The sequence below is a fragment of the Pseudomonas sp. MT3 genome (assembly GCF_054720805.1).
This window is the reverse complement of the sequence record NZ_JBTVPY010000002.1, coordinates 174,464-285,394: the sequence shown is the minus strand read 5'-3', so window position 1 is coordinate 285,394 and position 110,931 is coordinate 174,464. Positions and strand designations below refer to the sequence as shown.

Sequence of the window (110,931 nt, the reverse complement as noted above, 5' to 3'; positions counted from 1 at the left end):
GTGGTGTTCGGCGTGACCGTGCCGCTGGCCAGCTGGAATCCGCTGTGGGCCAACCTGCAGGTCTATGCGCACCTGTGGAATGACGCCCGTCGCACCGAAAGCCTGTGGGACAGGCTGCGCATCTGGTTCATGCGCACCGGCTGGCGCCCCGAGGATGTCGCCCAGCGTTATCCGATGGAGAAACCCGACCTGAGCGCGTTCCGCAAGTTCGACGTGCCGCTGGGGCGTGGCCGCCAGTGGTATGCAGTCGTACAGTTCGCCGGCTACGTCCTGGGCGGGACCTGGCTGCTGGGCGTGGGGGGCGGCTGGGAAGTGTTGCCGCTGGCGATCGGGCTGGCCTGGATGGCGTTCGGGCTGTTCGCCATTGGCGTCTGGCTGGAGAACCGTCCCTGGGCGCTGAGGCTGGAGGTGTTGCGCCTGGCGCTCAACGTGCCGGCGCTGGCGGGACTGACGCTGGCCGGCGGGTTGCAGCTGCCGCAATGGGCGCCCTGGGCGCTGGCGGTGTACACCCTGGCAAGCCTGATCGGGCTGCTGGGCCTGCGGCGCGCCGAACGGCTGCCCCAGGCTATCTGAGGGCTCAGCCCTTGTTGTTGGCGCTCTTGAAGCGGCGACGCAGCCAGAGCAAAAGGCCGATGACGATCAGCCCGCCGAGCACCATCAGCTCGTACCTCTTGATGTTGCCCAGCACGCCTTCGAGCACACTGCCAAAATAGTAGGCCGCCGAGCCCAGCGCGGTGGCCCAGACGATGGCGCCGATGCCGTTGAGCAGCAGGTAGCGTGCCGGCGGGTAGCCGGACAGGCCGATGGCCACCGGCATCACGGTGCGCAGGCCGTAGACGAAGCGGAAGCTCAGCACCCACAGGTCCGGGTGACGGCGCACGTGTTCCAGCGCCTTGTCGCCCATCTGCTGCCAGCGCGGCTTGCGCGAGAGCAGCTTGCGCCCGTGGCGGCGGCCGAGGAAGTACCACAGCTGGTCGCCCGCATAGCTGCCCATGAAGGCCACGGCGACCACGTATTCCAGCTGCATATAGCCGCGAAATGCCAGGAACCCGGCCAGAACCAGAATGGTCTCGCCCTCGAAGAAGGTGCCGAGGAACAGGGCGAGATAGCCGAAATCCTGCAGGAATTGTTGGAGCATTATCGAGGCAACGCAGCGAAATGAACGCGAAGCCTAACTCGGTTGTCGCTCCGGGGGAAGGTATGCCAGTCGTCCCCCATGACCTGGCGCAACTCGCGACCGCTCGTTCGTTGCGCTCGACCGGTGCGGCAGGATGCCGCGACCAAGGGTCACTGTTACGCGTTGTTACCAATCGGTCATAATCCGGGCCTATAACTGTCACACTGTGCCTGCTGTCCAGGCCCTGGAGTACACCGTGAGCTTCATTCCCGCCGATCGAGCCTTCCCCTTCACCCGACTGCGCCGCAATCGTCGTGACGACTTTTCCCGTCGTCTGGTGCGCGAGAACGTACTGACCACCAACGACCTGATCCTTCCGGTGTTCGTCCTCGATGGCAAGAACCAGCGCGAGGCGGTGCCCTCGATGCCGGGCGTGGAGCGCATGTCCATCGACCTGCTGCTCAAGGAAGCCGAGGAACTGGTGGAGCTGGGCATTCCGGCCCTGGCGCTGTTCCCGGTGACCCCGCTGGAGAAGAAGTCCCTCGATGGCGCCGAAGCTTTCAACCCCGACGGCATCGCCCAGCGCGCCACCCGCGCCCTGCGCGAGCGCTTCCCGGAGCTGGGGATCATCACCGACGTCGCCCTGGACCCCTTCACCAGCCACGGCCAGGACGGCATCCTCGATGAAGACGGCTACGTGCTGAACGACGTGTCCGTCGACGTGCTGGTCAAGCAGGCGCTATCCCACGCCGAAGCCGGCGCCCAGGTCGTGGCGCCGTCGGACATGATGGACGGCCGCATCGGCGCGATCCGCGAGGCCCTGGAGTCGACCGGTCACATCAACACGCGCATCATGGCCTACTCGGCCAAGTACGCCAGCGCCTATTACGGCCCGTTCCGCGACGCGGTCGGCTCGGCCGCGAACCTCGGCAAGGGCAACAAGGCCACCTACCAGATGGACCCGGCCAACAGCGATGAAGCGCTGCATGAGATCTACGCGGACCTCGCCGAAGGCGCCGACATGATCATGGTCAAACCGGGCATGCCGTATCTCGACATCGTTCGACGGGCGAAGGACGAATTCCGCGCGCCGACCTTTGTCTACCAGGTCAGCGGCGAATACGCGATGCACATGGCGGCGATCAACAACGGCTGGCTCAGCGAAGCGGTGATCCTCGAGTCGCTGCTGGCCTTCAAACGCGCCGGCGCAGATGGCATCCTGACCTACTTCGCCAAACGTGCTGCGGAACAATTGAAAAAGGGGGGCTGACCCCCGTCGACGAGACTTGCGATGAATACCGAAGGCCTTAGCGAAACCGAACTCCTCGAAGCCGACTCCACCGACGTCATCGTGGCCGAGACCACCGAAGCGACCCCTCCGCCGCCGGAGGTGACCGTCCCAGCGGTCAACGTGGACGACAGCGCCCTCTACATTCATCGCGAGCTCTCGCAGCTGCAGTTCAACATCCGCGTGCTGCAACAGGCGCTGGATGAGTCCTACCCGTTGCTGGAACGCCTGAAGTTCCTGCTGATCTTCTCCAGCAACCTCGACGAGTTCTTCGAGATCCGCGTCGCCGGCCTGAAGAAGCAGATCACCTTCGCCCGCGAACAGGCCGGCGCCGACGGCCTGCTGCCGCACCAGGCGCTGGCGCGCATCAGCGAGCAGGTGCACGAGCAGGTCGCCCGCCAGTACAGCATCCTCAACGACATCCTGTTGCCGGAGCTGGCCAAGCACGACATTCGCTTCATCCGCCGCCGCTACTGGACGCCGAAGATCAAGGCCTGGGTCCGCCGCTTCTTCCGCGACGAGATCGCGCCCATCGTCACCCCGATTGGCCTCGATCCGACCCACCCGTTCCCGCTGCTGGTGAACAAGAGCCTGAACTTCATGGTCGAGCTCGAGGGCCTGGACGCCTTCGGCCGCGACTCGGGCCTGGCCATCATCCCGGCGCCGCGTTCGTTGCCGCGGATCATCCGTCTGCCGGAAGAGGTCGCCGGCCCCGGCGACAACTACGTGTTCCTCTCGTCGATGATCCACGCCCATGCCGACGACCTGTTCCACGGCATGAAGGTGAAAGGCTGCTACCAGTTCCGCCTGACCCGTAACGCCGACCTCTCGGTGGACGCCGAGGACGTCGAGGACCTGGCCCGCGCGCTGCGTGGCGAGCTGTTCTCGCGCCGCTACGGCGACGCCGTGCGCCTGGAGGTAGTGGACACCTGCCCGACGCACCTGTCCAACTACCTGCTCAAGCAGTTCGGCCTGTCCGAAACCGAGCTGTACCGGGTCAGCGGCCCGGTCAACCTGACGCGCCTGTTCAGTGTCACCGGCCTCGCCAGCCATCCGGAACTGCAGCACCCGCCGTTCACTCCGGCGATTCCCAAGCTGCTGCAGAAGAAGGAAAACCTGTTCAACGTCCTGGGCAAGCTCGACGTGCTGCTGATGCACCCGTTCGAGTCCTTCACCCCGGTGATCGACCTGCTACGCCAGGCCGCCAAGGACCCCAGCGTGCTGGCGATCAAGCAGACGCTGTACCGTTCCGGCGCCAACTCCGAGATCGTCGACGCGCTGGTGGAAGCCGCGCGCAACGGCAAGGAAGTCACCGTGGTGATCGAACTGCGGGCGCGCTTCGACGAGGAATCCAACCTGCAGCTGGCCAGCCGCTTGCAGCAGGCCGGCGCGGTAGTGATCTACGGTGTGGTCGGCTTCAAGACCCACGCCAAGATGATGCTGATCCTGCGTCGCGAGGACGGCGAGCTGCGCCGCTACGCGCACCTGGGCACCGGCAACTACCACGCCGGCAACGCCCGCCTGTACACCGACTACAGCCTGCTGACCGCCGACGTGGCGCTCTGCGAGGACCTGCACAAGCTGTTCAACCAGCTGATCGGCATGGGCAAGACCCTGCGCATGAAGAAGCTCCTGCACGCGCCCTTCACCCTGAAGAAGAACCTGCTGGAGATGATCAACCGCGAGGCTGCCCAGGGCGCCGAGGGCAAGCCGGCGCAGATCATGGCCAAGGTCAACTCGCTGACCGACGCCAAGGTCATCCGCGCGCTGTACAAGGCCAGCCAGGCCGGCGTGAAGATCGACCTGGTGGTGCGCGGCATGTGCTGCCTGCGTCCGGGCGTGCCGGGCGTGTCGCACAACATCCAGGTGCGCTCGATCATCGGCCGCTTCCTGGAGCACAGCCGGATCTACTACTTCCTCAACGGCGGCGAGGAGAAGCTCTATCTCTCCAGCGCCGACTGGATGGAGCGCAACCTCGACATGCGTGTGGAGACCTGCTTCCCGGTGGAAGGCAAGAAGCTGGTGCTGCGGGTGAAGAAGGAGCTGGAGTCCTACCTGACCGACAACACCCTGGCCTGGGTGCTGCAGTCCGACGGCAGCTACGTGCGCCAGAGCCCCAGCGGCAACCAGAACGCCCGCAACTCCCAGGCGATGCTGCTGGAGCGGCTGTGTACGCCGGTGATCAGTTCGCGCTGATCCGCCGGAGTCACCGAAAGCCCTGCCTCGCGGCGGGGCTTTTGGTTTTTCGTAGGCGTCCCCCCTTGCGCTATCAGGTCAAACGAAAAGGCCCCGACGTTTAAACGCCGGGGCCTATTTCTGTCGCGGGGACGGTCAGCTCACGCTGAGCGAATAACCCACGCGGGCAAGCCAGCCGGCTTCCTGTTCGAAGTCCGCCTGGGTCAGCGGGTTGGCGGCCAGCCAGCCGTCCGGGAAACGCACGCTCAGGCTCTTGGAGGAAGCCTTCAGGGCCACCGCCGGCATCTGCTGGGTGCCACGGATGTGGTGGAAGAGGATAGCGAAGCGCAGCACGATGCACAGGCGGATCAGCTTGTCGCCTTCGTCGCCCAGTTCGTTGAACTTGTCTGCCGGGATGTTGCGACGGTGGCCGCGCACCAGCAGCGCCAGGGTCTGCTGGTCGAGTCGGGAGAAGCCGGCCAGGTCCGAGTGTTCGAGCAGGTAGGCACCGTGCTTGTGGTAGTGGTAGTGGGCGATGTCCAGGCCCAGTTCGTGGACGCGGGCGGCCCACATCAGCAGTTCGCGATGGCCTTCATCGTTCAGGTCCCAGGCCTTGGCGACCTGGTCCAGCGACTCCAGCGCCTTGGCTTCGACACGCGCCGCCTGCTCCGGGTCGACGTGGTAACGCTCCATCAGGGCGCCGATGGTGCGCTCGCGGACGTCCTCGTGGTGGTGGCGGCCGAGCAGGTCGTAGAGCACGCCTTCGCGCAGGGCGCCTTCGGAGCGGGTCATGCGGGACAGTTCGAGGGCGTCGAACAGCGCCTCGAGGATCGCCAGGCCCGCCGGGAAGATCGGCCGGCGGTCGGGCTTGATGCCGTCGATGTCGAGCTTCTCGACCTCGCCCAGTTTGAACATCTTGCGCTTGAGCCAGGCCAGGCCATCGGGGTTGATCTCGCCGTTGCCGTGGCCGCCGGCCTGGATCGCCAGGCAGATGGCGCGAATGGTGCCCGAGGCGCCGACGGCCTCATCCCAGCCCAGGCGGCGCAGGCTGTTCTCGATGCTCATCAGTTCCAGGCGCGCCGAGGTATAGGCCTGGGCATAGCGCGCGGGGGTGATCTTGCCGTCCTTGAAGTAGCGCTGGGTGAAGCTCACGCAGCCCATCTGCAGGCTCTCGCGCAGCTGCGATTCGAAGCGCTGGCCGATGATGAACTCGGTGCTGCCGCCGCCGATATCCACCACCAGGCGGCGGCCGGCGGTGTCCGGCAGGGTGTGGGACACGCCCAGGTAGATCAGGCGCGCCTCTTCACGGCCGGAGATGACTTCCACCGGGTGGCCGAGGATCTGGTCGGCAACACGGATGAACTCGGTGCGGTTGCGCGCCTCGCGCAGGGCGTTGGTGCCCACCACGCGCACCGAGCCCAGCGGCATGCCGCTGATGAACTGGGCGAACTGCTTCAGACAGTCGAAGCCACGCTGCATGGCTTCGGGGGTGAGCATGCGGTCTTCGCCGATGCCGGCGGCCAACTGAACCTTCTCGCCCAACCGCTCAAGGATGCGGATCTCGCCGTGATCGGCCTTTGCCAGGACCATATGAAAACTGTTCGAGCCGAGGTCGATGGCCGCGATCAAGGGAAAGGTCTTGGCTGGGGTATAGGGCATGTTGGGAGGTCCGGATAAATACGGGAGATATCCTGCCATTTTAGGCAAGTAGTGCCAATGAAGGGGGTGTCACCGATCAGCAGATGCCTCATCGGTGATAGATAGACTCAATCAGCGGTGCCTTTCGGTGCGGGCCGAGGCGGGATATGATGACGGACACTTTTTCGCATCCGATTGACGGAGAGAATACATGAGCGAACATATCGTCAATGTTACCGATGCCAGCTTCGAGCAGGACGTACTGAAGTCCGACGGTCCCGTGCTGGTCGACTACTGGGCCGAATGGTGCGGCCCGTGCAAGATGATTGCGCCGGTACTCGACGAGATCGCCAAGGACTATCAGGGCAAGCTGAAAGTCTGCAAGCTGAACATCGACGAGAACCAGGACACCCCGCCGAAGTACGGCGTGCGCGGCATCCCGACCCTGATGCTGTTCAAGGGCGGCAATGTCGAAGCGACCAAGGTCGGCGCACTGTCCAAGTCGCAGCTGGCTGCCTTCCTCGACAGCAACATCTAAGTCGAGAAGTCCTGAAAAACCCCGCCAATGCGCGGGGTTTTTTCGTTATTGCCCCTAGACGCTCCGAAACTCGGGTGTTAAATTCGGGCGCACAACGATTGTTTCGTTGTCCCCTGCAAGCCGTCGCCGACGCACTTCCCATTCGAATTCCAAGCGATCCTGTCCGTCATCTACGGCGCGGCTCTTCAAGCATCACGCTTGTTCCCTTTTCCCCTTTCAGCGTATTTACGTCCCTTCTATGAATCTGACCGAACTCAAGCAAAAGCCGATTGCCGAATTGCTGGAAATGTCCGATGCCATGGGCCTGGAAAACATGGCTCGTTCGCGCAAACAGGACATCATCTTCGCGTTGCTGAAGAAGCACGCGAAAAGCGGCGAGGAAATCTCCGGTGACGGCGTGCTGGAGATTCTCCAGGATGGCTTCGGCTTCCTGCGCTCCGCCGATTCCTCGTACCTGGCCGGCCCCGATGACATCTACGTCTCGCCCAGCCAGATCCGGCGCTTCAACCTGCGCACGGGCGACACCATCATCGGCAAGATTCGTCCGCCGAAGGAAGGCGAGCGTTACTTCGCCCTGCTGAAAGTCGACTCGATCAACTTCGATCGTCCGGAGAACGCGAAGAACAAGATTCTCTTCGAGAACCTGACCCCGCTGTTCCCGACCAAGCGCCTGACCATGGAAGCCGGCAACGGCTCCACCGAGGACCTCACCGGCCGTGTGATCGACCTCTGCTCGCCGATCGGCAAGGGCCAGCGCGGCCTGATCGTCGCCCCGCCGAAAGCGGGCAAGACCATCATGCTGCAGAACATCGCCTCGAACATCACCCGCAACAACCCCGAGTGCCATCTGATCGTCCTGCTGATCGACGAGCGCCCGGAAGAAGTGACCGAGATGCAGCGCACCGTGCGCGGCGAAGTGGTCGCCTCCACCTTCGACGAACCGCCGACCCGCCACGTGCAGGTCGCCGAGATGGTGATCGAGAAGGCCAAGCGCCTGGTCGAGCACAAGAAGGACGTGATCATCCTGCTGGACTCCATCACCCGTCTGGCGCGTGCCTACAACACCGTGATCCCCAGCTCCGGCAAGGTGCTCACCGGTGGTGTGGACGCCCATGCCCTGGAAAAGCCCAAGCGCTTCTTCGGCGCCGCGCGCAACATCGAGGAAGGCGGTTCGCTGACCATCCTCGCCACCGCGCTGATCGAAACCGGTTCGAAGATGGACGAAGTGATCTACGAGGAATTCAAGGGTACCGGTAACTCGGAACTCATCCTCGACCGTCGCATCTCGGAAAAACGCGTGTTCCCGGCGATCAACATCAATCGCTCCGGCACCCGTCGCGAAGAGCTGCTCACCGGTGAGGAAGAGCTGCAGCGCATGTGGATCCTGCGCAAGATCCTGCACCCGATGGACGAGATCGCCGCCGTGGAATTCCTCCTGGACAAGCTGCGCCAGACGAAGACCAACGACGAGTTCTTCGACTCCATGAAGCGCAGCAAGTAAGCGCTCTGCGAGACCAACGAGGCCGGGGAAACCCGGCCTTCGTGTTTCTGCAAGGCGCGGATAGGCGGTAGACTGTCGCATCATCCTGCCGCCATCGAGATCCTCATGCAGTATCGCGACCTGCGCGAGTTCATTGCTGCCCTGGAGCAGCGCGGACAGCTCAAGCGCATCCAGGCGCCGGTATCCCCGGTGCTGGAAATGACCGAGGTGTGCGACCGCACCTTGCGCGCCAAGGGCCCGGCCCTGCTGTTCGAAAAGCCCACCGGCTATGACATCCCCGTACTCGGCAACCTGTTCGGCACGCCCGAGCGCGTGGCCCTGGGCATGGGCGCCGAGGACGTCTCCGAACTGCGCGAGATCGGCAAGCTGCTGGCCTTCCTCAAGGAGCCCGAGCCGCCCAAGGGGCTGAAGGACGCCTGGTCCAAGCTGCCGATCTTCAAGAAGGTCATCAACATGGCGCCCAAGGTCCTGCGGGACGCGCCATGCCAGGAAGTGATCGAGGAGGGCGACGCCGTCGACCTGTCCAGGCTGCCGGTGCAGACCTGCTGGCCTGGTGACGTCGCGCCGCTGATCACCTGGGGCCTGACGGTCACCCGCGGGCCGAACAAGGAACGGCAGAACCTGGGCATCTACCGCCAGCAGGTGATCGGCCGCAACAAGGTCATCATGCGCTGGCTCAGCCACCGCGGCGGTGCGCTGGACTTCCGCGAATGGTGCCAGAAGCACCCCGGCCAACCTTATCCGGTGGCCGTGGCCCTCGGTGCGGACCCGGCGACCATCCTTGGCGCCGTGACCCCGGTGCCGGACAACCTCTCCGAATATGCCTTCGCCGGCCTGCTGCGCGGGCACAAGACCGAGCTGGTCAAGTGCATCGGCAATGACCTGCAGGTGCCGGCCAGCGCCGAGATCGTCCTCGAAGGGGTGATCCATCCCGGCGAAATGGCCGATGAGGGCCCGTACGGCGACCACACCGGCTACTACAACGAGGTGGACCGCTTCCCGGTGTTCACCGTCGAGCGCATCACTCGCCGGCAGAAGCCGATCTATCACAGCACCTACACCGGCCGCCCGCCGGATGAGCCGGCGATCCTCGGCGTGGCGCTGAACGAAGTCTTCGTGCCGATCCTGCAGAAGCAGTTCCCCGAGATCACCGACTTCTACCTGCCGCCCGAAGGCTGCTCCTACCGCATGGCGGTGGTGACCATGAAGAAGCAGTATCCCGGCCACGCCAAGCGCGTGATGCTGGGTGTCTGGTCGTTCCTGCGACAGTTCATGTACACCAAGTTCGTTATCGTCACCGACGACGACATCAACGCCCGCGACTGGAACGATGTGATCTGGGCCATCACCACGCGCATGGACCCCAAGCGCGACACGGTGATGATCGACAACACGCCGATCGACTATCTGGACTTCGCTTCGCCGATCTCCGGCCTCGGTTCGAAGATGGGCCTGGATGCCACCCACAAGTGGCCGGGCGAGACCAGCCGCGAGTGGGGACGGGTGATCGAGAAGGACCCGGCGGTGACCCGCCGCGTCGATGAAATCTGGGCGAGCCTGGGCATCGACTGATGCCTGGGTAACCCTGTAGGAGCGAGCTTGCTCGCGAACATTACCCTGCAGCGGGGCTGGGTTCGCGAGCAAGGACTAAGGCGTCCCCCTCGGTCCTACAAAATCAAAAGAACGAGAACAACGCTTGAAAGTGACCTTGCAACCCTCCGGCGCCCAGCTCGAGCTGCGCCCCGGCGAACGTATCCTCGATGGCGCGCGGCGCCTGGGCTACGAGTGCCCGCAGAGCTGCCGCAACGGCAACTGCCATATCTGCGCGGCGCTGCTGGTGGAAGGCCGCGTGCGCCAGTCGGGCGAGGTGCGCGACCACGGCGAACTCTTCACCTGCCTGGCCGAGCCGCTGGAAGACTGCGTACTGCACTGGGACGGTGTACTGGCGCCCGGAGAACTGCCGGTGCGCAAGCTGTCCTGCCAACTGACCTTCTGCGAGCCGGTGGGCGGCGATGTCTGGCGCGTGCGCCTGCGCGCACCGGCCGGCAAGCCGCCGCGCTACCACGCCGGGCAGTACCTGCTGATCGAGCGCGACGGCAATGAGCCGGCGGCCTTCTCCCTGGCCTCCGCGCCGCACGAAGGCCGCGATCTGGAGCTGCACATCCTGGCCCGCGAGAACAGCGCCATCGACCTGCTGGCGCAACTGCAGCGCGACCACATCGCTCGCGTGCAGATGCCCTTCGGCGACGCGCACCTGGCCGACCTGCCGGATGGCCCGCTGGTGTTGATCGCCGCCGGTACCGGCATGGCGCAGATGCACAGCCTGATCGAATACTGCCGTGCCACCGGTTTCGCCCACCCGGTGCACCTCTACTGGGGTGTGCGCCGCCCGGAAGACTTCTACGAACTGCCGCACTGGGAGCGGTGGCAGGGCGTGCCCAACCTGTACCTGCACAAGATCGTCAGTGACCTGTGCGGCTGGCAGGGGCGTTGCGGGTTGCTGCATGAAGCAGTGTGCGAGGACTTCGCCGATCTTTCCGGCCTGCGGGTCTACGCCAGCGGCTCGCCAGCGATGGTCTACGGCACCCTGGATGCGCTGGTGGCGGCGGGCATGGACCCGCACCAGATGCGCGCGGACGTGTTCGCCTACGCGCCGCGCGGCTGATTCAGGGTAAGTCGCGGCGGCTTTTCGTAGGAGCGAGCTTGCTCGCGAACCCGCTGAGGGCGGCCCGCTGCGCCAACACCAGCACAAGAAAAGCCCCGCTCACGCGGGGCTTTTGGTTTTTCGCAGGAGCGGATGAAGTCCGCTCCTGCAAGGCGCACGGAATCAACGCACCGTCACCACCACCTTGCCCACCGCCTTGCGCTGTCCCAGGTGATTGATCGCCTCGGCCGCCTTCTCCAGCGGATAGGTCTGCGACACCAGCGGCTTGATCCTGCCTTCGGCGAACCATTTGAACAGTTGCTGGAAGTTCGCCGCGTTGTCCTGCGGCTGGCGCTGGGCGAAGGAGCCCCAGAACACGCCGACCAGCGAGGCGCCCTTGAGCAGGGTGAGGTTGGCCGGCAGCGACGGGATGGTGCCGCTGGCGAAACCTACCACCAGCATGCGGCCGTTCCAGGCGATGGAGCGGAAGGCTTCCTCGAACAGGTCGCCGCCCACCGGGTCGTAGATCACGTCCACGCCCTGGCCACCGGTGATTTCCTTGAGCTTGTCCTTCAGGCTGCCTTCGCTGTAGTTGACCAGCACGTCGGCGCCGGCGGCCTTGGCCACTTCCAGCTTGGCGTCGCTGCTGGCGGCGGCGATCACTTTCGCGCCCATTGCCTTACCGATCTCCACCGCCGCCAGGCCCACGCCACCGGAAGCGCCGAGCACCAGCAGGGTCTCGCCCGGTTGCAGGTTGGCGCGCTGCTTGAGCGCGTGCATGGAGGTGCCGTAGGTCATGCCGAAGGCGGCGGCGCTGGCGAAGTCCATTCCGTCGGGAATCGGCATCACGTTATAACCGGGCACCGCCACTTCCTCGGCGAAGCTGCCCCAGCCGGTCAGCGCCATCACGCGGTCGCCGGGCTTCACGTGGGTGACCTTCTCGCCCACCGCGCCGATCACACCGGCAGCCTCGCCGCCCGGGGAGAACGGGAAGGGTGGCTTGAACTGGTACTTGCCCTCGATGATCAGCGTGTCGGGGAAGTTCACCCCGGCGGCATGCACCTGCAGCAGGACCTCGTTCTTCTTCGGCGCGGGGCTGGCGATGTCTTCCAGCACCAGGGTTTCGGCGGGGCCGAAGGCTTTGCACAGCACGGCTTTCATGGGGAGTACTCCGCTTTAGGTATCGGGGCAGTGTAGGAGCGCAGGTCGGGAGGGCAAATCACAATGGCCCCGGCTTATGCCTCGATATAGCTTGGGCGGCGGCGTGAGTCTGGCTATCCTTGCCCGCATCGAATCCGGAGACATCGCCTTGAGAGCTTTCCTCGCACTGCTGCTGGTCCTGTCCTTCAGCCCTTTCATGGCCGTCGCTGAAGAGGCCAAGCCGGCAGACGCCAAGAAGCCGGTTTTCGTCGATCTCACACCGGCGCTGGTGGGTAACTACGGCAGCGGCCCGCGCCTGAAGTACTTCAAGGCAGACATCGCACTGAAAGTCACCGGCAAGGAGGCCTCGGAGAAAGTCGAGCACCACGAGCCGCTGATCCGCAACCAGTTGGTGATGCTCTTCGCCCAGCAGACCGATGACTCCCTCGGCAGCGTCGAGGGCAAGGAAAAGCTGCGTCAGGACGCCCTCAAGCAGGTACAGGACGTGCTGCAACAGGAAGAAGGCCAGCCGCTGGTGGATGACCTGCTGTTCAACAATCTGATCGTCCAGCCCTGATCTCGGGGCCTAGGCCGCGTCGCACTGGGCGTGTCGGAGGTTTCCCGGTCACGCCTGATTTGTATCAAGCCCCATTCGCCGTCAATTGCCGATTATCCCCTCATGATTCGCTCGAATTTGAGCGTGCGGACAAGGAGATTTCGTATGGCGGGAAATGCAAAGAGCTGGCGCACCCGAGCACTGATCCTGGTGGTCGCGGCTGTGCTCGCCGCGCTGGCCTGGCAGACGTTCAAGCCGAACGGCCTTCCCGAAGGCTTCGCCAGCGGTAACGGTCGTATCGAAGCGACCGAAGTCGACGTGGCCACCAAGCTGCCCGGACGCGTGGCGGAAATCCTGGTGGACGAGGGCGACTTCGTGAAGGCCGGCGACGTGGTGGCGAAGATGGACACCCAGGTGCTCCAGGCCCAGCTCGCCCAGGCCCAGGCGGAAGTGCGGCGGGCGCAGAACGCCCAGCTCACCGCGCAATCCCTGGTGGCCCAGCGCACCAGTGAGAAGTCCACCGCCGAAGCCGTGGTCGCGCAGCGCCAGGCGGAACTCACCGCCGCGCAGAAGCGCTTCACCCGCACCGAACAGCTGGTCAAGCGCAACGCGCTGCCGCAACAGCAACTGGACGACGACCGCGCCGTGATGCAGAGCGCCCAGGCGGCACTGGCCGCTGCGCGTTCCCAGGTGGTCTCGGCGCAGGCCGGCATCGCCGCCGCGCGCTCCCAGGTGATCGAGGCGCAGTCGGCCATCGAGGCCGCCACCGCGAGCACCGAGCGCCTGCAGGCGGACATCGACGACAGCCTGCTCAAGGCGCCGCGCAACGGCCGCGTGCAGTACCGCGTGGCGCAGCCGGGCGAAGTGCTGGCGGCCGGCGGCAAGCTGCTCAACATGGTCGACCTGGCCGACGTCTACATGACCTTCTTCCTGCCCTCGGGCCAGGCCGGCAAGGTCGAGCTGGGCCAGGAAGTGCGCCTGGTGATCGATGCCGTGCCCGAGTACGTGATCCCGGCCAAGGTGTCCTACGTCGCCAGTGTCGCGCAGTTCACCCCGAAGACCGTGGAGACCGCCAACGAGCGCGAGAAGCTGATGTTTCGCGTCAAGGCGCGCCTGGATCCGGGGTTGCTGGAGAAGTACATCACCTACGTGAAGACCGGCGTGCCGGGCATGGCCTACCTGCGCCTCGACCCGCAGGTGCAGTGGCCGACTGAACTGCAGATCAAGGTCCCGCAATGAATGCCGCCGACTGCGTGGCCCGTCTGGCCGGCGTCTCGCTGCGCTATGGCGAGACCCGCGCAGTGGACGACGTCAGCCTGGAAATCCCGGCCAACCGCATGGTCGGCCTGATCGGCCCGGACGGCGTCGGCAAGTCCAGCCTGCTGGCGCTGCTGGCCGGCGCGCGGAAGATGCAGGATGGCGAGATCCAGGTGCTCGGCGGCGACATGCGCGACGTGCGCCACCGCCGCGCCGTGTGCCCGCGCATCGCCTACATGCCGCAGGGTCTGGGCAAGAACCTCTACCCGACGCTCTCGGTGTTCGAGAACGTCGACTTCTTCGGCCGCCTGTTCGGCCACGACAAGGCCGAGCGCGAGCGGCGTATCGCCGACCTGCTGCACAGCACGGGCCTCGCGCCCTTCGCCGAGCGCCCGGCGGGCAAGCTCTCCGGCGGCATGAAGCAGAAGCTCGGGCTGTGCTGCGCGCTGATCCATGATCCCGACCTGCTGATCCTCGACGAGCCCACCACCGGTGTCGACCCGCTGTCTCGCAACCAGTTCTGGGAACTGATTGCGCGCATCCGCGCCGGCCGCGAAGGCATGAGCGTGCTGGTGGCCACTGCCTACATGGAGGAAGCCGAGCGCTTCGACCATCTGGTGGCGATGGACGAGGGCAAGGTGCTCGCCACCGGCACGCCCGCCGAACTGCGTGCGCACACTGGCACGCAGAACCTCGAAGAGGCTTTCATCGCACTGCTGCCCGAGAGCAAGCGCGCCGGCCATCACCGGCTGGTGATTCCGCCGCGCCCGCAACCTGGCGGCGCGCCGCAGATCGCCATCGAGGCCGAGGGGCTGACCTGCCGCTTCGGCGATTTCGTCGCGGTGGACCGCGTCAGCTTCCGCATCGAGCGTGGGGAAATCTTCGGCTTCCTCGGCTCCAACGGCTGCGGCAAGTCCACCACCATGAAGATGCTCACCGGCCTGCTGCCGGCCAGCGAAGGCACCTGCGCGCTGTTCGGCCAGCCGGTGAACGCCAACGACATGGAGACGCGCCGGCGCGTCGGCTACATGTCCCAGGCCTTCTCGCTGTACGCCGAGCTGACGGTGCTGCAGAACCTCGAACTGCACGCCAAGCTGTTCCACATCCCGCACGAGCAGATCGGCCCGCGTGTCGAGGAAATGCTCCAGCGCTTCGACCTGGGCAAGGTCAAGGACGAGCTGCCCGACAGCCTGCCGCTGGGCATTCGCCAGCGCTTATCGCTGGCGGTGGCGGTAATCCACAAGCCGGAAATCCTGATTCTCGACGAGCCCACTTCGGGCGTCGACCCAGTGGCTCGCGACGGCTTCTGGGAACTGATGGTGGAGCTGTCGCGCAACGACGGCGTGACCATCTTCATCTCCACCCACTTCATGAACGAGGCCGAGCGCTGCGACCGCATCTCGCTGATGCACGCCGGCAAGGTGCTTGACAGCGATACCCCGCAAGGACTGATGGACAAGCGCGACCTGCCGACCCTGGAGGCCACCTTCATCGCCTACCTGGAAGAGGCCGCCGGCAGCGCGCCGGTGCCCGACGCCACGCCTGCCTCCGAGCAGCCAGCCAATCCAACCCGCTACAGGGGCAGCGATCGCTTCAGCTGGCTGCGCCTGTTCAGCTACGCGCGCCGCGAGGCCATGGAGCTGCGCCGCGACCCGATTCGCCTGACCCTGGCGCTGGTGGGTACCGCGCTGCTGATGTTCATCATGGGCTATGGCATCAACATGGATGTCGAGGACCTGACCTTCGCCGTGCTCGACCGCGACCAGACCACCACCAGCCAGGCCTACGCGTTGAATATTTCCGGCTCGCGCTACTTCATCGAGAAGGCGCCGATCCAGAACCCCGAGGAGTTGGAGCGACGCCTGCGCAGCGGCGATATCAGCCTGGCGGTGGAGATCCCGCCGAATTTCGGCCGCGACCTCAAGCGCGGCGCCGACCCGGCCATCGGCGTGTGGATCGACGGTGCCATGCCGACCCGCGCCAACACCGTGCTCGGCTACGTGCAGGGACTGCACGCCAGTTACCTCGCCGACCTGGCACGCCAGAACGGCAACGCTGCCGCCAGCGCGGCGGCGAGCACCGAAGTGCGCTTCCGCTACAACCCGGACGTGGAAAGCCTCAAGGCGATGGTGCCGGCGGTGATCCCGCTGCTGCTGATCATGATCCCGGCGATGCTCACCGCGCTGGGTGTGGTGCGCGAGAAAGAGCTGGGCTCGATCACCAACCTCTACGTCACGCCGGTCACGCGCCTCGAATTCCTGCTCGGCAAGCAGCTACCGTATATCGGCATGGGCGTGATCAACTTCGTGTTGATGCTGGCGATGGCCGTGCTGCTGTTCCAGGTGCCGCTCAAGGGCAGCTTCCTGGCGCTGCTGGTCGGCGCGTTCCTCTACGTGGTGACCAGCACCGGGCTCGGCCTGCTGCTCTCGACCTTCATGAAGAGCCAGATCGCCGCCGTGTTCGGCACTGCCATCGCCACCATGATCCCGGCGATCCAGTTTTCCGGGCTGATCCACCCGGTGTCGTCGCTGGAGGGCGCGGCGGCGGTGATCGGCCAGCTCTACCCGACCTCGCACTTCCTGATCGTCAGCCGCGGCGCCTTCTCCAAGGCCCTGGGATTCGCCGACCTGTGGGTCTACTACCTGCCGCTGCTGGCGATGGTGGTGGTGCTGACGCTGCTCAGCGTGGCCTGCCTGAAAAAGCAGGAGGACTGAGCGATGAAGAAGCTGGCGAACATCTTCAACCTCGGCATCAAGGAATTCCGCAGCCTGGGCCGCGACTACGCAATGCTGATCCTGATCGCCTGGGCCTTCACCCTGGGCGTCTACAGCTCGGCCACCGGCGTGCCGGAAACCCTGCACCACGCGCCGATCGCCATCGTCGACGAGGACCAGTCGCAGCTCTCCTCGCGCATCGTCAACGCCTTCCAGCCGCCGTACTTCCGGGTGCCGGAAATGATCGGCCACGCGCAGATGGACCGCGGCATGGACGTCGGCCTGTACACCTTCACCCTGGACATCCCGCCGGACTTCCAGCGCGATGTGCTGGCCGGGCGGCAGCCGGCGATCCAGGTCAACGTCGATGCGACGCAGACCGGCCAGGCCTTCTCCGGCGCCGGCTACATCCAGAGCATCGTCGGCACCGAGGTGCGCGAGTTCGTCAGCCGCTACCGCGCCGAGGCGGCGATGCCGGCGGAGCTGGCGGTACGCATGGAATTCAACCCGAACCTGACCCAGGCCTGGTTCGGCGCGGTGATGGAGGTGATCAACCAGATCACCATGCTGTCGATCATCCTCACCGGCGCGGCGCTGATCCGCGAGCGCGAGCACGGCACGGTGGAACACCTGCTGGTGATGCCGCTGACCGCCTTCGAGATCATGATGGCCAAGGTCTGGTCGATGGGCACCGTGGTGCTGGTGGCGGCGGCGATCTCGCTGCAACTGGTGGTGCGCGGCTGGCTGGACGTGCCGATCAGCGGCTCGGTGGGGCTGTTCCTGTTGGGCGCGGCGCTGCACCTGTTCGCCACCACCTCCATGGGCATCTTCCTCGGCACCGTGGCGCGCTCGATGCCGCAGCTGGGGTTGCTGGTGATCCTCACCCTGATGCCGCTGCAGATCCTCTCCGGCGGCACCACGCCGCGCGAGAGCATGCCGGAACTGGTACAGACCATCATGCTGGCGGCGCCGACCACCCACTTCGTCAGCCTGGCCCAGGCGATCCTCTATCGGGGGGCGGACCTGTCCATCGTCTGGCCGCAGCTACTGTCCATCGTCGGGATCGGCGCGGCGTTCTTCTTCGGCGCCCTGTGGCGCTTCCGCCGGACCATCGGGCAGATGGCGTAACGTCCGCTCTTTGCTCTTTGCTCTTTGCTCTTTGCTCTTTGCTCTTTGCTCTTCGCTCTTCGTAGGAGCGAGCTTGCTCGCGAACAAATTATCCGACGACTAAGGAGTCAAGCGGGTTCGCGAGCAAGCTCGCTCCTACAGAAATGCCGTCCTCACTCCACCGGCCACACGCACGTCTGGTTCCGTCCCCGATGCTTGGCCGCATACAGCGCCTGGTCCGCCTGGGAGATCAACTGGTCGGGCTCGGCGTCCTGCCCCGGTTTGGCGATGGCCACGCCGATGCTGATCGTCAGCCGTCCCAGCTCCGTCGCCGGGTGGACGATGGCCAGTTCGGCGATCCGCTGGTGCACCCGCGCGGCCACATGGGCGGCGCCTTCCAGGCCGGTGTCGGTGAGGATGATCACGAACTCCTCGCCGCCGTAGCGGCAGGCCACGTCCCCTTCGCGTTGCAGGCAGCTCCGCAGGGCGCCGCCGACCCGGCGCAGGGCGTCGTCGCCGGCCAGGTGACCGAGACAGTCGTTGAAGCGCTTGAAGTGGTCGACGTCGAGCATCAGCACCGCCAGCGGCGCGTCGGCCCGGCGCAGGCGCCGCCATTCGCTCTGCAACTGGCGGTCGAAGTAGCGGCGGTTGAACAGGCCGGTGAGGCCGTCCTGTTGCGACAGCTTCTGCAACTGGGCTTCCAGTTGCAGGCGCTCGCCATTGTCGCGGGCCACGGCGATCAGGTAGTCGCGCTCGCCCTGGCGGGTCAGCTGGGTATTGATCTCCGCCGCCTGCAGGCTGCCGTCGCGGCGCTGCATCTCGCGCTGGAAGATCATCGACAGGTTCAGCCGGTTGGCCTGCTGCACCAGTTGCAGCCAGGCGAAGAAGCCGGGGATCAGGCGTTCCGGATCGTCGCGCAGCAGTTGGCGGAAGTCCTCGGCGCTGTAGCCGAGGCTGCTGTAGGTGGCGCGGTTCATGTGCAGCAGCTCGCGGTTCTGCACATCGAAGATGAACAGCGCGTCGCGGCTGGAGTCCGTCAGGTCGAGAACCAGTTGCAGGCGTTCGCGGCTGTCGAGCAGGTGCCCCTCGATCTCCTGGCGCTGCTCGGCCTCCAGGTTGAGCAGGCGGTTGCCGGCGCTCAGCGCGCTGGCGCGGCGGGCGTTGTCCAGCGCCAGGGCGAGGGCGGCGACCAGCAGCAGGCTGATGGTCACCGCCGTGCCGAACACCACGGCCGGCAGCGGTGTGGAGAGCGATTGCACCAGCGCCGCGCTGGGGCTGAGCTCCAGTTCGAAGCTGCGGTTGTTCAGCAGCCGTAGCGGCAGGCGCAGGGTTGCCTCGGCCTGGCTGTCGGGTTGGGAGCGGACGTAGAGCGGCTGGCCGTGCTCCAGCAGGCGCACGCTGAACAGGTGGTCGTCGGCCTGCTCCAGCAGATGGTCCATCAGGTTGCCGACGCGGAAGATACCTTCCATGAAGCCGTCGAAGCGCAGCGTGCCGTCGGATGCGCGCAGGTACACCGGCGCGTAGAGGGCGAAACCACGGCCGCCCTGGAGCAGCTCGATGCTGTCGCTCAGCCGGGGCTTGCCGGTATCGCGCGCGGCCATCGCGGCGTCATAGCCGGGGCTCAGCGGCGTCAGCCGATAGTTCAGTGCCGTCTCGTTGCCCTGCAGGGGCTCCACCCAGCGGATGCGCAGCTCCGGATCGGCCCACTGGATCGACTGGTAGCCGGCGAAGTTGTCGATATAGAAGCGCGCGTTGAGCTCCCACTCCGAGCGCGGGATGCGGTCGTGGTGGGTCCAGAGCTGCGCCAGCAGGTTCAGCCCCTGGACCTGCTCGTGCAGGGTGGCTTCCAGTTGATGGGCCAGGGCGCGCGCCTGGTAGTTCAGGCGTTCGCGAACCCGTTGCCGTTCGCTGCTGGCCAGTTCATGACCGAGCCAGAGACTGGCCAACAGGAGAACGCAGAGCAGGCCGCCAAGCCCGAGATAGGTGGAAACGGAGGACTTCAGGCGGTCCATGCGGAAAATTCCGAAGGCGTTCCTTACCTAATAGCACAGTGATATCGGTCTTTCACGGCCTTGCCCGCCACTGTCGGCCCTTTCCTTTTTCTAGCGCTTCTATCGCCGAACCAGAGTCAGCACGATCTGCCATTGCGCCTCGGTTACCGGCATGACCGACAGGCGACTGCCGCGCTGTACCAGCGGCATTTCTTCCAGCCCCGCCTGGACCCTGAGGGTGGCCAGTGGCAGCACTGCGGTGAAGGCTTCGACGAAGCCGACGTCGCGGGCGGTCCAGGGATTCTTCTCCGCGCTGGCCTTGGGGTCGTGGTAGGGGCTCTGCGGATCGAGCGCGGTGGGGTCGGGGTAGGGCTCGCCCTCGATCGTCGCGATCCCGGCGATGCCCGGTTCGGGGCAGCTGGAGTGGTAGAAGAAGAACAGGTCGCCCGGCTGCATGCCGCGCATGAAGTTGCGCGCCTGGTAGTTGCGCACGCCGTCCCAGCGCGCCGTTTTCAGGCGTTGCAGGTCGTGGATCGAGAGTTCGTCGGGCTCGGATTTCATCAGCCAGTAAGCGCGTGCCATCCGCGGGAGTCTCCTTGTGTGTGGCGAATTTCCGGGAGCGGGCGCGAAGTCCGTCCAGGGACTAATGGTAGGTGTTTCCCCTGCGACAAGTTGCCGGCTCGCGAAAGTTTCGCTGTAGGAAGAATATGGGGAGATCCGGCATGAACCTTGCCTGGAAGTGCGCGCAGTTTTGGAAGGCGCGCCTCCTCCGACGATCGGTTGGCGTCAGAATTGCGAGAAGCTTTTCATTGTCGGAGAATGCCGCCATTTTTAGCTTGGACCGCCGGACGGACAAAAAACCACCGCCGGCATCGTGGACAGTTTGCCTGGAAGGGGGAGGCAATCGATGAAACGCAAGCCTGATCTTTTGTGGGTTCTGGTAATCCTGTTCGGCCTGGGAGTCGTCACCACCGGTTACACCCAGAGCCTCTGGGAGCGTCAGGGTGAGGTTCCCGCCCAGGTGACCCAGCAGCCCTGATTCATTTCGCCGGGTGTCGCAAGGAGCGCGACGCCTGCGCGAGTCGGCCATACCAGCCGCCGTCCGTCACCGTACCCATCAGCGGTACGTCCCAACTGGCCAGTTCCAGTCGATCGACTTTCTGACATTCGTGCGCCAGACCCAATAGCGTCGGTGTGTGCCAATTTTTGCGCATGCCCAGGTAGGCCAGGGTGCGGTCGTAGAAGCCTTTGCCCATCCCCAGGCGTCCACCTTGCGGATCGAATCCCACCAGTGGCAGCAGCAGCAGGTCCAGGGCCCAGGCCGGGCGTTGCCGGCTGCGGTCGCGTGCGGGCTCGGCGATGCCGAAACGGTTGCGTGTCCAGCGTTCGCCAAGGCCGACGCGCTGGAAGGTCATGTGGGTCCTGGGCCAGTCCGACAGCACCGGCAGGTAGGTGGCCTTGCCGCGTTTCTGCGCCGCCTTCATCAGCGGTCGTGGGTCGATTTCGCCGTCGGCCGGCAGGTACAGGGCGATGTGCCGCGCGCGGCGAAACAGCGGGTGCTGCGCCATCCGGCGATACAGAGCCTGGGCCGCGAGGCGTTGCTGGAGTGGGGTGAGGGCGCGTCGGGCCTCGCGCAACTGACGGCGCAGGGCCGGACGGGAAAGACCGTCGCTATGGATCATCGAAGGGTAAAGCTCCCCGGACATGCCGCTGTCGGGTTAGCCCTTGAACCCGAGAGTTCAAGGTGGTGGTTGCAGTAGGCTTTAAGGCTTTCCGTCGTGCGGACATGCACACCAGCCCAACTGGCAACCCCCGTTGTTGCAATTATCGGCTCAGGGACATCACCGACTGGCCAACACACCAGGGAACGAAGCGGATTATACCCCAAGGAAATTTCCAGGGTCAGACTTCACCCTATTCTTGATCGGTGGTAAGGGTATCGGTGGTGAGGGCCCGGTCCACGCGCTCGAGCAGTTCGCGCACGCGCTCGCGGGTGGAGCTGGCGTCGTGGTCGAGGCGTTCCTGCTTGTGCAGCAGATCGTGGGTGATGTTCAGCGCGGCCATCACCGCCACGCGGTCGGCGCCGATCACTTTGCCGCTGGAGCGTATCTCGCGCATCTTGCTGTCGAGATAGCGCGCGGCGCTTTCCAGGTTGACGCGTTCCTCGGGAGGGCAGGTGATGCAGTACTCCTTGTCGAGGATTTGAACATTGAGGGTATTCGACTGGCTCATGAGTCCTGCTCCAAGGCTTTGAGTCGCAAAATCATCGCTTCGACCTTCTGCCGCGCCAATTCGTTCTTCTCGATCAGATGGGCGCGCTCTTCCCGCCAACTCTTTTCGTTCGCCCGCAGCAGCCGGTTTTCGGCCTTGAGCTGTTCCAGGCGCTGGAGCAACTGGTCGAACTTGGCGATCAGCGTGTGCAGGTCGGCGTCTTCCATAGACTCTCGCTTGGCTCTCTACTCGTAAGAATGGGAGTGACCGGAAACTATATAGGACCGCCGTAGGGGTGGGTCAACGCGGCGACCCGTTACATGGTCTTGCACAGGGCGGCGGTGCTAGGATACGAGACCACATTCTATGCGCGGCGCCCGATGGCGCCTAGCGGCCATACCCCGGGTTCGATCATGTCCACGTCAAGTTCCGCCTATAACGCCTTCGCCGCCCTGCTCGCCGAGGCCGCCCTGCCGATTTCCCCCGCCGAACTGCACGGCCACCTGCTGGGCCGCGTCTGCGCGGGCAGCGGCTTCGACCAGGCGGAGTGGCTGCAGGCCGCCAGCGAGTTGCTCGGCGGTGAGCCGGGCGAGCGCCTGGGCGCGGCCCTGGGCGGGCTGCTGGGCATGGTCCAGCAGGACTTCGGCGCCGGCGAGATGGCCGTGGTGCTGATGCTGCCCAACGACGACGCCCCGCTGGCCGAGCGCGCCGCCGCCCTGGGCCAGTGGTGCCAGGGCTTCCTCGCCGGCTTCGGCCTGGCGCTGCGTTCCCCCAGCCTGTCGGATGAAGCCGACGAAGTACTGCAGGACATCGCCGCCATCGCCCAGGTCCAGGGTGCGCTGGAAGATTCCGAAGACGGCGAGGCCGACTATATGGAAGTGCAGGAATACCTGCGCGTCGCCCCGCTGCTGCTGTTCTCCGAATTCGGCAAGGTGCCGGCACCGGCCGAGAAACCCTCCCTGCATTGAGGTCGCTGCATGATCCGTATCGCCAAGTCGGAATACGCCCGTCGCCGCAAGGCGCTGATGGAGCAGATGGAACCCAACAGCATCGCCATTCTCCCGGCGGCGCCGATGTACATCCGCAACCGCGACGTCGAGCACGTCTACCGCCAGGACAGCGATTTCCAGTACCTCACCGGCTTCCCCGAGCCGGAAGCGGTGATGGCGCTGATCCCCGGCCGCGAGCACGGCGAGTACGTGCTGTTCTGCCGCGAGCGCGATCCGGAGCGTGAGCTCTGGGACGGCCTGCGCGCCGGCCAGGACGGCGCGATCAAGAACTTCGGCGCCGACGACGCCTTCCCCATCGGCGATATCGACGACATCCTGCCCGGCCTGATCGAAGGTCGCGACCGCGTCTATTACGCGCTGGGCGCCAACCAGGAGTTCGACCGCCGGCTGATGGACTGGATCAACGTGATCCGCTCCAAGGCCCGTCAGGGCGCGCAGCCGCCGAACGAGTTCGTCGCTCTCGACCACCTGCTGCACGACCTGCGCCTGTACAAGAGCGCGGGCGAGGTGAAGGTGATGCGCTACGCCGCCGAGGTCTCCTCCGGCGCCCACGTGCGCGCCATGCAGGTGTGCCGTCCGGGGCTGAACGAATACCACCTGGAAGCCGAGCTCGAGTACGCCTTCCGCAAGGGCGGGGCGAAGATGCCGGCCTACGGCTCCATCGTCGCCACCGGCCGCAACGCCTGCATCCTGCACTACCGGGAGAACGACGCGACGATCAAGGACGGCGACCTGATCCTGATCGACGCCGGCTGCGAGATCGACTGCTACGCCAGCGACATCACTCGCACCTTCCCGGCCAATGGCACCTTCAGCCCCGAGCAGAAGGCCATCTACGAGCTGGTGCTGGAGGCCAACGTCGCCGCCTTCGACTACATCGCCCCCGGCCGTCACTGGAACGAGGCCCACGAGGCCACCGTGCGGGTCATCACCGCCGGTCTGGTGAAGCTCGGCCTGCTCAGCGGCGACGTCGACGAACTGATCGAAAGCGAAGCCTACAAGGCGTTCTACATGCACCGTGCCGGCCACTGGCTGGGCATGGACGTGCACGACGTCGGCGAATACAAGGTCGGCGGCGAATGGCGCGTGCTCGAAGTCGGTATGTCGATGACCGTCGAGCCGGGCATCTACATCGCCCCGGACAACACCGACGTGCCGAAGAAGTGGCGCGGCATCGGCGTGCGCATCGAGGACGACGTGGTGGTGACCAGGACCGGCTGCGAAATCCTCACCAACGGCGTGCCCAAGACCGTTGCCGAGATCGAAGCGCTGATGGCCGAGGCCAAGGCTCAGGCCGCCTGACATGCAACGTCCGCAACTGGCCATCATCGGTGGCGGCCTCGTCGGCGCGAGCCTGGCGTTGATCCTCCAGGCCGGTGCTCGCGAGCGCGGCTGGCGGATCGTGCTGGTCGAGCCGTTCGCCCCCGGCGATGCCTACCAGCCCAGCTACGACGCGCGCTCCACGGCGCTGTCCTTCGGCAGCCGGCAGATCTACGAGCGCCTGGGGCTCTGGCAGCAGATATCCCTGCGCGCCGAAGCGATCACCCAGATCCACGTGTCCGACCGTGGCCGCTTCGGCTCCGCGCGCCTGACGGCGGTGGAAGAGGGCGTTCCGGCTCTCGGCTACGTGGTGGAGAACGCCTGGCTCGGCCGGTGCCTGTGGCACGCACTGGACCCGGAAGTGGTGAGCTGGCGCTGCCCGGCCGAGGTGCGCCGGATGGACGCACTGGGCGACGGCTACCGCCTGACCCTGGACGACGATTCGCTTTTGGACTGCGACCTCGCCGTGCTGGCCGACGGCGGCCGCTCCGGCCTGCGCGAGCAACTGGGCATCGGCGTGCGCGCCTCATCCTACGGGCAGACCGCGCTGATCGCCAACGTCAGCCCGTCCGAAGCCCATCGCGGCCAGGCCTTCGAACGCTTCACCGAGAACGGCCCGCTGGCCCTGCTGCCGCTGCCGGAAAACCGCTGCGCGCTGGTCTGGACCCGCAACGGCCGTGACGCAGAGCGTCTGCGCGAGCTGTCCGACGCGGCGTTCCTTGCCGAGTTGCAGGAGGTCTTCGGCTATCGCCTCGGCGCCTTCCGTCAGGTCGGCGCGCGCTACGGCTACCCGTTGAGCCTGATCGAGGCCGAGGAACAGATTCGCCCGCACCTGGTGGTGCTGGGCAACGCCGCCCACAGCCTGCACCCGATTGCCGGGCAGGGCTTCAACCTGTCGCTGCGCGACGCCCAGGCTCTGGGCGACCAACTGTTGCAGGACGAGGCCATGCCGGGCGATTTCGCCGTACTGCAGCGCTACCTGGACGGCCAGCGCCTGGATCAGCAGATGACCGTCGGTTTCTCCGACCGCGTCACCCGCCTGTTCTCCAACGCTCAACCGCTGCTCGCCAGCGGCCGCAACCTGGGCCTGCTCGGCCTCGACCTGCTGCCGCCGGCCAAACGCTGGTTTGCCCGCCAGGCTATGGGCCTGGGCGCCCGCCCGGTGTGACAGCCCCAGCCAATAAGGAAATTCGATGCACGCGGATCTGGTAATAGTCGGGGCAGGCATGGTCGGCAGCGCGCTGGCCCTGGCCCTGGAAGGCAGCGGCCTGGACATCCTGCTGCTGGACGGCAGCCCGCTGAGCGTCAAGCCGTTCGACCGCGAGGCGCCGTTCGAGCCGCGCGTCAGTGCCTTGTCCGAGGCCAGCCGACGCATCCTCCAGCGCCTGCACGCCTGGGACGGCATCGCCGCGCGGCGTGCCGAACCCTACCGCGAGATGCAGGTGTGGGACGGCTCCGGCACCGGGCAGATCCACTTCAGCGCCGCCAGCGTGCACGCCGAAGTGCTCGGCCATATCGTCGAGAACCGCGTGGTGCAGGATGCCCTGCTGGAGCGCCTGCACGACTCCGCCCTCGGCCTGCTGCCCGGCGCGCGCCTGGAGCAACTGCGCCACTCCGGCGACGACTGGCTGCTGAGCCTTTCCGATGGTCGCGAGATCCGCACGCCGCTGGTGGTTGCCGCCGACGGCGCCAACTCCGCCGTGCGCCGCCTGGCCGGCTGCGCCACCCGCGAGTGGGATTACCTGCACCACGCCATCGTCACCAGCGTGCGCTGCGAAAAGCCGCACCTGGCCACCGCCTGGCAACGCTTCACCGACGACGGCCCGCTGGCCTTCCTGCCACTGGCGAAGGAGGGGGACGCGCACTGGTGCTCGATCGTCTGGTCGACCACCCCGGAGCGGGCCGAGCGGATCATGGCGTTGGACGACGATGGCTTCCGTGCCGCGCTGGGGCGGACCTTCGAGCAGCGCCTGGGCGCCATCGAGCACGCCGACCGCCGCCTGTGCATTCCGCTGCGCCAGCGCCATGCCAAGCGCTACGTGGAGCCGGGGCTGGCGCTGGTCGGCGATGCCGCGCACACCATCCACCCGCTGGCCGGGCAGGGCGTGAACCTCGGCTTCCTCGATGCCGCGGTGCTTGCCGAGGTGATCCTGCATGCCTACGAGCGCGGCGAGAACATCGCCGAAGAGCGTGTGCTGAGCCGCTTCGAGCGCCGCCGGATGCCGCACAACCTGGCGATGATGGCGGCGATGGAAGGCTTCCAACGCCTGTTCCAGGCCGATCCGCTGGCGGTGCGCTGGCTGCGCAATGCCGGGTTGCGGCTGGTGGACAAGCATCATGAGGCCAAGGGGATGTTCGTGCGGCAGGCGCTGGGGCTTTCGGGCGATCTGCCGACGTTGGCGCGGGTCTGATCACCGCGGCCTCTTCCAAGGGGGAGAGGCTGAGCGTCCAGAACTCGCCGGGCGACTCCGTGAATAACCGCGTACTCCGAACGGCCCCCTCTCCTTCTGGAGTGGGATGCGCAGCCGGAGCTGGGGTGAGGGGGCTCCCCGCGACCCCAAACCGCACCCTCCCGAAACACCTCGACACAACTACGCGCCTCAATGGCAAATGCGGTTCCTTATCATTTGCAGGATTCTTCCCCGCACAGGACACGCCCATGCTCATGCGCAAAGGTCTTCTCGCCACCCTCATGCTGGCCGCCATCGGTAGCACCGCCCAGGCCGCCGACGAAGTGGTGGTCTACTCCTCGCGCATCGACGAGCTGATCAAGCCGGTGTTCGACGCCTACACCGAGAAGACCGGGGTGAAGATCAAGTTCATCACCGACAAGGAAGCGCCGCTGATGGCGCGGATCAAGGCCGAAGGCACCAACACTCCGGCCGATCTGCTGCTCACCGTGGACGCCGGCAACCTCTGGCAGGCCGAGAAGATGGGCATCCTGCAGCCCTTCGACTCGCCGGTGCTGGATGCCAACATCCCGCCGCAATACCGCTCCGGCACCGACAGCTGGACCGGCCTGTCGCTGCGCGCGCGCACCATCGCCTACTCCACCCAGCGGGTGAAGCCCGAGGAGTTGAGCACCTACGAGGCCCTGGCCGACAAGCAATGGGAAGGCCGCCTGTGCCTGCGCACGGCGAAGAAGGTCTACAACCAGTCACTGACCGCCACCCTGATCGAAACCCACGGCGAGCAGAAGACCGAGGAAATCCTCAAGGGCTGGGTGAACAACCTGGCCACCGACGTGTTCTCCGACGATACCGCGCTGCTCCAGGCCATCGCCGCCGGCCAGTGCGACGTCGGCATCGTCAACACCTACTACTTCGGCCGCCTGCACCAGGAGAAGCCGGACCTGCCGGTGAAGCTGTTCTGGCCGAACCAGGGCGACCGTGGCGTGCACGTCAACCTGTCGGGCATCGGTCTGACCAAGCATGCGCCGCACCCGGAAGCCGCCAAGAAACTGGTGGAGTGGATGACCGGCCCGGACGCTCAGTCGCTGTTCGCCGGCATCAACCAGGAGTTCCCGGCCAACCCGAAGGTGGCGCCGTCGCAGGAAGTGGCGGCCTGGGGCGTGTTCAAGGCCGACAGCATTCCGGTGGAAGTCGCCGGCAAGCGCCAGGCCGAGGCGATCAAGCTGATGGACCGCGCCGGCTGGAATTGAAGAGACGGCCGAGGCCGCCAGCGGAAAGCGGCAAACTGTAAGCTGCAAGCGGTTGGCTCAGATATGGTTCCCACGCTTCTGCGTGGGAAGCATAGTGCTCTTGAAAGCGCCCCGGCCCGTGCCGGGGCTTCGTGTTTTTCGATCCTGAGGTTTTCGTGGCCCATCCCGCCCCCCGCCGCTGGTATCCCATCACCTTTGCCGTCGCCGCCCTGGTGTTGCTGCCGATCAGCGTCCTGCTGCTGAGCTGGGCGGAGATCGACCGGGAAATCTGGTCCCACCTGTGGCAAACCCAGCTGCCGCGCTTGCTCGGCAACACGCTGATCCTGGTCGGTGGCGTGGGTGTGGGCGTGACCGTGCTGGGTGTCAGCCTGGCCTGGCTCACCAGCCTCTGCGAGTTTCCCGGGCGGCGCTGGCTGGACTGGGCGCTGATGCTGCCCTTCGCGGTGCCGGCCTACGTGCTGGCATTCGTCTTCGTCGGCCTGCTGGATTTCGCCGGCCCCGTGCAGACGCTGCTGCGCGAATGGTTCGGCAGCGGCCTGCGCCTGCCTCGGGTGCGTTCCACCGGCGGGGTGATCATCGTCCTGGTGCTGGTGTTCTACCCCTATGTCTACCTGCTGGCGCGCACCGCGTTCCTCGCCCAGGGGCGTGGCCTGACCGAGGCGGCGCGGGTGCTCGGGCTGTCGCCCTGGGCGGCGTTCTGGCGTGTCGCCCTGCCGATGGCGAGGCCGGCCATCGGCGCCGGCCTGGCGCTGGCGATCATGGAAACCCTGGCGGATTTCGGCACCGTCTCGGTGTTCAACTTCGATACCTTCACCACCGCCGTATACAAGACCTGGTACGGCTTCTACAGCCTCTCCAGCGCCACCCAGCTGGCCAGCCTGCTGTTGCTGTTCGTCATGCTGGTGCTGCTGGGCGAGCGCTACAGCCGGGGGCGATCGAGCGCGCCCAGCGAGCGGCCGCGTGGTGCGGCACTGTATCGCCTGCAGGGGCTCAAGGCGTTCGCCGCGACGGCCTGGTGCCTGCTGGTGTTCGCCTGCGCCTTCGTCATTCCGGTGCTGCAGTTGCTGGCCTGGTGCTGGCAGAAGGGCCGTTTCGATCTCGACGAACGCTACTGGGGCCTGATCCTGCACAGTCTCTACCTGGGCGGCCTGGCCGCGCTGGTAACGGTGGCGGTGGCGCTGCTGCTGGCCTTCGCCTGCCGCCTGTCGCCCACTCCGGCGGTGCGTTCGGCGGTGGGCCTGGCGAACCTGGGCTACGCGCTGCCCGGCTCGGTGCTGGCGGTGGCGATCATGCTGGCCTTCAGTTGGCTCGACAACCACGCGGTGATCCCGCTGTCCACGGCCCTGGGCGGTACCGGCAAGCCGTTGCTGCTGGGCAGCCTCGGCGCGCTGCTGATGGCCTACCTGATCCGTTTCATGGCCGTGGCCCACGGCCCGCTGGAGGGCGCCCTGGCGCGTATCCGTCCGTCGCTGCCGGAGGCGTCGCGCAGCCTCGGGGTGGGCGGTACGGAGCTGTTCTTCCGGGTCTATCTGCCGTTGCTGCTGCCGGGGACGTTGAGCGCCGCGTTGCTGGTGTTCGTCGACGTGCTCAAGGAAATGCCGGCCACCCTGCTGATGCGTCCCTTCGGCTGGGATACCCTGGCCGTCCGGGTCTTCGAAATGACCAGCGAAGGCGAGTGGGCGCGCGCCGCGCTGCCGGCGCTGACGCTGGTGCTGGTAGGACTGTTCCCGGTCATCGGCCTGATTCGTCGTTCCGCACGACCGGCCGGTTCCGCCAGTCGCTGAGATTCGATTGTCGGACAAGCTGTCCACGGGCCGGTCATGCGACTACAATGCGCGCGTTTCGTGCGGGCCGTACTCGCGCTCCGCACCCGCCTCGCCCGGAAGGAGACCACCCATGGGACAGCGCACACCGCTCTATGATTTGCACGTCGCCCTTGGCGCCAAGATCGTCGATTTCGGCGGCTGGGACATGCCGCTGCACTACGGTTCGCAAGTCGAAGAGCACCACCAGGTACGTCGCGATTGCGGCGTGTTCGACGTTTCCCACATGACCGTGGTCGACGTCACCGGTCCGCAGGCCAAGGAATACCTGCAACGACTCCTGGCCAACGACGTCGAACGACTTCAGGTTCCGGGCAAGGCGCTGTACAGCGGCATGCTCAACGAACGTGGCGGGGTGGTCGACGACCTGATCGTCTACCTTGGCGTGTACGGCTACCGCGTGGTGGTCAATGCCTCCACCCGCGACAAGGACATGGCCTGGATGCAGGCCCATACCGAAGGCTTCGACGTCACCCTGACCGAGCGCGCGGACCTCGCCATGCTCGCCGTGCAGGGCCCGAACGCCCGCGAGAAGACCGCCGAGCTGGTCACTCCCTCGCGCGCCGCGCTGATCCGTGAGCTCAAGCCCTTCCAGGGCAAGGCCGACGGTGACTGGTTCATCGCCCGCACCGGCTACACCGGCGAGGACGGTCTGGAAATCATGCTGCCGGCCGCCGAGGCGCCGGGCTTCCTCAACGACCTGGTCGGCGCCGGCATTTCCCCGGCGGGCTTGGGCGCGCGCGACACCCTGCGCCTTGAGGCCGGTATGAACCTGTATGGCCAGGACATGGACGAAGAGATCACCCCGCTGGCCGCCAACATGGGCTGGACCATCGCCTGGGAACCGGCCGAGCGCGACTTCATCGGCCGCCAGGCACTGCAAGCGCAGAAGGCTGCGGGCGATGCGCCCAAGCTGGTCGGCCTGGTGCTGGAAGAGCGCGGCGTGCTGCGCGCGCACCAGGTGGTCCGCGTGGCCGGCGTCGGCGAAGGCGAGATCACCAGCGGCAGCTTCTCCCCGACGCTGGGCAAATCCATCGCCCTCGCCCGCGTGCCGTCAACCACCGGCGACCGCGCCGAGGTGGAAATCCGTGGCAAGTGGTACCCGGTTCGCGTCGTTCAGCCGAATTTCGTGCGTCATGGCAAAGCCCTGATCTAAATTGCATGATCTAACTTGAAGAGGGCGGCACCGCCGCCCGTCGCCCAGTCCTCGAGGAAAAAACAAGATGAGCAATATCCCCGCCGACCTGCGTTACGCCGCCAGCCACGAGTGGGCGCGCCTGGAAGCCGACGGTACTGTGACCGTGGGCATCTCCGACCATGCCCAGGAAGCCCTGGGCGACGTGGTCTTCGTCGAACTGCCGGAACTGGGCAAGACCCTCGCCGCCGGCCAGGAAGCCGGTGTCGTCGAGTCGGTGAAGGCCGCTTCGGACATCTATGCCCCGGTGGGCGGCGAAGTCATCGCCGTCAACGACGTGCTGGCCGACACCCCGGAAGAAGTGAACAACGACCCGTACGGTTCCTGGTTCTTCAAGCTCAAGCCGAGCAACCCGGCCGAGCTGGACAAGCTGCTCGACGCCGCCGGCTACCGCGCTGCCTGCGACGCCGACGCGTAAGACACTGCTGCAAACACAGGCCTCGACTCGTCGGGGCCTGTTCTTTTTACGGACCGACCTTTCGAGACCGTGGCCATGTCGAACACCCCTTCGCTTTCCCAGCTGCACCAGCCTGATGCCTTCCTCGCCCGCCACCTCGGCCCCGATGCCGCCGAGCAGCAGGCCATGCTCGATACCTTGGGGCTGAGTAGCCTCGATGACCTGATCGTGCAGACGGTGCCCCCGGCCATCCGCCTGAACCGGCTGCTGGACCTGCCCGCCGCCCTCGACGAGCAGGGTGCGCTGGCCAAGCTGAAGGGCTATGCGGACAAGAACGAACTGTGGACCAGCCTGATCGGCACCGGCTACTACGGGACCCTGACCCCTACCGTCATCCTGCGCAACGTGCTGGAGAATCCGGGCTGGTACACCGCCTATACGCCGTACCAGCCGGAGATCGCCCAGGGCCGTCTCGAATCCCTGCTGAACTTCCAGCAGATGACCATCGACCTCACCGGCCTCGATCTGGCCAGCGCCTCGTTGCTCGACGAAGCCACCGCCGCCGCCGAGGCGATGGCCTTGGCCAAGCGCGTGGCCAAGGCCAAGAGCAACCTGTTCTTCGTCGATGCCCAGTGCCACCCGCAGACCCTCTCCGTGGTGCAGACCCGCGCCGACGCCTTCGGCTTCGAGGTGGTGGTCGACGAGGTGGACAATCTCGGCCAGCACGCGGTGTTCGGCGCACTGCTGCAATATCCGGACACCCGTGGCGAAATCCGTGATCTGCGCGCGGTGATCGACGCCCTGCACGCGCAGCAGGCCATCGCCTGCGTCGCCAGTGATCTGCTCGCGCTGCTGCTGCTCACCCCGCCGGGCGAACTGGGCGCCGACGTGGTGCTCGGCAGTGCCCAGCGCTTCGGCGTACCGATGGGCTACGGCGGCCCGCACGCGGCCTTCTTCGCCTGCCGCGACGAGTACAAGCGCGCCATGCCGGGGCGGATCATCGGTGTGTCCAAGGACGCCCGCGGCAACACCGCGCTGCGCATGGCGCTGCAGACCCGCGAGCAGCACATCCGCCGCGAGAAGGCCAACTCCAACGTCTGCACCTCGCAGGTACTGCTGGCCAACATCGCCAGCCTGTACGCCGTGTACCACGGTCCGCAGGGCCTGAAACGCATCGCCCAGCGCGTGCACCGCCTGACCTCCGTGCTGGCCGCCGGCCTGGCCGCCAAGGGCGTGAAGATCGTCAACCTGCACTTCTTCGATACCCTGACCCTGGATGTCGGCACCCAGCAGCAGGTCATCCTCGAGCGTGCCCGCGCCGCCCGCGTCAACCTGCGCATCGTCGGCGAAGATCGCTTGGGCGTGAGCCTGGACGAGACCACCAGCGCCGCCACCCTCGCCAGCCTGTTCGACATCGTCCTCGGCGCCGGCCACGGCCTGGACGTCGCCCAGCTCGACGCCGGCCAGCTTGCCGACGGCATTCCCGCCGCCCTGCAGCGCAGCAGCGGCTACCTGAGCCACCCGGTGTTCAACCGCCACCACAGCGAAACCGAGATGCTGCGCTACCTGCGCCAGCTCGAAGGCAAGGACCTGGCGCTGAACCAGGCGATGATTCCGCTGGGCTCCTGCACCATGAAGCTCAACGCCACCAGCGAGATGATCCCGATCACCTGGCCGGAATTCGCCAATCTGCACCCGTTCGTGCCGCGCGAGCAGGCCGAAGGCTACCGCCTGATGATCGAGGAGCTGGAACGCTGGCTCTGCGCGATCACCGGCTTCGACGCCATCTGCATGCAGCCCAACTCCGGCGCCCAGGGCGAGTACGCGGGCCTGCTGGCGATCCGCAAGTACCACGAGAGCCGTGGCGATGCGCATCGCAACATCTGCCTGATCCCGGCCTCGGCCCACGGCACCAACCCGGCCTCGGCGATCATGGCGAGCATGCGCGTGGTCATCGTCGAGTGCGACAAGGCCGGCAACGTCGATCTGGAGGACTTGAAGCGCAAGGCCGAGGAAGCCGGCCCGCAGCTGTCCTGCCTGATGATCACCTACCCGTCGACCCACGGCGTGTACGAGGAAGGCATCCGCGAGATCTGCGAGGTGATCCACGCCCACGGCGGCCAGGTGTACATGGACGGCGCCAACCTCAATGCCCAGGTCGGCCTCGCGCGCCCGGCGGACATCGGCGCCGACGTGTCGCACATGAACCTGCACAAGACCTTCTGCATCCCCCACGGCGGCGGCGGCCCGGGCATGGGCCCGATCGGCGTGAAGAAACACCTCGCGCCCTTCGTCGCCAACCATCCGGTGATCCGCATCGAAGGCCCGAACCCGCTGAACGGCGCGGTCAGCGCCGCGCCCTGGGGCAGCGCCAGCATCCTGCCGATCAGCTGGATGTACATCGCCATGATGGGCCCGCAGCTGGCCGACGCCACGGAAGTGGCGATCCTCAATGCCAACTACGTGGCCAGCAAGCTCGATGGCGCCTTCCCGGTGCTCTATCGCGGGCGCAACGAGCGCGTCGCCCATGAATGCATCCTCGACCTGCGTCCGCTCAAGGCGCAGACCGGGATCAGCGAGGAAGACGTGGCCAAGCGCCTGATGGACTACGGCTTCCACGCGCCGACCATGTCCTTCCCGGTGCCCGGCACGCTGATGGTGGAGCCGACCGAGAGCGAGTCCAAGCACGAGCTGGATCGCTTCATCGAGGCGATGTTGTCGATTCGCGGGGAGATCGCCAAGGTCGAGACCGGCGAGTGGCCGGCCGAGGACAACCCGCTCAAGCGCGCGCCGCACACCCTGGCGGATGTTACCGAGCTGTGGGAGCGTCCGTACCTGATCGCCGAGGCGGTGACCCCGACCGAGCACACCCGCGCCTTCAAGTACTGGCCGGCGGTGAACCGCGTGGACAACGTCTACGGCGACCGCAACCTGTTCTGCGCCTGCGTGCCGGTGGATGACTACCGCGAGTGAGCGGTGCGCTGAACTGAAAAAGCCGCCTTCGGGCGGCTTTTTCGTGGTGGCGATTTCGCCGTTATGGACGGGCTCTTCGTAGGAGCGAGCTTGCTCGCGAACCTCGCCAGCGACGGAGTTGCCTGGAACCACTTTTCGTACAAGCGGACTTTGTCTGCGAAATCCCGCGCGGAGGACACCGTTTCTATCGGGAAACGCCAGAGCTTTGCGCCTCTTTTGGCGCACCTGGCTGATGTGCCGGTGTATCGCGGGCATGGCCCGCTGTGTCTACAGGGATGCGATCAGCGCGAAGCCGTGACGCTGGGCGGGCGGAGCGACCCGATCCTCGCGCCGACCCCGCCAGCCGGGAACGGCCCGTGGCGAGCGCCACGGGCCGCGCCGGTGGGGTTCATTGGGCAGGTGCATCGTTGCGGCGAGTCAGGATGGCGTTGGCCAGTTCCATGTCGCTGCGTTGGCGCAGGCCGGGATCGTCGCTGCGCAGGCGGTTCAGGGCGGCTTCCAGGTACGGGCCACGGATCGCGCCATCGCTGGCGACATAGGTGCCGGCATCGTCCTGGGCGGCGGCGATCAGTTTGTGGTCGTGCCTGAAGGTCAGGTAGGTCGACGCGGTGGTGGCGCCGGACGAGATGATGTCGCGCCAGAAGGTGTCGGCTACGGCCGACGCGAGGGGAAGGGCGAGCAGGACGAAAGCGGTAGCCAGTTTGGCGGTGCGCATCAGAATCACCTCCGGAGGGTCCGTGTACAGGTGAGATGCGCGAGACTTGCGGGGAGTTCCTCGATTGCGCCGGGCGGCGCGCGCCGTATGGAGGCCGCGCGCCGTCGCGATCAGCGTTCGCTGGCGAGGAGGGCGCTGGCCAGTTCCGCGTCGCTGGCGTTGGCCAGTGCCGGGTTGGCGCTGCGCATCTGCAGCAGCGCGGATTCCAGGTAGGGGCCGCGAATGGCGCCGTCGGTGGCGATGAAGCTGGCGGCATCGTCCTGGGCCGGGCCGACCAGCTTGTGGTCGTCGCGGCTGGTCAGGTAGCTCGAGGCGGTGGTGGCGCCGGAGGTCAGGACCGAGCGCCAGAAGTCGTTGTCTTCGGCCATAGCCGAGGCCAGCGGGAGCAGGGTGAGGGCAAGGACGGCGGGGATGAAGCGGCGACGCATGGTAACTCCTTGGTTGAGTGCGTCTTTCAGAGCGTTCGCCGCTTCCCGAGTTCCCGCCTGTTTGTCGGAAGTTTCACTCGCTCTTGAGCGAGGGATCGTCCGGGTTCTGCTGTTCCAGTTCCGCCAGCAGCATCTGCACCTTCTGCATCTGCCCGGTTTCGCGCAGGTAGGCGATCAGCGCCAGGCGTGCCCCGCGGTTGGCTGGGTGGCGTTGCAGCAGTGTTTCCAGCTCGCGGCAGGCGGCATCGACTTCGCCGCTGTCGTGCAGGGCGATAGCCAGCACGTAGCGGAGCTGGTCGTCGTCCGGGGCCAGCCGCACGGCTTCGCGCAGCTCCTTGAGCGCCTCCGCGCGCTGTCCCTGGCGCACCAGGGCGAGGCCGTTGACGTGGTGCAGCAGGCCGGCCTTGGGATGCTGGCGCAGGGCGTCGTCGAGCAACTGGCGAGCCTCGGCCTGACGGCCGCTGGCTTCCAGCCACTGGACCAGGGTGACGGTGGCCGGCAGGAAGTCCGGGTTGTGTGCCATTGCTGCGCGCAGTGCGGGCTCCACCTGGTCCGGCCGGCCGGTGCGCTGGTAGAGCATGGCAAGGTTGAGATTGGCCTCGGCGCGTTCGGCCAGGCTCTTCTGCACCTCTTCGTACTCGCGCAGTCCATTGTTCAGCGCTTCATCGAGGCCGGGGCGTGCCTGCGGTGGCAGTTGCGCCAGTTGCCAGGCGGCGGCGATGCGCACGGCGCGGATCGGGTCGGAGAGTCGCGGGGCCAGCATGGGCGCCAGCACCAGTGCCTGCTGCGGGCCATTGGCGAGGGAGGCGAGAACGTTGATGGCGGCGGTGCGCACCAGCGGATCGGCATCCTTCAGGCCTTGCGCCGCCAGCTCCAGCGAGCGCGGGCTGGGGTAGCTGGGCAGTTCGGCGATCAGCGTGGCGCGGCGGATCGCCGGCAGGTCGGGCGAGGCCAGCAGCAGGTGCAGCGCGCGGGATGCCCCCGGTTTGCCGCCACGGGCTTTCCACAGGGTGTCGTCGTAGCGCGGCGGTGGATTGTCCGGGGCGTTCGACTTGGCCGGCAGCTCACTGGCGAACCACTGGCGGAACTGCTCGCCGATCTTCTTCGCCGGGATGTCCTTGTGGCAGGCCAGGCAGGCGTCCGGCGCGCCGATGCGCCGCGCGTGCAGGGGGTTGGGCAGGCTGAAGCCGTGGTCGTGGCGGTAGTCGTTGACCATGTAGTAGCGGCCGGGCATGTGGCAGGAGGTGCACTGCGCGCCGGGGCTACCGGGCTTGTGGTGATGGTGTTCGGGCGAGTCGTAGTTCTTCGCCTGCAGCCCCTTGCCGTCGATCTGCGGGCGCGTCGGCTTGCCGGCGGTGTTGTGGCATTGCAGGCAGACGCCATTGCCCGGTGCCTTCAGTTCGCCGCTGTGAGGGTTGTGGCAGTCGGTGCACTGCACGCCCTTGGCGAACATCTTGCTCTGGGTGAAGGAGCCCCACTCGAAGACTTCGTCCTTGATCTTGCCGTCGATCTCGTAGAGCTCGCGGGTCAGGGTGCTGGGCAGGTAGTCGTCCATGAAGCGGTGCTTGTTCTGGTAGCCGTCGTCCAGCGGGGCGCGACGGGCATGGCAGCGTGCGCAGGTTTCCACCACGGTGCTCTGGCTGGCGTTCTTGAGCGGTACCTCGAAGCCTTTGTCTGCGCTGCGATCCGCTTTCTTCGCCCATTCCAGGTGCTTCGAGGCTGGCCCGTGGCAGGCCTGGCAGCCGACGCCAAGGCTGTTCCAGTGGCTGGCGAAGCTGTCGGTCTTGGCGTCGTAGTTACGCTTGAAGCCGGTGGTGTGGCACTCGACGCACATGAAGTTGGCGTTCTGCGCGGGACGGGTCCAGTGCAGTTCGTCCTTGTAGTCGATGCGCTGTCCGGGCATCAGCTGGAACCAGTGGTTCTTGCGGCTATCCCAGGCGACGCCGAGAGCTTGCAGGCGGCCGCCCGGATACTCCAGCAGGTATTGCTGCAAGGGCTCGAAGCCGAAGGTGTAGGCCACCTTGAAGTCCGCCGGCTTGCCGTCGTTGCCGGGGGTGTTGACCCAGTACTCGTCGCCCTTGCGGAAGAAGCGGGTGGTTTCCACTTCGCCCTTGAAGGTGACGCCTTCGAAGTCGCCGAGCACGTTGCCTTCGCTGGCCGGCTTCATCGCCTGCTGGTGATGGGAGCCCTGCCAGTCCTTGGTCTGCGCCTGGTGACAGCCCTGGCATTGTTGCTCGGCGACGAAACTGGCCGTCGTCTCGACCTTCGCTGGCGCGGCGGGCCTGGTCTGGGTTTGTGGGCGTGGTGCCAGTTGTGGCTGCGGTGCGCTGTTCTGCACGTACCACCAGGCACCGGCGGCGGCGATCAGCAGAATGCAGGCCAAGGCAAAGGCAATGCGGCGGACGAGAGGGTTCGTGGCGTCGTTGTTCTTAGGCTTTGGCATGCGGTTCTGCGGCGAATATCACGGAGTGGAGGAGCTTCGGTGACTGCCGGAGGGATGTCAAACCGCGCGGAGAGTGGGGCGGGGGATTTTTGCGGGGCTCCCTCTCCCCGTGGGGGGAGAGGGACGCGTCAGCCTGGTCCTGCTGCGTCATCTTCTCGGCGATTTTCGCGTCTACCGCCTTGCGCAACCGGTCGATGCCGGCTGGTTTGGCGGCCATTCGACGAAGCTCGTCGAGGACTCGATGCCTGGGTGCTGTCGATGCCCGCCAGCCCGTCGTTGTACTGCGCTGTCGGCGGTCTCGAACGGCTCTGCAAGGCCGGGCCCCGGTGTCCTGATTCACCATGCGTATTGCATGCGGAATGTCCAGGTGTTGGCTTCCGGCGCCGAATCCGGCCGGGAAACCGTGTCCATGTACGAGATCATGCCGCCAACGCTGCGCGAGAGCATGAAGCCCAGGGAGGCGCCGGCCATGCTGGTGTCCTGGGCGTTGTCCTGCTCCTCGCCGGCGATCGTGCTTTCGCCGCCCCATTTATAGCTGGCGTCCAGCGAGGCCCAGAGGGCGGGATTGAAGCTGTAGCTGTAATGCAGTTCGGTGGCGTACAGCGGGTCCTGCTTGAGCGTGTGGTGGCCGAGGAACTCGTCGTTGTCCTGGAAGAAACTGGCGTAGGCGTTGGCTTCCAGCCAGGTCTTGCCGATCGGCGTGCCGAACGCCAGCTCGGGCTTGACGATCCAGCGGTTGGTACCGATGTTCAACAGCTTCTTGTTGTCGTAATCGCCGGTCGGAGCGGTGACGAAGATAGCGCCGGAAAGGAAGGTTTCCGGCTGCCAACTGGCGAACTCCTGCTGGGTCAGCGCGGGGGCGCCGAACAGGTTGTGAGCGAGCACGATGGTGGTGTCGCCCATGCCGTCGTTGTCTTTCTTGCCGGGAATGCCGTCGAAGCTCGCTTCCCCGGTGACATAGGGCTGGAGGATCTGGATGCCGGTGGAGCGGCCGTCGACGCCGAAGCTGTAGGCATAGCGGGCGAGCCAGACGTCGGCATTGACCGAGACGCCATTGATGGCGATGGCCTGGTCCACCGAGGTGTTGGAGTCGAGTACGGTGAGGTACAGGAAGGCGACGCTGGTATCGACCGGCAGGTTCTGCCAGTCGCGGGCGTTGTCGGCCTGGACGCTGGCGACGCTCAGCATGCCGATGCCGAGCGTGGTGGCGAGGGCGATCGGATGGCGGCGTGCCGGAGTGGATCTGTGGTGCTGCGCTTGACTGCTCATTGCGTATTTCCAGCCTTTGGATGCTTTTGGCTGGCTGTCGGGACCTCGGCTTCAGCCGAAGCTAGCGAGGCGGCAGCAAGTTGGAAATCGCCCATTTGGGTGATTCGGGGTTGGTAGCTGTTCCGGTGTGGGGGCGGGTGCGTCGAAGTACCTCGAAACGGGGTGCCGCGAAGCCGTGTGGGTGAGACCCGGCCAGGCGTCCAGGGGCGGGAGTGGCTGGTGCTCAAGGCTGCCGAATCGCGGCCACCCTTGCGCTGTCCACCTTCACCTCGGGATTGCCGAACTGCCGGGTGAGGTAGTTTACCAGCGTGGCGATCTGCTCGTCGTTGAGGGTGCCGGCGAAACCCGGCATGAACAGCTCCTCGTCGCCGACCTTGCGGTGCACGCCGCCGAGCACCACCTGCACCAGGTTGTCCGGCTGCAGGGCGCCCACCGCGCTGTTCTTCAGCAGCATCGGGTAGTAGCCGTCCTTCACCCCTTCGCCGCTCCAGGAATGGCAGCTGGCGCAGTTGCCCAGGTACAGGCGGGCGCCGTCGTCGTGCCTCTGGGCGGCGAAGCCCTGGCCGCGCAGGGTGACCACGTCCTCGGCCGGCTTGCCCCACTGGAAGCGCGCCTTGCGCTCGCCGTCGCTGACCGCCGGGACGCTGCGCAGGTAGCTGGCGATGGCTTGCAGGTCGGCTTCGGAGAGGTACTGGAAGCTGTGCTCGACCGCCTCGCCCATCGGCCCCGCGGCCTGGGCCTTGCCCGGTGCGCGGCCGGTCTTGAGGTACTGAACGATTTCCGCGTCGCTCCAGCCGCCGATGCCGCTGTGGGTGTCGGGGGTGATGTTGAAGGCGTACCAGCCGCCCAATGCGGCGCCGGCGAGGAAGCCGGTGCCCTGTTCGTTCATGGCCTGTTCCTGGAAGGCCATGCCGCGCGGGGTGTGGCAGGTGCCGCAGTGGGCCAGGCCCTGGACCAGGTAGGCGCCGCGGTTCCAGGCGGCGCTCTGCTTGGGATTGGGCTGGTAGACCGCATCGTCGTGGAACAGCAGGTTCCAGATCGCCAGTGGCCAGCGCATGTCCAGCGGCCAGGCGATGTCCGAGTCCTGGTTGGGCTGCGCCACGGCCTGCACGCCGCCTTCGAGGAACCAGGCGTAGAGCGCCTTCATGTCGTCGTCGTTGATCTTCGCGTAGGCGGTGTAGGGCATCGCCGGGTAGAGACGGGTGCCGCCCTTGGCCACGCCATCGCGCAGGGCGCGGGCGAAGTCGTCGTAGCTGTAGCTGCCGATGCCGGTCTTCGGATCGGGGGTGATGTTGGTGGAGTACACCGCGCCCAGCGGCGTGGCCAGCGGTAGGCCGCCGGCGAAGGGCTTGCCGCCCGGCGCGGTGTGGCAGGCGGCGCAATCGCCGGCGCGGGCCAGGTATTCGCCGCGTTGCAGCAGCTCCTGCGGCGCCGGGTCCAGCGCGTTGGCGGCGTGGCCCAGCAGCGGGGCGGCGAGCAGGGCGAGAAGTGCCAGGGGTTTCATCGTCAGGCCTCCCGCTTCAGGTGCTCGGCCAGGCGCAGGGCAAGGGCTGCGATGGTCAGGGTGCAGTTCACCGAGCCGACGGTGGGCATCACGCCGCTGCTGGCGATGAACAGGTTGGGGTGGTCGTGGCTGCGACATTGAGCGTCCACCACCGAGTCCTTCGGGTCGGCGCCCATCAGGGTGGTGCCGGTGATGTGGTTGTTGTTGGCGAAGTTGTCCTCGAACACCACCTCGCTGCCGCCCAGCAGTTTCGCCGCGTGGGTATACACCTCGCGGGTGTGCACCGCGCTCCTGCGTACGTAGTCGTCCATCGCGTAGGTGAACTCCGGTTTGGCGATGCCCACGGCGTCGCGCTCGCTGGTGCTGGGGACGATGCGGTTCTCCGGATGCGGGAGGATTTCGTGGAAGCTGTCGAAACGCACGAAGCGCGCGGCACGGTCGCGGATCTGCGCCTCCAGTTCGCGGCCCAGCAGCAGCGGCCCCTTGCGGATCAGCTCGGCGGCCACCTGGTCGGTACGCGAGAGGTTCGACAGGTGGATCTTCTTCGAGGCGTATTCGCTGCGGAATGCGCCATCGCGGAAGCCCACCATCGAGGTCATTTCCTGCGGCCCGCGGCCCGGCCAGAGTTTCTCGTCGGCATAGAACTGCACGGCGGTGCCGGGGTGGTCCATGAGGTTGCGGCCGACCATGTCCGAGCTGTTACCGACTTCGGACATCAGCATCAGCTTGGGCGTCTCGATGCCGTTGGCGGCGAGGATGAAGGTCCCGCCTTCCACCCGATGCTCGTTGCCTTGCGGGTCCTTGTACAGCGCGGCGCCGATCTTGCCGCCGTCGCCCTTCTCCAGCTTGAACACCACGGCGTTGTCCACCAGCCGCGCGCCGGCGCTTTCGGCCTTCTCGACGTGGACGATGCCGTTGTACATGGCACCGATGGGGCAGATCGGCATGCAGTTGTTGTTGCCGCAGCAGGTTGGCCGCGCGTCGTAGGGGCGGCTGTTGCGTGCCACCGGTTCGGTGACCACGCGGTAGCCGTTGGCGTTGAGCAGGGTCTTGATACGCTGTTCGTTCCACGACAGCGGCAGGGGCGGCATGGGGTAGGGCTGGTTGCGTGGGGAGTCCAGCTCCTCGTCGCCGGGGCCCCAGACGCCCAGTTCTTCCTCGGCGCGCTGGTACCAGGGTTCGAGCTCGGCGTACTCGATGGGCCAGTCGCGACCCACGCCATAGAGGCTCGCCAGCTTGAGGTCGTTGGGCAGGAAGCGCCACGCCGAGGCCGCCCAGTGCCAGGTGGTGCCGCCGACGACGCGCAGGTACTGCACGTCGTAGGGATGGGTGCCCTTCTGGATCAGGTAGTGGTTGTCCGGGTGGAACTGCGGGTGCGGGGCCTGGCGGCTTGCGGGGTAGGGCGCCTGGTTGTCGGACTTGTCCGCCTGGTTGCGGAAGCGCTCGACGATCTCCCAGCGCGCCATGCGCGGGCCGGCTTCGAGGATCAGCACGTCCTTGCCGGCCTGCGCCAACTGATGGGCCACCAGCGCCCCGGCGACGCCGGAGCCGACCACGACGAAATCCGCGCGTTGTGTCTCGGCCATGCTCACACCTCCCGTTCGGCCGGCTGCGCCGCCCAGAAGCCCGGCTTGTTCGGGCAGTAGCTGCGGATCACCAGCACGTCGTCCACCGCCTTGAACATCAGCGCCTGCTCGTAGGTGACCACGGTGGCGTTGCTGGCCTCGCCGATCTGCCCCAGGTACCAGCCGCCAAGGATCTGCCGGGCCAGCCACTGCTGGCGCTCGTTCCAACTGGCCGGCGGGTCGGCCAGGTGTGCCAGCAGCTCGGCGAGGCTCTGCTTGAGCGCGGTGTCGCGTTGGGTCAGGGCCTCGAACAGGCGCTGGCCGATGCGCGGATCGAGGTTGCTGCGTCCGGTCAGGCGTCGGGACAGGGTCATGAAGCTGGCCAGCTCCGCCTCGGCCTGGGGCGTCAGCGCGGCCCAGGTGCGGGTGGCGGGACTGAGCAGCATGCCACCGACCGCCGCGCTGGCGCAGGCCACCGCCAGCAGGCGGCGGCGGGACAGGGGAAAGTCGGAGCGTTGAACATCGGACATGGAGACCTCTCTGGCACCAGGCAACGGTGGCGGCGGGCGGTCTGGCGCCGCCTTCGCCGTATCGTTCGGAACTTGCGGCGGCCACCGAGCCGGTCGGGGTGGCGAGAGCGGGCCGCGCCCCTTAGTATTGCCGCTTGTTCAGATTCTGCATGGGCGGATCGACCCGCCGGCGGCCACCGCAAGCCGCGCCGCAGAGCCTCACCGGATAAAACAGCAGCGATGAAACAGTACCTCGACCTCATGCGTCACGTGCGCGAACACGGCACCTTCAAGAGCGACCGCACCGGCACCGGCACCTACAGCGTGTTCGGCCACCAGATGCGCTTCGACCTCGCCGAAGGCTTCCCACTGGTGACCACCAAGAAGTGCCACCTCAAATCGATCGTTCATGAGCTGCTGTGGTTCCTCAAAGGTTCGACCAACATCGCCTACCTGAAGGAAAACGGCGTCTCGATCTGGGACGAATGGGCCGACGAGAATGGCGACCTGGGCCCGGTCTACGGCTACCAGTGGCGCTCCTGGCCGGCGCCGGACGGCCGCCACATCGACCAGATCGCCAACCTGATTCAGATGCTGAAGAACAACCCGGACTCGCGCCGCCTGATCGTCTCCGCGTGGAACCCCGCGCTGATCGACGAGATGGCCCTGCCGCCGTGCCACGCGCTGTTCCAGTTCTACGTCGCCGACGGCAAGCTCAGCTGCCAGCTGTACCAGCGCTCGGCCGACATCTTCCTCGGCGTGCCCTTCAACATCGCCAGCTACGCGCTGCTGACCCTGATGGTCGCGCAGGTCGCCGGGCTGCAGCCTGGTGAGTTCATCTGGACCGGCGGCGACTGCCACCTGTACGCCAACCACCTGGAACAGACCGACCTGCAACTGACCCGCCAGCCGCTGCCGCTGCCGACCATGAAGATCAACCCCGAGGTGAAGGACCTGTTCGGCTTCCGCTTCGAGGACTTCGAACTGGTCGGCTACGAGGCCCACCCGCACATCAAGGCGCCTGTCGCTGTCTGAAAAATCGCCCGCAGGCCATCGGCTTCCTGGCCTGCGGGGCGCATCTGGATCTGGGGCGCGTGGCTAGATCGTTCGTAGCCAGAAGGCCGCCCCATGTTTCTCGACACCCGTCATTCGCTCGTCAGACCAAAGTGTCTCCAGCCGCTGCATGCTGTCAGTGCAGTAGTAGAGGTAGACCAGTGGCAACTCGATCTGCAGATTCTTCATTCCGCCGAGCAAGTAGCAGCAAAGCAGATACTGCTCGTTGTAGAAACGATCACTCCATTCGTTCGGGTAGTCGAACGGCAAGTAGATGTCGTGAATTCCTACGGTTACCCCTGGTTTCAGCCTGGGAAGAATCTCAGTGAAGAATACGGTGACATCCGAGTTCTGGAATGAGCGGTGACTGTTGTCGATGAAGAACAGGTCTCCTGCTTCCAGGCGTGAAAAGTAATCAGGGTTGAGTTCTTCCAGAGGCAATCGGATGACCTTGCTGCAAATGGTGTCGATTTCCGCACGGGGACTCGGATCGATGGAAATTATTTCGGTCGAAAGCTGGTGGTCATCAATGGCTTTGCGTACGAATTTCGTCGAATTTCCCGAGCCGATCTCGATGTAATGCTTCGGCTTGTTCATGACGGTGTAGCCGTAGAGGGTCAGTGCGTCTGCACCCGGAAGCCAGCCGTTCAGCCAGTTTGGAGCGGTTGGGATCGCGCTATCGGCATGGAGGGGAATCCGTGTAAGCCATTCCTTCAGTCCAAGAAATCCATCCAGCGTTTCCTCCAGCCTTTCCCTGCTCTCCGCATAATGACGGTCAAGTAAGTTTCTGATTGCAGAAGTTGCAAGACTGTCGCGTCGCTTGGGTGTGTATTTCGAATAATCACTTATGATGATTTTGTTCATGGGATTCCTTTCTTAAGTCAAGTGGCGCTGGTTGGCTATGGGGAAACCGATAATGGCGAATTATCGAGTCTGCTTTTGAATGCGCTGAATGTTCAGCAGCCTAATTGTCATTTGTTTTTTGATTTTATGATTCCGCCCTATAGGAAGTTTCTCTTTTCTTCCTGCGATAATTTTTGAAGTTCTTTCTTTCCGTCCGACGCATTCATGCGCACGGCTTCCGGAAAGCACGGGCTTCCCTCGATTCCGTGAGGCGCTGTCTTCGCTATTCATCTAATGAATAAGAGTTTCGCTTGGCGGTACGGTATTTCGTATTGCTACGGCGCATTGCTATGCTCCCCCGGCTGGCCGCCAACCTGTGGCCTACGGATTTTCCGCAGTACAACGACAAGACCGGGGACCGTCATGCAGCCTTTCAGCTTCGCCACCACCGCGCAGATCCTCTGCGAGAGTGGTTCCGCCGCCCGCCTGGGGGCGCTCTGCCGCGAACGCGGCGCCCAGCGCGTGCTCATCGTCACCGACCCCGGGATTACCCGCCTGGGCATGCTCGACGGCGTGCTGCCCGGTTTCGCTGCGGCCGGCGTGGCGGTGGAAGTCTTCGACCAGGTATTGGCCGACCCGCCGGAAGCGGTGGTGCTGGCCGCCGTCGAGCAGGCGCGTCGGATGGCCGCGCAATTGGTGATCGGCTTCGGTGGCGGCAGTTCGATGGACGTCGCCAAGCTGGTGGCGCTGCTGGCGCACCCGCTGGCTTGCCAGAGACTGAAGGACGTCTTCGGCGTCGGCAATGCCCGTGGCCCGCGCCTGCCGCTGCTGCAGGTGCCGACCACCGCCGGCACGGGCTCGGAAGTGACGCCGATCGCCATAGTCACCACCGGCGAGACCACCAAGATGGGCGTGGTCAGCCCGCACCTGCTGCCGGACCTGGCGGTGCTCGACGCCGACCTCACTCTCGGCCTGCCGCCGGCGGTGACCGCCGCCACCGGTATCGACGCGATGGTCCACGCCATCGAGGCCTACACCAGCAAGCTGAAGAAGAATCCGCTGTCCGATCTGCTGGCCCGCGAGGCCCTGCGCCTGCTGGCGCTGAACCTGGACGAGGCGGTGCACAACGGTCGCAATCGCGAGGCGCGCCAGGCCATGCTGCTGGGTGCCTGTCTGGCCGGCCAGGCCTTTGCCAACGCTCCGGTGGCCGCCGTGCACGCGCTGGCTTATCCGCTGGGCGGGCACTTCCATATTCCCCACGGACTGAGCAATGCACTGGTGTTGCCCGAGGTGATCCGCTTCAATGCGCCCAACGCCGGCGCGCTCTATGCCGAACTGGCGCCGCTGCTGCTGGGCGAGCGCCTGCGCAGCGACGCCGACCGCACCGAGCAGTTCATCGCCGAACTGGCCGATCTCAGCCCGCGCAGCGGCCTGCCCTCGCGCCTGCGCGACGCCGGCGTGCCGGAGGACAGCCTGCCGCGCCTGGCCGCCGATGCCATGCTGCAGCAGCGCCTGTTGGTGAATAATCCCCGTGAGGTCAGCGAGCGCGACGCTCTGGCCATCTACCGAGCCGCCTACTGAGAGAGCGATGAGCGAACAGCACCCCAGCCGCGCCGATTACGCGCACTTCCAGCCGATCACCACCCGCTGGCACGACAACGACATCTACGGCCACGTGAACAACGTGACCTACTACGGCTTCTTCGATACGGCGGTGAACACCTACCTGATCGAGCGCGGCGGCCTGGATATCCACGACGGCGAGGTGGTGGGCTTCGTGGTCAGCTCCAGCTGCGACTACTTCGCCCCGGTGGCCTTCCCCGAGCGCATCGAGGTCGGCCTGCGGGTCGGCAAGCTGGGCAACAGCTCGGTGCAGTACGAGCTGGCGATCTTCCGCGCGGGCGAGGACCTGGCCTGCGCCGCCGGGAAGTTCGTGCATGTCTTCGTCGACCGCGCGAGCAACAGCCCGGTGTCGATCCCGGCGCCGCTGCGCGAGGCGATGGAAGTGCTGGTCCGAGGCTGACTCTTCGCAGGAGCGAGCCTGCTCGCGAACCGCCCAGCTCCGAAGTCGACGGGAGCTCGTTCGCGAGCAAGCTCCTACGCAAAGGCGCTCCTCACCACCCCATCGGATAGTGCTGAATCCGGCAGGGCTTGGGATTGCCGTCGTTCTTGCACTCCCCGTCCAGGTACTGGTAGCGCATCCACACGCGCTGGCCCGGCTTGGGCCAGTGCTGGCGCGGAATCATGCTCTGGTAGTCGACGCTCTCCGGCGCGAAGGCGATCACTTCGCCGCGAATCGGGCATTCGGTCGATTCCGCCTGCGTCTTCACCGACTCGACCCGACCCTTGAGCCCCGGATAGGGCTGGGCCACTGTCTCGGTGATCTCCACCTCCATCCGGCAGATCTGCCAATTCGCCGCGTGGACGCAGGGCGCCACGAAAAGGGGCAGGAACAGTCCGGCAGCAACTCTCACGACAAGCACTCCTTGTAGCCAGTGATCCCTGGCCTGCAAGCCTATACCACCCACGCCAAATGGCACGCCCGCGGGCCTGCTCTCGGTTTCTGGCCGGCGGCGCGAGGCGGGATACTCCGAGGCGAGCGGGCTGGCTTGCGAACATCGCCGCAGCGGCGCTGTACGGCGCCGTGTACCCGGCCCGAAACGAAAGAGCCCGCCGGAAGGCGGGCTCTTTGTTCAGCACGGCATCAATCGTCGTGATGCTTGTGTTTGTGCTTATGGTGGCCTTTGCCCTTGTGATAACCACTGTCGTGGTGATCATTGTCGTCGTCGTTGTTCTTGTCGGCCATGTGGTTGCCCAGCGCGCCGCCCGCGGCACCGCCCAGGCCCGCGCCGATAGTGCCGCCGGTGGAACCGCCGACCTTGTTGCCGATTACCGAGCCGCCAGCGGCACCCAGACCGCCGCCGATGGCCGCCTCGGTCTTGTTGCCGTTCTTCGCGCCCATCGCGCCGCCGGCCGCGCCGCCGACGCCCGCGCCAATGGCGGCGCCGGTGGAGCCGCCCAGCGCACCGCCGACCACGTTGCCCAGCGCGCCGCCGACGCCGCTGCCGATGGCAGCCTTGGTGTCATCGGCCACGGCATGGGAGGCCAGGAGGCTCAGGGCCAGTACAGTGAGAGTCTTACGCATCATGCGAACCTGAAAGTAGGGAAGGATTGGGGAAATTGTCCCGCACAGCAAACAGCCGGGCAACGCGTGCCCGGCTGTCGGCCATCATTTCCGTGCACTGATCGCGGTTTATCTTCCGCGGATCAATCCCAGCCGCGACGGTGGTGCTTGTGCTTGTACCAGCCGCGATGACGGCCATTGTCGTGCCAGCCGCGATCGTAGTCACGATCATGGTAACGGGCACGACGGTAGCCGTGACGGTAGTCGTCATCGTCGTCGTCGCGGTTGTTGTCGGCGTAGTGGTTGCCCAGCGCGCCGCCCGCGCCGCCACCCAGGGCCGCGCCGATCAGGCCGCCAGTGGTACCGCCCACCTTGTTGCCGATCACCTGGCCGCCAGCTGCGCCCAGGCCACCGCCGATGGCGGCTTCTGTCTTGTTGCCGTGGCGGGCACCGACCGCACCACCGGCCGCACCGCCGATACCACTACCAATGGCGGCGCCGGTGCTGCCGCCGACCGCTTGGCCGACGACCGAACCCAATACCCCGCCCAGGGCGCCACCGACGCCGGCACGGGTGTCGCCGTCCGCGACGGCGGTGCCACCAACCAGCGCAAGAGACAACAGGAGCATCGAGGAGTACTTCATAGAGAGGATCTCTCTGTGGGGATGTTGGATGCGATCCTGTGTTCGTGCGAAGGCTCTGACAAGGCACTTCCGACGAATAGCACGACTTTCATCAAATAATGCAAGTATTTGATTTAAGGTCAGAACTTTTTCGATTTAGCGCGGTCTGAGTGTTATTCCGGGGTTTTGTTTTGTGTGTGTTTTTAGCGCAAACTGCCATTGCAATGATGGCTTTTCACGATTCGCCGCCGGATTCCCCAAGTGTACCTTCCAGTCCTTTCCCGAGTGATGTGTTTTCGGCGGATTCTTCGCAGGACGTAATCTCGTGCGCGTGTGGAAAAGCCCGGATACGCGGACTGCAACTTGGATGCACGTCGCCGAAGGCTTCCGAACGAATCGATGCGCTGATCGGCAGTCGAGACGCTGCAGGTTCATGTCGGCGCTTTTCGTAGGCGCGCGAGCTTGCTCGCGAACCACCCAGCCCCGATATGGCCGGGAAACGCTGTTCGCGAGCAAGCTCGCTCCTACAAGATCAGGAGCCGCTCAGGAGGCGCGGGAGGATCACAGGATCCGCGGGTTCGGCCTGGCCTTTTCGAAACGGATGGCGATGAATTTCGACGTCGGGGTATGGCTACCCACGCCGTGGCTTTCCAGCGGCACCAGCGGGTTGGTTTCCGGGTAGTAGGCCGCCGCCTGGCCGGCGGGGATGTCGTAGGCCAGCAGGGTGAAGCCGCTGACCCGGCGTTCCACGCCGTCCGCCCAGAGCGACACCATGTCCACCTGCTCGCCCGGCTCGAAGCCCAGGCGGCGGATGTCCGCCTCGTTGGCGAACACCACCTCGCGCTGGCCGCGTACGCCCCGGTAGCGGTCGTCCAGGCCGTAGATGGTGGTGTTGTACTGGTCGTGGGAGCGCAGCGTCTGCAGGATCAGGTGCGGTTCGTGGCCGGTCTTGCGGACCTTCTCATGCACCAGATCCGCCGGCAGCGGGTGGCGCTGGAAGTTGGCCTTGCCGCTGGCGGTGCTCCAGCGCCGGGCGCCGGCGCTGTTGCCCAGGTAGAAGCCGCCCGGGTGCGCCACGCGGCGGTTGAAGTCGGCGAAGCCGGGGATGGTGTCGGCGATCAGGTCGCGGATGCGCTCGTAGTTGGCGATCAGTGCGTCCCAGTCCACCGGGTGGTTGCCCAGGGTGGCCTTGGCGATGCCGGCGATGATGGCGGGTTCGGAGCGCATCTGTTTCGACGACGGCTCCAGTTGGCCGAAGGAGGCGTGGATCATGCTGAAGGAGTCTTCCACGGTCACCGCCTGCGGGCCGTCGGCCTGGTGGTCGATGTCGGTGCGACCCAGGCACGGCAGGATCAGTGCGTCGCCGCCCACGGTGAGGTGGCTGCGGTTGAGCTTGGTGCTGATCTGCACGGTCAGGGCGCAGTTTTCCAGGGCGCGGTGGGTGCGCGGGCTGTCCGGGGTGGCCTGGGCGAAGTTGCCGCCCAGGCCGATGAAGACTTTCGCCTCGCCCTTGAGCATGGCGTTGATCGCCTCGACCGTGTTGTGGCCGTGCTGGCGCGGCACCTTGAAGCCGAAGCGGTGTTCGATGGCATCCAGCAGCGCCGCCGGCGGGCGGTCGTTGATGCCCATCGTGCGGTCGCCCTGCACGTTGCTGTGGCCGCGTACCGGGCACAGGCCGGCGCCGGGGCGGCCGAGGTTGCCGCGCAGCAGTTGCAGGTTGGCGATTTCCTGGATGGTCGGCACCGAGTGGTGGTGCTGGGTGATGCCCATCGCCCAGCAGACGATCACGCGCTCGGCGCGACGGTACATCAGCGCCGCCTGCTCGATCTCGGCCAGGCTCAGGCCGGACTGCCGCTCGATGTGCTCCCAGCGGGTGGCGTCCAGTTCGGCAAGGTAGTCCTCGATGCCCTGGGTGTGCTCGGCGATGAAGGCATGATCGAACACCGCCGGTTCGCCCTTGGCCTGGGCTTCACGCTCCCACTGCAGGAGGAACTTGGCGATGCCGCGCACGGCGGCCATGTCGCCGCCCAGCGCCGGGCGGAAGAAGGCGGTGTTCAGCGGCTCGGAGCCGTTGGTGAGCATTTCCAGTGCGTGCTGCGGGTGCTGGAAACGCTCCAGGCCGCGCTCCTTCAGCGGGTTGAAGGCGACCACCTGGGCGCCGCGCTTCACCGCCTCGCGCAGCGGCTCGAGCATGCGCGGATGGTTGGTGCCGGGGTTCTGGCCGAAGATGAAGATCGCGTCGGCATGCTCGAAGTCGGCGAAGGTCACGGTGCCCTTGCCGACGCCGACGCTCTCCCCCAGGGCGACGCCGCTGGCTTCGTGGCACATGTTCGAGCAGTCGGGGAAGTTGTTGGTGCCAAAGGCGCGGACGAACAACTGATAGAGGAACGCGGCTTCGTTGCTGGCCCGGCCCGAGGTGTAGAACTCGGCCTGGTCGGGGCTTTCCAGGGTGCGCAGGTGCTGGGCGATCAGGGCGAAGGCGTCGTCCCAGTCGATCGGCAGGTAGCGGTCGGTGGCCGGGTCGTAGCGCATCGGCTCGGTCAGGCGGCCCTGGTACTCCAGCCAGTAGTCGCTTTGCTCACGCAGCGAACTGACGCTGTGCCGGGCGAAGAAGGGGGCGTCCACGCGGCGCTTGGTGGCTTCCCAGTTCACCGCCTTGGCGCCGTTCTCGCAGAACTTCACCCGGCCGTCCTCGGGAGAGTCGCCCCAGGCGCAGCCGGGGCAGTCGAAGCCGCCGTTCTGGTTGGTCTTGAGCAGCGCGCGCAGGTTCTTGAACGGCTGCTTGCTGTCCAGCCAGAAGCGCGTGACGCTCATCAGCGCACCCCAGCCGGCGGCCGGGCCCTTGTAGGGTTGGTAGCGAGGATTTTCCTGTTGCAGGCTCATGGGCGGCTCTCTCGGACGGCATGCGGCGCCGGGCTGTAGACCCGGGGCGCGCTGCGATGGGGCAGGTGGATCAGGTTCAGGTTGTGCTCGCGGGCCCACTGCACCGTGAGCGCGGTCGGGGCGGACAGGCTGACCAGGGTGGGCAGGCCGGCGCGCACGGCCTTGTGGATCAGCTCCAGGCTGCAGCGGCTGGTGACCACGGCGAAGCCGCCGCGCGCATCCAGGTGCTGGCGCTTGAGGGCGCCAACCAGTTTGTCGAGGGCGTTGTGCCGACCGATGTCCTCGCGGCACAGGCGAACGTCGCCGTGGCCGTCGACGAACAGGGCGGCGTGCACCGCGCCGCTGCGGCGGGCGATGTCCTGGGCCGCCGTCACGCGCTCGCGCAGGCCGGCGAGGTGGGCGGTGGGCGGCAGTGGCGTGGCCGGCAGCAGCGGCAGGGCCGGCAATGCCTGGTCCAGCGCCTCGACGCCGCACAGGCCGCAGCCCGTATTGCCGGCCAGTTGCCGGCGCTGCTGCTTGAGCGTCCAGAACGCGCGATTGCTGACCTGCACGTCGGCGGCGATAGCGTCGCCGTGTGGCGTCAGGTGGATGTCATAGATGTCGTCGATGGATTCGATGAGGCCGGCGCCGAGGCTGAAGCCGTGGATGAAGTCTTCCAGGTCGTTCGGCGAAACCATCATCACCGCCTGGTTGAGGCCGTTGTAGGCGATGGCCAGGGCGACCTCGTCGGCCAGCGGAGCGCGGCCGGTGTCGCTGTCCGGGGTGAGTTCGGCGTAGGCGTAGCCGTCGGCAGGCACGACGGCGACCCGGACCGCGGCGGGGGCCGGGCGGGCGATCAGGCAAGGCATGGGCGGAGCCCTGTGGTTCTAGTAATGGGGCCAGCTTAGGCCGATGCGGGGAGGGCGTCTAATGGGTAGTGTCGATATCATGATCGACGCTATCTATCATGCGCTTGCGGCGTTGCCCAGCAGCGCGGCCGCTTCGCGGAAGCAGGCATCGGCCAGGGCCGAGCGCGGTGCGCCACGGCGGATGATCAGGCCGAGCGGGGAGAGGGTGCGGGCGTCTTCTATCGGGGTGAGAACGAAGTGTTCGCCCTGGGCATCGAGCCCGCTGCCCAGCGGCATGATCGCGCAGCACAGGCCGCGCTCCACGGCTTGCACGAGCTGGTGCACGGCATCCGTTTCCAGGCGAGGCTGGGGCGTCAGGCCCCGGCTGCGGAAACCGTGGTCGATGGACTGGCGGAAGTGCATGCCGGCCGAGAGCAGGCCCAGGGGCAGGCCCACCAGGGCATCCCAGCTCAGGCTCGGGCTGTCGATCTGGAAGTGCCGGCGGTCGTGCAGCAGGCCCATCCGCGTGGCGGCCAGTTCCAGCCCTTGGAAGTGCTCGCGGTCGATGCGGTCGAGGTAGGAGAGGCCGAGGTCCAGCTGGTTGCGTCCCAGACCCTCGAGGATGTTCTCCGAGCTCAGGGCATAGAGCTGGAAGCGCAGTTCCGGGTGGCGCTGGGCGAAGAGTTCGATCAGCCGCATGGGGTCGAAGCCCGCCAACGGCACCAGCCCCAGGCGCAGGGTGCCGACCAGTTGCCCGCGGCAGGCGGCGGCCTCGGCGTACAGGCCGTCGTGGGCCGCCAGCAGGCTGCGCGCCCAGGCCAGGACGCGTTCGCCGGCCTCGGTGAAGCCTTCGAAACGCTGGCCACGCCGTACCAGTTCCAGGCCCAGCTCTTCCTCCAGGCTGCGCAGTCGCATCGACAGGGTCGGCTGGGTGACATGGCAGCGTGCCGCCGCCTGGCCGAAATGCCGCGTTTCGTCGAGGGCGCAGAGGAATTTGAGCTGTTTGATGTCCATCGGTGGATGGCTCCGGAAGCGGCTTTCTGTCGGTTGCTGGCAGGCTTGGGATTAATCCGGCGAGCGTTGCCGATCATGCCGACTAGACTCCTACCGCGCGCGGTCTGCCCAATGCCGGCCGCTGTCACTGTAACCGTAGGGAGGTTGGAAATGGGCATTTTTGCGTTTGTGAAGGAAGCCGGCGAGAAACTCTGGGAGAGTATCGTGGGCCAGGAGGCACAGGCCGCCGAGTCGCTCAAGGAGCATATCGCCAAGGTTGGTCTGGGCAACCCGAACATCCAGGTCAGCGTCGAGGGCGACAAGGTGATCGCCACCGGCGAGGTGGCCAGCCAGGAGGAGAAGGAGAAGATTCTGCTTGCCCTGGGTAACGTCGCGGGGGTGTCCGGTGTCGAGGACCATATCAGCGTGGCCACGCCGACACCGGAGGCGCGTTTCGTCACCGTGAAGAAGGGCGACACCCTGAGCGCCATCGCCAAGGCCGAGTACGGCAACGCCAACGCCTACATGAAGATTTTCGAGGCGAACAAGCCGATGCTCAGCCACCCGGACAAGATCTATCCCGGCCAGGTGCTGCGGATTCCGGAGTAACACCCACGAGCCCGGCCCAGCGCCGGGCTCTTCGTTTCACAGCCCTTCGATCAGCGTCCGGTAGCTGTCCTGGGCGGCGAATTCCTCGGTGTTCTTCGGGCCGTCGCGGCTGTCGGGCTGGCGCACCGCCAGCAGATGGCCGACGCCGAAGTGCCGTGCCGCGCGCAGGATCGGCAGGCTGTCATCGATGAACAGGCTGCGTGCCGGATCGAAGCCGATGTCGGCCTGCAGCGCCTGCCAGAACTGCGGGTCCTCCTTGGGGTAGCCGTAGTCGTGGGAGCTGATGAGGCGGTCGAACCAGGGCGCGAGCTCGACGCGCTCCAGTTTCAGCGACAGCGAATCACGGTGGGCATTGGTGATCAGCACTGCGCGCTTGTCGTTGAGGCGCAGCGCGGCGAGGAACAGGTCGGCGTCCGGGCGCAGGGCGATCAGGTGGGCGACTTCGCGCTTGAGCTCGCGGATCGACAGCCTGAGTTCGCGGCTCCAGAAATCCAGGCAGTACCAGTTGAGCTGTCCGGCGTGGTCGCGGAACAGCGGCAGCAGTTCGGCGTCGGCCTGGGCGCGGCTGATGCCGTGGTGCTCGGCGTAGCGCTGGGGCAGGTGTTCGAGCCAGAAATGGTTGTCGAAGTGCAGGTCGAGCAGGGTTCCGTCCATGTCGAGCAGGACGGTGTCGATGGCTGACCAGGGCAGGCTTGGCATGGCAGGCTCGGTAAAAGGGTGTCGCAATTGCGCGGCGGATCGGCGATCCCGGCGCAAGATCCGACACGGACAATCGGAGAAGGCGGGTTATCATAGCCGACCCGGCCACCCCCAGGAGTTGCCCCATGCGTCAGAAACCCACGGTGCTCGCCCGCGAGATCGTCGCCAAAAGCCGGCTGTTTGCCGTCGAAGAGCTGCAATTGCGCTTCTCCAACGGCGTCGAGCGCACCTATGAGCGTCTGGTCGGCAAGGGACAGGGCTACGGTGCGGTGATGGTGGTCGCGATGCTCGACGCCGAGCACGTGGTCCTGGTCGAGGAATACTGCGCCGGGGTCGACGAATATCAGCTGTCGCTGCCCAAGGGCCTTGTGGAGCCGGGCGAGGACATCCTCGCCGCCGCCGACCGCGAGCTCAAGGAGGAGGCCGGCTACGGCGCCCGTGAGCTGGAGCACATCACCGAGCTGTCGCTGTCGCCGGGCTACATGAGCCAGCGTATCCAGGTGGTGCTGGCGCGCGACCTCTACGCGGAAACGCTGCCCGGCGACGAGCCCGAGCCGATGCGCGTGGACAAGATCAACCTGCGCGAGCTTTCCAGCCTCGCCCAGCATGCCCAGTTCAGCGAAGGTCGCGCCCTGGCCGCGCTCTATCTGGTGCGTGACCTGCTGACCCAGCGCGGGGAATACCAGCCGTGAAACATGCCTTCCTTCCCGCCGTGATCGACCTGGTGCAGCAGGCTGGCGACGTGATCCTGCCGTTCTGGCGGAGCGAACTGGACGTCGAGCGGAAGGCCGACGAGTCGCCGGTGACCGCCGCCGACCTGGCTGCCCACCGCCTGCTGGCCGACGGCCTGCGCGCGTTGGCGCCGGAGGTGCCGGTGCTGTCGGAGGAAGACTGCGCCATCCCGCTGGAGACGCGCGCCCAATGGACGCGCTGGTGGCTGGTGGACCCGTTGGACGGCACCAAGGAGTTCATCGCCGGTAGTGACGAGTTCACCGTCAACGTGGCGCTGATCGAGCGCGGTCGCGTGGTGCTCGGTGTGGTCGGTGTCCCCGCCAGCGGCCGCTGCTACTACGGTGGTGTCGGGCTCGGGGCGTGGCGCGAGGAGCGCGGTGGCGAGCCGCAGGAAATCGGTGTGCGTCTCAGCCCCGGCGAAGCCTTCACCGTGGTGGCCAGCAAGCGCCATTCGAGCCCTGCACAGGAGCGCCTGCTGGCTGGCCTGGCGGAGCGATTCGGCGATCTGGAACTGGCCAATATTGGCAGCTCGTTGAAATTCTGTCTGCTGGCCGAGGGTGCGGCGGACTGCTATCCGCGCCTGGCGCCCACCTCGCAGTGGGATACCGCGGCGGCCCAGGGCGTGCTGGAAGGCGCTGGCGGTGAAGTGCTCGACCTGCATGGCCAGACATTCACCTATGAGTCCCGGGAGAGTTTCCTCAACTCCTCGTTCCTTGCCCTGCCGCAGGCCGCGGAGTGGCGCGAGGAGCTGATCCAGCTGGCGCGTGCGCTGGACTGATTGGCCCTGCTGCTTTGCGTAGGAGCGAGCTTGCTCGCGAACCAGCCTGACGCCGGTGTTGCCGGTCGACCCGTTCGCGAGCAAGCTCCTACAAAAACCTTCTTCTGCCGTCGTGATCCATGCCTGAATTACCCGAAGTCGAAACCACCCGCCGGGGCATCGCGCCCTATCTCGAAGGCCAGCGCGTCAGCCGCGTGATCGTCCGCGAACGCCGTCTGCGCTGGCCGATCCCGGAGGATCTCGACGTACGTCTCTCCGGGCAGCGCATCCTGCAGGTGGAGCGGCGCGCCAAATACTTGTTGCTCAATGCCGAGGTCGGCACGCTGATCAGCCACCTGGGCATGTCGGGCAGTCTGCGCCTGGTCGAATGCGGGCTGCCGGCGGCGCGCCACGAGCACGTGGACATCGAGCTGGAGTCGGGCCTGGCGCTGCGCTACACCGATCCCCGGCGTTTCGGCGCGCTGCTGTGGAGCCAGGCGCCGCTGGAGCACGAATTGCTGCGCCACCTCGGGCCGGAGCCGTTGACCGACGCCTTCGAGGGCGAGCGGCTGTACCAGCTGTCCCGTGGCCGCAGCATGGCGGTGAAGCCCTTCATCATGGACAACGCGGTGGTGGTCGGCGTGGGCAACATCTACGCCACCGAGGCGCTGTTCGCCGCCGGCATCGATCCGCGCCGCGAGGCCGGCTCCATCTCCCGTGCCCGCTACCTGAAGCTGGCGCAGGAGATCAAGCGCATCCTGGCGATCGCCATCGAGCGCGGCGGCACCACGCTGCGCGATTTCGTCGGCGGCGACGGCCAGCCGGGCTACTTCCAGCAGGAGCTGTTCGTCTACGGACGCGGTGGCGAGTTCTGCAAGGTGTGTGGCTCGACCCTGCGCGAGGTCCGCCTCGGCCAGCGCGCCAGCGTGTACTGTCCGCGCTGCCAACGTTGACGTTTCCCGTCGCCGTTAACCTGTCGCACCCCAACCCATAACAACAATGGCCCCTTGCGAGGGGGCCGCCAGGTGATTCATGTCCGGCAATTATCTGCCCCGCAATCCGTTCGCCGAGGCGCTCGGCCACGCCATGCTGCGCCTTTCGGGCTGGCGCATTGAAGGCTCGCTGCCCGCCCTCGACAAGTTCGTGGTGATCGGCGCCCACCACACCTCCAACTGGGACTTCGTGCTGTTCCTCGCCGCCAAGTTCGTGCTGCGCCTGAATGCACGCTGGTTCGGCAAGCACACCCTGTTCAGCGGGCCCTTGGGCGGGATGATGCGCCGCTGGGGCGGGATTCCGATCCAGCGCCATCTCAAGCTCAATACCGTGGACCAGGCGGTACAGGCCTTCCATGAGAGCCGCGAGATGATGCTGATCCTCTCGCCGGAGGGTACGCGCAAGAAGGTCGAGCGCTGGAAAATGGGCTTCTACCACATCGCCCGTGGCGCGGGCGTGCCCATCGTGCTGGCGGCGCTGGATTATCCGGGGCGGCGCATCGTCATTGGCGAGCCTTACTGGCCGACCGGAGACGAAGCGGGGGACCTGCGGCGGATGCTGGATTTCTACCAGCCGTTCGTACCGAAAAAGCCTGAATATGCATTCTTCGGCGATTGAAGGCGGTCACGCGACAAGTCATGGAGCGCTGTTATAGTTACTGGCAGTCTGCCTGCCCAACTACATAAAAAAGGACTTCCTTCCATGAACCTGTTTCGCACCACCGCCGCTGTCCTGGCTTTGACTTGTGGGCTGTCGGCGATGCCGGTCGCTGCCGATGAAGTGACGGCCAACTCCAGCGGCGATCCGATCTACACCGTCGAGGCTCCGCCGGGCTATGCCATGATGGGCGACCTGATCTTCGCGCGTCCGCTGCTGATCGCCGCCACCGTGGTGGGCGCCGCGGCATTCGTGGTGACCCTGCCGTTCAGCGCGTTGGGCGGTAACGTCAAGGAAGCGGGCCAGGCGCTGGTGGTCGAGCCGGGCAAGGCGGCCTTCGTGCGTTGCCTGGGGTGCACCACGAGCGGCTACAAGCAGGACTGATTTCCGTCGATAGGGGGCGGCTGCCTTCGGGCCGCCCTGTGATAGGGAACGCATCGGCGGCGATGCGTTGAGCAGGTAGCGTATGGAAACGACCCGGCTGAAGAAGCATCTGCGTCCAGTGCTTCTGCTGCTGGTTGCCGTGGGGCTCGGCTACAGCTTCTGGTCCAGTGCCGGCCTGCTGCAGTTGGGAGCCGGGCTGGCGCTGTTCCTGTTCGGCATGCAGTGCCTGGAAGAAGGGCTGCGCGACCTGGCCGGCAGCCAGTTGGAGCGCTGGCTCGAAAAGAGCACCGCGACCCGGGGCAAGAGCCTGCTGTTCGGCCTCTTCGGCACCTTCCTGCTGCAATCTTCCACCCTGGTTTCCCTGCTCACCATTGCCTTCATCAGTACCGGGCTGATCCAGCTGGCCGGTGGCATCGCCATCCTGTTCGGCGCGAATCTGGGCGCCACCAGCGGCATCTGGCTGCTCGCCCTGGCCGGGCAGAACCTGAGCCTGAGCCCGCTGGCGCTGCCGCTGCTGGTCCTCGGCGTGCTGATGGGTTTCAACGGCGCCAGGAGCAAGGCCGCCGGACGCATCCTGCTGGGGATCGCCTTCATCTTCCTGGGCATCGACCAGATCAAGGAAGGTTTCGGAAGCTTCGGCGATGCGATGGACATGAGCGAGCTGCGTTCGGAAGGCATGCTCGGCGCGCTGCTGTTCGTCACCTTCGGCATCCTCATCACCGTGGTGCTGCAATCCAGCCACGCGACCCTGATGCTGACTCTCGCCGCCCTGGCCGGCGGCCAGCTGGAGCTGGGCCAGAGCCTGGCGATCGCCATCGGCTCCAACGTCGGCAGCAGTGTCACCACGGCCTTCGTCGGCTCCCTGGGCGGCAACCGCAGCGGGCAGCGGCTGGCGCTGGCGCACGTGCTGTTCAACGTGGTCACCGGGGTGCTGGCGTTCTTCCTGCTCTCGCCGCTGACCTGGCTGGTGCACTGGCTGGTGACGCCGCTGGGGCTGGCGGACAACCCGATGATCCAGCTGGCGCTGTTCCACACCCTGTTCAACGGCATGGGCGTGGCGCTGTTCTGGCCGCTGCAGGGCGCGCTGGCCACCGCGCTGGCGCGCTGGCTGCCGGAAGTGGAGGAGCCGCCGGTGCTGATCACCGACATGGCGCCGGCGCTGCCGACCCTCGAGCGCACCCATGCGCGCTACCTCAACGAACGGGCGCTGGATTCCGCCGATGCCTCGGCCAGTGCGGTGCTTCAGGAGCTGCGCCACCTCGGCCGCCTGAGCATCGAGGTGATCTGCCACGCGCTGTACCTGCCGGTGGAGATGCTCAACCAGCCGCGAGTGGACGAACGCCAGTTGCTGGCCGCGCCGGATCGCCACGCGCTGTCCGCGGAAGTGCTCTACCAGCGCCACATCAAGGGCGTCTATGGCGACCTGCTGAGCTTCATGGGCCGCCTGGACGTGCCGCTGGACGATGAGCACCAGCGTCTCTGGCTGTCCTGTCAGGTGGTGGCGCTGCAACTGGTCGATGCGGTGAAGGATGCCAAACACCTGCAGAAGAACCTCGGCCAGGCGCTGCTGGGCGAACCCTCGGCCATGCGCGAGGCCTATCTGGAACTGCGCCGGCACCTGCTCGGCATGCTGCGGGAAGTGCGGGCGGTGGGCGCCTTGATCGGCGGCGAGCTGCCCGCAGACGCGCTGCACGCACGCCTGCAACTACTCGACGAGAGTGCGGCGGCGTTCGACGCGGCCTTCCGCCAGCGCCTGTTCGCCGCCGTGCGCCGGCAGGAGCTGGACGGCCTGCAGACCAGTTCGCTGATGAACGACCTGGGCTACGTCAGCCGCATCATCCAGAGCCTGCGCAACGTGTTGCAGCTGGGTACCGAACACGGCCTGTTCGAACCGCACGAGGACGACGACGCGCCGGCCCTGATCCTCCCCTGATCAGTCTGTCCGGGTCAGCGCAGCGGCGCCGCCAGTTCGGTGGCCAGACCGATGCCGCGCGGGTCGCTGGCGGACTGCACCTCGCCGGACTTCTTGTTCCACAGCAGCACCTGCTGGTTGCCGTAGGCGCGGCCGACATCCTTGAGCGAGTAGCCACGGCGATTCAGTTCGGCCATTTCGCTGCCGCTGAAGGCGCGCGGTTCGTGCTCGATCACGTCCGGCAGATACTGATGGTGATAGCGCGGGGAAGATACCCAGCGCTGCACCGGCTTGCCGTCCAGGTAGTCCAGCATCGCCAGCAGCACCATGCTGGGGATGCGGCTGCCGCCGGGGGTGCCGAACGCCGCCAGCTCCGTCGGGCTCTCGATGAAGCTCGGGCTCATGCTTGACAGTGGGCGCTTGCCCGACGCCACGGCGTTGGCCTGGCTGCCGGCCAACTGGTAGGCATTGGCGCCGCTGACGTCGGTGGCGAAGTCGTCCATCTCGTCGTTGAGCAGCACGCCGGTGCCGGGCACGGTGAAGGCCGCGCCGAACGGCAGGTTGACCGAGAGGGTCGCGGCCACGGCGTTGCCATCGGCATCCATGACCACGAAATGGGTGGTGTGGTCGCCCTCGCGCCAGGCGGGCGTTGCGGGCAGCGATGAGCTGGGGGTGGCGCGCTGTGGGTCGATGCCGTCGGCCAGTCGCTTGAGGTAGGCGGGGGCGAGCAGTTGCGGCAGCGGGTTGGCGACGCGGTCGGGGTCGCCCAGCAGGCCGCGGTCGCGGTAGGCGCGGCGTAGCACTTCCACCACATAGTGGGCGCGCTGAACCGGCTCGGCCTTCTGCCAGGGCAGTTGCTGCAACATCCCCAGGCTCTGGGCCAGGGCGACGCCGCCGGCGGAGGGCGGTGGCGCACTGATCAGCTCGCGCCCGCCGTCCAGTGGGAAGCGCAGGGCCTGGCGTTCGACGGTGCGATAGCTGGCCAGGTCCTCCAGGCTCCAGATACCGCCGGCGGCGCGCACGCCCTCGACCAGTTTCTCGGCGGTTTCCCCTTCGTAGAAGCCGATGCGTCCGTAGCGCGCCAGGCGCTCCAGGGTGCGCGCCAGTTCCGGCTGGCGCAGCAGGTCCCATTCTTCGGGCAGGTTGCCCTGGGCGAGGAAGATGCGCGCGGTCTCGCGGTCCTTGCGCATCGCGTCCAGGCGCCAGGAGGCGCGGTCGATGTAGATGCGGTCGACGGAGACGCCGTCGGTGGCCAGGCGGATCGCCGGGACCAGGTTATTGGCCAGGGTCTTCCTGCCGTAGCGGCTGGTGATGTCCGCGAGCGCGGCGGGCAGGCCGGGGATGCCGGCGGCGAGCGCGCCGTTGAGCGACAGTTGCGGGTCGACCTTGCCGTTGCGCTCGTACATGCGCGCGTGGGCGGCCAGCGGGGCGCGCTCGCGGGCGTCGATGAAGCGGTAGGTCGGCGGATCGCCCGCCTGGCGCAGCAGGAAGAAACCGCCGCCGCCCAGGCCCGAGCCGTAGGGTTCGGCCACCGCCAGCGCGGCGCTGATGGCCACGGCGGCGTCGAAGGCATTGCCGCCGTCGGCGAGGGTCTCCAGGCCGGCAACGGTAGCCGATGGGTGCGCCGTGGCGACGCTGGCCTGGGCCGGGTGTTCCGCGGCATGCAGGGCGGCGCTGAGCAGCAGGAGGCTGCAGACGCCGAGCAGGGAAGCGCGGGAGCGGAAATTCAACAGGGACATGGCATCTCACGAACCGCCGGCTGTGCCGGCCGGAAACCTAATGGGGCGAAGGTAGGAGGATAGACAATCCCGCAGCCCGGCGGTTTGTGAGAACTCAATGAAAAAATGTCGAAACGCGAGGGATCAGGCCTTGCCGGTGAGCTTCTTGTATTTCTCCATCAGCTCATCCTTGCTCTCGACGTTGTTTTCGTCGAGCGGGATGCAGTCGACCGGACAGACCTGCTGGCACTGCGGTTCGTCGTAGTGGCCGACGCATTCGGTGCACAGGTTCGGGTCGATGACGTAGATCTCCTCACCCTGGGAGATCGCAGCATTGGGGCACTCGGGTTCGCAGACGTCGCAGTTGATGCAATCGTCGGTGATTTTCAGGGACATCGAACAACTCCAACCGTGGAAGGGCCCACGGCGATCGGTAGCACAATGGTGAAATTGTGCCGCATCGGCGCGCGCAGTGCACGCGGCCCGGCGGAAGGGGCTCTGGAATCGGGGCGGCCGCCATCCGTGGCGGCGTCGCGGTCAGCGCTTGAAGCGCTCGGCCAGGGCGTTGGCCACCGCGGGATGGACGAACTTGGCGATATCGCCGCCCAGCGCCGCGATCTCGCGCACCAGGGTGGAGGAGATGAAGGAGTACTTCTCCGACGGCGTGAGGAACATGCTTTCCAGGTCGGGGGCGAGCTGGCGGTTCATGTTGGCCAGCTGGAACTCGTACTCGAAGTCCGACACCGCGCGCAGGCCGCGCAGCAGGATGTTGGCGTTCTGTTCCTTGGCGAAATGCGCGAGCAGCGAGGAGAAGCCGACGACTTCGACATTGGGCAGGTGCGAGGTGACCTGGCGGGCCAGCTCTACGCGTTGTTCCAGCGGGAACAGGGGGTTTTTCTTGGGGCTGGCGGCGACGGCAATGATCACCTGGTCGAACAGCCGCGAGGCGCGTTCGACCAGATCTGCATGGCCTTTGGTGATGGGGTCGAAGGTACCCGGGTACAGCACTCGATTCATCGCGGCGTCCTGGTCGGCTCTTGTTGGCAGGCTGGGCAATAGCGGGCGGATGGTAACGCAGCAGGTCCGTGGGGCCAAGCGACCTTGGTAGTGCTTCCGCACACGGACTACCGGAGTTTATAAGTGACGGACCGGGCAGTCCCGCGCAGGCCCCATTCCAGAGCCTGCGCGCGCGGTTTGCCGATTGTTGTCTCCTGGTAGCGAGCTTGCTCGCGAACAACTTCGCCGCGGCGTTGGTTCGCGAACAAGGACTCGGCGTTCCCCGCAATCCTGCGTCCGCCAGATTGCACCGAAAGTACCCGGCCCTTGTAGGAGCGAGCTTGCTCGCGAACCGCCCAGCTCTGATGTCTCCGGGAAACCCTGTTCGCGAGCAAGCTCGCTCCTGCGAAAGGCCGCCCGGCATGGGGCGGGGTTCGTATTAGGCCTTGCCCAGTCGCTCGGCCAGCGCGGCGGAAAGCTGCGCGGTGAGACCGTAGACCGACAACTGCGGGTTGGCGCCGATACTGGTGGGGAACAGCGAGCCGTCGTGGATCGACAGGTTCTGCAACTGGTGGTGACGGCCGAGGCTGTCGCACACCGCCTGCCCGGGGTCCTCGCCCATCGCGCAGCCGCCCATCACGTGGGCGCTGCCCAGTCGGGTGCGGTAGAGCTCCAGGCTGAGGCCGTCGATCAGGGCGTGGACTTCCTTGGCGCTCTTCACATAACCGGCGTCGGCATGCATCGGCAGCACGGCCTTGGCGCCGGCGGCGAACTGGATGTCGGCCATGGTGTGGAAGGCGCGGCGGATGCCGTCCCAAGTGTAGTCGGTCATCTGGTAGTCGAGCACCGGCGTGTCGTCGCCGCGCAGGCTGACGGTGCCGACGGCGCTGTCCGGGTGGAAGCCGTCGCGCATGAGGGCGAGGATCACGTTGGTGTGCGGCAGCTGTTCCATGCGCAGGGCGTTGTCTTCGCCGAAGCGGCCGAGCAGGGTGGCGCTGAGCGCCGGTTGCAGCGGCGGCACTTCGAGCTTGTAGGACATGCGTCCGGTGGCGCCGTCGTCCCACTGGAAGTGGTCGGAGTAGATCGACTGCGGCGCGCCGTAGAAGGGATTGATCACTTCGTCGAACAGCGCGGCGCTGAAGTTCACCACGTGCAGGAAGGTGCGCTGGCCCACGCGGCCGTTGGGGTCCGGCGCCTTGGAGCGCATGAGGATCGCAGGGGTGTTGATGCCGCCGCCGGAGAGCACGTAGTGGCGCGCCTTGACAGTGATCTTGCGGCCGGTGGGGGCGACGCAGCGTTCGTCCAGGGCCAGGCATTCCAGGCCGCTGACCTTGTCGCCGTCGATCAGCAGGCGGTTGGCGCGGGCCAGGAAAAGCAGCTCGCCGCCTTTATCCAGGGTGGCCGGGATGGTGGTCACCAGCATCGACTGCTTGGCGTTGGTCGGGCAGCCCATCCCGCAATAGCCCAGGTTCCAGCAGCCGCGCACGTTGCGCGGGATGACCTTCCAGTGCAGGCCGAGCTTGTCGCAACCCTTGCGGATCACGTCGTTGTTCGCGTTCGGCGGCAGCGCCCAGGGTGCGACGCCCAGGCGTTGTTCCATCTTCTCGAACCAGGGCGCCATCTCGGCCACGCTGTGACCCTTGACGCCGTGCTCCTTGGCCCAGTGTTCCAGGGTCGGTTCCGGCGTGCGGAAGCTGGAGGTCCAGTTGACCAGGGTGGTGCCGCCCACGGCGCGGCCCTGGAGGATGGTGATGGCGCCATCCTTGCTCATCCGGCCGATACCTTCCTGGTACAGGCTCGGGTAGGCGTCGGCTTCCTGCATCTTGAAGTCGGAGCTGGTCTTGAGCGGCCCTTCTTCCACCAGCAGCACCTTGTAGCCGGCGGCGCTGAGGATTTCGGCGGTGGTGCCGCCGCCCGCGCCGGTGCCGACGATGACCACGTCGGCTTCGAGGGTCAGGTCGTTTTCCAGGCGCGAGCCGTCATGGACTTTCCAGCCACCGGCCAGGCCGGCGGCGAACAGATCGGGTACAGGCATCGGGATTCTCTCAGGCTAATTCTGGTTGTTCTGGCGGGCTCAGACCTTCGGCGGGCCGGGGTAGCCGCAGTGGCCCCAGGATTCCGGGCGGCCATACCAGGCCATCAGGACCAACTGCAGCAGCGAGCTGTGGCCCATCTTCAGCAGCGAGATCGAACTGTTCTGCCAACGTTCGAGGAAGTGCTTCACGTCCGCGGCGCTGGCATTCTCCCAACTGCCCCAGATGCCGGTCAGCGGGCCGCGGGTGATCGGCAGGGCGAGCACGTCGAACAGCTGGACGGTGAGCTTGAGCATCTCCGGCGAGAGGCGATGGAGGCTGTAGTCGAGGCTTTCCAGGGTGCCCTTGACCGCCTCGGCCATGCGTTCGGCCGGCACGGCGCCGGCCAGCATCACCGGGATCAGCGCGCGCAGGAAGGGCATGTCGGAGTCGCGCAGCACGTTGTAGCCATTGGCCGGAGCGCTGGCCGAACAGCCGCTGAGGGTGGCCGTGACGCCGGCGGTGGCGAGGAAGGCGCTGCCCATCAGGCCGATCTTGAGGACGCCGCGCCGGGACAGTCCCGGCGCGCTCAGGGAGGTGTCTGTCATTCTTGTTGTTTCACCTGTGCGGGAGGGCCGCCGGGGTGGCCGGCGGCCGGAAAGGTCAGCGGATGAACAGTTTGTAGACCAGCTTCTGCAGCGACTTGCCATAGGGCGGGTAGATCACCCGGGCGGCATTGAAACGCGGCTTGCTGAACACACCCTTGGCCTTGCTGAAGGTCAGGAAGCCTTCGTGGCCGTGGTAGTGCCCCATGCCCGACGGGCCGACGCCGCCGAAGGGCATGTCGTCCTGGGCCACGTGCAGCAGGGTGTCGTTCAGGCACACGCCGCCCGAATGGGTCTGAGCCAGTACGTGGTCCTGCTCGCGCTTGTCGTAGCCGAAGTAGTACAGCGCCAGCGGGCGGTCGCGCTCGTTGATGTAGTGCAGTGCCTGGTCGAGGTTCTGGTAGGGGATCACCGGCAGCAGCGGGCCGAAGATTTCCTCCTGCATCACCTTCATCTCGTCGGTCACGTTCAGCAGCAGCGCTTGCGGCAGGCGGCGGCCCTGGGCCTGCGGGAACAGCGGGATGACCGTGGCGCCGCGGGACTGGGCGTCGGCCAGGTAGCCGTTCAGGCGCGACAGCTGGCGCTCGTTGATGATCGCGGTGTAGTCCGGGTTGTTCTCCAGTTTCGGGAAGAAGCCCTGGACCACCTGGCGGTAGCTCTCGACGAACTCGTCGACACGGTTATGCGGCACCAGTACGTAGTCCGGCGCCACGCAGGTCTGCCCGGCGTTGAGCGACTTGCCGAAGGCGATGCGCTCGGCGGCGTCCTTCATCGGCACGCTGGCCGAGATGATGGCCGGCGACTTGCCGCCCAGCTCCAGGGTCACCGGGGTGAGGTTCTCGGCGGCGGCGCGCATAACATGCTTGCCGATGCTGGTGGCGCCGGTGAACAGCAGGTGATCGAAGGGCAGCTTGGAGAAGGCCACGCCCACCTCCACCTCGCCTTCGACGACCGCCACCATGTCCTCGGGGAAGATCTTGCCCAGCAGCGCCTTGAGCATGCGCGCGCTGGCCGGGGTGGATTCGCTCATCTTGATCATCACCCGGTTGCCGGCGGCCAGGGCGCCGGTCAGCGGGCCGATGGCGAGGAACAGCGGGTAGTTCCACGGCACGATCACGCCCACCACGCCCAGCGGCTGGTAGATGACCTTGGCCGAGGCCGGCATGAACTGCATGCCCACGCTGCGGCGCGAGGGCTTCATCCACTTCTTCACGCGCTTGGCGGCGTAGTGCACGCCGTGCAGGCTGGGCATCACCTCGGCCAGCAGGGTCTCGTCGGCGGCGCGGTTGCTGAAGTCGCTGCTGATCGCCTCGATGATCGCCTGCTGCTCGCTCACCAGCAGGTTGGCAAGGCTTTTCAGCCAGGCGATGCGCTGGCCGGCGTCGGGCATCGGATTGGCGCGATAGGCCTGGCGCTGGCGCTCGAGGAGGGATTCCAGCTGGCTGATCTGCTGCTGGCTCTGCTGCAGGTAGGCGAGGTCGGCGACCATGACGGGGCTCCTTGGCGGAAGCGGCTGGGGAAGCGGTCCGGGAATTTCCCGCAAGAGTTTCGGACGCTTCGCGTTGTTATGCTGTTGCTGGATTTTTAGAGCAATTACTCTAGACTGTCAATCAGCATGCCGTTTCCACCTCGCCGGGCCCAGCCAACGAAAAGCTGGAAGGTGCCCGCCCAGGTGTTACGCGGTAGCAATCGGTGTACCTTTGCCCCGCAATCCGTTTTCACGAGTTCCGCGAATGGCCCCACGCATCAAGACCCGCGAGCGTATCGCCCAGGCCAGCCTGGAGCTGTTCAACGCCCAGGGCGAACGCAGCGTCACCACCAACCACATCGCCGCACACCTGGGGATTTCGCCGGGCAACCTGTACTACCACTACCGTAACAAGCAGGCGATCATCGCCGAGCTGTTCGCCGAGTACGAAGGACAGGTGGATCAGTTCCTGCGCCTGCCCGAAGGCCGCGCGCTGACGGTGGAAGACAAGATCTACTACCTGGAGTCGCTGCTGGCGGCGATGTGGCGCTACCGCTTCCTGCACCGGGACCTCGAACACCTGCTCGACGCCGACCCGGAGCTGGCCGCCAACTACCGCAGCTTCGCCCGCCGCGCGCTGGTCAACGCCAAGACGGTCTATCGCGGCTTCGTCGACGCCGGCATCCTGCTGATGGACGACACCCAGCTCGAATCCCTGACCCTCAACGCCTGGATCATCCTCACCTCCTGGGTGCGTTTCCTGTGCACCACCCGCGAAGTGGCTGGCGACCTCAGCGAAGGCGAGCTGCGCCGGGGGCTCTACCAGGTGCTGGCGCTGGAGAGCGGACACATCGCTCCCGATGCGCGCGAGGCGGTGGCGGCGGTGTTCGATCGGTTGTACGTGCCGCTGGAAGGTTGATTTTCCGAGGGGTTCGAGCAGCGCGGATACTTTCGCGTGGCTGTTTCTCCCTCACCCCAGCCCTCTCCCAGGGGGCGCGCAGCCAGGGCTAGGGTGAGGGGCTCTCGTCGCGCGCTATCCCTCTCAAGCCCCCGCCTTGCGCGGCCCCGGCACCCTCGGCCGGCGCAGTGCAATACCGTGACGCACGAAGAACTCCTCCACCCCCTCGGTTGCATCGGTATAGAGCGTGCGCTGCGGATGATCGGCCAGGAAGCGCCTCATCAGCAGGTGCCCCACGCCACGCGACTGGAAACCCGGCAGCACGGCGATTTCCGCCAGCCAGGTGGTCTGCGCCGTTTCGCTCTCGGCCCGTAGCAGGCCGATGACCTGTTCGCCGTCCAGGGCCAGCAGGGTGTAGCTGGAGAACTCGTAGAGCTCGCGTATTTCCTGCGCCGTACCGGGCGAACCCCAGCCCACCGCGCGATAAAGCGCGGCGATCCCGGCGCACTGCGCATCGCTTAGTACCGGGTTGTGCAGAATCGTCAGCGCTGTGTCGGTCATGGCATCACTCCTGTCTGGCTTCCCCTTCCTGGGTACACCTCCAGTCTGCCCTATTGTCGCCCTGGTGGGCTGATTCAGGGCAGTCAGGCGCCGTGCCGCTGCCGCAGCCATTGTGGGATGCGGCGCTCCAGATAGTAATCCGGTCGCCCCGGCGAGCCGCCGATGAAGCCGACATGGCCGCCGTGGGCCTGCAGCTCCAGTTCGGTGGACGTCGACAGCTCGCCGGCCTGCGGAATGCTCCGGGCATGAATGAAGGGATCGTCGCTGGACTGGATGACCAGGGTCGGCACGCGGATGCCGCCCAGGTAATAGCGGCTCGACGCGCGGCGATAGTAGTCGTGGACGTCGGCGAAGCCGTGCAGCGGCGCGGTCACCCGGTCGTCGAAATCCCAGAAGGTGCGCATGCCGTCCAGCGGCCCGAGGCGCTCCAGCGTGGCGAGGTTTTCCGCATGGCCGCCAGCGGCGAAGGCCTGGCGCTTGGTCTGCACGTAGGCCACCAGCTCACGCATGAAATGCGCCTGATAGACCTTGGAGAAACCGATGCCGATGCGGTCGGCGCACTGGTCCAGGCGGAACGGCACCGACACCGCCACCGCGCCGCGCAATGGGCATCCGGCGGAGGACTCGCCCAGGTACTTGAGCAGCACGTTGCCGCCCAGCGAATAGCCCACGGCATAGAGCGGCGCCATCGGCCGCTTCGCCCGCAGGTGAGTGACCACGGCGGCGAGGTCTTCGCTGACGCCGGAGTGGTAGCCGCGCGGCAGCAGGTTCGATTCCCCGGAACAGCCCCGCCAGTTCAGCGCCACGCTGGCCCAGCCCTGTACCGCCAGTTGCTGCTGCAGACCGAGGATGTAGTGCGAGGACGAGGAGCCGGTCAGCCCGTGCAGCGCCAGCACCAGCGGCGTATCGGCCTCATGCGGGCCGTGCCAGTCCAGGTCGATGAAATCACCGTCCTCCAGCCACAGCCGCTCGCGGATGCGCGCAAGGCTCGGCAACTGGCGCAGCAGGGAGCCGTAGAGCGTCTGCAGGTGCGGGCCGGGGAGCCACCAGGCGGGTTTGAACGGGGAGGGTATAGTCATCACGGATCAAATGGGCCGACGAGCTGTGATAGTAACGCCAAGTCGGCCGTGCAATGGATGCCTTGTGCATCCGCCGCCAGGGAAACCCACGCAAAGGAGGGGATGGCATGTGGAAGCAAATCGCGGCGTTGAGCCTGGCATTGTGGCTGGCCGCGTGTGGCGAGCCGGTGCCGCAGGAGCACCGGTCATACGTCGGCTTATGGACGTCAGCGGAGATGAGCTTGCTGGTTACAGCGGACGGCCGTGTTGCCTACAAGCGGATTTCGGGCAGTACTTCAAAGTCCATCGAGGCGCCGATCAAGCGCTACGAAGCCGACGGATTCACCGTGGGGTTCGGTCCGTTCGACACGCACTTCAAGGTCTCCAGGCCGCCCTACCAGGACGGTAGCCAATGGAAGATGGTGGTCGACGGTGTGGAGCTGGTGCGCACCAGCACCGTCGATGTCGGGAAGTCGATATGAGCGATCAGCCTTCCCGATGCCACAGCGCGTAGTGCACCGCACCGGCCTTCTTTTCCCGGTGTAGCCGCCAGTTGCCCGGCAGACCGAGGCTGGACGGTGCGGCTTCGCTTTCGGTGTAGACCCAGGCGTCCCTGGCCAGCCAGCCGCGCGCTTCCAGCAGGTGGCAGGCGTTCTGCAGCAGGTCCTGATGGAAGGGTGGGTCGAGGAACACCAGGTCGAACGGGGTCGCCGGTTGGCTTTCCAGGTAGCGCAGGGCGTCGCTCAGCAGGACCTGGCCGTTGTCGCACTGGAGGGTGCCGAGGTGGCCGCGCAGGGCGGCGGCCGCTTCGGCGTTGGTATCCAGCGCCAGGCCCGTGCTGGCGCCGCGCGACAGGGCCTCGAGGAACAACGCGCCGCTGCCGGCGAAGGGGTCCAGCACGCGAGCGCCGGGGACGTAGGCCGCTAGCCAGTTGAACAGGGTTTCGCGCACCCGGTCCGGGGTCGGGCGCAGGCTCGGGCCGTCGGGGAAGGCGAAGCGCCGACTGCGCCACTCGCCGCCGATGATGCGCAGCTGGCCCTGGCCGCCGTGGGGCTTCTGTGCGGCGCGCGGGGCGCCGCCGGGACGTTTGCTCATCAGTGCTCCGGTACGCCGGTGGGTTGCTCGGCGGGTTTGTCGGTGGGGGGCGGCAGCGGTTTCTGCGGTACGCTGGGACCGGCGGTAACGATGACAAAACCGTCCGGGTCGAGGTGCCGGCGCATGGCTTGCCGCACCTGCTCGACGCTCAGCGCCTGCACCTGGCTGAGGAAGGTTTCCAGGTAGTCCAGTGGCAGGCCGTAGAAGCCGATGGCGCCCAGCTGGCCGACGATGTCGGCGTTGCTCGCGGTGGACAGCGGGAAGCTGCCGGCCAGCTCGCGCTTGGCGTCGTCCAGTTCCTTCTGCGTCGGGCCCTTGTCGAGGTAGTCGCGAACGATGTCCTGGACCAGCTTGAGGGTGCCTTCGCTCATTTCGGCGCGGGTCTGCAGGCCGATGGTGAACGGCCCGCGCGACTGCATGCCGGTGAAGCCGGAGTACACGCCGTAGGTCAGGCCGCGCTTCTCGCGCACCTGGTCCATCAGGCGGGTGCCGAAGCCGCCGCCGCCGAGGATCTGGTTGCCCAGGTAGAGCGCGGCGTAGTCCGGGTCGCTGCGGGTGATGCCCAGTTGCGCCAGCATCAGCTGGGTCTGCTTGGACGGGAACTCGATGTGGGTGACGCCGGCCTTGGGCATCTGCGGCTCGCCCGGTGCGGGCAGGGCAGGGCCCTTGGGCAGGGATTTCGACACGCTGTTGGCGATGGCTTCAGCCTGCTCGCGGGTCAGGTCGCCGACCAGCGCGATGACCGTGTTGCCGGCGGCATAAGCCTTCTGGTGGAAGGCACGCAGCTGGGTGGTGGTGATCTTCGGGATCGACTTCTCGTTGCCGTCGCTGGAGTGGGCGTAGGGGTGCTCGCCATACAGCCGCTTGAACAGTTCGAGGCCCGCCAGCTTGCCGGGGTTCTGCTTCTGGTACTCGAGGCCCGCCAGTACCTGGTTCTTGATGCGCACCAGGGCGTCCTCGGGGAAGGTCGGCTGGCCGATCACCTGGTCGAACAGCGCCAGCGCGGCGTCGCGCTTGGTTGGCTCGCTCAGGCTGCGCAGGCTGGCCACCGCCATGTCGCGGTAGGAGCCGTTGCCGAAGTTGGCGCCCAGGTCGTCGAAACCGGCGGCGATGGCGCTGGTGTCCTTGCCGGGCACGCCTTCGTTGAGCATGGCGTTGGTCAGCATGGCCAGGCCGTAGCTGTCGCCGTCCTGGCTGCTGCCGGCGGCGAAGGTCAGGCGCAGGTCGAACATCGGCAGCTCATGGGCTTCGACGAAGAGCACGCGGGCGCCTTCGGCGGTCTGCCATTGCTGGATGTCCAGCTTGCGGTGGCCGGGCGCCTTGCCGGCGGCTTCGGCGAGGGATTGCAGGCCGGTGGGCGCGCTCGGCTCGATGGCCGGCCTGGCGGCTTCGGCATTGGCGGCAGGGCGGGAAACGAACAGCAGCAGTCCGGCGATCAGCGCGATGACGATCAGCCCGACCAGGCCGTAGCGCAGGCCATTGCGTTCACTCATGGCTCGGCTCCTTGTCGGTGGCGACTTCCGGCAGGACCTGGGCGAGGGTCAGGCGGGAGCGGGTGAAATAGGTGCGAGCGGCTTGCTGGATGTCTTCGGCAGTGACCGCCTGCAGGGATTGCAGGTCCTGGTCGGCCAGCTTCCAGGACAGACCGACGCTTTCCAGCTCGCCGATGGTGCTGGCCTGGCTGGCGATGGAGTCGCGCTCGTAGACCAGCCCGGCGATGACCTGGGCGCGCACGCGCTCCAGCTCTTCCTTGCTTGGCGGAGCTTTCTTCAGTTCTTCCAGTTGCTGCCAGAGGGCGGTTTCGACCTGGTCGAGGGTCTTGCCGGTCTGCACGTTGGGCGTCGCGGAGAGGAAGAACAGGCTGTCGCCGCGGGCGAAGGCGTCGTAGGAGGCGGAGGCGCCGGCGACGATTTCCTCGCCGCGCTCCAGACGCGAGGCCAGGCGGGCGCTGTAGCCGCCGTCGAGGATCGCCGAGAGCAGGCGCAGGGCGTTGACCTCGCGCGGGTTGTCGGTGCTGCCCAGGCTCGGCACGTTGAAGCCCATGATCAGGCTCGGCAACTGGGTGCGCACGTGCAGCGTCAGGCGGCGCTCGCCGGGTTCGGCCAGTTCCAGCGGCTTGCGCGCGGCGGGCAGGTCGCGCCTGGGGATCTCGCCGAAGTACTTCCCGGCCAGGGCCTTCACCTCGTCGCCGCTGACGTCGCCGACCACCACCAGGGTGGCGTTGTTCGGCGCATACCAGGCCTGGTACCAGTGGCGCAGGTCGTCGACGGTCATGCGCTGCAGGTCGGCCATCCAGCCGATGGTCGGTGTGCGGTAGCCGCTGGCGGGGTAGGCGGCGGCCTTGAAGCGCTCGAAGGCCAGCGAATTGGGCTTGTCGTCGGTGCGCAGGCGGCGTTCTTCCTTGATCACCTCGATCTCGCTGTTGAACTGGTCGGGCGGCAGGGCGAGATGGGCCATGCGGTCGGCTTCCAGCTCCAGCGCCACTGGCAGGCGGTCGCGGGCCAGCACCTGGTAGTAGGCGGTGTAGTCGTCGGTGGTGAAGGCGTTCTCTTCCGCGCCGAGGTCGCGCAGCACGCGCGAGGCCTCGCCGGGGCCGAGCTTGCGGCTGCCCTTGAACATCATGTGCTCCAGGGCGTGGGAGAGGCCGGTGAGGCCGGGCGTCTCGTAGCTGGAGCCAACCTTGTACCAGAGCTGGGAAACCACCACGGGTGCGCGGTGGTCTTCGCGGACCACGACCTTCAGGCCGTTGTCCAGGGTGTATTCATGGGTGGGCTGCGGATCTGCGGCAACCGCCATCAGCGGAAGCAACAGGGTGCCGAGCAGCAGGCCGGCATGACGGCGTGCAGGGGTTTTCATCGTCGAATGAACCTTTCGGGCTATCCGCAGGGTCTATGCAGGCTGGCGGCCAGCCTCTTAACCCCGGCGGGCGAGGAGATGCTAGGATACCCATCCGTTTTCCGGGCGGCCACGTTCAGGGCTTCTCAAAGCTGTTTCGAGGCGTTTTTGCCGCCTGATTCCGTGGCGTCCCCTAGAGATTCGATCCCTACATGTTTGGTTCCAACGACGACAAAAAGGCCCCGCCAGCCGGGGAGAAGAAGGGTCTGTTCGGCTGGTGGCGCAAGAAGCCGCAGGCGGAGGAGCAACCCGTAGCCGAAGCCGAGCAGCAGGTCGAGCAGCCCGTTGCCGCCGAACCGGTTCCCGCACCCGAACAGGCTCCGGCCGCCCCGCGCGCAGAGCCGACGCCCGAGCCTGCTCCCGAACCGATAGTCGACGTGGTGCCCGCCAGCGTGCCGGTCGAGCCGCTGGCGCAGCCCGCCGCGCAACCCGCGCCGCAATCCGTTGCGCAGCCGGTTGTTGCCGAGGCGCCGCAGGCGGCGGTCCAGCCGGTCGAGCCGGCGCCTGTCGCTGCGCCCGTTCAGCCAGAACCTGTTGCCGAAGCGCCCGCCGTGGTCGCCCAGCCTGAACCCGAGCCCGCCCCGCAGCCTGAGCCGCAGGCCAAGCCCGCCGCCAGCGAGCCGGGCAAGCTCGGTTTCTTCGCCCGCCTCAAGCAGGGCCTGTCGAAGACCAGCGCCAGCCTTGGCGAAGGCATGGCCAGCCTGTTCCTGGGCAAGAAGGCCATCGACGACGACCTGCTCGACGAGATCGAAACCCGCCTGCTGACCGCCGACGTCGGCGTCGAGGCCACTACCACCATCGTGCAGAACCTGACCAAGCGCGTGGCGCGCAAGGAACTGGCCGACAGCGAAGCGCTGTACAAGGCCCTGCAGGAAGAGCTGGCCGGCCTGCTGCGCCCCGTCGAGCAGCCGCTGACCATTGCCGCCGACAAGCAGCCCTACGTGATCCTGGTGGTCGGCGTGAACGGCGTCGGCAAGACCACCACCATCGGCAAGCTGGCCAAGAAGCTGCAGCAGGATGGCAAGAAGGTCATGCTCGCCGCCGGCGACACCTTCCGCGCCGCCGCCGTCGAGCAGTTGCAGGTCTGGGGCGAGCGCAACAACATCGCGGTGATCGCCCAGCACACCGGCGCGGACTCCGCCTCGGTGATCTTCGACGCGGTGCAGGCCGCCAAGGCCCGTGGTGTGGACGTGCTGATCGCCGATACCGCCGGTCGCCTGCATACCAAGGACAACCTGATGGAAGAGCTGAAGAAGGTGCGCCGGGTGATCGGCAAGCTGGACCAGACGGCTCCCCACGAAGTCCTGCTGGTGCTGGACGCCGGCACCGGGCAGAACGCCATCAACCAGGCCAAGCAGTTCAACAACGCCGTGGAACTCACCGGCCTGGCCCTGACCAAACTGGACGGCACCGCCAAGGGCGGGGTGATCTTCGCCCTGGCCAAGCAGTTCGGCCTGCCGATTCGCTACATCGGTGTCGGCGAAGGGATCGACGATCTTCGAACCTTCGAGGCCGACGCCTTCGTCCGCGCACTCTTCGAGACCCGGGAAATCGCATGATCCGTTTCGAGCAGGTTGGCAAACGCTACCCCAACGGCCATGTCGGCCTGCACGAGATTTCGTTCCGCGTGCCGCGCGGCGAGATCATGTTCGTCACCGGCCACTCCGGCGCGGGCAAGAGTACCCTGCTGCGGCTGATCCTGGCGATGGAACGGCCCACCTCCGGCAAGCTGCTGCTCGGCGGGCAGGACGTCTCGCGCATCTCCACCGCGCAGATTCCCTTCCTGCGCCGGCAGATCGGCGTGGTGTTCCAGAACCACCAACTGCTCAACGACCGCAGCGTGTTCGACAACGTCGCCCTGCCGATGCAGATCCTTGGCCTGCCCAAGGCGGACATCGCCTACCGCGTCGAAGCGGCGCTGGAGCGGGTGAACCTCAAGGAGAAGGCCCAGGACCTGCCGTCCGACCTCTCCACCGGCCAGCAACAGCGCGTCGGCATCGCCCGCGCGGTGGTGCATCGCCCGGCCCTGCTGCTGGCGGACGAGCCCACCGGTAACCTCGACCCGCGCCTGGCCTCGGAAATCATGGCCGTCTTCGAAGACATCAACCGCCTGGGCACCACCGTGCTGATCGCCAGCCACGACCTGGCGCTGATCGCGCGGATGCACCACCGGATGATCACCCTGCAGCGCGGCCGCATCATCGCCGACCGCGAGGAGACCGCCTGATGAGCGCTAATGACCTGCCCCACGGCCCGGAAGAGGGCACGCCGCAGCGCAACACCCGCGAGCGCCCGGACGAGCACGAGAACCAGGACCAGAGCGCCTCGCTGGCCGCCTATGCGGAAAACCACCGAGCCAGCCTGGCCGACAGCCTGCATCGCCTGTTCAGCCATCCCTTCGGCAGCTTCTTCACCTGCCTGGTGATGGGCATCACCCTCAGCCTGCCTATGGGCCTGTCGCTGTTGCTGGGCAACGTCGAGCGCCTCGGCGGCTCCTGGCAGCGCGCCGCACAGATTTCCCTGTTCCTCGACCTGAAGGCCAGCGACTCCCAAGGGCAGGACCTGCGCGAACAGATCGAGAAAATGCCCGATGTGATCGAGGCGCAGTTGATCAGCCGCGACGATGCGCTGAAGGAATTGCAGGAACAGTCCGGTCTGGGCGAGGCCCTGAAGGAATTACCCGACAACCCGCTGCCGGCGGTGATCTCGGTGACACCCAAGCAGATCGACAAGGCGCAACTGGATGCCTTGCGTCAACGCTTGTCCGAGTTGCCGGGTGTACAACAGGCACAGCTGGATCTGGTCTGGGTCGAGCGGCTGTCGGCGATCCTCAAGCTGGGCGACCGCTTCGTCTTCGGCCTGACGCTCCTGCTGGTGCTGACCCTGCTGCTGGTGATCGGTAACACCATCCGCCTGCACATTGAAAACCGCCGTAACGAAATCGAGGTGATCAAGCTGGTCGGCGGGACGGACGGTTACGTGCGCCGCCCCTTCCTCTATATGGGCGCGTTGTACGGCCTGGGCGCGGGCATCCTGTCCTGGGCGTTGCTGGCCTTCGGCCTGAACTGGCTGAACGGCGCGGTAGTCAACCTGGCCGGGCTCTACGGCAGCGACTTCGCCCTCGCCGGCGTGCCGGTGGATGACGGCCTGTCGCTCACCGTCGGCGCCGTGCTGCTGGGCTGGATCGGTGCCTGGCTGGCCGTGGCGCGCCACCTGCGGGAGCTGGCGCCACGCTGAAGCCCTTGATTTTACTGACTCTCGCAGAGTGTAAAGGAACTTTTACACCCGCTTGCAGTCAGATTTCGCAGTGCTACACTGCGCGAGTTTCGTGAATCGGAGGATTCGCATGACCACTTCTCTGCAACCTGTTTATGCCCTGGTTCCCGGTGCAAACCTGGAAGCCTATGTGCATTCGGTGAACAGCATTCCGCTGTTGTCGCCGGAGCAGGAGCGCGAACTGGCCGAACGCCTCTTCTATCAGCAAGACCTGGAAGCGGCACGGCAAATGGTTCTGGCGCACCTGCGCTTCGTCGTGCACATCGCCCGGAGTTATTCCGGGTACGGCCTGGCTCAGGCCGATCTGATCCAGGAAGGCAACGTCGGCCTGATGAAGGCCGTGAAGCGCTTCAACCCGGAAATGGGTGTGCGCCTGGTGTCGTTCGCCGTCCATTGGATCAAGGCGGAAATCCATGAGTTCATCCTGCGCAACTGGCGGATCGTGAAAGTCGCGACCACCAAGGCGCAGCGCAAGCTGTTCTTCAACCTGCGCAGCCAGAAGAAGCGTCTGGCCTGGCTGAGCAACGACGAAGTTCACCGCGTCGCCGAAAGCCTGGGCGTCGAAGCCCGCGAAGTCCGCGAGATGGAAAGCCGTCTCACCGGGCAGGACATGGCCTTCGATCCGGCGGCCGATGCCGACGACGAAAGCGCCTACCAGTCTCCGGCGCATTATCTGGAAGATCATCGCTACGACCCGGCGCGCCAGCTGGAGGAAGCGGACTGGAGCGACAGCTCCACCGCCAGCCTGCACGAGGCGCTGGAAGGCCTGGACGAGCGCAGCCGCGACATCCTCTACCAGCGCTGGCTGGCCGAGGAGAAGGCGACGCTGCACGACCTGGCAGCCAAGTACAACGTGTCCGCCGAGCGGATTCGTCAGCTGGAAAAGAACGCGATGAACAAACTCAAGGGTCGCATCGAAGCCTGACCGGCTTCGACGCGCCCCGGCGAGTCCGAGAACCGCACCCAGGTGCGGTTTTTTTCTGCCCGCGCAACCGGAGAGCTCCATGCCGCGCCTTCGCCCCATCCACGGGATGTTCTTCCTCGTCATCGCCGCGCTGGCGTTCGCCCTGGGTTCCTGGGTCGCCCGCACCGCGGCGCCGCCCAAGCCGCCGCAGTGGTTCGGCGAGTGGAAGGAAAAGGTCTTCGAGCCGTTGGCCGATGAGCGCCTGACGTTGAGCGAGCTCCAGGCCCAATTGCCGGGCGAGCTCTGGCTGACCGCCAGCCAGGACGGGCCGCAGTTGCACTATCGCGGCAAGTTGCAGGCCGACGAAGGACTCTGGCACGTCGAGGCGGAGCTGGCGCTGAGCCCGACGGAGCATGCCAGCCTGGCCAAGGCCACCGGCATGCAGCCCGGCAGCAAGGATCAGCCATTGAGTGCCGAGCTGATGCGCCAATTGGAGAGCAAGCCGGTCGCCGATCTGGCGCTGGCGCCGCAGGAGGAGCTGGCCGTTGGCCGTCTGGCGGTCAGCCTGGGTGATCCGAAGCTGCGCTTGCAGACCGATGGCGGCGAAGCCTGGGTCTACCCCGAGCGGGGCCTGACGCTGCTGCACAAGGATGGCCTGCTGCAATGGCTGCGCGTGGTCCCGCGCACCACGTTCGAGAAGACCGGGCCGCACTGAGCTTCTTGTTCAGGAGGCGTTCTGGAGGGGCAGGGCGGCGCTACAGCCGGTTGAGGTAGTCGTTACCGCCCAACTGCCACATCTGCTGGCGGATCCAGGCGGCGCGCTGGCGCACGTAGGCGCCGGGGCGGCTGGCGCTCCATTTGCGCGGGTTGGGCAGCACGGCGGCGAGCAGGCTGGCCTGCTGGCGCGACAGGCGCTGGGCGTCGACGCCGAAGTGGTGGCGCGCGGCGGCCTGGGCGCCGAAGACCCCGGAATCCCACTCCACGCTGTTCAGGTAGACCTCGAGAATCCGCTGCTTGGGCCAGAAGGTTTCGATCAGCAGGGTGAACCAGGCCTCGAAGCCTTTGCGCACCCAACTGCGGCCAGACCAGAGGAAGACGTTCTTCGCCACCTGCTGGCTGATGGTGCTGGCACCGCGCACGCTGCCGCCGTGTTCGTTGTGGGCCAGGGCCTTCTGGATCGCCGGCAGGTCGAAGCCGTGGTGTTCGGCGAATTTCTGGTCCTCGCCGGCGATCACCGCGATCTTCAGGTCTTCCGGCAATTCGTCCCAGGAGCGCCAACTGCGCTGCAGATCGATCGGTTTGCCGTCGAACCAGGACTCGATCTTGCGCTCCACCATCAGCATGCTGCCCGGCGGCGGTACCCAGCGCAGGACGATGACCAGCGCCACGCTGCCGGCAGCGAACCAGAGGGCGAACTTGAACAGACGGCGGAACAGGTTGCGCATGGTGGACTGGCTGAGCTTTGCCTGGGCGGATGAGCGGGCCATTATAGCGGCACTCATCTGCCTGGAGTTTTCGCATGCTGCGTATCTTCCTCATGCTTGCCGCCTTTTTCGGCTTCACCGGCGTGGCGCTCGGCGCCTTCGCCGCCCACGGCCTGAAAAACCGTCTCACTCCGGAGTACCTGGCGGTGTTCCAGACCGGCGTGCACTACCAGATGTTGCATGCTCTGGCCTTGCTGGGCGTGGCGCTGCTCTCGGTGCAGGTCGGCGGCGCGCTGGTGAAATGGGCCGGCTGGGCCTTCGTCATCGGCATCCTGCTGTTCTCCGGCAGCCTCTACCTGCTGACCCTGGCAGGCCTCGGCGTAGGCATCATCACGCCGATCGGCGGCCTGTTCTTCCTCGTCGGCTGGGCTCTGCTGCTGGCCGCAGCCGTGCGGCTGGGCTGACCCGGATGTCAGAAAAGCCCGAGTGCGACGCTCCGGTACCTTGGTCATCCGGCGCGATCGGGCTAGAATGCCGACCCCTCCAGCAACGACCGTCCCGCCCATGCGTATTCAGTTGAACGGCGAATCTTTCGAGCTGCCCGACGGCCACACCGTCGCCAACCTGCTCGAGCGTCTCGACCTCACCGGCAAGCGTGTTGCGGTCGAGCTCAATCAGGACATCGTGCCGCGCAGCCAGCACGCCGCCACCGCCCTGAGCGAAGGCGACCAGGTGGAAGTGGTGCATGCCATCGGCGGCGGCTAGCGGCCGCCACCCAGACTTTCAGGCCCCGCCCGCCTTTCCTTCAGGAGTGATCCGATGAGCCAACCCAACTCCAATCTGCCGGTCGACAAACCCTTCACCCTGGCTGGCCGCACCTACAGTTCGCGCCTGCTGGTCGGCACCGGCAAGTACAAGGACCTCGAAGAAACCCGCGTCGCCATCGAGGCCTCGGGGGCCGAGATCGTCACCGTGGCGGTGCGCCGCACCAACATCGGCCAGAACCCGGGCGAACCGAACCTGCTGGACGTGATCCCGCCGGATCGCTACACCATCCTGCCGAACACCGCCGGCTGCTACGACGCCGTCGAGGCCGTGCGCACCTGCCGCCTGGCCCGCGAGCTGCTCGATGGTCACAACCTGGTCAAGCTGGAAGTCCTGGCCGACCAGAAGACCCTCTTCCCCAACGTCGTCGAAACCCTCAAGGCCGCCGAAGTGCTGGTCAAGGACGGCTTCGACGTCATGGTGTACACCAGCGACGACCCGATCATCGCACGCCAGCTGGCCGAGATCGGCTGCATCGCGGTGATGCCGCTGGCCGGCCTGATCGGTTCGGGCCTGGGTATCTGCAACCCGTACAACCTGCGCATCATCCTCGAAGAAGCCAGCGTTCCGGTGCTGGTGGATGCCGGCGTGGGCACCGCCTCCGACGCCACCATCGCGATGGAGCTGGGCTGCGAGGCCGTGCTGATGAACACCGCCATCGCCCACGCGCAGAATCCGGTGATGATGGCCGAAGCCATGAAGCACTCCATCGTCGCCGGCCGCCTGGCCTACCTGGCCGGCCGCATGCCGCGCAAGCTGTATGCCAGCGCGTCGTCGCCGATGACGGGCCTGATCAACTAAGTATTTCCACCCCAGCGCGCGGGCCGGTTTGCCTCTGGTAACCGGCCCGCGTGTGCATTTACCCGCAAGGTTCGAGTCATGAGTGACATTCCCGAGAATCAGCCCGAAAACCAGCCCGACGGCGATAACCGGCCGATGCGCACCATCAAGAGCTTCGTGATGCGCGCCGGGCGCACCACCCTCGGCCAGCAGCGCGGCCTCGAGCAGGGCTGGCCGAAGTACGGCCTGGAGCTGGCCGACGGCCTGCGGGACTTCGACCAGGTGTTCGGGCGCCAGGCGCAGCGCACCTTCGAGATCGGTTTCGGCATGGGCCACGCGACCCTGGAAATGGCCGCCGCTGCGCCGGACCAGGACTTCATCGGCGTGGAAGTGCACCGTCCGGGCGTCGGCGCACTGCTCAACGGCATGCTCACCCAGGACCTGACCAATATCCGCGTCTACAGCTGCGACGCCCTGGAAGTGCTGCGTGACTGCGTGGCCGACGCCAGCCTCGACCGCCTGCTGTTGTTCTTCCCGGACCCGTGGCACAAGTCGCGTCACCACAAGCGTCGTATCGTGCAGCCGGCCTGGGCCGAGCTGGTGCGGCAGAAGCTGAAGGTCGGCGGCGTGCTGCACATGGCCACCGACTGGGAAAACTATGCCGAGCAGATGCTGGAAGTGATGAATGCCGCACCCGGCTACCGCAACCTTTCGGCGGATAATACCTACGTACCGCGTCCGGATGAGCGTCCGGTGACCAAGTTCGAGCGCCGTGGCGAGCGCCTGGGTCATGGCGTCTGGGACCTCAAGTTCGAACGTGTCGACTGAACTGCCCGAAGGCCTGCCAAGCAGGCCTTTTTCATGGATGAACACCGAATAGACCGGGACCACCCGGCGGCCGGGAAGGCCAGCCTCACCTCCTGACAAGAGCGGCGTTCGCCGCCGAAGAAAATAAGAGTGGCGGACAGGAGTCCGCCGCAAAGGAGTTTGCTGTGTTGAAGAAACTTGCTGTACTGCTGATGGCGGGGGTATGGGCCCTGCCGACGCAGGCGAAAGTCGATGCCGCCGAAGCGGCGCGACTGGGCGGCGACCTGACGCCGATGGGGGCGCAGAGAGCCGGCAACGCCAGCGGCACCATCCCGGCCTGGAACGGTGGCATCACCACCCCGCCGGCCGGCTACCAGCCCGGTACCCACCATGTCGATCCGTATGCCGCCGACACCGTGCAGTACAAGGTCGACAGCCAGAACCTGGCGCAGTACCAGGCGCTGCTCACGCCGGGTACCCAGGCGCTGCTGCAGGAGAACCCGGACTACTACCTGCGCGTGTTCCCCAGCCGCCGCAGCGCCGCGCTGCCCCAGCGCATCTACGACGCCACCCGCTTCAACGCCGAGAACGCCGAGCTGATCGCCGACGGCAACGGTGTGCAGGGCGCCGCCGCCGGCGTGCCGTTCCCGATTCCGAAGAGCGGCCTGGAAGCGATCTGGAACCACATCATGCGCTACCGCGGCGAGCAGATTCACCTGGTGACCAACCAGGCCGCCGTGCTCGCCAACGGCAGCTACAACCTGCTCAAGCTCGACCGCTACGTGTACTTCAACTACGGTCGCGAGGGCATGACCCCGCAGGACCTGAACAATACCCTGTTCTACTACAAGTACAACGTGGTCGCCCCGGCCAAGCTGGCCGGTTCCGCGCTGGTGGTGCAGGAAACCCTCGACCAGGTGCTGTCGATCCGCAAGGCCTGGCGCTTCAACCGGGGCGAACGCCGCGTGCGCCGCCTGCCGACCCTGGCCTACGACAGCCTGCAGCCGGACACCAACGGCCTGGCCACCGCCGACACCGTGGACGTCTACAACGGCGCCCCGGACCACTACGAGTGGCAACTGTTGGGCAAGCGCGAGATGCTGGTGCCCTACAACAGCTACGCGGTGCACCAGAAGGGCATTCCCTACGCCGACATCCTGCGCACCAAGACCCTCAACCCCGCGCTGCTGCGCTACGAACCGCACCGCGTCTGGGTGGTCGAGGCGACCCTGCGCAAGGGCATGAGCCATCCGTTCGCCAAGCGCCGCTTCTACCTGGACGAAGACAGCTGGCAGATCCTCGCCACGGACATCTACAACCAGGACGGCAAGCTGATCCGTGCCCAGGAAGTGCATCCGATCAACTACTACGACGTGCCGATGGTGCTCAGCACCCTGGAAGCGCTGTACGACTTCGAGGGCGCGCGTTACTTCGTCGATGGCCTGGACAACAACGAGCCGATGTACGACTTCAACGCCTCGCTGGGGCCGCGTGACTTCACCCCGCTGGCGTTGCGCCGCGAGGGCAACTGAGTCGAACAGAGGCCGCCGCGAGGCGGCCTTTGTCCATCCGTGCGACGTGGCTGGGCAAACCTGCAGGATCGAGGGGGACGCCCAGTCCTTGTTCGCGAACCGCCTCAACGTCGGTGCCGCCGGATGACTCTTTCGCGAGCAAGCTCGCTCCTACGAAAGCAGTCTGCGTCACTCGATCAACTCGGCGCCAAGAACCGTGGTTTCCGGCATGCGCATCGGCGCCGGACTGATCTGCAGGTACTTGATGCTGGCACGCGGAATGATCAGCAGGTCGCCATCCACCTCGATGCTGATGACCGGCGACTCCATCTGTTTGCGGATGCCGCGGGCCACCTCGGTGGGATCGTCGCTCTGCTGTGGGAAGCGCAGCGCCAGGCGCTGGCCATCGGCGAAATGCAGGTAGAGATGCTTGATCGGTTTCATGTGTCCTCCGGCGGTGGTTGGTGGCCAACCGCCGGAGGCACGCAGGTCAACTGCGGTCGGCGATCATGCCAATCACGAAGAACACTAGCAGCAGGACGGGCGCCAGGGTGTAGTTGTTGAAGTAATCCAGGCCCTTGGCCAGCCACGGGGTGACGAAGACCATCGCCAGGCCGTAGCCCACGGCGCAGATCAGCACGAACAGCAGGGTACGGAAGACGAAGTTCAGGCTGCCGATGCGCTGCTGTACCCAGGCGTTGATCGCCGGGCCGAACAGCACCAGCACGGTGGCCATGATCGCCAGGGCGATGTCGGACAGGTGGCCACGGCACCAGCGGGAGACGTTGGCAATCAGGTCGAGCGCGAAGTCCATTGGGGCTCCTTGGGATTCAGAGTCGCCGGGGAGTGTACACGCCGGGCAACGCTGTCGTCGCCCGGCCTGTAGTGGCGGCATGGGCTCAGGGCAGGAAGCGCTGCAGCAGGTCGTTGAGGAACAGCTGGCCGCGCTCGGTGGGGGCCAGGCGCTGCGGATCGTCGCTCAGCAGGCCGTCGGCGCGGGCTTGCCGGCAGGCGTCGGCGATGGCCGCCAGCGGCAGGCCGGTGCGCTCGGTGAAGAGGGCGGCGGGGACGCCGTCGGTCAGGCGCAGGGCGTTCATCATGAACTCGAAGGGCAGGTCGTCCGGCTCAAGGTCGCGTTCGCCGGCCTGGAAGGGTTTTTCCGGGTTCAGGTAGTCCTTCGGCAGGCGAGTCTTCCAGGTGCGCAGGATGCGGCCTTGCGGGGTGCTCAGCTTGGCGTGGGCGCCGGCGCCGATGCCGAGGAAGTCGCCGAAGGTCCAGTAGTTCAGGTTGTGCCGTGCGCGCTGGCCGTTCCGGGCATAGGCCGAGGTTTCGTACTGGACGTAGCCCGCCTCGGCGAGCAGCGCCTGGCCGGCTTCCTGGATTTCCCACAGCTGGTCGTCCTCGGGCAGCTCCGGCGGCTGGCTCCAGAACACCGTGTTCGGCTCCATGGTCAGCTGGTACCAGGACAGGTGCGTCGGCGCGAGTGCTATAGCCTGGCGCAGATCGCTCAGCGCATCGGCGACGCTCTGCTCGGGCAGGCCGTGCATCAGGTCCAGGTTGAAGTTGTCGAAACCGGCGCGACGGGCCATTTCGGCGGCGCGTACCGCTTCGTCGCCGTCATGGATACGACCCAGGGCCTTGAGCTTCTCGCCCTGGAAGCTCTGGATGCCGATGGACAGCCGGTTGATGCCCAGCTTTCGGTAGTCGGCGAACTTGGCCTGCTCGAAGGTGCCGGGGTTGGCTTCCAGGGTGATCTCGATGTCGTCCTCGAAGCCGACCTGGCGTTCCAGACCTTCGAGGATACGGCCCAGCGCCTGGGCGGAGAACAGGCTGGGCGTACCGCCGCCGAAGAAGATCGAGGTCAGCTTGCGACCGTGCACGTAGCCATGATCGGCCGCCAGGTCAGCCAGCAGCGCCTCGACGTAAGCGTCCTCGGGCAGCTCCGGGCCGGCGGCATGGGAGTTGAAGTCGCAATAGGGGCATTTGCGTACGCACCAGGGAATGTGGACGTACGCGGACAGCGGTGGCAGGCGGAAGCCGGAAGCCACCGGCCCTGCGTCGAGCCCGTGGCTTCCTGCCTGGCTCATAGACCCAGCCGCTGCTTCAGCAGGGCCATCGCGCGGGCGCGGTGGCTGAGCTGGTTCTTCTGCTGGGGTGGCAGTTCGGCACTGGAGCACTCGGCTTCCGGCACCCAGAACAGCGGGTCGTAGCCGAAGCCGTGCTCGCCACGGGCTTCGCGCAGGATGCTGCCGTGCCAGAGGCCTTCGCAGAGGATCGGCAGCGGGTCGTCGGCGTGGCGGACCAGGGCCAGCACGCTGACGAACTGGGCGCCGCGCTCTGCATCCGGCACGTCCTTCAGGGCGTCCAGCAGCTTGGCGTTGTTGGCCGCATCGCCCTGGCCGTCGGCGTAGCGCGCGGAATAGATGCCCGGCGCGCCGCCAAGATAGTCCACCGCCAGGCCCGAGTCGTCGGCCAGCGCCGGCAGGCCGGAGATGCGCGCGGCGTTGCGGGCCTTGAGGATGGCGTTCTCGACGAAGGACAGGCCGGTTTCTTCCGGCTCCACATCACTGAACTCGCCGATCGAGCACACCTTCACGTGGGCGCCGAGCATGGCCTGGAGTTCCTTGAGTTTGCCGGCGTTGTGACTGGCCAGCACCAGTTGTTCGAGCTTGATCATTCGTCGGGGAAGATTTCCTGCATGAAGTCGAAGCTCTGCGGCGCTTCGCCTCCGGACTGGACCTGGATGGTGAAGGTCAGGGTTTCGCGGCCCTCGATGGGGAACTGCGCGAGGTTATAGACGGCGCCTTCCTCGACCACACGCTTGAAGGTCAGGGGGATGGTCTGGCCCATCAGGTTCTTGGCACTGCCGGCGACGGTGGCGTTGGCTGGTTTGCCGTTGCTGTCCAGCGGCACGATGTTGACCACGCCCTGGGCCTTGCTGCGCACCACGCCTACGGCCGAGGCGACCTTGGGCTGGAGGAAGCTGGAGTTGAACACGCTGTAGTGGACCTGGAGGTCACCCAGGCGCTTGACCTGTTCGGCGACGGCGGGCAGGGCGAGAGCCAGGCAGGCGATGAAGGTAAGCAGGCGGCGCATGATAGTTCTCCTGGGGTCGATCAGATGGCGATGCGATGGTCCTGCACGCCAGGGCCGCTGACCCGGTAGATGCCGATCTCACCCAACAGATTAGGCCAAACTCGCGAGGCCCAGCCATGCTGGTGCTCGCGGTCTACCGCCAGACGGTCGAGAACCTTCACGTGCAGGTCCTGGCACAAGGCTTCGAAGTCGCCGAAGGTGCAGAAGTGGATGTTCGGCGTGTTGTACCAAGTGTACGGAAGGAAGTCCGACACCGGCATGCGACCGTTGCGCGCGAGGTACCAGCGGCAGCGCCAGTGGCCGAAGTTGGGGAAGGTGATGATGCAGGTCTTGCCCACTCGCAGCATTTCCGCCAGCACCTTGTCCGGGTAGCGCAGGGCTTGCAGGGATTGGGTCATCACCACCACGTCGAAACTGTCGCTGGCGAAGTTGCCCAGGCCTTTGTCCAGGTCCTGTTCGATGACGTTGACGCCACGCTCGATGCAGGTGGCGATCTTGTCGGCGTCGATTTCCAGGCCGTAGCCGCTGACCTGCTTGTGGTCGCGCAGCCAGGCGAGCAACTCGCCGTCGCCGCAGCCCAGGTCGAGTACCTGGCTGCCGGCGGGGATCCAGTCTTGGATGATGTCCAGGTCGGCACGCATGGCGTTCCTTCTTATACGCTGATGCGGTTCATGTAACCGCTGAAGGCTTGCAGGTAGCGTGGAATCGGCATCAGGAAGGCGTCGTGGCCTTGCGGTGCGTCGATTTCCAGGTAGCTGACGTTCTTCTTCGCCGCCAGCAGGGCGTCGACGATTTCTCGCGAGCGCGCCGGGGAGAACCGCCAGTCGGTGGTGAAGGACATCAGGCAGAAGTCCGCCTTCACCCCGGCCAGGGTCTGCGCCAGGTCGTCACCGCAGGAGGCTGCGGGGTCGAAGTAGTCCAGCGCCTTGGTCATCAGCAGGTAGGTGTTGGCGTCGAAACGGGTGGAGAACTCCTCGCCCTGGTAGCGCAGGTAGCTTTCCACTTGGAACTCGACGCTGTGCAGGTCGTAGTTGAGCTTCTCCGACTTCATGTCGCGGCCGAACTTGGCGCCCATCGCATCATCGGAGAGATAGGTGATGTGCCCGACCATCCGCGCCAGGCGCAGGCCGCGGCGGGGAATCACGTCGTGTTCCTGGAAGTGGCCGTCGAAGAACTCGGGGTCCGAGAGGATCGCCTGGCGCGCCACTTCGTTGAAGGCGATGTTCTGTGCCGACAACTTGGGCGCGCTGGCGATGCACAGGCAGTGGCGCACGCGCTCGGGGTAGCTGATGGTCCACTGCAGGGCCTGCATGCCGCCCAGGCTGCCGCCAACGATGGCGGCCCAGCTCTGGATGCCGAGGCGGTCGGCCAGGCGTGCCTGGCTGTTGACCCAGTCTTCCACGGTGACCACCGGGAAATCCGCGCCATAGCTCTTGCCGGTGGCCGGGTTGAGGCTGGTTGGCCCGGTAGAGCCGTTGCAGCCGCCCAGGTTGTTCAGCGCGACGACGAAGAACTTGCGGGTGTCGATGGGCTTGCCCGGACCGATGCAACTGTCCCACCAGCCCGGCTTGCGCTCTTCGCTGCTGTGGTAGCCGGCGGCGTGGTGGTGGCCGGACAGCGCATGGCAGATCAGCACGGCGTTGCTCGCCGTGGCGTTCAGCTCGCCGTAGGTCTCGATCACCAGTTGGTATTCGGGCAGTGTCTTGCCACAGGCCAAGGGCAGCGGCTCGCTGAACTGCAGCGTCTGGGGAGAGACCAGACCGACGGAATCTTCGGGGAAGACTGTAGGCATCGACCCAGCTCAAGAATAAAAAGGAGGGCCAGTCTAAAGAGCGCCGCCCCTAGCGGCAAGCGCTGGGGCGGGGTTCAGGCGCGTTGCGAGCCGGGCAGGGTGACGACCTTGGCCTGGCGCTGCAGAGGCGAGGGGCGGCGGAGTTGGCGATGGATGTCGGAGGCGTCGGCGAGCTGTTTTTCCAGCTCGTCGGTGTAACGCCCCAGCAGCAGCGAGCGCTGGCGCGCCTGCTGGGTTTCCTGGGCCAGCCCCTTGAGCCGCAGCATGTGGGTTTCCAGCAGTTGCTTGTGTTCCAGGCTGTACTGCATCAGCGGCATCAGGGCATCGGCGGCCCATTGCTCGGCTTCCGCACGCAGGCGCTGGTGCAGGCCGATGACTTCCTGGGCCACGGTGGCGAAGAAGCGCCGGGTGAGGGCGCGCTGTTCGGTCAGCAGGGTTTTCAGGTGCAGGCGGAAGCGGTCGGCCTTGTCCTGCAGCTTGGTCAGTTCGCGCAGGTAGCGATCGACGCGGAACTGCGGGGCGTCCAGGGCGTTGAGCGGGTTCTCCTGGTTGTGTCGCTGGTAGATCGCCTCGACCATGCGGTTGGCGGCCTGCGCCTCGTGGTGCAGGCCGATCAGGTCGCCCTGTACGGTGCGGAAGAACTGCAGGATCGCCTGGTTGATGCCCACGGTGGTCCAACTGCCCCGGAGCTTTTCGCGCACCTTCTTCAGGTGCTGCTCCAGGCGCTCGGCGCGCAGGGCTTCGCGCAACTGTTCCCCCTGATGGCGCAGCAGGCGCTGGTTGGTCTTCAGGTTGAGCAGGCGCTTGTGATGCTGGCTGTGGTCTTCCTTGGTCTTGGCGGTCAGCTCGAACAGCAGTTGGCCGCTGTCGTGCTGCTGGCTGTCGAGCAGGGCGTGCTGCTCCTTCACCTTTTCCAGGCGCACGCGCAGGGTGTGCTGGGTGTTGTGCACCAGCGACAGCACCTGGCCGAGCACGGCGTCTTCGAGCAGGCGTTCCTTCTGCATGACGATGCGCTCGCAGAGCAGGTCCTCGAGGCTTTCCATCTGGCTGCGAGCCAGCAGTTCGCGGTCGCCGCGCACCTTGGCCAGGAGCGCCTGCTTGGCCGACAACGGCAGCACGTCGTCATGGCCGATGCCCAACTGACGCGCGGTAGCGGCCTGGATCTGGCGGATGGCGTTCTGCACGAAGTTCTCGCCGGCCAGGTCGTCCCACAGCACGTCGATCTTGTTCAGCACCGCGTAGAGCGTGGTGTGGCTGTCTTCGCCCAACTGGCGGATGTGGTTCTGCCAGATCGCCATGTCGGAGGCGGTGACGCCGGTGTCCGCGGCCAGCAGGAAGAGGATCGACTGGGCGGCGGGCAGCATCGACAGGGTCAGCTCGGGCTCGCTGCCCAGCGCGTTCAGGCCGGGGGTGTCGAGGATGCGCAGACCCTGGCGCAGCAGCGGGTGGTCGAAGTTGACCAGTGCGTGGCGCCAGGCCGGTACCAGCACCATGCCGGGCTTGTCGGTGGTTTCCAGCATGTCCGGGTGGAAGCCCAGCTGGATCGCCTGTTCCACCGGCAGCGGCTTGGTCTTGGCGACTTGGGCGAAGGCCAGGGCCATGTTGGCCGGGTCGGATGTATCCAGCGGAATGTTCACCCAGTGCCGGGGGATGCGCTTGAACTGCGCGACGCTGGCGTCGGCCATGCGGGTTTCGATCGGCAACAGGCGGATGTAGGGCCGCTCCGAGCGTGGGTCGAAGAACAGTTCGGTGGGGCACATGGTGGTGCGCCCGGCCTGGGAGGGCAGCATGCGCCGGCCGTAGCCGGAGAAGAACAGGCTGTTGATCAGCTCGGTCTTGCCGCGCGAATACTCGCCGACGAAGGCCAGGGTGATGTGATCGACGCGCAGCAGGTGCAGGGTGCGTTCGAGGCGGCTCTCGATGTCCGGCGTGTTCAGCCGGCAGCGCTCCAGCAGGCTGCGATAACGGGTGATCTCCCGGACCAGCTCCCGTTTCCAGGTGACGTAGGCATCGATCTGCTGACTGAGACGTTCCATGCTCATTCAGGCGTTCCTTAGGCTGGCGCATCCTGCGCGGGGATGAATGCCGTGGATTATGCGACGGCGCGCAATAGCGTCAATTGGCCTTCATCACAATACCGCGCGTAAGGTCGGCCAAGGCTACCGAGCGGTAATCCCCAGCTCCGCCGGGAGCTTCGTTGGCCGTGGAATGCGCACGCGCTTCTGCCGGTTCAGCTCGCCGCTGACCAGCTGCACCTGGCTTTTCGGCACGCCGAAGGCCTTGCCGAGGAAGGCCAGCAGATGGGCGTTGGCCTTGCCTTCCACCGGCGGCGCGGTGAGGCGGATTTTCAGGCGCTCACCGTGCAACCCGGCGAACTCGTCGCGGCTCGCCTTGGGTTGCAGGTGGCAATCGAGGATCAGGTCCTCGCCGTCCCAGCGGTAGAAGGACACGCCTGACTCACATGAACGGGCTGAGGATCTGCGGCATTCCGGTCATGGCTGCCAGGTTGCCGATCACCAGCATGTCGATCAGTTTCAGCGCGATGAACGCGAAGATCGGCGAGATATCCAGCCCGCCGAGGTTCGGCAGCAGCTTGCGGAAAGGTGCCAGGAACGGCTCGCAGATCTGGTTCACCAGTTGGGCGCCGGGGTTGTAGCTGCCCGGGGCGACCCAGGAGAGGATCACGCTGATGATCAGGGCGAAGAAGAATACCTTGAGGAACAGCGAGGTCACTGCGATCACCGACCACACCAGCAGTTGCAGGATGTAGCCGCCGACGCCGTAGCCCATCAGGGTCAGGGTGACGACCATCAGCAGCAGCTGGACCAGGATGGCCAGCACCAGCGAGGCGAAGTCGACGCCGCCGAAGCCGGGGATGATGCGGCGCAGCGGGTTCAGCAGCGGCTTGGTGGCGCGCACGATGAACTGGCTGAGCGGGTTGTAGAAGTCGGCGCGCACCAGTTGCAGGATGAAGCGCAGTAGGACGATCAGCAGGTACAGGCTGCCGAGCGTCTGGAGGACATAGATGGCAGCGGTGGAAAGACCGGTCATTGAGGGCTCCTCGTCATTGACCCAGTTGTTCGGCCAGCTCGGCGGAGCGATGGTCGGCGGCGCCTACCGCCTTCTCCACCAGCGCTTCGAAACCGTTGGCCTGGAAAGTGGTGATGGCAGCTTCGGTGGTGCCGTTGGGCGAGGTCACGCGGCGGCGCAGCTCGGCCGGATCGACATCGCTGGTGGTGGCCATCTGCGCGGCGCCCAGGGCGGTCTGGCGGGCCAGCTGGCCGGCGACGTTGCGGGACAGGCCTAGTTTCTCGCCGGCGGCGGTCATGGCTTCCATAAGAAGGAAGAAGTAGGCCGGGCCGCTGCCGGAAACGGCGGTGACCGCGTCGATCTGCTTTTCCGCGTCCAGCCACAGGGCGATGCCCACGGCGCTCAGCAGCTTCTCGGCCTGCTCGCGCTGGGCGGCGCTGACGCTGGCGTTGGCATACAGGCCGCTGGCGCCCAGGCCGACCAGGGCCGGGGTGTTGGGCATGCAGCGGACGATGGCGCGCGGCTGGCCGTTCACCGCGCCCAGCCAGCGTTCCAGGCTGGCGCAGGGGATGCCGGCGGCGATCGAGACGATCAGGGCGTTGCCCGACAGCGCCGGGGCCAGGGCCTGGCAGACGTCCTTCATGACCTGCGGCTTGACCGCCAGGACCACCACGTCGGCGCCGGCCACGGCGCTGGCGTTGTCGCCGACCACGTCGATGCCGTGCTCGGCGGCGATCTTCGCGCGCTGCTCGGCGCCCGGATCGCTGGCGCGGATGTCCCCCGCGGCGACGCCCTTGGCGCGCAGGCCGCCGATGAGACTGGCGGCCATGTTGCCGGCGCCGATGAAGGCAATGTGGGTGTTGCTCATGGAGTCTCTTCCTTTATTCAGTGCGAGGTGCCGTAGTCGCGGGCGCCGAACAGGGCGGTACCGATCCGCACCCAGGTGGCGCCTTCGTCGATGGCGGCTTCGAGATCGTGGCTCATGCCCATTGACAGGGTGTCCAGGCCGAGGTTCAGGGCGTGCATCAGCTCGCGCAGGCGGGCGAACGCGGCATGCTGCGCGGCAACGTCTTCGGTTGGCTCTGGTATGGTCATCAGGCCGCGCAGTTTCAAGTGGGGCAGTTGCGCCACCGCCTGGGCGAGGGCGGGCAACTCCTCGGGGGAGCAGCCGGACTTGCTGTCCTCGCCGCTGACGTTCACCTGCAGCAGCACGTTCAGCGGCGGCAGGTTCGCCGGACGCTGTTCGGACAGGCGCTGGGCGACCTTCAGGCGGTCCACCGAGTGCACCCACTGGAAATGTTCGGCGATGGGGCGGGTCTTGTTCGACTGGATCGGGCCAATGAAATGCCAGGTCAGCGCCAGGTCCGCCAGCTCGGCCTGCTTGGCCAGGGCTTCCTGCAAGTAGTTCTCGCCGAAATCGGCCAAGCCGCAGGCGAACGCCTCGCGGATGTCGGCGGCGGATTTGGTCTTGCTGACGGCCAGCAACTGCACCGAATCTGGCGTGCGATTTTTCGCTTGTTCCGCCTCACGGATTCGTACGCGAACCTTTGCAATATTCTCTGCTATCGTGGACATTACCTGCGCTTTTCCGCCCGGCTGCTGCGATTTCTGCGGCATTCTACCTGCTTGCTCTTGATTGGGGAGTCCCATGGATATTACCGAGTTGCTCGCCTTCAGCGCCAAGCAGGGCGCTTCGGACCTGCACCTCTCGGCCGGTCTGCCGCCGATGATCCGCGTCGACGGTGATGTTCGCCGGATCAACCTGCCGCCCCTGGAGCACAAGCAGGTCCATGCGCTGATCTATGACATCATGAACGACAAGCAGCGCAAGGATTTCGAAGAATTTCTGGAAACCGACTTTTCCTTCGAAGTCCCCGGGGTCGCCCGTTTCCGGGTCAACGCCTTCAACCAGAACCGTGGCGCCGGCGCCGTGTTCCGGACCATTCCCTCCAAGGTACTCACGATGGAGGACCTGGGGATGGGAGAAGTGTTCAAACGTGTTTCAGACGTGCCACGCGGCCTGGTGCTGGTGACCGGCCCGACCGGCTCGGGCAAGTCCACTTCGCTGGCGGCGATGCTCGACTACCTGAACAACACCAAGTACAGCCACATTCTCACTGTCGAAGACCCGATCGAATTCGTCCATGAGTCGAAGAAGTGCCTGGTCAATCAGCGCGAAGTGCACCGCGACACCCTCGGCTTCAACGAGGCGCTGCGCTCGGCCCTGCGTGAGGACCCGGACATCATCCTGGTGGGCGAGATGCGTGACCTGGAGACCATCCGCCTGGCGCTGACCGCCGCGGAAACCGGCCACCTGGTATTCGGCACCCTGCACACCACCTCCGCGGCCAAGACCATCGACCGTATCGTCGACGTGTTCCCCGCCGAGGAGAAGTCGATGGTCCGCTCCATGCTCTCCGAATCGCTGCAGGCGGTGATCTCCCAGACCCTGCTGAAGAAGATCGGCGGCGGTCGGGTGGCGGCCCACGAGATCATGATCGGCACCCCGGCGATCCGTAACCTGATCCGCGAGGACAAGGTCGCGCAGATGTACTCGGCCATCCAGACCGGCGGCGCGATCGGCATGCAGACCCTGGACATGTGCCTCAAGGGCCTGGTCGCCAAGGGGCTGGTTACCCGCGATGCGGCGAAAGAAAAAGCCAAGATCCCGGAAAACTTCTAACCCCACCGGGCCGCTGCGGCCCGGCGCACGGAGCGCGCCACACGCACTCGCTCCGTGATTCGACAGCACTGTCGCAGTCAGCGTGAACCTGCGCGAGAACGATCATGGAATTCGAGAAGCTGTTGCGCCTGATGGTGGAAAAGGGGGCCTCGGACCTGTTCATCACGGCGGGCGTGCCGCCGTCGATGAAGGTCAACGGCAAGGTGTTGCCGGTGACCAAGACCGCGCTGTCGCCGGAGCAGACCCGCGAAACCGTGCTCTCGGTGATGAACGAACAGCAACGCCGCGAGTTCGCCGAGAACCATGAGTGCAACTTCGCCATCAGCGCCCGTGGCATCGGCCGTTTCCGGGTCAGCGCCTTCTACCAGCGCAACCTGGTGGGCATGGTGCTGCGCCGCATCGAGACCAATATCCCGACCATCGAAGACCTCAAGCTGCCGGAAGTCCTCAAGAAACTGGCGATGACCAAGCGTGGCCTGGTGATCTTCGTCGGCGCCACCGGTACCGGCAAGTCCACCTCGCTGGCGGCGATGATCGGCTACCGCAACAAGAACTCCACCGGCCACATCATCTCCATCGAAGACCCTATCGAGTACATCCACCAACACCAGGGCTGCATCGTCACCCAGCGCGAGGTGGGCCTGGATACCGATACCTTCGAAGTGGCCCTGAAGAACACCCTGCGCCAGGCGCCGGACGTGATCATGATCGGCGAGGTGCGCTCGCGCGAGACCATGGACCACGCCGTGGCCTTCGCCGAAACCGGCCACCTGTGCCTGGCGACCCTGCACGCCAACAACGCCAACCAGGCGCTGGAGCGGATCATCCACTTCTTCCCGGCCGACCGGCATGGCCAGGTGTGGATGGACCTCTCGCTTAACCTCAAGGCCATCGTCGCCCAGCAACTGGTGCCGACCCCGGACGGCAAGGGCCGCCGCGCGGTGATCGAGGTATTGCTGAACACCCCGCTGGCCGCCGACCTGATTCGCAAGGGCGAGGTACACGAGCTCAAGCCGCTGATGAAGCGCTCCACCGAGCAAGGCATGCAGACCTTCGACCAGGCGCTGTACCAACTCTACAGCCAGGGCGAGATCACCTACGAAGACGCCCTGGCCTACGCCGACTCGGCGAACGACCTGCGCCTGATGATCAAGCTGGGCTCGGAAACCGATGCCGACCACCTGTCCAGCATGACCCAGGGGCTGACCCTGGAGATGAGCGACGACGACCCGAACCGCCGCTTCCGCTGACCCTCCTTCGAGAAGCCCGCCTAGCGCGGGCTTTTCGTTTATCCTGAGCGCATCGCAACGACACGGGAGACAGGCATGTCCGCCAACCCTGACACCCACAGCAAGGTCATCGGCTACCTGCTGTGGATCTTCGGCTTCACCGGTTCGCACCGCTTCTACTATGGCCGGCCGGTCACTGGCACCATCTGGTTCTTCACCCTCGGCTTGTTCTTCATCGGCTGGATCATCGACCTGTTCCTCATCCCCTCGATGGACGATGCGGCGGACCAGCGCTACCGCGCCGGCGGTGTGGACTACAACGTCGCCTGGATCCTGCTGACCTTCCTCGGCGTGTTCGGCGTACACCGCATGTACATGGGCAAATGGCTCACCGGCCTGCTCTACCTGCTGACCGGAGGCCTGTTCCTGGTGGGCGTGCTGTACGACTTCTGGACGCTGAACAGCCAGATCTCCGAGCGCAACGGCCCGCAGCGGATCTGATCGGTCTTTTGTAGGAGCGAGCTTGCTCGCGAGCCGCACGGCACGAGGTCTTTTCGCGAGCAGGCCCGCTCCTACAAGAGCAGCCGTCTTTCGTCGCGCCGCCTGGCGCGAGCTGTGCCGCCCGCCTAAGGTCAGGAGGACAGTAGCAGGCGCCACCGGGCGATCCCCGGGGTGCCCCGAAGGAGTGGCTGCCATGAGCAACGAATCCCGCCCCGCCGTACTCGACCTGATCGGCAATACCCCCCTGGTCCGCGTCACGCGTTTCGATACCGGACCCTGCACCCTGTTCCTCAAGCTCGAATCACAGAACCCCGGTGGCTCCATCAAGGACCGCATCGGCGTCGCCATGATCGAAACCGCCGAGCGCGACGGCCGGCTCAAGCCCGGCGGGGTGATCGTCGAGGCCACCGCCGGCAACACCGGCCTGGGCCTGGCGCTGGTGGGGCGCGCCAAGGGCTACCGGGTGGTGCTGGTGGTGCCGGACAAGATGTCCACCGAGAAGGTCCTGCACCTGCGGGCGATGGGTGCCGAGGTGCACATCACCCGCTCGGACGTCGGCAAGGGCCATCCCGAGTATTACCAGGACGTCGCCGCGCGGCTGGCGAAAGACCTGCCCGATGCCTTCTTCGCCGACCAGTTCAACAACCCTGCCAACCCGCTGGCCCACGAGACCGGCACCGGCCCGGAAATCTGGGCGCAGACCGGCCATGATCTCGACGCCGTGGTGGTCGGGGTCGGCTCCGCCGGTACGCTGACCGGTCTCACGCGCTTCTTCCAGAAGGTCCAGCCCGAGCTGGAAATGGTCCTGGCCGACCCGGTGGGTTCGATCATGGCCGAGTACTCGCGCTCCGGTGCTATCGGCACGCCCGGCTCCTGGGCGGTAGAGGGCATCGGCGAAGACTTCGTACCGTCGATTGCCGACCTCTCCAGCGTGCGCCACGCCTACTCGATCAGCGACGAGGAAAGCTTCGCCACCGCCCGCGAGCTGCTGCGCAACGAAGGCATCGCCGCCGGTTCGTCCACCGGCACGCTGCTGGCCGCCGCGTTGCGCTTCTGCCGCGAGCAGAAGGAACCCAAGCGCGTGGTCAGCCTGGTCTGCGACACCGGCACGCGCTACCTGTCGAAGATCTACAACGACCAGTGGATGACCGACCAGGGCCTGCTGCAGCGCAAGCGCTACGGCGACCTGCGCGACATCATCGCGCGGCGCTTCGAGGAAGGCCGGGTGGTCAGCGTCGGTCCCGGCGACACCCTGCTCACCGCCTTCCAGCGCATGCGCCTGGCCGATATCTCGCAACTGCCGGTGCTCGATGGCGGCCGCCTGGTCGGCGTGATCGACGAGTCGGACATCCTGCTGGGCGTGCACGACGATCCCAGCCACTTCCGCAGCGACGTCGCCAGCGCCATGAGCGATGCGCCCGAAACCCTTGCGCCCGGCGCCAGCCTGGCCGAGCTGGAAGCCGTGCTCGATCGCGGCCTGGTCGCCATCATCGCCGACGCCTCGGGCTTCCACGGTCTGATCACCCGATTCGATTTGCTCAACCATTTGCGGAGGACCCTCCCATGAGCCAGCACGACGACCGCCTCGGTTTCGCCACCCGTGTGATCCACGCCGGGCAGGAGCCGGACCCGTCCACCGGGGCGATCATGCCGCCGATCTACGCCAACTCCACCTACCGCCAGGACAGCCCCGGTGTGCACAAGGGGCTCGACTACGGGCGCTCGCACAATCCCACGCGCTGGGCGCTGGAGCGCTGCGTGGCGGACCTGGAAGGCGGCAGCAAGGCGTTCGCCTTCGCCTCCGGCTTGGCGGCCATCTCGGCGGTGCTGGAACTGCTCGACGCCGGCTCGCACATCGTCTCCGGCAATGACCTCTACGGCGGCACCTTCCGCCTGTTCGAGCGGGTACGCCGACGCAGCGCCGGGCATGACTTCCACTTCGCCGACCTGGCCCAGCCCGACGCCCTGGAAACGGCGCTGACCGACAAGACTCGCATGGTCTGGGTGGAAACCCCGAGCAACCCGCTGCTGCGCCTGACCGACCTCGCCGCGATCGCCCGCACCTGCCGCGAGCGCGGCATCCTCTGCGTGGCCGACAACACCTTCGCCAGCCCCTACGTGCAGCGCCCGTTGGACCTGGGCTTCGACATCGTCGTGCATTCGACCACCAAGTACCTGAATGGCCACTCCGACGTCATCGGCGGCATTGCCATCGTCGGCGACAACCCCGACCTCGCCGAGCGCCTGGGCTTCCTGCAGAACTCGGTGGGCGCCATCGCCGGCCCGTTCGATGCCTTCCTCACCCTGCGCGGAGTGAAGACCCTCGCCCTGCGCATGGAGCGGCACTGCGCCAATGCGCTGGAGCTGGCCAAGTGGCTGGAGCAACAGCCGCAGGTGAAGCGTGTGTATTACCCCGGCCTGGCCTCGCATCCGCAGCACGAGCTGGCGCGCCGGCAGATGAAGGGCTTCGGCGGGATGATCTCGCTGGACCTGAACACCGACCTGGCGGGTGCGAAGCGCTTTCTGGAGAACGTCCGGTTGTTCGCCCTGGCGGAAAGCCTGGGGGGCGTGGAAAGCCTGATCGAGCACCCGGCGATCATGACCCATGCCAGCATCCCGGCGGAGAATCGCGCGGCGCTGGGGATTGGCGATTCGCTGATTCGCCTGTCGGTGGGGGTGGAAGACGTGGAGGACCTGCGCACCGACCTGGCAAGGGCGTTGGCGACGATCTGACGCGTCGCATCGGTGCGCTTTTCGTAGGAGCGAGCTTGCTCGCGAACCCGCATAACTCCGGAGTTCGGGAGGTTCGCGAGCAAGCTCGCTCCTACAAGAGCCGGAGCTTCGGCGCGGGCTGATGGATTGTCGATCCTACGTTCGAGCTCCCTGCAGAAACGCCAATAAAAAGCCCGCCGATTGGCAGGCTTTTTCATGGAGCGATGGGGGCGTTACACCGCGTGGACGATATGCCCGTCCACCAGGGTGCAACGCACCACGCCCGGCAGGCAGTGGCCGAGGAACGGGCAGTTCTGGCCGCGGGAGTGCCAGGTTTCGCCCGCCAGGGTCTGGCCGTCGGCTTCGAACAGCACCACGTCCGCAGCGGCGCCCACCGCCAGCTTGCCGGCCGGCAGGCGCAGGGCGGCGGCCGGGCCGCTGGAGAGGCGCGAAAGCAGGGTCGGCAGGTCGAGCAGGCCGTCCTGTACCAGGGTCATGGCCAGCGGCAGCAGCAGTTCGACGCTGCTGATGCCCGGGTCGGTGGCGGCGAACGGGGCGTTCTTGGCGTCCGCCTCGTGGGGCTGGTGATGACTGGCGATGGCCTGGATCACGCCGCTCTTCACCGCTTCGCGCAAGGCGTCGCGGTCCTTGCGCGAGCGCAGCGGCGGCTGCACGTGGTACAGGCTGGAGAAGTCCGCCAGCGCCTCGTCGGTGAGGATCAGCTGGTACAGCGCCACGTCGGCGGTGACCGGCAGGCCGCGGGCCTGGGCCTGGGCGATCAGCTCGACGCCACGGGCGCTGGTCAGCTGGCTGAAGTGCGCGCGCACGCCGGACTGTTCCACCAGCAGCAGGTTGCGGGCCAGGGCCACGGTCTCGGCGGTTTCCGGGATGCCGGCCAGGCCGCGGAAGCTGGCGGTCGGGCCTTCGTGGGCGAGGCCGCCTTCGGCCAGGTCATGGTCCTGGGAGGTGAAGATCACGGTCAGGTCGAAGGTCGCCGCGTATTCCAGCGAGCGCAGCAGCACGCGGTTGCTCGCCATCGGCGCCAGGCCGTTGGTGAAGGCCACGCAGCCGGCGTCGCGCAGGGCGACCAGCTCGGACAGTTGTTCGCCGGCCAGGCCCCTGGTCAGTGCGCCGATGGGGAACACCTTGGCGTTGCCGGCCTCGCGGGCGCGGTCGAGGATCAGCTCGGCCACCGCCGAGGTATCCAGCACCGGCTTGGTCTGCGGCGGGAAGCACAGGCTGGTGACGCCACCGGCGGCGGCGGCGCGGGTTTCGCTCTCGATGCTGCCCTTGCGGCTGTAGCCCGGCTCGCGCAGGGCGACGCTCAGGTCCACCAGGCCGGGCGCGGCGACGAGGCCGGCGGCGTCGATTTCCTGGGCGGCGTGGAAGCCGTCGGGGGCGTCGCCGATGGCGACGATGCGGCCGGCCTCGATGTGCAGGTCGCAGACCTTGTCCAGGCCGCTGGCCGGATCGATCAGGTGGGCGCCACGAATACTGACGGTCATTGCGCGTCCTCCTGTTCCAGCTGGCGTTGGGCGTTCTGGCCGCTCATGGCCATGGACAGCACGGCCATACGGATGGCGATGCCGTAGGTGACCTGGTTGAGGATCACCGACTGTTCACCGTCGGCCACGGCGGAGTCGATCTCCACGCCACGGTTGATCGGGCCGGGGTGCATGACGATGGCGTCGGACTTGGCCAGCTTCAGGCGCTTGCCGGTCAGGCCGTAGAGCTTGAAGAACTCGCCCTCGCTGGGCAGCAGGCCACCCTGCATGCGCTCGCGCTGCAGGCGCAGCATGATCACCACGTCGACGTCCTTCAGGCCTTCGTTGGCGTCGGTGTAGACCTTTACCCCGTACTGCTCTTCCAGGCCGACCGGCAGCAGGGTGCGCGGGGCGACGACGCGGATGTCCGGGCAGCCGAGGGTCTTCAGCGCCAGCATGTCGGAGCGGGCCACGCGCGAGTGGAGGATGTCGCCGACGATGGCCACCGAGAGCTTCTCGAAGCTGCCCTTGTGGCGGCGGATGGTCAGCATGTCGAGCATGCCCTGGGTCGGGTGGCCGTGGCGACCGTCGCCGCCGTTGATCACGGCGACGTTGGGGCTGACGTGCTCGGCGATGAAGTGTGCGGCGCCCGAGTCGCTGTGACGCACGACGAACATGTCGGCGGCCATCGCCTCGAGGTTGCGCAGGGTGTCGGTGAGCGTCTCGCCCTTGCTGGTCGAGGAGGTCGACACGTTCAGCGAGATGACGTCGGCGGACAGGCGCTGGGCGGCCAGCTCGAAGGTAGTACGGGTGCGCGTGGAGTTCTCGAAGAACACGTTGCACACGGTCTTGCCGCGCAGCAGCGGGACTTTCTTCACCGCGCGGGCGCCGACTTCGAGGAAGGAGTCGGCGGTGTCGAGGATTTCAGTCAGCAGTTCGCGGGACAACCCGTCGAGCGAGAGGAAGTGGCGCAGCTGGCCCAGGTCGTTGAGCTGCAGCGGGCGCTTGGCGTCGGTCGGCATGTGGCAGGCCCTGAAAGTTGGGGGTGGAGGTCCGGGCGCGCGGAGTTACAGCGCGGTGCTGAGAAGCGTGCGCTCGAGGACGAGTGGTGCGGGACCGCGCAATTTTACCCGCTCGTTGGGTGCCAATGACAGGGTTTCGCCGACGACATCCGGACGAATCGGCAACTCGCGAGCATTCAGGTCCACCAGGCTGACCAGGGTCACGCTGGCCGGGCGACCGTAGTCGAACAGCTCGTTGAGCGCGGCGCGGATGGTCCGGCCGCTCATCAGCACATCGTCCACCAGGACCAGGTGCTGGCCATCGATCTCGAAGGGCAGTTCCGACGGACGGACCTGCGGGTGCAGGCCGCTGCGGGTGAAATCGTCGCGGTAGAAGGACACGTCGAGGATGCCGAGGATCTCGTCGCTGCCCAGCTCCTTGAGCAGTTCCTGGGCGACCCAGATGCCGCCGGTGTGGATGCCGACGAAGCGCGGCGAGTCGATGCCGCGCTGCGCCAGGTAGTTGCGCAGGTCGGTGGCCATGCGGGGGAGGAGTTCGGCGGGGCTGGGCAGGGTCATGACGTCTCCGGTTCGGTTGGCGAGGCCACCCGGCGCGGGCGGCCATCGGGGCGGACCGCTTCCGCAAGGAGTGGTCCGGCAAGCTTAGTGGCTTTCGCTCCCCTGGCGCTGCTTCAGGTCAAGGGGCGCTGCGACGCCTGGGGTCAGGCAGGGGCGTTGTCGGCCAGCCAGCCCTCCAGCAGCAGGGCGGCGGCCAGGGCGTCCACCGGGCGCTCGCGGTAACCATCGCGCTGGCCCTGGGCCAGGCGCTCGCCCTTGGCGGCGTAGGTGGTCAGGCGTTCGTCGTGGGTGTGCACCGGCAGGTTGTAGCGGCCGTGCAGGCGGCGGGCGAATTTCTCGGCGCGCTCGCTCATGTCGCTGGGGCTGCCGTCCATGTTCAGCGGCAGGCCGACGACGATGGCGTCGGGCTGCCATTCCTTGATCAGGGCTTCCACGCGGCTCCAGTCCGGCACGCCGTTCTGTGCCTTGAGCACGCAGAGTTCGCGGGCCTGGCCGGTGATGGCCTGGCCGACGGCGACGCCGATCTGCTTGGTGCCGTAGTCGAAGCCCAGGAGCAGGCGCAGGGGCTTGGCACTCATCAGGCGTGCCCGGCCTGGGCGGTGAGCAGGCTGAGGTTGACCCCCAGGCGCTCGGCAGCCGCCGACAGGCGCTGCTCGGCCGGCACCTCGAAGAGCACCGCCGGGTCGGCGGGGCAGGTCAGCCAGGCGTTGTCGGTGAGTTCCGCTTCCAGCTGGCCGGCTTCCCAGCCCGCGTAGCCGAGGGTGATCAGGTGCTGCGCGGGGCCGCTGCCGTCGGCGATGGCGAACAGCACGTCCTGGGAGGTGGACAGCGACAGCTCGCCCAACTCCAGGGTGGCCTGGAAGCTGCGCCCGGCGGGGTGCAGGACGAAGCCGCGGTCGGTCTGCACCGGGCCACCGTTATAGATGGTCATGCCCTGGCAGCGCACCGGCGGCAGTTCGTCCGGGCGCAGTTGTTCGAGCACGTCGGCGAGGCTCAGGCCACTGGGGCGGTTGATGATCAGGCCCATGGCACCCTGCTCGTTGTGTTCGACGATATAGGTGACGGTCTGGGCGAAGTTGGGGTCCGCCATGTGCGGCATGGCGATCAGGAAATGGTGCTTGAGGGAGCTTGCGGCTGTGCTTTTCATGCCAGCTAGTTTCAGGCCTGGCGCGCCAGGGGACAAGCCTTGAAAACGCCACCGCGTGCCGCCAGGCACGACAGGCTCACTGGCTGGACAGGCGGTCGCCGCGCTCGAAGCGCCAGGTGCGGATGATTTCCAGGCGGTCGATGTCGTTCAGGTCGCCGGAGAAGGGCGCGAACGGCGCGGCCAGGCGCACGATGCGCTGGGCGGCCTGGTCGAGGGTGGCCTGGCCGGAGGACTCCAGCACCTGCACCTCGTAGAGGGAGCCGTCGCGGTTGATCGACACCAGCAGCCGCAGGCTGCCGTAGATGCGCTGGCGGCGGGCTTCGTCGGGGTAGTTGAGGTTGCCGATGCGCTCGATCTTCTTGCGCCATTCCTCTTTATACCAGGCGCCCTTGTCGCGCATGGTCGAGGCGGCGCTCAGGCGGTGGATGCGCGGGCGCTTGGCGTAGGCCTGCTGCTCGCGGGCGAGGTCGGCTTCGAGGCTGGATATCTGTGCGGACAACTGGCTGGAGTCGAACTGCGGCGCGGGCTTGGCGACGGTTTCCGCCTTGGGTGTCCGGGGCTTGGCCTGGACCTTGTCCGGGCGCGGGCTGCGGGTGCTGACGGCGGTCTTGGGCGCTTCCGGGCTCTTGGCCTGGCGCGGGGTGGCCGGCGGGGCGACTTTCTTGACTTCGGTGTCCTGGAACGGCGCCTGCTCGGTGGTCTTGGGGATCGCCTTGTGTTCCAGGGTGCCGCTGCCCTGCTGGTTCATCTGCGCGAGGTAGTCGGCCTTCTCGGGCGCCTTCTCGCTCTTGAAGCTGGCGAGGGTGATTTCCAGGGTTTTGCTCAGTTGGCTGGGCATCGGCATGGTGAAGCCCACGCCGAGCAGGATGGCCACGTGCACGATGGCCGCAACGAACAGGGTGAAACCCAGCCGGTCCGCCGGGCGTACGCCGGAGGACACGGGGAAGTCGGAATGGGTTGCAGCGTTCATTGCGGGTCGCGTAGGCCAGGGTGGGGCGGAAGTCTGCCGACGAGGCTTATAAAAGTCTATGACGCACTGCGCGCCTTGAGCTTTTCGTCGATGACCGTCATCAGCCGCTCGCCGATGCGGGTGTCGTAGGCCGCGTCGATCTCGCGGATGCAGGTCGGGCTGGTGACGTTGATCTCGGTGAGGTTCTCGCCGATCACGTCCAGGCCGACGAACAGCAGGCCGCGCTTGCGCAGTTCCGGGCCGACTTGCGCTGCGATCCAGCGGTCGCGTTCGGTCAGCGGCTGGGCCACGCCACGGCCGCCGGCGGCGAGGTTGCCACGGGTCTCGCCCTGGGCGGGAATGCGCGCCAGGCAGTATTCCACCGGCTCGCCGTCGATCATCAGGATGCGCTTGTCGCCATCCTTGATGGCCGGCAGGTAGCGCTGCGCCATGACCTGCTCCTGGCCGTGGCGGGTCAGGGTCTCGAGGATCACCGAGAGGTTCGGGTCGCCTTCGCGGTGGCGGAAGATCATCGATCCGCCCATGCCATCCAGGGGTTTGAGAATGATGTCACGATGCTCGGCGGCGAACTCGCGCAGAATATCGGACCGGCGACTCACCACGGTGGGCGGCGAGCACTGCGGGAAGAGGGTGGCGAAGTACTTCTCGTTGCAGTCGCGCAGGCTCTGCGGCTTGTTGACCACGAGCGTGCCGGCGCTTTCGGCCTGTTCCAGCAGGTAGGTGGAGTAGACGAACTCGTTGTCGAAGGGCGGGTCCTTGCGCATCAGGATCACGTCCAGGTCCGACAGCGGCTGGTCGATCTCCGCATCCAGCTCGAACCAGTGGGCTGGGTCGTAGAACACCTTGAGCGGACGCATGCGACCGCGGGCGACGTTCTCTTTCTGGTAAAGATCCTGCTGTTCCATATAGAAGAGCTGCCAGCCGCGGGCCTGGGCGGCCAGCAACATGGCCAGCGAGCTGTCCTTCTTGAAACTGATCTGCGCGATGGGGTCCATCACGATCCCGAGGCGTACGCTCATGGGATGTCCTCCTGGGGGAATTCGTCGGCTTGGGGCTGCGACTCGGGGCCGCGCCGCAAAGGCTGAAAATGGACGCTCAGGGTGGCGCTGGATGTGCGCTCGGTCAAGGAAAAAGCCTGCGCGTTCGGGGTCTTATGGCCTGAATTTGCTGGGCGTGGTAAAGATTCTGACGATTGTGGTAAAAGGTTCCCACGATTGGGTCGCAGCCCGACGGTGGCAGGGCGCTTGCGCACTGATATAAAAAGTGGAAAAACGATTCACCGAGATGGTAAGGGCGAACATGGAACAGCATTCCGACGGTTTGAAAGTAATGGTGATCGACGACTCCAAGACGATTCGTCGCACCGCCGAAACCCTGCTGAAGAAAGTCGGCTGCGATGTCATCACAGCCATCGACGGTTTCGATGCTCTGGCCAAGATTGCCGATACCCATCCCAGCATCATCTTCGTCGACATCATGATGCCCCGCCTGGATGGTTATCAGACCTGCGCCCTGATCAAGAACAACAGTGCCTTCAAATCCACGCCGGTGATCATGCTGTCCTCCAAGGACGGCCTGTTCGACAAGGCCAAGGGTCGCATCGTCGGTTCCGACCAGTACCTCACCAAGCCTTTCAGCAAGGAAGAGCTGCTAGGCGCGATCAAGACCCATGTGCCTGACTTTACCCCGGTGGAGCACGCTTCCTGAAGTCCGGCCCTGTGCCGCTGACGCCTTTTCCGTATGGGGACCACAATGGCTCGAATTCTGATTGTTGATGACTCGCCGACCGAGATGTACAAGCTGACCGCGATGCTGGAAAAGCACTCGCACCAGGTACTCAAGGCCGAGAACGGCGCCGACGGCGTGGCCCTGGCCCGCCAGGAAAAGCCGGACGTCGTCCTGATGGACATCGTCATGCCCGGCCTGAACGGCTTCCAGGCGACCCGCCAGCTGTCCAAGGACCCGGAAACCAGCGCGATTCCGGTGATCATCGTCACCACCAAGGACCAGGAAACCGACAAGGTCTGGGGCAAGCGCCAGGGCGCGCGCGACTACCTGACCAAGCCGGTGGACGAAGAAACGCTGCTCAAGACCATCAATGCAGTACTGGCCGGCTGAAGCCGGTCCCTCAAAGAACATAATTATTAGAGAAGGCCAGGGCCGGCATGGCGGAAGTCCAGAGTCCTTTCGAGGTTCTCGTCCAGATCGATCAGCGCTGTCGTCAGTTGGCAGCGGGTCTGCCTGCGCAGCGCGAAGTGGCGCAGAGCTGGAACGGCATTGGCTTTCGCATGGCCGGGCGCCTGTTCGTGGCACCTATGGGGGAGGTCGGCGAGGTTCTTCACGAGCCGCGCTACACACTGCTGCCCGGTGTCCGTGACTGGGTGAGGGGGGTCGCCAACGTGCGCGGCCGCCTGTTGCCGATCATGGACCTGTGCGGCTTCCTCGGCGCGGAGCTGTCGCCTCTGCGCAAACAGCGGCGCGTGCTGGTGGTGGAACACCAGGAAGTCTTTGCCGGCCTCATCGTCGATGAGGTGTTCGGCATGCAGCACTTCCCGGTGGAAACCTTCAGCGAGCAGCTGCCGCCCCTCGAAGCGGTCCTGCAACCCTTTATTCACGGCGTCTTCAATCGAGAACAGCCCTGGTTGGTGTTCAGCCCGCATGCGCTGGCGCAGCACCCGGCGTTTCTCGATGTCGCCAGCTAGATTTTGACCGGTTGGGCCGGCTTGCCGGCCCGTGTTGTGACATGGAAACCGTAATCGTGGTGGGTCCAGGCGGGGGCCGAATATGAAAAATATGAAGGCAGGCAGTCTTTTTTCGGGTGCGCGTAGCAGCTCGCTGATCCTCGGGCTCTTCGTAGTCCTGATCGTGGCGATCGTCTTGCTGTTCGCCAACTTCGCTTACCTCAACACGCAGGCGGACCACGACAAACAGTACATCGGCCACGCCGGCGAACTGCGCGTGCTGTCCCAGCGTATCGCCAAGAACGCCACGGAAGCCGCGGCGGGCAAGGGCGAGGCGTTCAAGCTGCTGAAGGAAGCGCGCAACGACTTCGAAAAGCGCTGGAACATCCTCACCAAGGGTGACGATAGCACCGGCCTGCCGCCGAGCCCGGCCTCGGTACAACCGCAGATGGCGGAAGTGCAGAAGGACTGGGACACCCTGCGCAAGAACGCCGACTCCATCCTTGCCAGCGAACAGACCGTACTGTCCCTGCACCAGGTGGCCGCGACGCTGGCCGAAACCATCCCGCAACTGCAGGTGGAGTACGAAGAGGTCGTCGACATCCTGCTGGAGAACGGCGCCCCGGCCGACCAGGTCGCGGTAGCCCAGCGCCAGTCGCTGCTGGCCGAACGTATCCTCGGCTCGGTGAACAAGGTGCTCGCCGGTGACGAGAACTCCGTCCAGGCCGCCGACAGCTTCGGCCGTGACGCCAGCCTCTTCGGCCGCGTACTCAAGGGCATGAAGGAAGGCAACGCGGCGATGAGCATCTCCAAGGTGACCAACGCCGAGGCAGTGGACCGCCTCAACGAGATTGCCGAGCTCTTCGAATTTGTTTCCGGCTCGGTGGACGAGATCCTCGAGACCTCCCCGGAACTGTTCCAGGTCCGTGAAGCCGCCAACACCATCTTCGGTGGCTCGCAGACCCTGCTGGAGAAGGCCTCCAGCCTGGCCGACGGCTTCGAGAACCTGGCCGAGGGCCGTGTGTTCAACCAGGTCGCCAGCGCCGCGCTGGGTGTGATCGCCCTGGGCGCGATCATCCTCATCGGCCTGGTGATGGTGCGTGAAGCCAAGCGCAGCCTGGCCGAGACCCACGAGAAGAACGAACGCAACCAGGCGGCGATCCTGCGATTGCTCGATGAAATCGCCGACCTCGCCGACGGTGACCTGACGGTGGCCGCGACCGTGACCGAGGACTTCACCGGTGCGATCGCGGACTCCATCAACTACTCCATCGACCAGCTCCGCGAGCTGGTGGAAACCATCAACCTGACCGCCGTGCAGGTGGCCGCCGCCGCCCAGGAAACCCAGGCCACCGCCATGCACCTGGCCGAGGCGTCCGAGCACCAGGCCCAGGAAATCGCCGGCGCCTCCGCCGCGATCAACGAAATGGCCGTGTCCATCGACCAGGTATCGGCGAACGCCTCCGAGTCCTCGGCGGTAGCGGAACGTTCCGTAGCCATCGCCAACAAGGGCAACGAAGTGGTGCACAACACCATCACCGGCATGGACAACATCCGCGAGCAGATCCAGGACACCTCCAAGCGGATCAAGCGCCTGGGTGAATCGTCCCAGGAGATCGGTGACATCGTCAGCCTGATCAACGACATTGCCGACCAGACCAACATCCTCGCCCTGAACGCCGCGATCCAGGCGTCGATGGCGGGCGACGCGGGCCGTGGCTTCGCCGTGGTAGCGGACGAAGTACAGCGCCTGGCGGAACGCTCCTCGGCGGCGACCAAGCAGATCGAGGCGCTGGTGAAGACCATTCAGACCGACACCAACGAGGCGGTGATCTCGATGGAACAGACCACCTCCGAGGTGGTGCGCGGCGCCCGCCTGGCGCAGGACGCCGGTGTGGCCCTGGAAGAGATCGAGAAGGTATCCAAGACCCTGGCGGCGCTGATCCAGAACATTTCCAACGCCGCCCGTCAGCAGGCGTCCTCCGCCGGCCACATTTCCAACACCATGAACGTGATCCAGGAGATCACCTCGCAGACCTCCGCCGGTACCACCGCCACCGCGCGCAGCATTGGTAACCTGGCGAAGATGGCGAGTGAAATGCGTAATTCCGTATCCGGCTTCAAACTGCCGGACATTGCGGAACAGGCCTGAGCAGAGGAGGTGTGCTGCTCTTTGCCGGGTAGCGCACGACAGTCTTGAGCGAGGGGCGCGACATGCAGGCAAGTGGCGTCTGGTCGTTGCAGCCGTTGGCCGATATGTCGGCCGCGGAGTTCCGCGACTGGCAGGCACTGTTGGAAGACCGGACCGGCGTTGTCGTCAACGAACAGCGCCGCGCCTTCCTGCAGACCAGCCTGGGCGCACGCATGCGCGAACTGGGCATCGCCGACTACGGCAGCTACTACCGGCAGGTCATCGACGGCCCGCGCGGCGCGGTCGAGTGGTCGAACCTGCTGGATCGCCTCACCGTTCAGGAAACCCGTTTCTTTCGCCACAAGCCCTCCTTCGACCTGCTCGAGCGCTACCTGCACCAGCGCGTCGAGGATGTCGGCGAGAGCCGGCCGCTGGCCTTGTGGAGCGTGGGCTGTTCCAGTGGCGAGGAGCCATATTCCCTGGGCATGGTCGCCACGCGGGTCCTGGAGGCCGCGGGACGCACACCGCTGTTCGGCGTGACCGGGACCGATATCAGCCTCAATGCCCTGAGCCGGGCGCGCGAGGCGGTGTATGCGGCACGCAAGCTGGATGAGTTCGACGCCGCGTTGACCGAACGCTTTTTCCGCGTGCGGGACGACGGGCGCTATCAGGTGATACCGAGTCTGGCCGAGCGCGTCTGTTGCGCCCGGTTGAATGTGCTGGAACTGGCCCAGGCGCCAATGTCCGGCATGGATGTGATCTTTTGCCAGAACCTGCTGATCTATTTCCGCCGCTGGCGGCGGCGGGAAATCCTCAATCGCCTGGCCGAGCGGCTGGCGCCAGGGGGACTGCTGGTGGTCGGCGTCGGCGAGGTGGTGGATTGGCACCATCCGGCCCTCGAACCGGTCGCCGATGAGCGCGTTCTGGCCTTTACCCGGAAGGGATGACACAGACACATGAGTGGAGTGGCTATGGGTGATCGGCACGATTATGTCGCCCTGGAATGGGTAAAAGGCGAGATTGCCGAAACGCTCAAGCAGGCGCGGCAGGCGCTCGAATCCTACGTCGAGAATCCCCAGGACCCGACGCGGATAGGCTTTTGCCTCGCCTATATCCACCAGGTGCGGGGCACCCTGCAGATGGTGGAGTTCTACGGCGCGGCACTGCTGGCCGAGGAAATGGAGCACCTGACCCAGGCGCTGATCGACCAGCGCGTCACCAGCCAGGGCGAAGCGCTGGAAGTGCTGATGCAGGCGATCCTGCAGCTGCCGGTGTACCTGGATCGCATCCAGAGCGCCCGCCGCGACCTGCCGATGGTGGTGCTGCCGCTGCTCAACGACCTGCGCACCGCCCGTGGCGAGAAGCTGCTGTCGGAAACCAGCCTGTTCGCCCCCGATCTCTCCCGCAGCGCCTCGGCGCTGCCGGTGGATGCCCTGGCGCGCCTGCGCACCGCCGAGTTCCCGGCGCTGCTGCGCAAGCTGCGGCAGATGCTGCAGGTCGCCCTGGTGGGCGTCATCCGCAACCAGGACCTGCCGACCAACCTGGGCTACATGGCGCGCGTCTTCGCCCGCCTGGAATCCCTGTGCAAGGACGCCCCGCTGGGCCGCCTGTGGGTGATCGCCTCGGCCATCGTCGAAGGCCTGGCCAACGGCAGCATCGCCAACGGCACCTCCATGCGCAACCTGCTGCGCCAGGTCGACCGCGAGTTCAAGCGCCTGGTCGACCAGGGCGCCGACGCCATGAACCAGCCGGCGCCGGACGAACTGATCAAGAACCTGCTGTTCTACGTGGCCAAGGCCTCCGGCCAGTCGCCGCGCGTGCGCGCGGTGAAGGACGAGTACCGCCTGGACGACGCCCTGCCCGGCGAGGCGGTGGTCGACGAGGAACGCGCCCGCCTGGCCGGCCCGGACCGCGACGCCATGCGCTCGGTGGTGGGGGCGCTGTGCGAGGAGCTGGTGCGGGTCAAGGACAGCCTCGACCTCTTCGTGCGCAGCGACCGCAGCGTGGTGGGCGAGCTGGAAAGCCTGCTGGCGCCGCTCAAGCAGATCGCCGATACCCTCGCGGTGCTGGGCTTCGGCCAGCCGCGCAAGGTCATCCTCGACCAGATCGAGGTGGTCGGCGCCCTGGCGCGCGGCCAGCGCAAGCCGGATGACGCAACGCTGATGGACGTGGCCGGCGCGCTGCTCTACGTCGAAGCGACCCTGGCCGGCATGGTCGGCCCGAGCGAAGCGCCGGGCAGCGAGGAAAGCCGCCTGCCGACCACCGATGTCGAGCAGATCCACCAGGTGGTGATCAAGGAAGCGCGCAATGGCCTGGAACTGGCCAAGGACGCGATCATCGAGTTCATCGCCTCGCAGTGGAACCACGAACACCTGGCCCGCGTGCCGGAGCTGCTGACGCAGGTGCGCGGCGGCCTGGCGATGATCTCCCAGGAGCGCGCCGCCCGGCTGCTGGAAGCCTGCAACCGCTATATCCAGGAACAGCTGCTGGTGCGCCAGGCCGTGCCGGACTGGCACAGTCTCGACACCCTGGCCGACGCCATGACCGGCGTCGAGTACTACCTGGAGCGCCTGTCCGAGGACCAGGGCACCCAGAGCGACCTGATTCTCGACGTCGCCGAGGAGAGCCTGGAAAGCCTGGGCTATTCCCTCAAGCCGCGTCCGTCGATCCTCGATGCCGCCGAGCCGCCGGCTCCGGCGCCGCTGGACAATCCGCTGGACGAAATCGACGTGCTCGCCAGCGCGGCCCTGTCCGCCGAGCTCGGCGTCGAAGCGGCACTGCCGGAGGCACCCCGCGCCGAACTGGCGGAAGCGTTGCCGGGCGTTCCCGTGGAGGATTTCAGCGCCCTGCCGATGCCGGACGAGCGCGAGCCGATCACCACGCCGGAGCCGAGCGAACCGGTCTGGGAGCTGGACAGCGTCGCCGAGCCCGTGGCCTCGGAGGAGAACCTTTGGGACACGCTCGACCTGGGCAGCGCGCCTGGCCAGCCTGAAGATCCGAGCGAGACGCCGGCCGAAACCGCCAGCGCCGAACCGGGCTGGTTGCTTGAGCCGGTGGGCGAAACCGCCCCCGCCACCGAATCGACCGCGTCCGCCCCGGCGGACGCGCTGAACTGGGACATCGAACTGCCCGCCGCCGAACAGCCGCTGGTCAGCGATGATAACTGGACCCTCGGCGAACTGTCCGAGACACCCGCCGTGGCCGAGGGCGTCGACCTCAGCCTGGATGCGCCTTTGGCGCTGGACGAACTGCCCGGCAGCGTCGAACCGGTTGCCCCGGACGTA

At 66.3% G+C, this 110,931-nt stretch carries 107 protein-coding genes, 1 other RNA gene and 1 pseudogene (2 of these 109 only partly in view); 54 read left to right on the top strand and 55 right to left on the bottom strand.

From position 1 onward, the window contains the following. Positions 1-573: the 3' end of a sterol desaturase family protein gene (locus ACYCAX_RS03155; RefSeq protein ID WP_460247402.1), read on the top strand. The gene continues 666 nt to the left of window position 1, outside the view; only the last 573 of its 1,239 coding nucleotides appear in the window; its start codon lies beyond the left edge, outside the window; it ends in the stop codon at positions 571-573. Positions 574-577: 4 nt separating this feature from the next. Here ACYCAX_RS03155 and ACYCAX_RS03150 read toward each other — a convergent pair whose 3' ends face one another. Then, positions 578-1,141 (bottom strand): DedA family protein, encoded by a 564-nt coding sequence (locus tag ACYCAX_RS03150; RefSeq protein WP_294980669.1) that lies wholly within the window; start codon positions 1,139-1,141, stop codon positions 578-580. Positions 1,142-1,373: 232 nt separating this feature from the next. On the opposite strand from ACYCAX_RS03150, the gene hemB reads away from it, so the two are divergent. Both hemB and ppk1 read left to right on the top strand, forming a co-directional pair. Next, positions 1,374-2,387, top strand: a complete 1,014-nt coding sequence (gene hemB, locus ACYCAX_RS03145; RefSeq protein WP_294980667.1) for a porphobilinogen synthase — start codon at positions 1,374-1,376, stop codon at positions 2,385-2,387. 21 nt (positions 2,388-2,408) lie between these two features. Further along, complete coding sequence (gene ppk1, locus ACYCAX_RS03140) at positions 2,409-4,601, top strand: polyphosphate kinase 1 (RefSeq protein WP_460247401.1); 2,193 nt, start codon at positions 2,409-2,411, stop codon at positions 4,599-4,601. 135 nt (positions 4,602-4,736) lie between these two features. Here the strand turns inward: ppk1 and ppx are convergent, their stop codons facing one another. After that, positions 4,737-6,239, bottom strand: a complete 1,503-nt coding sequence (gene ppx / locus ACYCAX_RS03135; protein ID WP_460247400.1) for an exopolyphosphatase — start codon at positions 6,237-6,239, stop codon at positions 4,737-4,739. Between the two features lie 190 nt (positions 6,240-6,429). Between ppx and trxA the strand changes: the two genes are divergently transcribed. The 4 genes from trxA (at position 6,430) to ACYCAX_RS03115 (ending at position 10,922) form a co-directional block, all read left to right on the top strand. After that, on the top strand, positions 6,430-6,756 hold the full coding sequence (gene trxA, locus ACYCAX_RS03130; RefSeq protein ID WP_015475045.1) for a thioredoxin TrxA: 327 nt from the start codon (positions 6,430-6,432) through the stop codon (positions 6,754-6,756). A 238-nt stretch (positions 6,757-6,994) separates the two neighbouring features. Continuing rightward, positions 6,995-8,257, top strand: a complete 1,263-nt coding sequence (rho, locus tag ACYCAX_RS03125; protein ID WP_015475046.1) for a transcription termination factor Rho — start codon at positions 6,995-6,997, stop codon at positions 8,255-8,257. A gap of 105 nt (positions 8,258-8,362) precedes the next feature. Beyond that, a complete protein-coding gene (gene ubiD / locus ACYCAX_RS03120) occupies positions 8,363-9,829 on the top strand; it encodes a 4-hydroxy-3-polyprenylbenzoate decarboxylase (protein WP_460247399.1) in 1,467 nt (488 codons plus the stop codon). A gap of 124 nt (positions 9,830-9,953) precedes the next feature. Further along, the gene (locus tag ACYCAX_RS03115; protein ID WP_460247398.1) at positions 9,954-10,922 is read left to right on the top strand and encodes a CDP-6-deoxy-delta-3,4-glucoseen reductase; all 969 of its coding nucleotides are present in this window, start codon (positions 9,954-9,956) and stop codon (positions 10,920-10,922) included. Between the two features lie 162 nt (positions 10,923-11,084). Here the strand turns inward: ACYCAX_RS03115 and ACYCAX_RS03110 are convergent, their stop codons facing one another. Then, on the bottom strand, positions 11,085-12,062 hold the full coding sequence (locus tag ACYCAX_RS03110; RefSeq protein ID WP_015475049.1) for an NADPH:quinone oxidoreductase family protein: 978 nt from the start codon (positions 12,060-12,062) through the stop codon (positions 11,085-11,087). A gap of 196 nt (positions 12,063-12,258) precedes the next feature. On the opposite strand from ACYCAX_RS03110, the gene ACYCAX_RS03105 reads away from it, so the two are divergent. The 4 genes from ACYCAX_RS03105 to ACYCAX_RS03090 all read left to right on the top strand — a co-directional run bounded on the left by ACYCAX_RS03105 (position 12,259) and on the right by ACYCAX_RS03090 (position 17,696). Continuing rightward, positions 12,259-12,618, top strand: a complete 360-nt coding sequence (locus ACYCAX_RS03105) for a flagellar basal body-associated protein FliL (RefSeq protein WP_236620567.1) — start codon at positions 12,259-12,261, stop codon at positions 12,616-12,618. 144 nt (positions 12,619-12,762) lie between these two features. After that, on the top strand, positions 12,763-13,836 hold the full coding sequence (locus ACYCAX_RS03100) for an HlyD family secretion protein (RefSeq protein WP_015475051.1): 1,074 nt from the start codon (positions 12,763-12,765) through the stop codon (positions 13,834-13,836). Continuing rightward, positions 13,833-16,568 (top strand): ribosome-associated ATPase/putative transporter RbbA, encoded by a 2,736-nt coding sequence (gene rbbA / locus ACYCAX_RS03095; protein WP_460247397.1) that lies wholly within the window; start codon positions 13,833-13,835, stop codon positions 16,566-16,568. The genes ACYCAX_RS03100 and rbbA overlap by 4 nt, the downstream gene beginning before the upstream one ends. A gap of 3 nt (positions 16,569-16,571) precedes the next feature. Then, on the top strand, positions 16,572-17,696 hold the full coding sequence (locus ACYCAX_RS03090; protein WP_460247396.1) for an ABC transporter permease: 1,125 nt from the start codon (positions 16,572-16,574) through the stop codon (positions 17,694-17,696). A 152-nt stretch (positions 17,697-17,848) separates the two neighbouring features. Here the strand turns inward: ACYCAX_RS03090 and ACYCAX_RS03085 are convergent, their stop codons facing one another. Then, complete coding sequence (locus ACYCAX_RS03085) at positions 17,849-19,687, bottom strand: sensor domain-containing diguanylate cyclase (protein WP_460247395.1); 1,839 nt, start codon at positions 19,685-19,687, stop codon at positions 17,849-17,851. A 99-nt stretch (positions 19,688-19,786) separates the two neighbouring features. After that, positions 19,787-20,248: an EVE domain-containing protein gene (locus ACYCAX_RS03080; protein ID WP_015475055.1), complete on the bottom strand. Its 462-nt coding sequence runs from the start codon at positions 20,246-20,248 to the stop codon at positions 19,787-19,789. Positions 20,249-20,573: 325 nt separating this feature from the next. Between ACYCAX_RS03080 and ACYCAX_RS03075 the strand changes: the two genes are divergently transcribed. Next, on the top strand, positions 20,574-20,705 hold the full coding sequence (locus ACYCAX_RS03075) for a hypothetical protein (protein ID WP_015475056.1): 132 nt from the start codon (positions 20,574-20,576) through the stop codon (positions 20,703-20,705). A gap of 1 nt (position 20,706) precedes the next feature. Here the strand turns inward: ACYCAX_RS03075 and ACYCAX_RS03070 are convergent, their stop codons facing one another. The 4 genes from ACYCAX_RS03070 to ACYCAX_RS03055 form a co-directional block, all read right to left on the bottom strand. Continuing rightward, positions 20,707-21,348: a 5-formyltetrahydrofolate cyclo-ligase gene (locus tag ACYCAX_RS03070; protein WP_294972273.1), complete on the bottom strand. Its 642-nt coding sequence runs from the start codon at positions 21,346-21,348 to the stop codon at positions 20,707-20,709. Between the two features lie 9 nt (positions 21,349-21,357). Then, positions 21,358-21,536, bottom strand: a non-coding RNA gene (gene ssrS / locus ACYCAX_RS03065) — 6S RNA. 44 nt (positions 21,537-21,580) lie between these two features. Then, entirely contained in the window at positions 21,581-21,898 is a 318-nt protein-coding gene (locus ACYCAX_RS03060) for a cell division protein ZapA (protein WP_015475058.1), read from the bottom strand. Further along, on the bottom strand, positions 21,895-22,104 hold the full coding sequence (locus ACYCAX_RS03055) for a TIGR02449 family protein (RefSeq protein WP_015475059.1): 210 nt from the start codon (positions 22,102-22,104) through the stop codon (positions 21,895-21,897). The genes ACYCAX_RS03060 and ACYCAX_RS03055 overlap by 4 nt, the downstream gene beginning before the upstream one ends. Positions 22,105-22,290: 186 nt before the next feature. On the opposite strand from ACYCAX_RS03055, the gene ACYCAX_RS03050 reads away from it, so the two are divergent. From ACYCAX_RS03050 to gcvP, 9 genes are all read left to right on the top strand, one after another. After that, positions 22,291-22,845, top strand: coding sequence for a UPF0149 family protein (locus ACYCAX_RS03050; RefSeq protein ID WP_015475060.1), 555 nt, complete (start codon positions 22,291-22,293; stop codon positions 22,843-22,845). A gap of 9 nt (positions 22,846-22,854) precedes the next feature. Continuing rightward, on the top strand, positions 22,855-24,189 hold the full coding sequence (gene pepP / locus ACYCAX_RS03045; protein WP_294972281.1) for a Xaa-Pro aminopeptidase: 1,335 nt from the start codon (positions 22,855-22,857) through the stop codon (positions 24,187-24,189). Between the two features lies 1 nt (position 24,190). Continuing rightward, on the top strand, positions 24,191-25,375 hold the full coding sequence (ubiH, locus tag ACYCAX_RS03040; RefSeq protein ID WP_460247394.1) for a 2-octaprenyl-6-methoxyphenyl hydroxylase: 1,185 nt from the start codon (positions 24,191-24,193) through the stop codon (positions 25,373-25,375). A gap of 25 nt (positions 25,376-25,400) precedes the next feature. Further along, on the top strand, positions 25,401-26,618 hold the full coding sequence (locus ACYCAX_RS03035; RefSeq protein WP_460247393.1) for a 2-octaprenyl-3-methyl-6-methoxy-1,4-benzoquinol hydroxylase: 1,218 nt from the start codon (positions 25,401-25,403) through the stop codon (positions 26,616-26,618). 248 nt (positions 26,619-26,866) lie between these two features. Next, on the top strand, positions 26,867-27,868 hold the full coding sequence (locus ACYCAX_RS03030; protein ID WP_460247392.1) for a Fe(3+) ABC transporter substrate-binding protein: 1,002 nt from the start codon (positions 26,867-26,869) through the stop codon (positions 27,866-27,868). 155 nt (positions 27,869-28,023) lie between these two features. After that, positions 28,024-29,652, top strand: a complete 1,629-nt coding sequence (locus tag ACYCAX_RS03025) for an ABC transporter permease (RefSeq protein WP_015475065.1) — start codon at positions 28,024-28,026, stop codon at positions 29,650-29,652. 112 nt (positions 29,653-29,764) lie between these two features. Beyond that, entirely contained in the window at positions 29,765-30,847 is a 1,083-nt protein-coding gene (gene gcvT / locus ACYCAX_RS03020; RefSeq protein WP_015475066.1) for a glycine cleavage system aminomethyltransferase GcvT, read from the top strand. Between the two features lie 67 nt (positions 30,848-30,914). Next, complete coding sequence (gcvH, locus tag ACYCAX_RS03015; protein ID WP_460247391.1) at positions 30,915-31,304, top strand: glycine cleavage system protein GcvH; 390 nt, start codon at positions 30,915-30,917, stop codon at positions 31,302-31,304. Positions 31,305-31,379: 75 nt separating this feature from the next. Beyond that, positions 31,380-34,256 (top strand): aminomethyl-transferring glycine dehydrogenase, encoded by a 2,877-nt coding sequence (gene gcvP, locus ACYCAX_RS03010; protein ID WP_460247390.1) that lies wholly within the window; start codon positions 31,380-31,382, stop codon positions 34,254-34,256. A gap of 388 nt (positions 34,257-34,644) precedes the next feature. On the opposite strand, the gene ACYCAX_RS03005 is transcribed toward gcvP, so the two are convergent. The 7 genes from ACYCAX_RS03005 to ACYCAX_RS02975 all read right to left on the bottom strand — a co-directional run bounded on the left by ACYCAX_RS03005 (position 34,645) and on the right by ACYCAX_RS02975 (position 42,710). Continuing rightward, positions 34,645-34,971, bottom strand: coding sequence for a DUF2388 domain-containing protein (locus ACYCAX_RS03005; protein ID WP_294972299.1), 327 nt, complete (start codon positions 34,969-34,971; stop codon positions 34,645-34,647). A 110-nt stretch (positions 34,972-35,081) separates the two neighbouring features. Further along, positions 35,082-35,399, bottom strand: a complete 318-nt coding sequence (locus ACYCAX_RS03000; RefSeq protein WP_015475070.1) for a DUF2388 domain-containing protein — start codon at positions 35,397-35,399, stop codon at positions 35,082-35,084. Between the two features lie 73 nt (positions 35,400-35,472). Then, positions 35,473-37,842, bottom strand: a complete 2,370-nt coding sequence (locus ACYCAX_RS02995) for a tetratricopeptide repeat protein (RefSeq protein WP_460247389.1) — start codon at positions 37,840-37,842, stop codon at positions 35,473-35,475. A 336-nt stretch (positions 37,843-38,178) separates the two neighbouring features. After that, entirely contained in the window at positions 38,179-39,111 is a 933-nt protein-coding gene (locus ACYCAX_RS02990; protein WP_460247388.1) for a transporter, read from the bottom strand. A gap of 223 nt (positions 39,112-39,334) precedes the next feature. Then, complete coding sequence (locus tag ACYCAX_RS02985) at positions 39,335-40,615, bottom strand: c-type cytochrome (RefSeq protein WP_294972312.1); 1,281 nt, start codon at positions 40,613-40,615, stop codon at positions 39,335-39,337. Between the two features lie 2 nt (positions 40,616-40,617). Next, positions 40,618-42,201: a GMC family oxidoreductase gene (locus ACYCAX_RS02980; RefSeq protein ID WP_460247387.1), complete on the bottom strand. Its 1,584-nt coding sequence runs from the start codon at positions 42,199-42,201 to the stop codon at positions 40,618-40,620. Between the two features lie 2 nt (positions 42,202-42,203). Beyond that, positions 42,204-42,710: a sugar dehydrogenase complex small subunit gene (locus tag ACYCAX_RS02975; RefSeq protein WP_460247386.1), complete on the bottom strand. Its 507-nt coding sequence runs from the start codon at positions 42,708-42,710 to the stop codon at positions 42,204-42,206. Between the two features lie 219 nt (positions 42,711-42,929). On the opposite strand from ACYCAX_RS02975, the gene ACYCAX_RS02970 reads away from it, so the two are divergent. Then, positions 42,930-43,724, top strand: a complete 795-nt coding sequence (locus ACYCAX_RS02970; protein WP_294972322.1) for a thymidylate synthase — start codon at positions 42,930-42,932, stop codon at positions 43,722-43,724. A 63-nt stretch (positions 43,725-43,787) separates the two neighbouring features. Here the strand turns inward: ACYCAX_RS02970 and ACYCAX_RS02965 are convergent, their stop codons facing one another. Next, positions 43,788-44,606 (bottom strand): class I SAM-dependent methyltransferase, encoded by an 819-nt coding sequence (locus ACYCAX_RS02965; protein ID WP_460247385.1) that lies wholly within the window; start codon positions 44,604-44,606, stop codon positions 43,788-43,790. A 402-nt stretch (positions 44,607-45,008) separates the two neighbouring features. Between ACYCAX_RS02965 and ACYCAX_RS02960 the strand changes: the two genes are divergently transcribed. Further along, the gene (locus ACYCAX_RS02960; protein WP_460247384.1) at positions 45,009-46,166 is read left to right on the top strand and encodes an iron-containing alcohol dehydrogenase; all 1,158 of its coding nucleotides are present in this window, start codon (positions 45,009-45,011) and stop codon (positions 46,164-46,166) included. 7 nt (positions 46,167-46,173) lie between these two features. Continuing rightward, the gene (locus ACYCAX_RS02955; protein ID WP_460247383.1) at positions 46,174-46,608 is read left to right on the top strand and encodes an acyl-CoA thioesterase; all 435 of its coding nucleotides are present in this window, start codon (positions 46,174-46,176) and stop codon (positions 46,606-46,608) included. A 91-nt stretch (positions 46,609-46,699) separates the two neighbouring features. Here ACYCAX_RS02955 and ACYCAX_RS02950 read toward each other — a convergent pair whose 3' ends face one another. The 6 genes from ACYCAX_RS02950 to ACYCAX_RS02925 form a co-directional block, all read right to left on the bottom strand. Continuing rightward, a complete protein-coding gene (locus ACYCAX_RS02950; protein ID WP_157883290.1) occupies positions 46,700-47,059 on the bottom strand; it encodes a hypothetical protein in 360 nt (119 codons plus the stop codon). Between the two features lie 230 nt (positions 47,060-47,289). Then, positions 47,290-47,730 carry a glycine zipper domain-containing protein gene (locus ACYCAX_RS02945; RefSeq protein ID WP_294972336.1) on the bottom strand — a complete coding sequence of 147 codons (441 nt, stop codon included), beginning with the start codon at positions 47,728-47,730 and terminating at the stop codon, positions 47,290-47,292. 122 nt (positions 47,731-47,852) lie between these two features. Next, entirely contained in the window at positions 47,853-48,353 is a 501-nt protein-coding gene (locus ACYCAX_RS02940; protein WP_015475082.1) for a glycine zipper domain-containing protein, read from the bottom strand. Between the two features lie 540 nt (positions 48,354-48,893). Next, on the bottom strand, positions 48,894-51,215 hold the full coding sequence (locus ACYCAX_RS02935; protein WP_460247382.1) for an FdhF/YdeP family oxidoreductase: 2,322 nt from the start codon (positions 51,213-51,215) through the stop codon (positions 48,894-48,896). After that, a complete protein-coding gene (gene fdhD / locus ACYCAX_RS02930) occupies positions 51,212-52,063 on the bottom strand; it encodes a formate dehydrogenase accessory sulfurtransferase FdhD (RefSeq protein ID WP_460247381.1) in 852 nt (283 codons plus the stop codon). The genes ACYCAX_RS02935 and fdhD overlap by 4 nt, the downstream gene beginning before the upstream one ends. A 96-nt stretch (positions 52,064-52,159) precedes the next feature. Further along, the gene (locus ACYCAX_RS02925) at positions 52,160-53,056 is read right to left on the bottom strand and encodes a LysR family transcriptional regulator (protein WP_460247380.1); all 897 of its coding nucleotides are present in this window, start codon (positions 53,054-53,056) and stop codon (positions 52,160-52,162) included. Positions 53,057-53,206: 150 nt separating this feature from the next. On the opposite strand from ACYCAX_RS02925, the gene lysM reads away from it, so the two are divergent. Further along, the gene (gene lysM, locus ACYCAX_RS02920) at positions 53,207-53,644 is read left to right on the top strand and encodes a peptidoglycan-binding protein LysM (RefSeq protein ID WP_015475086.1); all 438 of its coding nucleotides are present in this window, start codon (positions 53,207-53,209) and stop codon (positions 53,642-53,644) included. A gap of 36 nt (positions 53,645-53,680) precedes the next feature. Here the strand turns inward: lysM and yrfG are convergent, their stop codons facing one another. After that, positions 53,681-54,343, bottom strand: coding sequence for a GMP/IMP nucleotidase (yrfG, locus tag ACYCAX_RS02915; protein ID WP_015475087.1), 663 nt, complete (start codon positions 54,341-54,343; stop codon positions 53,681-53,683). Between the two features lie 125 nt (positions 54,344-54,468). Here yrfG and nudE point away from each other — a divergent pair, with 125 nt between their 5' ends. From nudE to ACYCAX_RS02885, 6 genes are all read left to right on the top strand, one after another. Then, positions 54,469-55,035, top strand: a complete 567-nt coding sequence (nudE, locus tag ACYCAX_RS02910) for an ADP compounds hydrolase NudE (RefSeq protein WP_015475088.1) — start codon at positions 54,469-54,471, stop codon at positions 55,033-55,035. After that, positions 55,032-55,853, top strand: a complete 822-nt coding sequence (cysQ, locus tag ACYCAX_RS02905; RefSeq protein WP_294972352.1) for a 3'(2'),5'-bisphosphate nucleotidase CysQ — start codon at positions 55,032-55,034, stop codon at positions 55,851-55,853. The genes nudE and cysQ overlap by 4 nt, the downstream gene beginning before the upstream one ends. Positions 55,854-55,972: 119 nt before the next feature. After that, complete coding sequence (gene mutM, locus ACYCAX_RS02900; RefSeq protein WP_015475090.1) at positions 55,973-56,785, top strand: bifunctional DNA-formamidopyrimidine glycosylase/DNA-(apurinic or apyrimidinic site) lyase; 813 nt, start codon at positions 55,973-55,975, stop codon at positions 56,783-56,785. 79 nt (positions 56,786-56,864) lie between these two features. Then, positions 56,865-57,443 (top strand): lysophospholipid acyltransferase family protein, encoded by a 579-nt coding sequence (locus tag ACYCAX_RS02895; RefSeq protein ID WP_015475091.1) that lies wholly within the window; start codon positions 56,865-56,867, stop codon positions 57,441-57,443. Positions 57,444-57,527: 84 nt separating this feature from the next. Then, entirely contained in the window at positions 57,528-57,866 is a 339-nt protein-coding gene (locus tag ACYCAX_RS02890) for a hypothetical protein (protein WP_015475092.1), read from the top strand. 82 nt (positions 57,867-57,948) lie between these two features. Continuing rightward, on the top strand, positions 57,949-59,799 hold the full coding sequence (locus ACYCAX_RS02885) for a Na/Pi cotransporter family protein (RefSeq protein ID WP_460247379.1): 1,851 nt from the start codon (positions 57,949-57,951) through the stop codon (positions 59,797-59,799). Positions 59,800-59,813: 14 nt separating this feature from the next. Here the strand turns inward: ACYCAX_RS02885 and ACYCAX_RS02880 are convergent, their stop codons facing one another. The 6 genes from ACYCAX_RS02880 to ACYCAX_RS02855 all read right to left on the bottom strand — a co-directional run bounded on the left by ACYCAX_RS02880 (position 59,814) and on the right by ACYCAX_RS02855 (position 66,598). Next, entirely contained in the window at positions 59,814-61,517 is a 1,704-nt protein-coding gene (locus ACYCAX_RS02880; RefSeq protein ID WP_460247378.1) for a gamma-glutamyltransferase family protein, read from the bottom strand. Between the two features lie 123 nt (positions 61,518-61,640). Beyond that, positions 61,641-61,892 (bottom strand): YfhL family 4Fe-4S dicluster ferredoxin, encoded by a 252-nt coding sequence (locus ACYCAX_RS02875; protein WP_015475095.1) that lies wholly within the window; start codon positions 61,890-61,892, stop codon positions 61,641-61,643. A 141-nt stretch (positions 61,893-62,033) separates the two neighbouring features. Beyond that, the gene (gene coaD / locus ACYCAX_RS02870) at positions 62,034-62,513 is read right to left on the bottom strand and encodes a pantetheine-phosphate adenylyltransferase (RefSeq protein WP_015475096.1); all 480 of its coding nucleotides are present in this window, start codon (positions 62,511-62,513) and stop codon (positions 62,034-62,036) included. Positions 62,514-62,931: 418 nt separating this feature from the next. After that, a complete protein-coding gene (locus ACYCAX_RS02865; RefSeq protein WP_015475097.1) occupies positions 62,932-64,527 on the bottom strand; it encodes a GMC family oxidoreductase in 1,596 nt (531 codons plus the stop codon). 39 nt (positions 64,528-64,566) lie between these two features. Next, a complete protein-coding gene (locus ACYCAX_RS02860; protein ID WP_015475098.1) occupies positions 64,567-65,112 on the bottom strand; it encodes a hypothetical protein in 546 nt (181 codons plus the stop codon). 55 nt (positions 65,113-65,167) lie between these two features. Then, positions 65,168-66,598, bottom strand: a complete 1,431-nt coding sequence (locus tag ACYCAX_RS02855) for a coniferyl aldehyde dehydrogenase (protein WP_015475099.1) — start codon at positions 66,596-66,598, stop codon at positions 65,168-65,170. A 244-nt stretch (positions 66,599-66,842) separates the two neighbouring features. On the opposite strand from ACYCAX_RS02855, the gene ACYCAX_RS02850 reads away from it, so the two are divergent. Then, positions 66,843-67,496 (top strand): TetR/AcrR family transcriptional regulator, encoded by a 654-nt coding sequence (locus ACYCAX_RS02850; protein ID WP_294972373.1) that lies wholly within the window; start codon positions 66,843-66,845, stop codon positions 67,494-67,496. A 123-nt stretch (positions 67,497-67,619) separates the two neighbouring features. On the opposite strand, the gene ACYCAX_RS02845 is transcribed toward ACYCAX_RS02850, so the two are convergent. Together ACYCAX_RS02845 and ACYCAX_RS02840 are read right to left on the bottom strand one after the other, a co-directional pair. Next, complete coding sequence (locus ACYCAX_RS02845) at positions 67,620-68,036, bottom strand: GNAT family N-acetyltransferase (RefSeq protein ID WP_460247377.1); 417 nt, start codon at positions 68,034-68,036, stop codon at positions 67,620-67,622. 83 nt (positions 68,037-68,119) lie between these two features. Continuing rightward, positions 68,120-69,115 (bottom strand): hydrolase, encoded by a 996-nt coding sequence (locus ACYCAX_RS02840; protein ID WP_460247376.1) that lies wholly within the window; start codon positions 69,113-69,115, stop codon positions 68,120-68,122. 107 nt (positions 69,116-69,222) lie between these two features. Between ACYCAX_RS02840 and ACYCAX_RS02835 the strand changes: the two genes are divergently transcribed. Then, entirely contained in the window at positions 69,223-69,576 is a 354-nt protein-coding gene (locus ACYCAX_RS02835) for a hypothetical protein (RefSeq protein ID WP_015475103.1), read from the top strand. Between the two features lie 4 nt (positions 69,577-69,580). On the opposite strand, the gene rsmD is transcribed toward ACYCAX_RS02835, so the two are convergent. Genes rsmD through ACYCAX_RS02820 form a run of 3 tightly spaced genes read right to left on the bottom strand, consistent with a single transcriptional unit; the run spans position 69,581 to position 73,045 of the window. Continuing rightward, positions 69,581-70,189, bottom strand: a complete 609-nt coding sequence (gene rsmD / locus ACYCAX_RS02830) for a 16S rRNA (guanine(966)-N(2))-methyltransferase RsmD (protein WP_294972382.1) — start codon at positions 70,187-70,189, stop codon at positions 69,581-69,583. Then, positions 70,189-71,682, bottom strand: a complete 1,494-nt coding sequence (locus ACYCAX_RS02825; protein ID WP_460247375.1) for a M16 family metallopeptidase — start codon at positions 71,680-71,682, stop codon at positions 70,189-70,191. Before ACYCAX_RS02825 ends, rsmD begins: the two co-directional genes overlap by 1 nt. Beyond that, positions 71,675-73,045 carry a M16 family metallopeptidase gene (locus ACYCAX_RS02820; protein ID WP_460247374.1) on the bottom strand — a complete coding sequence of 457 codons (1,371 nt, stop codon included), beginning with the start codon at positions 73,043-73,045 and terminating at the stop codon, positions 71,675-71,677. Before ACYCAX_RS02820 ends, ACYCAX_RS02825 begins: the two co-directional genes overlap by 8 nt. A 191-nt stretch (positions 73,046-73,236) precedes the next feature. Here ACYCAX_RS02820 and ftsY point away from each other — a divergent pair, with 191 nt between their 5' ends. From ftsY to ACYCAX_RS02795, 5 genes are all read left to right on the top strand, one after another. Beyond that, positions 73,237-74,643 carry a signal recognition particle-docking protein FtsY gene (gene ftsY, locus ACYCAX_RS02815; RefSeq protein ID WP_294972391.1) on the top strand — a complete coding sequence of 469 codons (1,407 nt, stop codon included), beginning with the start codon at positions 73,237-73,239 and terminating at the stop codon, positions 74,641-74,643. Then, a complete protein-coding gene (gene ftsE / locus ACYCAX_RS02810) occupies positions 74,640-75,311 on the top strand; it encodes a cell division ATP-binding protein FtsE (RefSeq protein ID WP_015475108.1) in 672 nt (223 codons plus the stop codon). The genes ftsY and ftsE overlap by 4 nt, the downstream gene beginning before the upstream one ends. Then, on the top strand, positions 75,311-76,321 hold the full coding sequence (ftsX, locus tag ACYCAX_RS02805; protein WP_294972396.1) for a permease-like cell division protein FtsX: 1,011 nt from the start codon (positions 75,311-75,313) through the stop codon (positions 76,319-76,321). The genes ftsE and ftsX overlap by 1 nt, the downstream gene beginning before the upstream one ends. A gap of 109 nt (positions 76,322-76,430) precedes the next feature. After that, positions 76,431-77,285 carry an RNA polymerase sigma factor RpoH gene (rpoH, locus tag ACYCAX_RS02800; protein WP_015475110.1) on the top strand — a complete coding sequence of 285 codons (855 nt, stop codon included), beginning with the start codon at positions 76,431-76,433 and terminating at the stop codon, positions 77,283-77,285. Positions 77,286-77,364: 79 nt separating this feature from the next. After that, the gene (locus ACYCAX_RS02795; RefSeq protein ID WP_015475111.1) at positions 77,365-77,979 is read left to right on the top strand and encodes a hypothetical protein; all 615 of its coding nucleotides are present in this window, start codon (positions 77,365-77,367) and stop codon (positions 77,977-77,979) included. A 40-nt stretch (positions 77,980-78,019) separates the two neighbouring features. Here ACYCAX_RS02795 and mtgA read toward each other — a convergent pair whose 3' ends face one another. Beyond that, positions 78,020-78,751, bottom strand: coding sequence for a monofunctional biosynthetic peptidoglycan transglycosylase (gene mtgA / locus ACYCAX_RS02790; protein ID WP_015475112.1), 732 nt, complete (start codon positions 78,749-78,751; stop codon positions 78,020-78,022). Between the two features lie 32 nt (positions 78,752-78,783). On the opposite strand from mtgA, the gene ACYCAX_RS02785 reads away from it, so the two are divergent. From ACYCAX_RS02785 to ACYCAX_RS02765, 5 genes are all read left to right on the top strand, one after another. After that, entirely contained in the window at positions 78,784-79,152 is a 369-nt protein-coding gene (locus ACYCAX_RS02785; RefSeq protein WP_015475113.1) for a DUF423 domain-containing protein, read from the top strand. A 100-nt stretch (positions 79,153-79,252) separates the two neighbouring features. Further along, positions 79,253-79,453: a sulfur carrier protein ThiS gene (gene thiS / locus ACYCAX_RS02780; RefSeq protein WP_015475114.1), complete on the top strand. Its 201-nt coding sequence runs from the start codon at positions 79,253-79,255 to the stop codon at positions 79,451-79,453. Between the two features lie 54 nt (positions 79,454-79,507). Then, on the top strand, positions 79,508-80,314 hold the full coding sequence (locus tag ACYCAX_RS02775) for a thiazole synthase (RefSeq protein WP_460247373.1): 807 nt from the start codon (positions 79,508-79,510) through the stop codon (positions 80,312-80,314). A 135-nt stretch (positions 80,315-80,449) separates the two neighbouring features. Next, on the top strand, positions 80,450-81,121 hold the full coding sequence (gene trmB, locus ACYCAX_RS02770) for a tRNA (guanosine(46)-N7)-methyltransferase TrmB (RefSeq protein ID WP_236620523.1): 672 nt from the start codon (positions 80,450-80,452) through the stop codon (positions 81,119-81,121). Between the two features lie 164 nt (positions 81,122-81,285). Further along, positions 81,286-82,632 carry a DUF1329 domain-containing protein gene (locus ACYCAX_RS02765; protein WP_294972404.1) on the top strand — a complete coding sequence of 449 codons (1,347 nt, stop codon included), beginning with the start codon at positions 81,286-81,288 and terminating at the stop codon, positions 82,630-82,632. A gap of 168 nt (positions 82,633-82,800) precedes the next feature. On the opposite strand, the gene ACYCAX_RS02760 is transcribed toward ACYCAX_RS02765, so the two are convergent. From ACYCAX_RS02760 to ACYCAX_RS02705, 12 genes are all read right to left on the bottom strand, one after another. Next, on the bottom strand, positions 82,801-83,055 hold the full coding sequence (locus ACYCAX_RS02760) for a hypothetical protein (RefSeq protein WP_015475118.1): 255 nt from the start codon (positions 83,053-83,055) through the stop codon (positions 82,801-82,803). Positions 83,056-83,101: 46 nt separating this feature from the next. Next, entirely contained in the window at positions 83,102-83,425 is a 324-nt protein-coding gene (locus ACYCAX_RS02755) for a DUF3392 domain-containing protein (RefSeq protein WP_015475119.1), read from the bottom strand. A gap of 85 nt (positions 83,426-83,510) precedes the next feature. Further along, complete coding sequence (gene hemW / locus ACYCAX_RS02750) at positions 83,511-84,698, bottom strand: radical SAM family heme chaperone HemW (RefSeq protein WP_294972409.1); 1,188 nt, start codon at positions 84,696-84,698, stop codon at positions 83,511-83,513. Beyond that, entirely contained in the window at positions 84,695-85,288 is a 594-nt protein-coding gene (gene rdgB / locus ACYCAX_RS02745) for an RdgB/HAM1 family non-canonical purine NTP pyrophosphatase (RefSeq protein WP_294972411.1), read from the bottom strand. Before rdgB ends, hemW begins: the two co-directional genes overlap by 4 nt. Next, complete coding sequence (locus ACYCAX_RS02740) at positions 85,285-85,707, bottom strand: DUF4426 domain-containing protein (RefSeq protein WP_015475122.1); 423 nt, start codon at positions 85,705-85,707, stop codon at positions 85,285-85,287. Before ACYCAX_RS02740 ends, rdgB begins: the two co-directional genes overlap by 4 nt. 20 nt (positions 85,708-85,727) lie before the next feature. Continuing rightward, on the bottom strand, positions 85,728-86,348 hold the full coding sequence (metW, locus tag ACYCAX_RS02735; RefSeq protein ID WP_460247372.1) for a methionine biosynthesis protein MetW: 621 nt from the start codon (positions 86,346-86,348) through the stop codon (positions 85,728-85,730). An 11-nt stretch (positions 86,349-86,359) separates the two neighbouring features. Beyond that, entirely contained in the window at positions 86,360-87,499 is a 1,140-nt protein-coding gene (metX, locus tag ACYCAX_RS02730; protein ID WP_015475124.1) for a homoserine O-succinyltransferase MetX, read from the bottom strand. A gap of 74 nt (positions 87,500-87,573) precedes the next feature. After that, entirely contained in the window at positions 87,574-89,541 is a 1,968-nt protein-coding gene (locus ACYCAX_RS02725; RefSeq protein ID WP_015475125.1) for a dynamin-like GTPase family protein, read from the bottom strand. A 117-nt stretch (positions 89,542-89,658) separates the two neighbouring features. Next, the gene (locus tag ACYCAX_RS02720) at positions 89,659-89,949 is read right to left on the bottom strand and encodes a DUF167 domain-containing protein (protein WP_015475126.1); all 291 of its coding nucleotides are present in this window, start codon (positions 89,947-89,949) and stop codon (positions 89,659-89,661) included. Between the two features lie 7 nt (positions 89,950-89,956). Beyond that, on the bottom strand, positions 89,957-90,550 hold the full coding sequence (locus ACYCAX_RS02715) for a YggT family protein (RefSeq protein WP_015475127.1): 594 nt from the start codon (positions 90,548-90,550) through the stop codon (positions 89,957-89,959). Positions 90,551-90,563: 13 nt separating this feature from the next. Next, positions 90,564-91,397 (bottom strand): pyrroline-5-carboxylate reductase, encoded by an 834-nt coding sequence (gene proC, locus ACYCAX_RS02710; protein ID WP_294981221.1) that lies wholly within the window; start codon positions 91,395-91,397, stop codon positions 90,564-90,566. A 17-nt stretch (positions 91,398-91,414) separates the two neighbouring features. Continuing rightward, positions 91,415-92,104 carry a YggS family pyridoxal phosphate-dependent enzyme gene (locus ACYCAX_RS02705; RefSeq protein ID WP_460247371.1) on the bottom strand — a complete coding sequence of 230 codons (690 nt, stop codon included), beginning with the start codon at positions 92,102-92,104 and terminating at the stop codon, positions 91,415-91,417. A 73-nt stretch (positions 92,105-92,177) separates the two neighbouring features. On the opposite strand from ACYCAX_RS02705, the gene pilT reads away from it, so the two are divergent. The 5 genes from pilT (at position 92,178) to ACYCAX_RS02680 (ending at position 97,675) form a co-directional block, all read left to right on the top strand. Further along, positions 92,178-93,212 carry a type IV pilus twitching motility protein PilT gene (gene pilT, locus ACYCAX_RS02700; RefSeq protein ID WP_015475130.1) on the top strand — a complete coding sequence of 345 codons (1,035 nt, stop codon included), beginning with the start codon at positions 92,178-92,180 and terminating at the stop codon, positions 93,210-93,212. 104 nt (positions 93,213-93,316) lie between these two features. Further along, positions 93,317-94,462 carry a type IV pilus ATPase PilU gene (pilU, locus tag ACYCAX_RS02695; protein ID WP_460247370.1) on the top strand — a complete coding sequence of 382 codons (1,146 nt, stop codon included), beginning with the start codon at positions 93,317-93,319 and terminating at the stop codon, positions 94,460-94,462. A 75-nt stretch (positions 94,463-94,537) separates the two neighbouring features. Beyond that, positions 94,538-94,942, top strand: a complete 405-nt coding sequence (locus ACYCAX_RS02690) for an NINE protein (RefSeq protein WP_015475132.1) — start codon at positions 94,538-94,540, stop codon at positions 94,940-94,942. A gap of 193 nt (positions 94,943-95,135) precedes the next feature. Then, positions 95,136-96,509, top strand: coding sequence for a cystathionine beta-synthase (locus tag ACYCAX_RS02685; RefSeq protein ID WP_294977462.1), 1,374 nt, complete (start codon positions 95,136-95,138; stop codon positions 96,507-96,509). Beyond that, positions 96,506-97,675: a cystathionine gamma-synthase gene (locus ACYCAX_RS02680; protein ID WP_460247369.1), complete on the top strand. Its 1,170-nt coding sequence runs from the start codon at positions 96,506-96,508 to the stop codon at positions 97,673-97,675. Before ACYCAX_RS02685 ends, ACYCAX_RS02680 begins: the two co-directional genes overlap by 4 nt. A gap of 212 nt (positions 97,676-97,887) precedes the next feature. Here the strand turns inward: ACYCAX_RS02680 and ACYCAX_RS02675 are convergent, their stop codons facing one another. From ACYCAX_RS02675 to gshB, 7 genes are all read right to left on the bottom strand, one after another. Beyond that, positions 97,888-99,159: a dihydroorotase gene (locus tag ACYCAX_RS02675; protein WP_460247368.1), complete on the bottom strand. Its 1,272-nt coding sequence runs from the start codon at positions 99,157-99,159 to the stop codon at positions 97,888-97,890. Then, the gene (locus tag ACYCAX_RS02670; RefSeq protein WP_460247367.1) at positions 99,156-100,160 is read right to left on the bottom strand and encodes an aspartate carbamoyltransferase catalytic subunit; all 1,005 of its coding nucleotides are present in this window, start codon (positions 100,158-100,160) and stop codon (positions 99,156-99,158) included. The genes ACYCAX_RS02675 and ACYCAX_RS02670 overlap by 4 nt, the downstream gene beginning before the upstream one ends. 45 nt (positions 100,161-100,205) lie before the next feature. Beyond that, positions 100,206-100,718: a bifunctional pyr operon transcriptional regulator/uracil phosphoribosyltransferase PyrR gene (gene pyrR, locus ACYCAX_RS02665; protein WP_015475137.1), complete on the bottom strand. Its 513-nt coding sequence runs from the start codon at positions 100,716-100,718 to the stop codon at positions 100,206-100,208. A 143-nt stretch (positions 100,719-100,861) separates the two neighbouring features. Continuing rightward, on the bottom strand, positions 100,862-101,299 hold the full coding sequence (gene ruvX, locus ACYCAX_RS02660) for a Holliday junction resolvase RuvX (protein WP_086009587.1): 438 nt from the start codon (positions 101,297-101,299) through the stop codon (positions 100,862-100,864). Next, a complete protein-coding gene (locus ACYCAX_RS02655) occupies positions 101,296-101,865 on the bottom strand; it encodes a YqgE/AlgH family protein (protein ID WP_015475139.1) in 570 nt (189 codons plus the stop codon). Before ACYCAX_RS02655 ends, ruvX begins: the two co-directional genes overlap by 4 nt. 76 nt (positions 101,866-101,941) lie before the next feature. Further along, positions 101,942-102,835 (bottom strand): energy transducer TonB, encoded by an 894-nt coding sequence (locus tag ACYCAX_RS02650; protein ID WP_460247366.1) that lies wholly within the window; start codon positions 102,833-102,835, stop codon positions 101,942-101,944. Positions 102,836-102,891: 56 nt separating this feature from the next. Then, positions 102,892-103,854 carry a glutathione synthase gene (gene gshB, locus ACYCAX_RS02645; RefSeq protein ID WP_294977467.1) on the bottom strand — a complete coding sequence of 321 codons (963 nt, stop codon included), beginning with the start codon at positions 103,852-103,854 and terminating at the stop codon, positions 102,892-102,894. Between the two features lie 280 nt (positions 103,855-104,134). On the opposite strand from gshB, the gene pilG reads away from it, so the two are divergent. From pilG to ACYCAX_RS02615, 6 genes and pseudogenes are all read left to right on the top strand, one after another. Continuing rightward, positions 104,135-104,542 (top strand): twitching motility response regulator PilG, encoded by a 408-nt coding sequence (gene pilG, locus ACYCAX_RS02640; protein ID WP_015475142.1) that lies wholly within the window; start codon positions 104,135-104,137, stop codon positions 104,540-104,542. Positions 104,543-104,587: 45 nt separating this feature from the next. Beyond that, entirely contained in the window at positions 104,588-104,953 is a 366-nt protein-coding gene (gene pilH / locus ACYCAX_RS02635) for a twitching motility response regulator PilH (protein ID WP_009615257.1), read from the top strand. A gap of 47 nt (positions 104,954-105,000) precedes the next feature. Next, positions 105,001-105,537, top strand: coding sequence for a chemotaxis protein CheW (locus tag ACYCAX_RS02630; RefSeq protein ID WP_015475143.1), 537 nt, complete (start codon positions 105,001-105,003; stop codon positions 105,535-105,537). An 82-nt stretch (positions 105,538-105,619) separates the two neighbouring features. Continuing rightward, positions 105,620-107,668, top strand: coding sequence for a methyl-accepting chemotaxis protein (locus tag ACYCAX_RS02625; RefSeq protein WP_015475144.1), 2,049 nt, complete (start codon positions 105,620-105,622; stop codon positions 107,666-107,668). Positions 107,669-107,730: 62 nt separating this feature from the next. Next, positions 107,731-108,594 carry a CheR family methyltransferase gene (locus ACYCAX_RS02620; RefSeq protein ID WP_294977468.1) on the top strand — a complete coding sequence of 288 codons (864 nt, stop codon included), beginning with the start codon at positions 107,731-107,733 and terminating at the stop codon, positions 108,592-108,594. A 24-nt stretch (positions 108,595-108,618) separates the two neighbouring features. Further along, positions 108,619-110,931, top strand: a pseudogene (locus ACYCAX_RS02615) (Hpt domain-containing protein) (it continues 5,444 nt past the right edge of the window).

Excerpts from the sequence above, each read along its gene's own strand:
- ppk1 (WP_460247401.1), top strand. The coding sequence starts at position 2,409 with ATGAATACCGAAGGCCTTAGCGAAACCGAACTCCTCGAAGCCGACTCC.
- ppx (WP_460247400.1), bottom strand. The coding sequence starts at position 6,239 with ATGCCCTATACCCCAGCCAAGACCTTTCCCTTGATCGCGGCCATCGAC.
- trxA (WP_015475045.1), top strand. The coding sequence starts at position 6,430 with ATGAGCGAACATATCGTCAATGTTACCGATGCCAGCTTCGAGCAGGAC.
- rho (WP_015475046.1), top strand. The coding sequence starts at position 6,995 with ATGAATCTGACCGAACTCAAGCAAAAGCCGATTGCCGAATTGCTGGAA.
- ubiD (WP_460247399.1), top strand. The coding sequence starts at position 8,363 with ATGCAGTATCGCGACCTGCGCGAGTTCATTGCTGCCCTGGAGCAGCGC.
- ACYCAX_RS03110 (WP_015475049.1), bottom strand. The coding sequence starts at position 12,062 with ATGAAAGCCGTGCTGTGCAAAGCCTTCGGCCCCGCCGAAACCCTGGTG.
- ACYCAX_RS03105 (WP_236620567.1), top strand. The coding sequence starts at position 12,259 with ATGGCCGTCGCTGAAGAGGCCAAGCCGGCAGACGCCAAGAAGCCGGTT.
- ACYCAX_RS03100 (WP_015475051.1), top strand. The coding sequence starts at position 12,763 with ATGGCGGGAAATGCAAAGAGCTGGCGCACCCGAGCACTGATCCTGGTG.
- rbbA (WP_460247397.1), top strand. The coding sequence starts at position 13,833 with ATGAATGCCGCCGACTGCGTGGCCCGTCTGGCCGGCGTCTCGCTGCGC.
- ACYCAX_RS03090 (WP_460247396.1), top strand. The coding sequence starts at position 16,572 with ATGAAGAAGCTGGCGAACATCTTCAACCTCGGCATCAAGGAATTCCGC.
- ACYCAX_RS03085 (WP_460247395.1), bottom strand. The coding sequence starts at position 19,687 with ATGGACCGCCTGAAGTCCTCCGTTTCCACCTATCTCGGGCTTGGCGGC.
- ACYCAX_RS03080 (WP_015475055.1), bottom strand. The coding sequence starts at position 20,248 with ATGGCACGCGCTTACTGGCTGATGAAATCCGAGCCCGACGAACTCTCG.
- ACYCAX_RS03075 (WP_015475056.1), top strand. The coding sequence starts at position 20,574 with ATGAAACGCAAGCCTGATCTTTTGTGGGTTCTGGTAATCCTGTTCGGC.
- ACYCAX_RS03070 (WP_294972273.1), bottom strand. The coding sequence starts at position 21,348 with ATGATCCATAGCGACGGTCTTTCCCGTCCGGCCCTGCGCCGTCAGTTG.
- ACYCAX_RS03060 (WP_015475058.1), bottom strand. The coding sequence starts at position 21,898 with ATGAGCCAGTCGAATACCCTCAATGTTCAAATCCTCGACAAGGAGTAC.
- ACYCAX_RS03055 (WP_015475059.1), bottom strand. The coding sequence starts at position 22,104 with ATGGAAGACGCCGACCTGCACACGCTGATCGCCAAGTTCGACCAGTTG.
- ACYCAX_RS03050 (WP_015475060.1), top strand. The coding sequence starts at position 22,291 with ATGTCCACGTCAAGTTCCGCCTATAACGCCTTCGCCGCCCTGCTCGCC.
- pepP (WP_294972281.1), top strand. The coding sequence starts at position 22,855 with ATGATCCGTATCGCCAAGTCGGAATACGCCCGTCGCCGCAAGGCGCTG.
- ubiH (WP_460247394.1), top strand. The coding sequence starts at position 24,191 with ATGCAACGTCCGCAACTGGCCATCATCGGTGGCGGCCTCGTCGGCGCG.
- ACYCAX_RS03035 (WP_460247393.1), top strand. The coding sequence starts at position 25,401 with ATGCACGCGGATCTGGTAATAGTCGGGGCAGGCATGGTCGGCAGCGCG.
- ACYCAX_RS03030 (WP_460247392.1), top strand. The coding sequence starts at position 26,867 with ATGCTCATGCGCAAAGGTCTTCTCGCCACCCTCATGCTGGCCGCCATC.
- gcvT (WP_015475066.1), top strand. The coding sequence starts at position 29,765 with ATGGGACAGCGCACACCGCTCTATGATTTGCACGTCGCCCTTGGCGCC.
- gcvH (WP_460247391.1), top strand. The coding sequence starts at position 30,915 with ATGAGCAATATCCCCGCCGACCTGCGTTACGCCGCCAGCCACGAGTGG.
- gcvP (WP_460247390.1), top strand. The coding sequence starts at position 31,380 with ATGTCGAACACCCCTTCGCTTTCCCAGCTGCACCAGCCTGATGCCTTC.
- ACYCAX_RS03005 (WP_294972299.1), bottom strand. The coding sequence starts at position 34,971 with ATGCGCACCGCCAAACTGGCTACCGCTTTCGTCCTGCTCGCCCTTCCC.
- ACYCAX_RS03000 (WP_015475070.1), bottom strand. The coding sequence starts at position 35,399 with ATGCGTCGCCGCTTCATCCCCGCCGTCCTTGCCCTCACCCTGCTCCCG.
- ACYCAX_RS02995 (WP_460247389.1), bottom strand. The coding sequence starts at position 37,842 with ATGCCAAAGCCTAAGAACAACGACGCCACGAACCCTCTCGTCCGCCGC.
- ACYCAX_RS02990 (WP_460247388.1), bottom strand. The coding sequence starts at position 39,111 with ATGAGCAGTCAAGCGCAGCACCACAGATCCACTCCGGCACGCCGCCAT.
- ACYCAX_RS02985 (WP_294972312.1), bottom strand. The coding sequence starts at position 40,615 with ATGAAACCCCTGGCACTTCTCGCCCTGCTCGCCGCCCCGCTGCTGGGC.
- ACYCAX_RS02980 (WP_460247387.1), bottom strand. The coding sequence starts at position 42,201 with ATGGCCGAGACACAACGCGCGGATTTCGTCGTGGTCGGCTCCGGCGTC.
- ACYCAX_RS02975 (WP_460247386.1), bottom strand. The coding sequence starts at position 42,710 with ATGTCCGATGTTCAACGCTCCGACTTTCCCCTGTCCCGCCGCCGCCTG.
- ACYCAX_RS02970 (WP_294972322.1), top strand. The coding sequence starts at position 42,930 with ATGAAACAGTACCTCGACCTCATGCGTCACGTGCGCGAACACGGCACC.
- ACYCAX_RS02965 (WP_460247385.1), bottom strand. The coding sequence starts at position 44,606 with ATGAACAAAATCATCATAAGTGATTATTCGAAATACACACCCAAGCGA.
- ACYCAX_RS02960 (WP_460247384.1), top strand. The coding sequence starts at position 45,009 with ATGCAGCCTTTCAGCTTCGCCACCACCGCGCAGATCCTCTGCGAGAGT.
- ACYCAX_RS02955 (WP_460247383.1), top strand. The coding sequence starts at position 46,174 with ATGAGCGAACAGCACCCCAGCCGCGCCGATTACGCGCACTTCCAGCCG.
- ACYCAX_RS02945 (WP_294972336.1), bottom strand. The coding sequence starts at position 47,730 with ATGCGTAAGACTCTCACTGTACTGGCCCTGAGCCTCCTGGCCTCCCAT.
- ACYCAX_RS02940 (WP_015475082.1), bottom strand. The coding sequence starts at position 48,353 with ATGAAGTACTCCTCGATGCTCCTGTTGTCTCTTGCGCTGGTTGGTGGC.
- ACYCAX_RS02935 (WP_460247382.1), bottom strand. The coding sequence starts at position 51,215 with ATGAGCCTGCAACAGGAAAATCCTCGCTACCAACCCTACAAGGGCCCG.
- fdhD (WP_460247381.1), bottom strand. The coding sequence starts at position 52,063 with ATGCCTTGCCTGATCGCCCGCCCGGCCCCCGCCGCGGTCCGGGTCGCC.
- ACYCAX_RS02925 (WP_460247380.1), bottom strand. The coding sequence starts at position 53,056 with ATGGACATCAAACAGCTCAAATTCCTCTGCGCCCTCGACGAAACGCGG.
- lysM (WP_015475086.1), top strand. The coding sequence starts at position 53,207 with ATGGGCATTTTTGCGTTTGTGAAGGAAGCCGGCGAGAAACTCTGGGAG.
- yrfG (WP_015475087.1), bottom strand. The coding sequence starts at position 54,343 with ATGCCAAGCCTGCCCTGGTCAGCCATCGACACCGTCCTGCTCGACATG.
- nudE (WP_015475088.1), top strand. The coding sequence starts at position 54,469 with ATGCGTCAGAAACCCACGGTGCTCGCCCGCGAGATCGTCGCCAAAAGC.
- mutM (WP_015475090.1), top strand. The coding sequence starts at position 55,973 with ATGCCTGAATTACCCGAAGTCGAAACCACCCGCCGGGGCATCGCGCCC.
- ACYCAX_RS02895 (WP_015475091.1), top strand. The coding sequence starts at position 56,865 with ATGTCCGGCAATTATCTGCCCCGCAATCCGTTCGCCGAGGCGCTCGGC.
- ACYCAX_RS02890 (WP_015475092.1), top strand. The coding sequence starts at position 57,528 with ATGAACCTGTTTCGCACCACCGCCGCTGTCCTGGCTTTGACTTGTGGG.
- ACYCAX_RS02885 (WP_460247379.1), top strand. The coding sequence starts at position 57,949 with ATGGAAACGACCCGGCTGAAGAAGCATCTGCGTCCAGTGCTTCTGCTG.
- ACYCAX_RS02880 (WP_460247378.1), bottom strand. The coding sequence starts at position 61,517 with ATGTCCCTGTTGAATTTCCGCTCCCGCGCTTCCCTGCTCGGCGTCTGC.
- ACYCAX_RS02875 (WP_015475095.1), bottom strand. The coding sequence starts at position 61,892 with ATGTCCCTGAAAATCACCGACGATTGCATCAACTGCGACGTCTGCGAA.
- coaD (WP_015475096.1), bottom strand. The coding sequence starts at position 62,513 with ATGAATCGAGTGCTGTACCCGGGTACCTTCGACCCCATCACCAAAGGC.
- ACYCAX_RS02865 (WP_015475097.1), bottom strand. The coding sequence starts at position 64,527 with ATGCCTGTACCCGATCTGTTCGCCGCCGGCCTGGCCGGTGGCTGGAAA.
- ACYCAX_RS02860 (WP_015475098.1), bottom strand. The coding sequence starts at position 65,112 with ATGACAGACACCTCCCTGAGCGCGCCGGGACTGTCCCGGCGCGGCGTC.
- ACYCAX_RS02855 (WP_015475099.1), bottom strand. The coding sequence starts at position 66,598 with ATGGTCGCCGACCTCGCCTACCTGCAGCAGAGCCAGCAGCAGATCAGC.
- ACYCAX_RS02850 (WP_294972373.1), top strand. The coding sequence starts at position 66,843 with ATGGCCCCACGCATCAAGACCCGCGAGCGTATCGCCCAGGCCAGCCTG.
- ACYCAX_RS02845 (WP_460247377.1), bottom strand. The coding sequence starts at position 68,036 with ATGACCGACACAGCGCTGACGATTCTGCACAACCCGGTACTAAGCGAT.
- ACYCAX_RS02840 (WP_460247376.1), bottom strand. The coding sequence starts at position 69,115 with ATGACTATACCCTCCCCGTTCAAACCCGCCTGGTGGCTCCCCGGCCCG.
- ACYCAX_RS02835 (WP_015475103.1), top strand. The coding sequence starts at position 69,223 with ATGTGGAAGCAAATCGCGGCGTTGAGCCTGGCATTGTGGCTGGCCGCG.
- rsmD (WP_294972382.1), bottom strand. The coding sequence starts at position 70,189 with ATGAGCAAACGTCCCGGCGGCGCCCCGCGCGCCGCACAGAAGCCCCAC.
- ACYCAX_RS02825 (WP_460247375.1), bottom strand. The coding sequence starts at position 71,682 with ATGAGTGAACGCAATGGCCTGCGCTACGGCCTGGTCGGGCTGATCGTC.
- ACYCAX_RS02820 (WP_460247374.1), bottom strand. The coding sequence starts at position 73,045 with ATGAAAACCCCTGCACGCCGTCATGCCGGCCTGCTGCTCGGCACCCTG.
- ftsY (WP_294972391.1), top strand. The coding sequence starts at position 73,237 with ATGTTTGGTTCCAACGACGACAAAAAGGCCCCGCCAGCCGGGGAGAAG.
- ftsE (WP_015475108.1), top strand. The coding sequence starts at position 74,640 with ATGATCCGTTTCGAGCAGGTTGGCAAACGCTACCCCAACGGCCATGTC.
- ftsX (WP_294972396.1), top strand. The coding sequence starts at position 75,311 with ATGAGCGCTAATGACCTGCCCCACGGCCCGGAAGAGGGCACGCCGCAG.
- rpoH (WP_015475110.1), top strand. The coding sequence starts at position 76,431 with ATGACCACTTCTCTGCAACCTGTTTATGCCCTGGTTCCCGGTGCAAAC.
- ACYCAX_RS02795 (WP_015475111.1), top strand. The coding sequence starts at position 77,365 with ATGCCGCGCCTTCGCCCCATCCACGGGATGTTCTTCCTCGTCATCGCC.
- mtgA (WP_015475112.1), bottom strand. The coding sequence starts at position 78,751 with ATGGCCCGCTCATCCGCCCAGGCAAAGCTCAGCCAGTCCACCATGCGC.
- ACYCAX_RS02785 (WP_015475113.1), top strand. The coding sequence starts at position 78,784 with ATGCTGCGTATCTTCCTCATGCTTGCCGCCTTTTTCGGCTTCACCGGC.
- thiS (WP_015475114.1), top strand. The coding sequence starts at position 79,253 with ATGCGTATTCAGTTGAACGGCGAATCTTTCGAGCTGCCCGACGGCCAC.
- ACYCAX_RS02775 (WP_460247373.1), top strand. The coding sequence starts at position 79,508 with ATGAGCCAACCCAACTCCAATCTGCCGGTCGACAAACCCTTCACCCTG.
- trmB (WP_236620523.1), top strand. The coding sequence starts at position 80,450 with ATGCGCACCATCAAGAGCTTCGTGATGCGCGCCGGGCGCACCACCCTC.
- ACYCAX_RS02760 (WP_015475118.1), bottom strand. The coding sequence starts at position 83,055 with ATGAAACCGATCAAGCATCTCTACCTGCATTTCGCCGATGGCCAGCGC.
- ACYCAX_RS02755 (WP_015475119.1), bottom strand. The coding sequence starts at position 83,425 with ATGGACTTCGCGCTCGACCTGATTGCCAACGTCTCCCGCTGGTGCCGT.
- hemW (WP_294972409.1), bottom strand. The coding sequence starts at position 84,698 with ATGAGCCAGGCAGGAAGCCACGGGCTCGACGCAGGGCCGGTGGCTTCC.
- rdgB (WP_294972411.1), bottom strand. The coding sequence starts at position 85,288 with ATGATCAAGCTCGAACAACTGGTGCTGGCCAGTCACAACGCCGGCAAA.
- ACYCAX_RS02740 (WP_015475122.1), bottom strand. The coding sequence starts at position 85,707 with ATGCGCCGCCTGCTTACCTTCATCGCCTGCCTGGCTCTCGCCCTGCCC.
- metW (WP_460247372.1), bottom strand. The coding sequence starts at position 86,348 with ATGCGTGCCGACCTGGACATCATCCAAGACTGGATCCCCGCCGGCAGC.
- metX (WP_015475124.1), bottom strand. The coding sequence starts at position 87,499 with ATGCCTACAGTCTTCCCCGAAGATTCCGTCGGTCTGGTCTCTCCCCAG.
- ACYCAX_RS02725 (WP_015475125.1), bottom strand. The coding sequence starts at position 89,541 with ATGAGCATGGAACGTCTCAGTCAGCAGATCGATGCCTACGTCACCTGG.
- ACYCAX_RS02715 (WP_015475127.1), bottom strand. The coding sequence starts at position 90,550 with ATGACCGGTCTTTCCACCGCTGCCATCTATGTCCTCCAGACGCTCGGC.
- proC (WP_294981221.1), bottom strand. The coding sequence starts at position 91,397 with ATGAGCAACACCCACATTGCCTTCATCGGCGCCGGCAACATGGCCGCC.
- ACYCAX_RS02705 (WP_460247371.1), bottom strand. The coding sequence starts at position 92,104 with ATGTCCACGATAGCAGAGAATATTGCAAAGGTTCGCGTACGAATCCGT.
- pilT (WP_015475130.1), top strand. The coding sequence starts at position 92,178 with ATGGATATTACCGAGTTGCTCGCCTTCAGCGCCAAGCAGGGCGCTTCG.
- pilU (WP_460247370.1), top strand. The coding sequence starts at position 93,317 with ATGGAATTCGAGAAGCTGTTGCGCCTGATGGTGGAAAAGGGGGCCTCG.
- ACYCAX_RS02690 (WP_015475132.1), top strand. The coding sequence starts at position 94,538 with ATGTCCGCCAACCCTGACACCCACAGCAAGGTCATCGGCTACCTGCTG.
- ACYCAX_RS02685 (WP_294977462.1), top strand. The coding sequence starts at position 95,136 with ATGAGCAACGAATCCCGCCCCGCCGTACTCGACCTGATCGGCAATACC.
- ACYCAX_RS02680 (WP_460247369.1), top strand. The coding sequence starts at position 96,506 with ATGAGCCAGCACGACGACCGCCTCGGTTTCGCCACCCGTGTGATCCAC.
- ACYCAX_RS02675 (WP_460247368.1), bottom strand. The coding sequence starts at position 99,159 with ATGACCGTCAGTATTCGTGGCGCCCACCTGATCGATCCGGCCAGCGGC.
- ACYCAX_RS02670 (WP_460247367.1), bottom strand. The coding sequence starts at position 100,160 with ATGCCGACCGACGCCAAGCGCCCGCTGCAGCTCAACGACCTGGGCCAG.
- pyrR (WP_015475137.1), bottom strand. The coding sequence starts at position 100,718 with ATGACCCTGCCCAGCCCCGCCGAACTCCTCCCCCGCATGGCCACCGAC.
- ACYCAX_RS02655 (WP_015475139.1), bottom strand. The coding sequence starts at position 101,865 with ATGAAAAGCACAGCCGCAAGCTCCCTCAAGCACCATTTCCTGATCGCC.
- ACYCAX_RS02650 (WP_460247366.1), bottom strand. The coding sequence starts at position 102,835 with ATGAACGCTGCAACCCATTCCGACTTCCCCGTGTCCTCCGGCGTACGC.
- gshB (WP_294977467.1), bottom strand. The coding sequence starts at position 103,854 with ATGAGCGTACGCCTCGGGATCGTGATGGACCCCATCGCGCAGATCAGT.
- pilG (WP_015475142.1), top strand. The coding sequence starts at position 104,135 with ATGGAACAGCATTCCGACGGTTTGAAAGTAATGGTGATCGACGACTCC.
- pilH (WP_009615257.1), top strand. The coding sequence starts at position 104,588 with ATGGCTCGAATTCTGATTGTTGATGACTCGCCGACCGAGATGTACAAG.
- ACYCAX_RS02630 (WP_015475143.1), top strand. The coding sequence starts at position 105,001 with ATGGCGGAAGTCCAGAGTCCTTTCGAGGTTCTCGTCCAGATCGATCAG.
- ACYCAX_RS02625 (WP_015475144.1), top strand. The coding sequence starts at position 105,620 with ATGAAAAATATGAAGGCAGGCAGTCTTTTTTCGGGTGCGCGTAGCAGC.
- ACYCAX_RS02620 (WP_294977468.1), top strand. The coding sequence starts at position 107,731 with ATGCAGGCAAGTGGCGTCTGGTCGTTGCAGCCGTTGGCCGATATGTCG.